Raw genomic sequence first — 115,343 nt, 5'->3', positions numbered from 1 at the left:
TAATGTATCCAATTCGTTTATGATTTTCAAATTATTTTCATTTTCAAATCCTGTTTCTGCTCAAACATTGCCGAGTTCTGGTACTGTGCCAATACCAGAAAGCAATTATTTAAAAGCATTTGGTTTAGATATAGATGATGGTAATCCTGCTAATAATTTGGTGTATAATTTAACTGATTTTGGTTTGGTTGGCGAGCAAATAAAAGCAACTATAAGTGGCACGTATTATGATAGTTCTAATATGCAACATGCCTTGCGTATAACTATTGATGTAACAAGAGATCAATAAATGGTTTGTAGTTAAAAAAGCCCTCTAAAAAATATTTTTAGAGGGCTTTTATTTATTGTTTTTCTTGCCATTTCCATGCAGAAAGTAAGGCTTCTTCAAGTGTTTTTTCTGTTTTCCAATGAAGTTCTTTGTTGGCTAAAGTAGTGTCGGCATATGCAGCGGTAATATCTCCTGCACGGCGATCTACAATTTTGTAGTTTAGTTTTTTGCCAGTAACCGTTTCAAAAGCTTTAATTACTTCTAAAACAGAGCTTCCTTTTCCTGTTCCAACATTAAAAAATTCGAAATGTTGTTTGTTGTTTTTATTAATAAGTCTTTGTAAAGCGGCAATATGAGCTTTAGCTAAATCAACAACATGAATATAATCACGAACAGCAGTGCCATCAGGTGTAGGATAATCGTCTCCAAAAACCGAAAGTTGTTCTCTAATTCCAGCAGCAGTTTGTGTTACAAATGGAATTAAATTTTGAGGAACACCAATTGGTAATTCGCCAATTTTTACACTATCGTGTGCGCCAATTGGATTAAAATAACGTAAGGCAATAGCGTTTAATTCGTAAGCATTACAGCTATCTTTTATAATTTCTTCACCAATTTGTTTGGTGTTTCCATAAGGTGATTCGGCGGGTTTAGTGGGGGCGTTTTCGGTGATAGGTAATTCATCTGCTTGCCCATAAACAGTACATGAAGAACTGAAAATAAAATTATCCAATTTTCGTTCTTTCATTTCTTGTAATAAATATACTAGTGTAGTTATGTTATTTTCATAATACAATAGGGGCTTTTCTACGCTTTCACCAACCGCTTTAGAAGCAGCGAAATGGATAATACCATCAACAGTGTTATTGTTAAAGAAATTTTTAACATCATTTTTAATTCGTAAATCTAATTGGTAAAAATCAGGTTGTATGCCCGTAATTGAGGTAATTTGATTTAAAACTTCAATTTTTGAGTTTGATAAATTATCAATAATTACTACTTCAAAACCTGCGTTTTGTAATTCTACAACGGTATGAGACCCGATGAAACCTAAACCTCCAGTAACTAATATTTTTTTCATTTCAAGTTAGTTTATAAAATCTAAAATTGTTTTGGTAATAAATTGTAATTGTTCTTCGTCTAATTCTGTATGCATAGGTAACGAAATTACTTGGTCAATTAATTCATTGGTAATGCTAAAATCAGCTTCATTATACCTGCTATCTTGATATGCTTTTTGTGCATGTAATGGAATAGGGTAATAGATGGCGTTTGGAATATTGTTGTTTAACAAATGCTGATGTAATGCATTACGTTTTCCATTAGTAATTTTTAATGTATATTGATGAAAAACATGCGTGGTAAAACTACTAATAGTAGGGGTAATAATATTTGGATTATTTGCAAATGCCGCCGAATAATATTCAGCCGCTTTTCTACGAGCATCACAATAGCTATCTAATAAAGGTAATTTAGCTTTTAATATAGCCGCCTGAATAGAATCTAAACGAGAGTTTACCCCAACTACATCGTGGTGGTAACGTTTGTACATGCCGTGGTTTACCATTCCGCGAAGTGTGTGGGCTAATGCATCGTCATTAGTAAAAATAGCGCCGCCATCACCATAGCACCCCAAATTTTTAGAAGGGAAAAACGAAGTTGTACCTACATTTCCAATAGTACCTGCTTTCTTTTTTGTTCCATCAGAAAAAGTATAATTAGCGCCAATAGCTTGGGCATTATCTTCAATTACAAATAAATTGTGTTCTTTAGCAATTTTTAAAATGGCTTCCATATTGGCACATTGTCCAAATAAATGTACAGGAACAATTGCTTTTGTTTTAGGTGTAATAGCTTTTTTTAAGGCTTCGATGTCAATGTTAAATGTGTCCGGTTCAACATCAACTAATATAGGGGTTAATTTTAGTAGAGCAATTACTTCTACAGTAGCGGCAAAGGTAAAATCAGCAGTAATTACTTCGTCACCTTGTTCTAAGCCTAATCCCATTATGGCAATTTGCAGGGCGTCAGTACCATTAGCACACGGAATTACGTGTTTAACATTTAAATACGTTTCTAAATCTGTCTGAAATTCACGAACATAAGGTCCGTTAATGTATGCAGAAGAGTTTAACACTTCTTGAATAGAAGAATCCACCGTATTTTTAATTTTTTGGTATTGACTTTGCAGGTCAACCATTTGAATTTTTTTCATTAGGCGTAATAAATTTTTTGAGCATCAAAAATACAAACAATCTTTGGATTGATAGAGCAGAATTTTTTAAAATAAGTTTTACGGTTGTGGTATTTGTAGTTTGTTAATGGTGAATTCGTATAATTATTACCCGTTTAATAAGGTTTTAGAGCTTGAAATTAGTTTAAGTTGACTTTTTGGTAATTTATTAACAAGCTAAAAAAAACTAAAATAGGATGTAATAATTTTATAATCAGGCAGTAGAAGCAATACTAAAACTTAGTATATTTGGGTAAAATCAAATTATATGAGGTGGTTAAAAAAAGGGGTGAAAATTGTTTTGGTGCTTTTACTTTTGTTAAGTATAGCAGCATGGTTGTTTGTAAAAACATTATATCCTATTTATAACGGAGAGTTAAAATTAGCCGATATTTCTAGCAAGGTAACGGTGTATTATGATGAGGTGGGGGTGCCTCATATTTATGCACAGAACCAAAAAGATGCTTATACGGCTTTAGGGTATGTGCATGCGCAAGATAGGTTGTGGCAAATGGAATTAATTAGAAGAATTGCAGCGGGACGTTTGTCGGAAATTTTCGGGAAAGACCTTGTAAGGGTAGATGCGTTTTTTTCAGGATTAGGAATTGAAGAAGCTGCCGAAAAAACAATTAACACCTTAGATAAAAACTCACCAGCATATCAATTAACAGTCGCGTATTTAGATGGTGTAAATCAATTTATAAAAAAAGGAGCAACTCCGCTTGAGTTTTATTTAGTGGGAGTAAAAAAAGAAAAATATACCATAAAAGATATTTATAATGTTTTTGGCTATATGGCTTTTAGCTTTGCTGTTGCGCATAAAACAGATCCGTTATTAACCGAAATAAAAGAAAAATTAGGAACGCCTTATGTTAATGAGTTATTAAGTACTTTCAGTAAAAATTTGACCATTAATAAAACAAACTCAAATTCTGAAATTGAAGCTAATTTTTCTAAAGCAGTGAGTGCTATAATGGATAAATTACCTGTTTCTTCTTTTATAGGGAGTAATTCATGGGTTTTGGCTCCTCAAAAAACAAAAAATGGAAAAGTAATTTTTGCTAATGACCCTCATATAGGTTTTTCACAGCCTTCGGTTTGGTATCAAAATCATATTAAGACCCCTGATTTTGAAATTTACGGATTTAATTTGGCTTTAATGCCTTTTCCTCTTTTAGGTCATAATGCAAATTACGCTTATGGTTTAACCATGTTACAGAACGATGATTTAAATTTTTATGTAGAGCAAAACAATCCGAAAAATTCGATGGAGTACAAAACTCCTGAGGGTTATCAAATCTATACTTTAATAAATAAACAGATTAAAGTAAAAGGGGCAAAAGACACTATATACCAAGTAAAAGTAAGTAAGCATGGTCCAATAATAAATGGATTAATTGAGCAGGTAAAAGATAAACGACCAATTGCTATGAATTGGATTTACACGCAATTACCTAATCATTTATTAGATGTGTCTTACGAAATGTCGCATGCACATTCGCTGTTAGCATTTGAAATTGCAACTTCAAAAATACATGCACCAGGATTAAATGTGATGTACGGCGATGTTAAAAATAATATTGCTTGGTTTGGTTCGGCTAAATTATATCGACTTAGAGATAGTTTGTCTTCTAAAATGTATTTAGATGGGGCATCGGGTAAAGATGAAATACTCGAGTTTTTAGATTATAAATATAACCCTAAGGCGATTAATCCAGATTGGCATTATGTGTATTCTGCTAACAATCAACCAGATTCGGTAAAAGGCAAGTTGTATACAGGGTATTATCAACCTGAAGATAGAGCTAAAAGAATAGTACAACTGCTGCAGTCTAAAAACAATTTTACGGCAAAAGACGTGGCTAAAATGACTTATGATGTTACTTCGGCTACAGCCCCAGACATTGTAAAGGCTTTATTGAGTAGTGTTAAAAAAGAAACTCTTTCTGCTTCAGCGAAAAAAGCTTTTTCTATTTTGCAGAACTGGCAAGGAGTGTATGAAAAAACTAGTGTTGCGCCTACTATTTATAATCGATTTATATATGAATTTTTGAAAGCAACGTATAAAGATGAATTAAAAAGTTCATTTAATTTATTTATTAACACGCAGTTGCAAGATAAAGTTTTAGAAGAGCAGGTAAAAAGAGAACAATCGGTTTGGTGGGATGATATTTCTACTAAAGATAAAATAGAAACAAAAGAAGAAATATGTACAGCTGCCTATAAAAAAGCAATTGAGTTTTTGCAAAATCAATTAGGGGAGAATGTTGATGATTGGACGTGGAATCGCGTACTCTCTGTAGAATACGAGCATGCTATTGGTAAAGCAGGCGGATTGTTACGTAAAATTTTCAATGTAGGACCTTTAGAAACGGTTGGAGGTAATGAGGTAATAAATAATCAAATTTTTAAATTAGATAGCACAGGTTATTATAAAGTAAATGCAGGGCCGTCAACCCGTAGGGTTATTGACTTTTCTGATGTAGAAAATAGTTATGCTATTTTGCCAACAGGTCAGTCGGGCAATGTATTTAGTCCGTTTTATAAAGATCAAGTGCAAAAGTATTTAAAGGGCGATTTTGTAAAGATGAAACTTAACAGGCAAGAAATAGAACAATCTAAAAATAAGTTAATTTTTCTGCCAGCTAAATAATACAACGTTTATAGGCAAGCATTCCAAATAGGGTCATCTGGTGTAGGAGCAATTATTTTTAGAGGTAGTTTGCTTACGGGGTGTGTAAATTCTATTTTTCGTGCATGTAAATGAATACTACCGTCTTTATTGCTTCTTTTGGCGCCATATTTTAAATCGCCTTTAATAATGCTATTAATATTAGAAAGTTGCGCTCGAATTTGATGATGGCGTCCAGTTTTTAAATCAATTTCTAGTAGCCAATAATGGTTTAATTGTTTAAGTGTTTTATATTCAAGAATAGCTTTTTTACTACCTTCGATTTCTTTATTAAATACGCTAGATTTATTGTTTTTAGGATTCTTTTTTAAGTAGTTGATTAAAGTGTCTGTTGGTTTTTCTGGTTGGTTTTGTACAATTGCCCAATAGGTCTTTTTAATAGATTTATCGCGTAGCATTTTATTTAAACGTTCCAAGGCTTTTGAGGTGCGAGCATAAATAACAATGCCAGTAGTAGGACGGTCTAACCGATGTACGGTGCCTAAAAAAACATTGCTAGGTTTGTTGTATTTTTCTTTAATGTATTCTTTAACTGCATCAGATAGTGTTTTGTCGCCAGTTTTGTCGCCTTGTGTAAGGTCGCCAGCACGTTTGTTAACAACTATAATATGGTTGTCTTCGTGTAAAACCTGTAGATTTTTTTTGGTGGAATGCATTTAATTAATAAAGTTAATGTTTTAATGCAGGAGGCTGAAATTAGGGTTTTTATTTAAAATTATTGGCAATGTCTTGATTTACTTGCTCAATAAACTTTAGAAACTCATCTCTGCCCATTCCTGTAGATGAAGAGGTTATAAAACTTAAGGGTAGCGCTTCCCAATATTTAAGCAATTCTTTTTTGTATGCGGTAATTTGTTTGTTTAGGCTTGCTCCTCCTAATTTATCAGCTTTGGTAAAAACAATACAAAACGGAATGTTGTTTTCGCCCAAAAATTGCATGAATTCTAAATCTATTTTTTGGGGGTCGTGGCGAGAATCAATTAAAACAAAAGTACAGGCAAGTTGTTCACGTTCTTTAAAATAATTTTTTATAAAGTGTTGAAATATAGTTCGCTTTTTTTTTGAAACCTGAGCATAGCCATATCCAGGTAAATCAACTAAAAACCATTCGTTATTAATTTTAAAATGATTAATAAGTTGTGTTTTGCCAGGTTTTCCAGAGGTTTTGGCTAGGTCTTTTCGGTTCATTAACATATTAATTAACGAAGATTTACCTACGTTAGAACGACCGATAAAAGCATACTCGGGTATAGCTTCTTTAGGAGCCTTATTAACATTGCTATTACTCATTATAAACTCTGCCGATTTTATTTTCATTCGGGTAAATTTAAGCTAATCGTTTTAGTTTTTATACTTGTGGCTTTTGAAGCGTATAAGTTTTTTTGTTTTTAAAAGTACTGTAGTTTCGAAAACACGATACGTTTATTTAGGGGTTATAAATTTTTACTGTTAAGCCAGTTTTCGAGTATTTGGTTAAATTGGTCAGGAGTTTCCATCATGGCGGCATGACCACATTTGTCAATCCAAAATAAATCAGCGTTAGGTAAAAATTTATTAAACTCTTCAGCAACCTCAGGAGGAGTAACCGTGTCTTGTTTGCCCCAAATTAAACAGGTAGGCTGTTTCATTTTTGGTAAATCTTTTGCCATATTGTGTCGCACAGCACTTTTAGCTATTGCTAATGTTTTAATAAGAGTGTTTCTGTTGTTAACAACTTCATATACTTGTTCTATAAGTTCGTCGGTTGCTATTGCAGGGTCGTAAAAAACCTCACGAGCTTTTTTTCTAACAAATTCTTTGTCGCCACGTCGAGGGTAATTATTACCCATAGAGTTTTCGTATAGTCCAGAGCTTCCAGTTAATACGAGTCCAGATACGTATTGAGGGTAGTGTTTTAAATAATATAGAGCAATGTGTCCGCCTAAAGAATTTCCTAATAAAATAACATCCTTTAAATTTTTAAACTCAATAAAATCGTGCAAAAATTTTGCTAAATTCTTCACATTGGTTTTAAGTAATGGTAACGTGTATAAAGGTAATTCTGGTATAAGAACGTGATATCCTTTTTTTGAAAAGTAATTAAATGTTTCATCAAAATTACTTAAAGCCCCCATTAAGCCGTGTAGTATTATAATAGCTTTTCCTTCACCAGCTTCTGCATAGGTGAATTTCCCTTCTTTCTTTAAAAATTCAGTCATGTACTGTTTGATTTACATCATCACAAAGATAGCCTTTTTTGCTAATAAGGGTAGTGTTTTTTTATTTGGTTTTTTTAGCTAAAAAAAACACCAGAATGGGTAAAATATTAAAACTTATCAACAAAGTGGTAAAAAGTGGTAAAAAGTGGTAAAAATTTTATAAATTTGAATAAATTAAAGTAAGTGCAGGCTTGGTAAACTTAATAGGAACATACGAATGTAAGGCAGATGCAAAAGGAAGGTTGATGGTGTCATCGGCTTTTAAAAAGCAATTATTGCCTTTACTACAAGAGGGTTTTGTTCTTAAGCGAGCTGTTTTTCAACCTTGTTTAGAGTTGTATCCAATGCAAGAGTGGAATTTAGTAATGCAAAAAATAAACAAGCTAAATAGGTTTGTAAAAAAGAATAATGATTTTATTCGTCGGTTTACTGCAGGAGTGAAAATTGTAGAAATGGATGCTTCGGGTAGAATTTTGATACCAAAAGATTTGTGTCAGTTTGCAAATATTAAAAAACAAGTAGTATTGTCTTCGGCGATTAATATTATTGAAATATGGGATAAAGATCAGTATGAAAAAGTGATTGATGAAGCGACGGTAGATTTTGCTGATTTAGCCGAAGAAGTAATGGGAAATTCTGATATAGATGAGTTATCATAAGTCTGTTTTGTTGGAGCAAAGTGTGGCGGCGCTTAATATAAAGCGTGATGGTGTTTATATAGATGTAACTTTTGGTGGTGGTGGGCATTCGCAAGAAATATTAAAACACTTAGGGGAGAAAGGAAGGTTGTTTGCGTTTGATCAAGACCCAGATGCGTTACAAAATAAAATTAATGATGAGCGATTTGTGTTGATTGATCAAAATTTTAGGTTTATTACTCGGTTTTTACGCTTTTATGGTGTTCAAAAAGTAGATGGAATTTTGGCAGATTTGGGTGTTTCGTCTCATCAATTTGATGTGGTTGAACGAGGTTTTTCGACTAGGTTTGATGTTGATTTAGATATGCGAATGAATCCGAAGTCTGAGTTATCTGCAAAAAAAGTGATTAATCGATATAGTGAAGAGAAATTAGCGGATATATTGTTTTTGTATGGGGAGTTGAGAAATGCTAGGGTGCTGGCAAGAACAATAGTGTTGGCAAGAGAAAAACAGGAAATAAAAACTAGTTTTCAATTAAAAGAAGTGTTACAGCAATTTCTTATAAAGTCAAAAGAGCATAAAATATTAGCTCAAATATTTCAGGCTATACGTATTGAGGTAAATCAAGAATTGGAGGCTTTAAAAGAATTGTTAATGCAAATGCCTGGGTTGTTGAATCCAGCAGGGAGAATAAGTGTTATTTCGTATCATTCGTTAGAAGATCGTTTGGTTAAAAGGTTTATACAAACAGGGGTGTTTGGTAAAAGCGAGCCAGAGAAAGATTTTTATGGTAATACAAATGAGCCATTAAAGAAAGTAGGTAAGTTAATTGTTCCATCATCAATAGAAATTAAACAAAACAATCGAGCTCGTAGTGCTAAGCTTAGGGTTGCTGAATTAAAAGAGGGGTATGTCGAAAGTTAAAAAAAATATATACGGCATTTTGCGGGGTAATTTTCTTACGAATGAGTCGTCTTTTAAAAACTGGCGCATTTTTATTTTCGTGGTGACTTTGTTTTTATTTATGATTTCTAGTGCGCATAGTGCTGATGAAAAAGTGGTTAAGATAGCTAAGCTTAATAAAATTAAACGAAAATTACATGCTCAGTATATAGATATAGGAACCATTTTAACGCGTATGAAGATGGAGAGTAGTATTAGAAAAAAAGTGCAATCAGTTGGTTTGGTACCTGCAACAACACCTCCTGAAAGAATAAAAGTAGAGATAAATAAACAGTAAGGTTAATTGGTAACACATAAAAAAAATATAGTAAGTAAACTTTATGCGGTAGCAATATTGATAACGCTTTTTTTGTTTGTTATTATTGGTAAAATAGTTGATTTACAGTATGTTCAAGGTGATAAGTATAAAAAACTATCAAAACAAACAACTATAAAAAACGATACTATTTATGCGAATAGAGGTAATGTGTATGCTTCTGATGGAAATTTATTAGCAACCTCTATGTTTAGGTACACTATTAGAATGGATGTGATGGCTGTAGAAGATGAGGTTTTTGAAAAAAATATAGAGGCTTTGTCGCAATCGCTTTCAAATATGTTAGGTGAGCCAGCGCGGTATTATCAACATAAATTACGTGAAGCAAAAAAACGTAAAAATCGGTATTTGTTGCTGGCGCGTAATGTTGGGTATAATGATTATGTAAAAATGCAAAGTTTTCCAATTTTTAAATTGGGAGTTTATAGAGGGGGTTTTATTGCTGAACAAAAAACGGTACGTGTTCACCCTATTGGTAAAATTGCTGAACGTACCATTGGTTATGACGACCGTCGTGGAGGTGCGGGTATAGAAGGGGCTTTTGCTGATTATATGGAAGGAAAAAACGGGTGGCGTCTTAAACAGAAAATAGCAAAAGGACAATGGAAACCTATTAACGATGTAAATGAGCAAGAACCTGTAGATGGTAAAGATGTTATAACTACGATTGATGTAAATATTCAAGATATTACACACCATTCATTACTAAAACAGCTAGAAAAATTTAATGCAGATCATGGGTGTGCGGTAGTCATGGAAACGAAAACAGGAGAAATTAAAGCGATTTCTAACTTAGGAAGAACTTCAAAAGGAACCTATTACGAGAAAAGAAATTATGCTGTTTGGGAAAGTCAAGAACCAGGGTCTACCTTTAAGTTGGCGAGTTTAATGACGGTGTTAGAAGATAAAGTGGTTGATACCTCTACTGTTGTCGATACTGAAAAAGGAAGAATTTTTGTTAATGGTAAAAAAGTTCAAGATTCTCATCATGGGGGGTATGGTAAAATATCACTTGCTCGTGTTTTTGAAGTATCGTCAAATGTGGGTTTTGTAAAAACGGTTAAAAAATATTACGACCATCAACCAGAAAAGTTTGTTAATAGAATAAAATCTTTTGGTTTAGATAAACAAACGGGGGTTAAAATTAAGGGCGAAGGTCAACCTTATATTCCTTCTCCAGAAAATAAAGATAGATGGAGCAAAATATCTCTTGAATGGATGGCTTGGGGCTATGGCGTAATGTTGACCCCATTGCAAATATTAACTTTTTATAATGCTGTAGCTAATAACGGGGAAGAGGTAAAGCCGCGTTTTATAAAAGAAATACGCGTGGGGCATAAAGTAAAAAAACGATTTGAAAAAGTGGTGTTAAATAAAAAAATTGCTTCACAAGTTACAATTGATAAGGTGAAAAAAGTAATGGAAAATGTGGTTAAAAAAGGAACTGCAGCAAATATTTATTCTCCTAATTTTTCAATGGCTGGTAAAACAGGTACTGCAAAAAAAGTGGTAAACGGGGCTTATTCGAACGATCATTATGTAGCGTCGTTTGTAGGATTTTTTCCTGTTGAAAACCCTAAATATTCTTGTATTGTTGTTGTTCATGATCCTGAAAAAGACAAGGGATACTATGGTGCTACAGTGGCAGCGCCAGTATTTAAAGAAATAGCTCAAAAAATTTATACAACAACTCCAATAAAAGATCAAGTAGTTTCTGATACAGTTGCTATTCCGGGTGTAGATAAAAGCTATAATAGTTATTATGCTAAATTAAGAAGTCTTAAAAAAACAATACCTGATGTAGAAGGAATGAGTGGAATGGATGCGGTGTCACTATTAGAAAATTTAGGATTAAAAGTTCAGTTTTTTGGTGTTGGAAAAGTAAAGCATCAATCTATTAAAAAAGGACAAATAATAAAAAAAGGAACAACTATCGTTTTAGAATTATCGTAATTGAAAAATTTACAACACATATTGTATAAAGTTGCTGTTGAGGCTGTTTTTGGAAATACCAATATAGATATTTCTGAAATCGTTTTTGATAGTAGAAAAGTGCAAAAAAACGATGTGTTTGTTGCTCAAAAAGGAACCGCTTTTGATGGACATAAATTTATAAATAAAGCTATTGATTTAGGGGCTGTTGCTATAATTTGCGAAAATATTCCAGCTCAAAAAAATCAAGAAGTAACCTATATTCAAGTTCAAGATTCGAATGCGGCATTAGCAATTTTAGCGGCTAATTTTTTTGATAACCCATCGTCAAAACTAAAGTTGGTGGGGGTTACAGGCACTAATGGTAAAACTACGGTGGCTACGTTATTGTATAATTTATTCACTAAAGCAGGGTATGCAACAGGGTTGCTTTCTACAGTAAATATTAAAGTAAATAAAACCGAATATAAGGCAACGCATACAACGCCTGATTCAATAACAATTAATCGGTTTTTAAATAAGATGGTAAATGAGCAAGTTACGTATTGTTTTATGGAGGTTAGTTCTCATGGAATTCATCAAAAACGTACGGCAGGCTTGTTTTTCACAGGTGGAATTTTTACCAATTTATCGCACGATCATTTAGATTATCATAAAACTTTTGCCGAGTATCGTGATGTTAAAAAATCATTTTTTGATGCCTTGCCTAAATCGGCATTTGCATTGGTAAATAGTGATGATAAAAATGCATCTGTTATGCTGCAAAATACGCGTGCCCAAAAATATACTTATGCGTTAAAGACGGGAGCAGATTTTAAAGCTAAAATTTTAGAAAAACGATTTTCAGGCACCCTTGTTTTAATTGATGGGGTAGAGGTGTGGACAAAATTGATAGGCGAATTTAACATATATAATTTACTGGCAATTTTTGGGGCAGCAAATCTATTGGAAATAGAAAAATTAGAAATTTTACGAATTATTAGTGAGTTAGATAGTGTTAGTGGTCGTTTTCAATATGTTGTTTCAAATAATCAAATTACGGCTATTGTAGATTATGCACATACGCCAGATGCATTAAAAAATATTTTAGAAACAATTAATGATATACGGTCGGGTAATGAAAAAGTGATTACTGTTGTAGGATGTGGTGGCGATAGAGATAAAACGAAGCGTCCTTTAATGGCGCGTATTGCTTCTCAATTAAGCAATCAGGCTATTTTTACGTCTGATAATCCCAGAACAGAAGACCCTCAAGTAATATTAGATCAAATGGAAGAAGGGGTTTCTTCTGAAAATTATAAAAAAACCCTTACTATTATTGACAGAAGACAGGCAATACGAACGGCTTATAAGCTGTCAAATCCTGGCGATATAATTCTTATTGCAGGCAAAGGACATGAAACATATCAAGAAATTAATGGAGAAAGAAAACACTTTGATGATATGGAAGAGGTAACAAAATGTTTTAATCAATTAAAAAGCACATAGTAAATGTTATATTATCTATTTCAATATCTGCAAGAAAACTTCCATTTAATGGGGGCAGGAGTGTTTAAGTTTATCACATTTCGTGCTTCTGCGGCATTTATATTATCCTTATTAATTTCAACAATATACGGTAGAAAAATAATTGATTTTTTACGTAAAAAACAAGTTGGTGAAACGGTTAGAGAATTAGGTTTAGAAGGGCAAGTTCAAAAAGCAGGTACCCCTACAATGGGAGGGCTTATTATTATTATAGCAACGCTAATACCTGTGCTATTGTTTGCTAAACTTGAAAACATCTACATTATTATACTGATAATTACCACTATTTGGATGGGTTTTATAGGGTTTTCAGATGATTACATTAAAGTTTTTAAAAAAGATAAAGAAGGGTTAAAAGGAAAATTTAAAGTTTTAGGTCAAGTAGGTTTAGGGGTAATTGTGGGTTCTATATTATATTTTAACCCTCAAGTAACTATAAAAGAACAAATACCTATTTCTCAGCAAGTGGTAAGTCAAGATGGTACTGTTAAAGTTTTTGATGAAGCACATAAATCGACAAAAACTACCATTCCTTTTTTAAAAAATAATGAGTTAGATTATTCTAAAGCACTTCGTTTTTTAGGAGATGGGTATGAAAAATATAGTTGGATAGTATTTATTTTTATTACGGTTTTTATTATCACCGCAGTTTCTAATGGAGCTAATTTAACTGATGGAATTGACGGATTGGCAGCAGGTTCTTCAGCAATAATCGTAATAGCTTTGGCTATTTTTTCATGGGTCTCAGGTAATATTATTTTTGCTAATTATTTAGATGTTATGTATATACCTAATTCAGGTGAAATGGTGGTATTTACACTTGCGTTTGCAGGGGCTTTAATAGGGTTTCTTTGGTATAATACCTATCCTGCTCAAATATTTATGGGTGATACAGGGAGTTTAACCATTGGGGGTATAATAGCGGTAATAGCTATTGCCGTTCGTAAAGAATTGATGTTGCCAATATTGGCAGGTATTTTTCTAGTTGAAAACCTGTCGGTAATATTACAAGTGTCTTGGTTTAAGTATACTAAAAAGAAATATGGGGTAGGACAAAGAATATTTAAAATGTCACCCATTCATCATCACTATCAAAAATTAGGTTTTCATGAAAGTAAAATTGTTGTTCGGTTTTGGATTGTAGGTATTCTTTTAGCAGTTCTTACCATTGTAACCTTGAAACTGAGATAACATGAAACGATTGGTAATTCTTGGCGGAGGAGAAAGTGGTGTAGGTACGGCTATTTTAGCAAAACAAAAAAAGTATGATGTTTTTGTGACGGATAATGGAGCAATTGCAGAAAAATATAAAAAAGTTCTTATACATAAAAATATTGATTTTGAAGAAAATACACATACGTATGCTAAAATTTTAAATGCCGATGTGGTTATGAAAAGCCCAGGAATTCCTGATAAAGTAGCGTTGGTTCAAAAATTACATTTAAAAGGTATTCCTGTTATTTCTGAAATAGAATTTGCAGCGCAGTATACCAATGCAATAATTATTGGTATTACGGGTTCTAACGGAAAAACAACAACAACTATGTTGGTGCATCACATATTAAAATACAACCAATACAATGTGGGTGTTGCGGGCAATATCGGTGATAGTTTTGCACAGCAAGTAGCCGAAAAAAATTATGATTATTACGTGTTAGAGTTAAGTAGTTTTCAATTAGATGGTATTAGAAATTTTAATTCGCATATCGCTATTTTAACAAACATAACACCTGACCATCTCGACAGATATAACTATGATTTTAACCAATATGTAGCTTCAAAATTTAAAATTATAAAAAACCAAACCGACACCGATTTTTTAATATATGATGCAGATGATGTAGCAATACATAATTGGTTAAAAAACAATAAAACAACATCGCAGTTAGTACCATTTTCGATAACAAAAGAATTGAAATATGGTGCGTTTTTAAAAGATAATAAAATAATAATGAAACTAAACACAGAAGAATTTACCATGGATGTTTCTAAACTACCATTAAAAGGAAAACATAATGTAAAAAATGTAATGGCTGCGTCTATGGCTGCGCAATTACTAGAAGTCAGAAAACAAAATATTGCTGAAAGTTTATCAACTTTTGAAGGCGCAGAACATCGATTAGAAAAAGTTCAAAAAGTAAACGGAGTTGAGTTTATAAACGATAGTAAAGCAACCAATGTAAATGCAACATTTTATGCTTTAGAATGTATGGATAAGCCTACAGTTTGGATTGTGGGAGGGGTTGATAAAGGTAATGATTATAACGATTTAATGGCTCTAGTTCGAGAAAAAGTAAAAGCTATTGTTTGTTTAGGCTTAGATAATCAAAAAATTATACAAACCTTTAAAGATGTTGTAGAGGTTATTGTCGAAACTGCTGGGGCTGAAGAGGCGGTAAAAGTAGCTAATAAACTTGCCGATAGAGGTGATGTGGTATTGTTGTCTCCAGCTTGTGCTAGTTTTGATTTATTTGAAAATTATCAAGATAGAGGTAAAAAATTTAAACAAGCAGTACGAAATTTATAAACTGCTTTTTAATTGTAACTAATAAAATAAGGTGAAAACTATTTTCCAACATATAAAAGGAGATAAAACTATATGGGCAATTGTAGCTTTATTGGCAATTTTTTCATTTATGCCAGTATATAGTGCTAGTACAAATTTAGTTTATGTTGTGGGTAGCGGTTCTGCTTTTGGGTATTTAATAAAGCATGCGGTATTATTAACCTTAGGTTTTGCTATTATTTATCTCGTACATAAAATTCCTTATAGGTATTTTAGTGGAGGGTCTGTATTAATGTTACCTGTAGTTATTATACTGTTAGTGTTTACTATTATACAAGGTAAAACTATTGGGGGGGCTAATGCAAGTCGTTGGATACGTATTCCGTTTGTTGGTATTGGTTTTCAAACATCAACTTTAGCAGGATTGGTTTTGTTGGCTTATACGGCTCGATATTTAGCTAAAAACAAAGAAAAAAAGATTGTTTTTAAAGAGAGTTTATGGCAGTTGTGGTTTCCTGTAGCAATAACATTGCTGTTAATTTTACCTGCAAACTTTTCAACAACTGCTATCTTTTTTGCTATGGTTGTTTTACTGATGTTTATTGGGGGGTATCCATTAAAATACCTAATTTATATATTCGGTATGGCTGTTTTGGTTTTTGGTATATTTATTTTGACGGCCAAGGCGTTTCCTAATATAATGCATAACCGTATTCATACTTGGGAAAACAGAATTGAAAATTTTTATTCAGGCAACACAAAAGAAGAATATCAAATAGAAAAAGCAAAAATAGCAATTGCTACGGGTGGTTTAACTGGTAAAGGACCAGGAAAAAGTGTACAAAAAAACTTTTTACCGCAATCTTCATCTGATTTTATCTATGCAATTATAGTTGAAGAATATGGTCTCATAGGAGGCTTAACCGTAATTTTTGTCTATTTTTTATTGCTTTTTAGAATTGTAATAGTAACTCGAAAAGCAACTACTGTTTTTGCAAGTCTTTTAGTAATTGGTGTAGGTTTGCCTATTATTTTTCAAGCCATTATTAATATGGCGGTTGCTATTAATTTATTTCCAGTAACAGGGCAAACCCTACCGTTAATTAGTAGTGGTGGAACTTCTATTTGGATGACTTGTTTTGCCTTAGGTATGATTTTAAGCGTAAGTGCTTCTAAAAATGAAACCGAAGAAACCATATTAGACGATAACCCTTTAGATATTTTACATGAAACAATCGATTAATATATTAATTTCAGGCGGAGGTACTGGAGGGCATATTTACCCTGCAATAGCTATTGCAAATGAGTTAAAATTACGTTATCCAGAAGCGAAGTTTTTATTTGTTGGAGCAAAAGATAAGATGGAGATGCAAAAGGTACCTCAGGCAGGGTATCAAATAAAAGGTTTATGGATTTCTGGTATACAGCGAAAACTCACTTTAAAAAATGCATTATTCCCTTTTAAATTAATAAGTAGTTTATACAAGTCGAATGCTATCATTAATAAATTTAAACCAACGGTTGTAATCGGTACAGGAGGGTTTGCGAGTGGGCCAACTTTACTTATGGCAAGTTTACGACGAATACCTACATTAATACAAGAACAAAATTCGTACCCAGGTATTACCAATAAATTACTCGGTAAAAAAGTTGAAAAAATTTGTGTAGCCTATGATAATTTAGAGCGATTTTTTCCTGAAGATAAAATTGTAAAAACCGGTAATCCTGTAAGACAAGATTTGTTAGTTATTCATACTAAAGTTGCTGAAGCTAAAACTTTTTTTAAGTTAAAGAAAAACAAAACAACGGTTTTGGTTCTCGGGGGTAGTTTAGGGGCAAGAAGAGTAAACCAATTAATTGAAGAGCAGTTGCCTTTTTTTAAAAATCAAGAGGTACAGCTTATATGGCAGTGTGGTAAGTTGTATGTCGATGAGTATAAAAAATATAATGCGGCAGATGATGTTCAGGTGCATTCGTTTTTAAATCGTATGGATTTAGCGTATGCAGCGGCAGATATTATAATTTCAAGAGCAGGAGCGGGTTCTGTTTCAGAACTTTGTATTGTGGGTAAACCCACTATTTTTATTCCTTCTCCCAATGTAGCAGAAGACCATCAAACAAAAAATGCAAAAGCAATAGCTGATAAACATGGGGCAATTGTAGTTAAAGAAAGTGAATTAGATACTTTTTCTATTGTTTTTGAAGCGCTATTAAAAGATAAAGGGAGGCAGCAAAGTTTAAGTCAAAACATAAAAGCCTTAGCCTTACCTAATGCAACAAGTTATATTGTAAATGAAGTAGAAAAGTTACTTGAAAAGTAATTATATGAATTTAAAAACCATACATAATATTTATTTTATAGGCATTGGAGGTATTGGTATGAGTGCTATTGCTCGTTATTTTGCTATTAATGGAAAAAGAGTGGCAGGATACGATAAAACACCTACTCCAATTACCACAGGTTTACAAGAAATTGGTATTGAAATTCATTTTAACGAATCGGTAAAAAATATTCCTGTTTTGTTTTTAGAAAAACAAAATACAATAGTTGTGTATACGCCTGCTATTTCAAAAAATCATGAAGAATTAAGTTATTTTATTGCAAATAAATTTCGTGTTTTAAAGCGTGCAGAAATTTTAGGAAAAATCACTCAAAATACTTTTTGTTTAGCGGTTGCGGGTACTCATGGAAAAACTACCACAACGGCTATTTTGGGGCATATTATGCAGCCGTTGAAGGCTACTTCTTTTTTAGGTGGAATTTCAGAAAATTACCATTCAAACCTAATACTTGGAGAAGATAAAATATCGGTGGTTGAAGCAGATGAGTTTGACCGTTCGTTTTTGCAGTTGTCACCAAATATTGCCTGTATAACATCTATAGATGCAGATCATCTTGATATTTATAACAAAGCAGATGCTTTACAAGAAGCCTTTATAGAATTTGCTTCAAAGGTTTTACAAACACTAATTGTAGCGAAAGGAATACCTGTAGAAGGGTTAACATATGCGGTAGATGAACCAGCAGATTATTATGCTACGAATATAAAAGTTGTAAACGGAACTTATTTTTTTGATGTTGTTACTCCGTCGAAAAAAATAGAAGATGTAGTATTTCACTTGCCTGGGCGGCATAATTTAATGAATGCGTTGGCAGCAACAGCTATGGCAGATGTTTATGGGGTTGATGTGGTTGCGATTAAAAAACAATTAAGTTCGTTTAAAGGGGTGCAACGTCGATTTTCCTATAAAATAAAGACAGATAATTTAGTGTTGATTGATGATTATGCTCATCATCCAACAGAAATAAGTGCGGTAGAAAATTCGATACGAGAAATGTATCCAAATCAAAAGGCATTGGCTGTTTTTCAGCCCCATTTATTTAGTAGAACTCAAGATTTTGTAGATGATTTTGCAAAGGTGTTGTCAAGGTTTGATCAAGTAATTTTATTAGAGATTTACCCTGCAAGAGAAATGCCTATTAAAGGGGTGGATTCAACTTGGCTACTAGATAAAATAACATTAAAAAATAAGCAATTATCGTCTAAAGAAGAATTAATTAAAAATATTCAAAAATCTGATGCAAAAATTGTAACAGTTTTAGGTGCTGGCGACATAGGTTTATTGGTAAACGATATACAAACACAATTAAAAAAACAACATAATTTGCCGATATGAAAAAAAAGTTAAAATATTTAGCGTTTGTGGTGCTGCTAGGTTTTATAAGCTTTTTGTATGGTTTTTCAATTCATAGAAATAGAGCTGAAAAAATTAAAAATGTTGTGGTAGAGTTTGATTCGGGTGACAATATTTTTTTAACTCATAGTATGGTTAATAAATTGTTAATACAAAATAACGATAGTATTAAAAACCAGCCAAAAAGTGTGTTAGATTTACACAGGCTAGAACAAAAAGTCTTATCAAATCCCTATGTAGAAAAAGCAGCTGTTTTTGTTACGATAGACGGGGAGTTAAAAACAATAATAAAACAACGAGAACCTATTGCTCGAATCGAAAACAAATCGACATCGTATTATATTGATATGTACGGAGTAAAGGTGCCTTTGTCAAAAAACTTTTCTGCTAGAGTTGTTTTGGTAACAGGAGTAAATACTCCAGCAGAAATTAAAGAAGTAACGAAATTAGTTAACATAATTTTAGCTGATGATTTTTTAAAAAAAGAAATTATTGGTATTCAAAAATTGAAGACAAACGAGTATGTGTTTAATGTTCGTAGCGGAAATTATAAAATAGATTTTGGTAAATTTATAAATACAGGTGTAAAGTTTAAAAAATTAAAAGCATTTTATAACAAGGCACTTGCAGATAAAACAATACAAAACTATCAAACGATTAATTTAAAATATCACAATCAGGTTGTGTGTGCAAAATAAATAACCACCATGAAAAACAATAAAATAGCTGTTGGTTTGGATATAGGAACAACTAAAATTGTTGCTATGATTGGTCAAAAAAACGAGTACGGCAAGTTAGAAATTCTTGGTATTGGAAGAGCGAAAAGTTTAGGCGTAAAACGTGGAGTAGTAAGCAATATTACCCAAACTATACAATCTATTCAACAAGCAGTAGATGAGGCTGAAAGTGTTTCAGGTCAAAAAATTGAAGATGTTGTGGTGGGTATTGCTGGGCAGCATATTCGTAGCCTACACCATAGCGATTACATTACTCGGTCAAACCCTGAAGAGGTAATTGATGAAAATGATATTGAAAAATTAATAAATCAGGTACATAAATTGGTAATGTTACCTGGTGAAGAAATTATACATGTACTTCCTCAAGAATATAAAGTTGACTCACAACCCGACATAAAAGAACCTATTGGTATGTATGGCGGAAGGTTAGAAGCTAATTTTCATGTAGTGGTTGGGCAAGTTTCGTCTATTAGGAATATTGGCCGTTGTGTAAAGAGTGCTGGATTAAATTTGTCTGATATTACTTTAGAACCCTTAGCTTCAGCAAATGCGGTGTTGAGTCAAGAAGAAAAAGAAGCTGGTGTTGCTTTAATTGATATAGGAGGAGGTACTACTGATTTGGCGATTTTTAAAGACGGAATTATACGTCATACTGCCGTTATTCCGTTTGGTGGAAATGTAATTACAGAAGATATTAAAGAGGGTTGTTCAATTATTGAAAAACAAGCCGAATTGTTGAAGATTAAATTTGGTTCGGCATGGCCTGGAGAAAATAAAGAAACCGAAATAGTTTCTATACCAGGGCTTCGAGGTAGAGAACCAAAAGAAATTACCTTAAAAAACCTGTCAAAAATTATTCATGCACGAGTGCAAGAAATTATTGAGCATGTGTATTTAGAAATTAAAAACTATGGGCACGAAACTCAAAAAGGAAAATTAATTGCAGGAATAGTGCTAACAGGCGGGGGAGCTCAATTAAAACATTTACGTCAATTAGTAGAGTATATTACAGGTATGGATGCTCGTATTGGATATCCAAACGAACATCTTGCAGGCGATTCTGATGAAGGAATTTCTAGCCCTGTTTATGCAACAGCAGTTGGTTTGTTAATGGAAGGCTTAAAAAAGCAAGTTAAAGATGTTGAAGATACTGCAAAGCCAGTAGAAGCACCATCGCCATCTACAGACACTCTAAAAGGAGACACTCAAGTAACCAAAGAAGTTACATCGAAAGAGAAAAAAGTAAAAGAAAAACGAAAATCTTTTTTAGAAAGATTTAAAGAAGGGTTTAAAGAATTTTTAGATAACGCAGAATAAAAAATAAATTAATATTAAATAGAAAAGTTATTATGAGCGCAGAATTTGATGACATTTCGTTCGATATGCCTAAAACACAGTCAAATACAATTAAAGTGATTGGTGTTGGCGGCGGCGGCAGTAATGCTGTAAATCACATGTTTAAACAAAACATTATTGGGGTTGATTTTGTTATTTGTAACACAGATGCACAAGCCCTAGAAAACAGTCCTATTTCTAATAAAATTCAATTAGGAGCCAATTTAACATTAGGTTTAGGAGCTGGAGCAAACCCTGAGGTAGGAGCACAAGCAGCTAATGAAAGTATGCAAGAAATACAGCAAATGTTAAATACCCAAACCAAAATGGTGTTTATTACTGCTGGTATGGGTGGTGGAACAGGTACAGGAGCTGCTCCAATTATTGCTAAAATAGCTAAAGGAATGGATATTCTTACAGTAGGTATTATAACCATGCCTTTTCAGTTTGAAGGAAAAATGCGCTCAAAACAAGCTCAAAAAGGAATTGATGAACTACGTAAACATGTAGACTCGTTAATTGTAATAAATAATAATAAACTGCGCGAAGTGTATGGTAATCTCGGGTTTAAAGCTGGTTTTTCTAAGGCAGATGAAGTGTTATCTACTGCAGCAAAAGGTATTGCAGAGGTAATTACCCACCATTACAAACAAAATATAGATTTACACGATGCTAAAACTGTTTTGTCTAACAGTGGTACAGCTATTATGGGGTCTGCTAAAGAGTCTGGAACTAACCGAGCTAAAAATGCCATTGTAAAAGCATTAGACTCTCCTTTATTAAACGATAATAAAATTACAGGAGCTAAAAATGTTTTATTATTAATTGTTTCAGGAACTACAGAGGTTACTTTAGATGAAATAGGCGAAATAAACGACTATATACAAACCGAAGCAGGTTTTGATGCTAATATTATTATGGGTATTGGTGAAGATGAAACTCTAGAAGATGGTATATCGTTAACTGTTGTAGCTACTGGTTTTGCTGCTGATCAGCAAAATACAATTATCAATACTGAAGAAAAGAAAATTGTACATAGCTTAGAAGATGAACAAAAAGTAACTTACGATTTTTCAGAAAAAAATATTACCAAAACGTCTTCGTTAGATCAGCCTCTATTTGAAGCAACTACTGAAAAAACTAAGATAGTACATGTTTTAGACGATAGCAGTGAAGCAAATTCTGTTCCAGAAATAGAACTGATTCCTACTTCAGAATTTATAAAAAACATCAATGTTGTTTATGATGAAGTTATTACTAAAAAAACACTTGAAGATGATTTTATAATTACAAATGTTACTTCTAAGTTAGATGAAAATGAGGCGCAACCACAGCAAAACTTATTATTTGATTTGCCCGTAAATGATTATCAAGAAATAAAGCCTGAAGTACAAAGTAGTGCGAAAAATGTTAATGATATTGAGGTAAATGATGCGGTAGAAATTATTTCGACAAATGATAACGTAATTGAAAAACGCTATGTTCTTGAAGATTTTGATGTGCAACCAACTATAGGGAAAGCCTCAAACATTACACCTAAAAAAGAAATAGTAGAAGAAGAAACGTTACAATTTGAATTAAAAACAACCAAATCACAATCAGAAATTAATGAAATTGAAACTGAGTGTGAAGAAATATCACCACTAAGTTTAACAATATCAGAATTGCAAAAACGATCAGAATCTAGAAGACAACAGATGAAAAAATTTAATTATAAATTTACTGATCAACTAAATAAAAATATAGAAGAAATAGAAAGCCAACCAGCATATAAACGTATGGGGGTAGATATTGAAAAAACAGATGCAGAAATTAGTAAGTCTAAAACAATTTTAACGAATGATGAAAACGATGATATTCAGCTTCGTTCTAATAATTCGTTTTTGCACGACAATGTAGATTAATCTTTAATAAATTTAGCATTTACAGTAAAGATAATGACAATGTAGTTTGTAATTAGGGTGGATTTGATTAGATTCAAATCCACCCTAATTGTTCGTTTTTTAGGAACTTTTTTATTGTATATTTGCATTCTTTAAGAAGATATATAATGAGTTTGGAAAAACAGGTAATAGATCAAATAAAAACGGCCATGAAAGCTAAAGACACCATTTCTTTAACAGCTTTACGGGCGTTAAAATCAGCTTTTATGTTGGCAAAAACAGAAGCTGGGGCTACCAATACGTTATCTTTAGAACAAGAGTTAAAAATTGTTCAAAAGCAAGTAAAGCAACGTAAAGATAGTGCTGATATATTTATAAAGCAGGGCAGACAAGATTTAGCAGAACCTGAATTAAAAGAAGCGGCTGTTTTAGAACAATTTTTACCAGAGGCATTATCGGAAGAAAAAATAGAAGAGGTTGTAAAATCAGCCATAGCTAAAATTGGAGCAAGCAGAGTAAGCGATATGGGAAAAGTAATGGGGGTTGTTTCTAAAGAATTAGCAGGTAAAGCAGACGGAAAAACTATTGCAACTATAGTAAGAAAAAACTTACTTTAGTATTTTATAATGGCTCCTTAGCTCAACTGAATAGAGCACTGGATTTCGGCTCCAGCGGTTCGGGGTTTGAATCCCTGAGGAGTCACAAAAAAAACCTTTCAAAATCAATAGATTAAGAAAGGTTTTTTTATTTTGATTAACTATTTTATTTCTATTTATTAGAAAGGTAAATCATCAGGTTCGTCTGCATTTAAATCTGGTGCAGGTTCAAAAGCTTCTACTGGCGGAATGTTTTCAGGGCTAGCATTGTTTTGTGATAAATTTTCTATTCTCCATCCAACAATCGAATTAAAATATTTGGCTACTCCTTCAGGGTTTATCCATTCACGGCCTCGTAAATTAATCGATACTTTTACATCTTGTCCTACTTGGTAGGCATCTAATAAATCTACTTTGTCTTGTAAAAACTCTACACAAATCATTTGTGGGTATTGCTCATCGGTGGTAACTACCATTTCACGTTTTCTAAATCCACTAGCGCCAAAGGTTTGTGTTTCGTTTATTAACTTAATTTTTCCTATTATTTCCATTTTTATCAGTCTTAATTATGCCTTGTTGGCTATAAATTACATATTGCGTTGTCAGCTAACAAAGTTAGTAAAAAAGCATAAAGTACAATACAAAACAAATTTTTGTTACCAACAGATTAAATGTTGATAACTCTTAGCTTAAAAGTACTTTCCAAGCGGTTTCTATATGGTTATTATGTAAATAATCTTGTGCTAAAAAATGTTTTTCGTCGGCTGAAAGCCTTGTAATTTCAGGATGTTTTTTTGTAAAATCAATTAAAGCTTGTTGAGTGGGTAGTTGAGCTACGTTTGCTAACCTTCCTAAATTATTGCCAGTTAAAATAGTGCTGTTACGAATGGGTAACGGAATTTGGTCGACTCCAATGCCCAAGGCGGTTAATGGTTTCGATATTTCAAAAAAGCCATCACGGGCACGTGAATAATAATTGCCTCCAGCTCTTGCAACTAAATCTATTTTATGCTGATCAATATGTCCGTTTTCATCTAAAACGGTTTCACCAATATGTAGTTTTACCACTTCGCAAATAATTAAATTTCCAGCGCCGCCGTCATTTCCAGTAAAAACAACGTCATTTACTTTACATTCAAATTGAACGGGCGATTCTGCCACTCGAAAAGGTTTTACAATATCAGAAGCAAGCATGGTAAATCCAGCTTTTATAAACTCATTCACTCCTTTTGGGTATTCGGTGCTACTTAGCGACATTTGTTGTACAATGTTGTAGTTTACTACATTTATTACAACTTCTTTAGTATCTAAAACATTTGTTAAAGTATGCTTGGTGGTATTGTCTTTTACACGACGAGCTGGGGAAAATATTAGAATGGGCGGATTGGCACCAAATACATTAAAAAAGCTAAATGGTGATAAATTTGGGTTTCCATCCGAATCAATAGTACTGGCAAAAGCAATAGGTCTTGGAGCTATGGCACTTAATAAGTAACCATGAAGTTTCTGAGTAGGTATTTCTTTCGGATTAATTGAAAGCATTGATAATAAATTTTTATAATGGTAAATATACTATCAATTTATAAAACAAGTTATCTCTTTATAATAACTTATATTTGGCTAATGAGTTTATTTAAAAATACTTGGTGGATTAAACGAATAGCTATTTTTATTTCGTTTTTAATAGTCTCTTTAATTTTATGGAATACCTATGTGTTTTTTCAAAAGTTTAAGGTAGAAGAACATGCAAAAATGGAGGTGTATGCGGCTGCATTAAAAGAATTAAACGACAATGTAAATTTAGATGCTAGTGTAGAATTACCGTATAAAATTTTAAAAAACAACACCACTATTCCGTCTATATTGGTTAATGAAGATGGAAGTATTTATTCGTATTATAATTTAGATTCTACTAAAGCTAAAAACCCCAAATATGTAGCACTTCAATTAGCAAAAATGAAAAAGGAAAACAGTCCTATTGAAGTTAGCTATAGGGGTAAAAATAAGGTGTATGTATATTATAAAAATTCTGATTTACTGCATAAGCTCACTTATTATCCGTTAGCGTTAATTTTAATTTTAGTGTTGTTTTTAACGGTTGTTTACACGATGTTTCACTCTACTAAAATTGCCGAACAAAATAAACTTTGGGTGGGTATGGCAAAAGAAACGGCTCATCAAATAGGTACACCGTTGTCGTCATTATTAGGTTGGATAGCTATTTTACGTACCAAAAGAGTTGACGATAAGTATATCGATGAAATAGAAAAAGATGTATATCGGTTGAATACCATTGCTAACCGATTTTCTAAAATAGGATCATTGCCTCAACTTAAAAAAGAAAATGTAGTTGAGGTTGCTAAACAAACCTTTGATTATTTGCAATTGCGAAGTTCTGAACAAGTTACTTTTTTATTTACGAGCTCGCCAGAGGTTATTTATGGTAATATTAATATTGAATTATTTAGCTGGGTAATAGAAAATTTAATTAAAAATGCTATTGATGCTATGCAAGGAAAAGGTAAAGTAACTTTACAAATTGGTGAAATTGGTAATAAAATAAAAATTACAATTTCTGATACAGGTAAAGGAATTACCAAGTCGCAGGTGCGTCAAATTTTTAAACCAGGCTTCACTACCAAAAAAAGAGGTTGGGGCTTAGGTTTATCGCTCTCTAAACGAATTATCAATGACTATCATAAAGGTAAAATTTATGTAAAAAAAACAGAGTTGGGTAAAGGAACTACTTTTGAAATTTTATTAAATAAATTGTAACATAGTATTTAAACAGTTTAATAACTATTTAAAATTACGTGCAATTTTTTCGGCTAGAGCGATAAACTCATCATGAGTTAGTTTTTCTTTTTTTATAAACTGCATATCTTTCATGTTTGTTATCGGAATTAAATGTACATGTACATGAGGTACTTCTAAACCAATAACGCTCATGCCAATTCGATTACAAGTAATGGTGTTTTTTAGAGCTTCGGCAACACGATACGAAAAATCCATTAACCCTAGGTAAGCTTGTTTTTCCATATCAAAAATTTTATCTTCTTCTTTTTTAGGAACCACTAAAGTATGCCCTTTTGCATTAGGGTCAATATCTAAAAAAGCAAAATAATTATCATCTTCTGCAATTTTATATGACGGAATTTCGCCGTTTATTATTTTAGTAAAAATACTAGCCATAGATTGTTTTAAATTTTGAGTTATTTTTTTACCTTGTTTACTGTTTCAAAAGTATATTCTTTTTTTATACTTTAATAATTTTTCTTTTACAATAACACAAAAAAAACGTTACACACCGTTGAAAAAAATAATAGTTTCTGTTACTAACGATTTAACTACTGATCAACGAGTAGACAAAGTTTGTACTACCTTACAAAAAAACGGATTTGACGTGTTGTTAGTTGGCAGGCATTTAAAAAATTCGATTTTTATTAATAGAACGTATAAAACCAAACGATTGCATTTGTGGTTTGCTAAAGGTTTTTTGTTTTATGCCGAATATAATATTCGATTATTTTTTTTTCTGCTTTTTTCTAAAAAAGATAGTTTGCTTTCTAACGATTTAGATACGCTTCTTGCTAATTTTTTGGTTAGTAAAATTCAGCAAAAAAAATTGATATATGACAGTCACGAATTATTTTCTGAAATACCAGAATTAATACATAAACCCTTTGTAAAATCGGTATGGCAAAAACTGGAAAACTATCTATTACCTAAACTAAAAAACACGTACACTGTAAGTCAAGGTATTGCCAATTATTATAACAAAAAATACGTTACAAATTTTAAAGTTGTTAGAAACCTACCTTTAAAAAAAGAGGTAGAACCGCATGATTTTTCTCTTTTTAATCAAGAAAAAAAAATAATACTTTATCAAGGAGCTGTTAATATTGGTCGAGGCTTAGAGTTAATGATTGATACAATGCCTTTTTTAGATAATTGTATTTTTGTAATTATTGGTGAAGGAGATGTTTTACTTTATTTAAAACAAAAAATAATAAAACAATACCTTGAAAAACAAGTGCTTTTTTTGGGAAAAATGACTCCTGAAAAATTGCAAAAAATAACACCCTTAGCAGATATAGGAATTAGTTTTGAAGAAGATTTAGGGTTAAATTATCATTTTGCTTTACCTAATAAAATATTTGATTACATTCAAGCTGAAATACCTGTTTTAGTTTCTGATTTGCCCGAAATGAAACAAATAGTTCTTACTTATCAGGTTGGTGAAATAATTGAAAATAGAACGCCAGAAGAATTGGCTGCTCAAATAAAAAAAATGCTTAAAAAAGACTTTTCAAAGACCTTAAAAACAGCGAAAAAAGAGTTGGTTTGGGAAAACGAAGAACAGTTGTTAATGAGTATTTTTTAAAATACGGTTTAAATAACCAAGCTTAAAAAGCTGATAATAAAAAAAAGAGGATTTTGTTATCGTTAATTTTTCTAATGAAGAGTTTATTTTTGCTAAAAAAAAAGGTAATCCTAAACGGTTTAGCACGCAATAGGTTTTAAAAATACCAGTATCTTTTTTTGAAATTTGATTTGATTTTACCAAGAATACAAGGTTTTTTAAAGCTTGTTTAGTTTTGTTTAAAAAAACAGTATTGTTGTCAATACCAATGTGGTATACAGTATTGTTGATGTGTTGTATTGTTGTTTTTTGTTGTTCTAGCTTTTTTGCAAATAACAAATCTTCATAACCGTATTGTGTTAGTGTTTCATTAAATTTTATTGGGTTAAACACTGTTTTTTTTATGGCAAAATTACTAGTAAATAGATATTTATAGGGTTTTTTGTTTCTGACTTTTATAGGTTGTTCTTCATTTTTTTTACCAAGTTTCCAGCGGATTAAATTTTTATCGTCAAGTTCACGGTACATAACACCGCCTACATAGACACTAGATTTGTTTTTTTGAAAATAGGTTAAATAATTTTTAATAAAATGAGGGGTTGTAGGTAATACATCTGCATCTAAAAACAACAACCATTCGTGTTTAGCTTTTGAGGCTAATAAATTTCGCAAAGCACTTCGCCCTACATTTTTAGGAAGGGTTTTGAAATAACAATTTGTAAGTTTATTTATTTCTTGGTTTGAGGTGTTTAAGTTTGAATTGGAGGCATCGTCAATACAAATAATTTCAAACGGTATAGCTGCCGTATTTAATTGCTGATGTAAATTTTCTACTAAATGAATAACATCCCAATTATATGTGGCAATCAGTACAGAAAGCATTACGCAGAAACTTGTTGTACAACTTCAAACAATTCGCCGCCTTCACATTTTACTGTTTTTTGTTTAAACTTAACAATTAATTGGTAATCGTGTGTTGCCATTAATATTGTTTTTCCACTTTTGTGAATTTCGTTAAGTATTTCCATTACCTCTAATGAAGTTTTTGGGTCTAAATTTCCAGTTGGTTCATCAGCCAAAATTAGTTCTGGGTTGTTTAGCAAGGCTCTTGCAATTGCAACACGTTGTTGCTCTCCGCCAGAAAGTTCAAACGGTTTTTTATAATACTTTTCTTTTATGCCAACTTTATCGAGTACTTCGTGAATTTTTTCTTTTATTTTTGTCTTGTCTTTCCAGCCTGTAGCTCTTAGCACAAACTCAAGATTAGAAAAAACATCCCTGTCGTTTAATAATTTAAAGTCTTGAAAAACAATTCCTATTTTTCGTCGTAAAAACGGAATATCTTTTTCTTTTAACTGTTTTAAATCAAAGCCTACAATGTTGCCTAAACCTCGTTGTAGCGATAAATCGCCATACAAAGTTTTGAGTAAACTACTTTTTCCGCTACCTGTTTTACCTATTAAATAATAAAAATCACCTGAATGTAAAGTAAAGTTTACTTTCGATAACACTAAGTTGTCTCTTTGATAAATATCGGCATTTTCTAAATGTAAAACGGGTTTTTTCACGCGGATAAGTTTAAAGTTAAATAGTTGTTTTTTTGAAACCTATTTTTTGAGAATTTAAAATTATAGTTTTAATTTTTAAAACTAGCTTCGGCTTATTTAAATTTCGATTGTCTAGGTAAAAGCAACGCTTACAAAACTATGTTTTTATTATTAATTTTTACGCTCCTTTTTTTATTTTTGAAAAATAATATCCAACAAAAATAAAAAAAGTACGTTATACATCTAGATAACGAAAAAAACATGAAGTCTATTTTCTCTAAAAAAAATCATTCCTTTTTTTTCTCTTTCTTTTTCTTATTTATTTTAGCTATAAATGCTCAAGAAACCGAAATACAAACAAACTTAGTTGCGCAATATCATCATGCCGTTCAATTATACAATAATAAAGCTTATGCTGCTGCTCAAACTGTATTTTCTGATGTATCTAAAAATATAATTGAAAAGGAAAATTTACAAACAAATGCCGACTATTACGATGCGATGTGTGCGGTAAAATTGAATCAGCCCGATGCTGATGCAAAAGTAATAGCTTTTGTAAAAAAACACCCCAATAGTACAAAGAAAGAATTGGCTTATTTACAGGTAGGTAATTACTATTTTGCTAATAAAAAAGTGGCGCAAGCCCTAAAATGGTATGCTAAAGTTGATGAAAATTTATTAAATATCGAAGACCGAAATACGTTAAACTTTAAAATGGGATATGCTTTATTGGTTTCTGGGCACGAAAATGATGCTCAAAATAAATTTAAGCAATTGTTAAACGATGCTCGTTATGGAAACGATGCTCGTTACTACTATGGATATATTGCCTATAAAAAAGAAGATTATAATCTAGCTCAAAAAACATTAACCGAAATAGCAGATGTAGCAGCATATAAAACAAAAGCTACCTATTATTTGTTAGATATTAGCTTTAAAGCGGGGCATTTCGATAAATGTATAGAATTAGGAAAAAAACTATTACCGAAAGCAAACCTAAAAGAAAGGTCTGAAATATCTAAAATTATTGGAGAAAGCTATTTTAACTTACAAAAATATGCTGAGGCAATACCGTATTTAAAAGCTTATAAGGGTAAAAATAGACGATGGAATAATACTGATTATTATCAATTAGGGTATGCGCTTTTTAAACAAAATGATTTTGCAAATGCCGTAGCCTATTTTAATAAAATTATTGATCAAAAAGATGTTGTTTCGCAAAATGCATATTATCAATTAGGCGATTGTTATTTGAAGTTAAATAAAAAACCAGAGGCATTAAACGCTTTTAAAAGTGCTAGCGAAATGGGCTTTGATGAAAAGGTAAAACAAGATGCGGCACTAAATTATGCTAAATTAAGTTATGAAGAAGGTAACCCTTACAAAAGCATTCCAGAAGTGTTGCAGACTTATTTAAAAAACTATCCTAATTCGTCGCATACAACCGAAATTAAAGAACTACTAATTACTTCTTATTTATACCAACAAGATTATCAGGGAGCATTAGATTATTTAAATAAAGTAGCAAAAAATAAAGAAAATATTAGTTTAAAAAATGAGGTGGCTTTATATCGAGGTATTCAATTATTTAATAAAAAACAGTTATCTAAAGCACTTCTGTTTTTTGAAACAGCAACACAATCTAGCGATTCAGCAATAAAAAATAAAGCTGTTTTTTGGTTGGCAGAAACGCAGTATAGATTAAACAATTATAATAAGGCATTAACTGAATTTTTGTTGGTAAATAGTAATGAATTTGATCAAAGTGATTTATTAAATTATCACATTGCATATTGTTATTTTAAATTAAAAAATTATTCAAAAGCGATTCAATATTTTAAGCAATATACCCAACAAAAAAATATAGAAGCAAATAGGTTTAATGATGCTTTTTTACGTTTGGGAGATTCGTATTATGCTTCTAAAAATTATGCGAGTGCTATTGATGCTTATACTAAAGTAATTGCAACTAATGCGGCAGGAGCTGATTATGCATTGTATCAAAAAGCAATGAGCAATGGGCTTACGAGTGATTATGAAAAGAAAATAAGCAATTTGCTAACGGTGGTAAATGAGTATCCAAATTCATCTTTAAAAGATGACGCCTTATTTCAAATAGGATTAGCCTATACTACTTTAAAAAACCATGCAAAGGCAGACCAAGCCTACAATAGGTTAATATTAAATCATCCTAAAAGTGGGTATATCCCCAATGTGTTATTGCGTCAAGGGTTATTGTTTTATACAGATAATGATAACAACAATGCATTGAAAAAATTTAAAGAAATTGTAGCAAAATATCCAAATTCTAGTGAGGCAAAACAAGCTGTTACAAATGCACGTAATGTGTATATTGATATGGGAAAAGTAGATCAATATGCACTTTGGGTAAAATCAATTCCGTTTATTAATGTTTCTGATGCCGATTTAGATAATGCTACTTATGAGTCAGCTGAAAATAAATTTTTAGAAGACAATACTGAAAAAGCAATTGAAGGGTTTCGTAATTATTTGCAAAAATTTTCTAATGGATTACACGCCTTACAAGCCCATTTTTATTTAGCTCAATCGTACAATAAAAGTGCTCAAGCAGAAAATTCTATACCTCATTACACCTATGTTGTTGAACAGAATCAGAATGAATTTACAGAAGAAGCATTAACTAAATTGTCAGAAATTTATCTAAAAAAAGAAGATTGGAATAAGGCTAAACCATTATTGCAACGTTTAGAACAAGAAGCTAATTACGAGCAAAATAAGGTGTATGCACAAAGTAATTTAATGACTGTTTTTTACACCCAAAAAAACTATAAAAAAGCGGTTACGTATGCTCAAAAAGTAATTGCTTCGTCAGCGGTAGAAAAAAGGGTAAAAGCCGATGCAAAAATTGTTATTGCTCGGTCGGCTTTTAAAACGAAAGATTTTTCTACTGCACAAACTTTTTTTAGTAAAGTAGAACAAACAGCTATAGGAGAGTTAAAAGCTGAAACGTTGTATTATAATGCATTTTTTAAACACGTAAATAAAGAGTATGAGGCGTCTAACAAAGTAGTTCAGCAATTAATTTCTGATTATTCAGCTTATAAATATTGGGGTGTAAAAAGCTATATTATTATGGCTAAAAATTACTATGAGTTGAAAGATGTGTATCAGGCTACCTATATATTAGAAAATATTATAAAAAACTTTGCTCAATATCAAGATGTGGTAGAAGAAGCGCAAACTGAATTACAAAAAATAAAGGTTAACGAGGCAAAAACTAACGAATCGGTAAATCCCGAGAAATAATATTAATAAAATCAATCTCATAAAATAGTTAAGTGTTGTGCTGTTAGCACTTTTTATAAAATTTATGAGGAAGTAAAAAACTAAAGTAAATGTTTAATTTAAATTTATTCGTGTGAAAAACCATATACCATTCTTGCTATTACTATGTGTCACCAAGTTTGTGTTTGGTCAAGTAACCCCTTCAGTAAAAAAACAAAACGACACCATAAAAACAGAAGTTATAAACGTGATAACTTCGTATACACCTAAAGTTACCGATGCGTTTAAAATAAAAAGTAATCCTGTTATAAAACTTTCTGATAAAGTAAAAAAACGAAAGTTAAACTATACTATTATTTCTGCACCAGTAGCTTCTACATTTATTCCGCAAAAGGGTACTTTTAAAAGTTTTAACTCAGGTGATAAAGAACGTATTTATAGAAATTATATCGCAGCTGGTTTTGGTAATAATACAACACCTTATATAGAGGCTTTTTTGGGGCAAAAAGTACCGTTTGAAAATGAATATGGACTTTATACAAAATATACTTCGGCGAAAGACCCTGTAAAAAACACACCACTTAATAGTAGTTTTTTAGACCTGTCTGCTAATCTGTTTTATAAACAAGAAACGCGATATTATGATTGGAAAATAGGAGCCGATTTTCAACATAAAAAGCGAAATTGGTATGGAATACCCAATACAATTAATTTTGCTGAAAATGTGCTAGATTCAATAAATGAAAAACAGCATTATAACTATATTAAAACATTTGGTAAGATACATTTTGTCGATTCAAATATCGATTTAGCTAAACTTTCTATTTCGTATTTTAATGATCGATGGAATAGCAACGAAATTGAAGCTGCTTTTGACTCTAGGTTTGTTTTTCCATTTCAAAAAAACGATACAGATTTTAATGATATTACAATTAATTTTTCTTTAGAATATTTAGATGGGCAATTCTCTAAATCGTATGAACAGGCTACTAAGCTAGAACATCGTTTTTTTACAGCTAATATAAACCCTAAGTATCGATTTAATTTTGAAGATTTTGATGTTAAATTAGGTGCTAAAATATATTTTAGTGCTGATATAAAACATAATGTCAATCAATTTTTTGGGTATCCAGATGTTGAAATTTCATACCCCGTTGTTAAAAATTACACAACATTATATGTTGGTTCTGGAGGCGATTTGCATACAAATTCGTATAAAAAATTTACAGAAGAAAATCCTTTTGTTTCTCCAACCTTATACCTAACTCAAACTAATGAAATGTATAATTTTTTCGGCGGATTAAAAGGTAAATTATCTTCCGATATAAGTTATGATGCACATATAAAATATAAAAAAGAAGAAGATAAACCTTTGTTTTTTATTAATAATTCAAAGTCTAATGGTACGACTACAGAAGCAAATGGAACTAGTTTTTTAGGTTATGAATATGGTAATTCGTTTAATGTGCTGTACGATGATGTAAAAACCTTTTCGTTTTTTGGTGAAGTAGAGTATTATGATAATAAAAACATGACACTTGGTATTAACGCTTCGGTTAATTCATATACTTTAACTCAGCAATTATATGCATGGAATTTACCGCAATTTAAAAGCGAATTATATGCTAAATATAAAAACAATAAATGGTATGCTGGCGCAACTATTTTTTATGTAGGTAGTAGAAAAGATGTTACTTATACAGGCGTTTACCCATCTACTAGTAGTGCTGTTGATTTAAAAGGTTATTTAGATGCAAACTTAAGTGTCGAATATTTATTTAATAATTATTTTTCGGTATTTGTTAACGCAAATAATATACTTGACAATAATTATCAACGCTTTTTAAATTATAATGTACAAGGATTTCAAATTTTAGGAGGTTTAACCTATAAATTTGATTTTTAATACAGTATAAATATTCTTTTTAAGGATTAAATAATTTCTTGGATAGACTCTGGGGGTCTTCCAATAACAGCTTTATTACCATTAATAACAATAGGCCGTTCTATTAATTTTGGGTTTTCAGCCATGGCTTTTATTATATCAGTGTCTGATAAGTTTTTCCCTTTAAAATTATCTTTCCAAATTTGTTCGTTTTTACGAACCAATTCAATCGGTTTAATATGTAACAACGCAATAATTTCTGTCAGCTCTTTTTCAGAAAGGGTATTGTCTAAATATTTTACTACTTCAAATTCTTTTCCAGACTGTTCAAGTATAGCTAAGCCTTGACGTGATTTAGAACAGCGAGGGTTGTGGTATATTTTTATCATTATATTTAGTTTATAGGTTCAAAAATTAGAGATTGTAAAATTATAAATTTCTTTGTTTTATATAAGCAATAAACCTTTTTAGCTTGCTCTAAATTTAAAAATACATTAATTGTTTTATTTTGTTAAGAATGTTAAATTAAACTTAATTTAATGATAAAAACGTTGTAAAATTATTTATAAGTGTATTTTAAACGTTTATTTTTATATATTTACGGGCACAAAATTCAAAACTCAAAAATTAAAACTCAAAAATTAAATTAAGATGAAACGCTTAACAAAATTAAAATTACTATACTCACTTGTTATTATTCTTGTTGGGTTTTCTTGTTCTGGAACAAAATCAGAAGCAAAATCTACAGCAAAATCAGTTGCTGTAAATACGAGTAATAGAGCACAACAACCGCCTAATGTTATTATTATTTTAACAGACGATCAAGGTTATAATGATGTTAGCTTTAACGGGAGTCCAGACATAAAAACACCAAATATTGATAGAATAGCCAATAATGGTGTAAGATTTTCAAATGGCTATGTTAGTTATGCTGTTTGTGGACCAAGTAGAGCAGGGTTGCTTACAGGGCGTTATCAAGATCGCTTTGGTTTTAGTCGTAATCCGCTTTTTGCCCCTAAAGATTCGTTACAAGGCTTACCTACATCAGAAATAACGTTAGCAAAAACTTTACAAAGTGGCGGATACCGTACTATGGCTCTAGGTAAATGGCATTTAGGAGCCTATAAATCACAACGCCCACTTAAAAGAGGGTTTGACGAATTTTATGGTTTTTTAACAGGTGGACATCAATATTTTCCGGATAGATTAAAAATTAATGATATTTCAGGAGTAAAAAGTCAAGGAGGAGCTTATGCTACAAAAATTTTAAGAAACGATAAGCGTGTTGAAGAAAAAGAATATTTAACAGATGGACTTTCAAGAGAAGCTGTTAGTTTTGTAGAGCGAAATACAAAAAATCCATTTTTCATGTATTTGGCGTACAATGCTCCACACGCGCCATTACAAGCTACCGAAAAATATTTGTCGCGTTATAAAAATATAAAAGATAAAAAAAGAAGAACTTATGCAGCTATGATTAGCGCTGTAGATGATGGTGTAGGAAAATTATTAGACAAATTAGATGAGTTACATTTAACCGAAAATACCATTGTTTTCTTTTTATCAGATAATGGAGGTCCTAAGCATACTACAGCTAATAACACACCATTTAGAGGTTACAAAGGTTCTATGTTTGAAGGTGGTATTCATGTACCTTTTGCTGTTCAATGGCCAGGAACGTTACCTAAAGGTGTTGTTTATGATAAGCCAATAATTTCTTTAGATATTTTTGCTACAGCAGTAGCACAGGCAAATATAACCCCTAAACATAGTATAGATGGTGTTAACCTAATTCCTTATTTAACAGGTAAAAATGATGGGTATCCACACGAATATCTTTATTGGAGAATGTATGATAAAAAATCATTTGCTATACGAAATAGAGATATGAAATTAATGGATGAAAAAGATTCGGGTATGATGCTTTTTAATTTAGATAAAGATTTAAGTGAGCAACACCCTATAACAGATAAAGCAACAGAAAAACGTTTGAAAGACTTACATACTCAATGGAACAGTAAAAATAAAAAACCAGTTTTTTTAGGTCTGTTTGATAATAAAGAGTATAATGAGCTTCATCCAGATCGTTTTAAAGATGGAGAAAAGTATTAATAACGTATTAAGTGTTAATGTTTCAGAAGCAACAGAAGTCTACGGCGAGCAAAAGAAGATTTTGGTCGCTGTAGACTGTATTGTTTTTGGATTTGACGGTAAAGAATTAAAGTTATTATTATTTAAAAGAAAAGTAGAGCCTTTAAAAGGAGCATGGTCGTTAATAGGTGCTTTTATTAAAGAAGATATGAATTTAGAGGAGTCTGCTGAAAAAATATTATTTGAATCAACAGGTTTAGACCAAGTATATTTACAAGAATTAAAAACATTTAGCAATGTAAATAGAGATTCTGGCGGTAGAGTAATTTCTGTAGCTTTTTATAGTTTAATACAACTAAAAAAATCGAAAACAGATAAGCTTCCGCATTATGAAGCGAGATGGTTTAGTTTAAATAAAATACCTGATTTAATTTTAGACCATCAGCAAATGGTAGAGGAGGCTATAAAAGAGCTGAGAAAAAAAGGAAATCAACCTATTGGATTTAATTTGCTTCCTGAAAAATTTACGTTACCTCAAATACAAGTTTTATACGAAAGTATTTATCAGAAAGAATTTGATAATCGTAATTTTAGAAAGAAATTATTGTCTTTAGGTATTTTAATAAAGACAGATAAAAAAGATAAATCTTCTTCAAAAAAAGGAGCTTATCTATATGAGTTTAATAAAGAAAAGATAGAAAAAATGGCTGTTGAAAAGTATGATTTTGGTTTGTAACCTAACCAATATTTACTTTTAAAACCTACTATTAATATAAATTTTTAAAATACTAACTATTATGCAACTTTTATCATTTATTGGCTTTACTTTACTAGTAGCTGTAATTTCGTATTACAAAAGTAGAAAAACAAACGAATCTACCTCAGATGGATATTTTTTAGGCGGAAGAAGTTTAACGGGTGTTGTCGTAGCGGGTTCTTTGTTACTTACCAATTTGTCTACTGAACAAATCGTAGGACTTAATGGAGCTGCTTTTAAAGAAGGAATTTTAGTTATGGCTTGGGAAACTATTGCGGCTATAGCTATGGTTATTACAGCTTTATACCTATTACCGCGCTATTTAATGGGAGGTATTACTACGATTCCTCAATTTTTAGAAAGACGATATGATAAATTTACCAAAACACTAACCTCGGTTTTATTTTTAAGTGGTTATGTAGTTGTATTGTTACCCATAGTACTATATTCTGGGGCATTAGCTATTAATACGATGTTTGACGTTCCAACCTTGTTAGGTGTTAGCCACACCGCAGCCTTATGGATTACTGTTTTTGGTATTGGTATAATAGGGTCGATTTATGCAATTTTTGGAGGGTTAAAAGCGGTTGCAGTTTCAGATACCGTTAATGCGGTTGGATTAATTATAGGTGGATTAATGATTCCTATTTTTGGTTTATTGGCTGTAGGTCATGGAAATGTATTTGATGGATTATCTACGATTGTTTCTAGTCATCCAGAGAAGTTTCACTCTTTAGGTGGCCCAAAAGCTTCTGTACCTTTTGGTACAATTTTTACGGGAATGCTTTTGGTTAATTTATTTTATTGGGGAACCAATCAAGCTATTATTCAACGTGCTTTAGGAGCTAAAAACTTAAAAGAAGGGCAAAAAGGATTATTACTAGCAGCGTTTATAAAAATTTTAGGCCCCTTAATTGTTGTATTACCAGGTATTATTGCTTTTCATATGTTTGGTGATACACTACAAAATCCTGACCAAGCATATCCTACTTTAATAACAAAAGTATTACCTGCATCATTAGTTGGTTTTTTCGCTGCTGTGTTATTTGGGGCTATTTTAAGTTCGTTTAATTCAGCATTAAACAGTTCGGTAACCTTATTTGGAGTAGATATATATAAATCGCATTTTAAAAAGGATGCTACTGAACTTGAAACGGTAAAGGCAGGAAAAACATTTGGTATTATTTTAGCTATTTTATCAATGATGATTGCTCCTTTAATTGCTAATGCACCAGATGGTTTATTTGGTTACTTACAAAAAGTTAACGGATGTTATAGTATACCGATACTTACCATTATTGTAGTAGGGTATTTAACCAAATATGTTCCTGCTTTAGCAGCCAAAGTGGCGATGGGCTTAGGGGTGTTTTTATATTTAGCATATATATTAATAGACCAATTTGTTTTACCTGAAACATTCCCTCATTACTTACACGTTATGGCCATTCTTTTTGTATTTAATGCATTGGTAATGTTAATAATAGGTAAGTTAAAGCCTAGAGAAACCCCTTACGTACCTTATAAGTCTAATGCAGTAGACATTACTCCTTGGCGATATGTTGGTATTGTAGGAACAGTAATATGCTTAATTGTAATAGGTATATATATCTATTTTGCATAGGCTATAACAATAAAAATAGATAATTTTAGAGATGTAGTGTTTTAAACACTATTAATAAATATAGCTAGGCTTTAAAACTTAGCTATATTTTTTTTAATTTATTTAAGATGTGTTTTAAAAGGCGAGGTCTTTTTTCTTGCCATCATCATTTACCGTAAAAAATTGATTGTTCTCTATTAACAACCCTTGTGATTTACCAGTAAACTTATTACTTGGGTGTTTTATATCTACTCGAATAACTTTTCCATTAAAATCGCTTGTAACTTTTTCATCAACAATAGTATGCCCAATAACAATGTGTTTTATAGTATAAAATTTTAATATTTTGTCTAAATCAGATTCTGTAACTTTTTTATAATATTGCTTATAATCTTTAACTAAACCTCGATACCAAAAAGGTCCCGTTCGGCTATAGACTAAATTGTCAATTTTATTGTCACCAGGATTTTGAGTAAGGTTGTTTCGAATGTTTTTTCTAACAATTTCATTAATTTGATCAATAGTTAAATTTGCATTAACCATATCAATGCTAATGCCGCCATGGGTATATAGTACATCGCCTATTTTTTCAATCGTGTTTTTGGTGGCAATCCATTTAGCAATTTCGTTCGTGTTTGATAAAAGGTAAGCGTAGGCTTCTTTTTCATTTTCTTTTCCTGAAATTATTTTAGCCAATTCAATATAGCGTTTTTTAACATACTTTGTGTTATAATGCATATTCATTATATCGTGGTTGCCTAAAATATAGTGTACTTTTCCGCCAACTTTTTCAGCTTCTTGTTCTAGTTTATATAATAACCATAAGCAAGGCCATGCGTTATTGCCTCTATCAACCATATCGCCTGCAATAACTAAGTGTCCATTGCCAAAAATCCAATTGTAATTTTTATCTATTATATTATTGCCTATTAGCATACTGTAAAAGGCATTAAAATTACCTTCAATGTCTGAAGTGACAAATATTTTTTCTGCTGCTGGATAAATAGCTTTAGAAATTTTATATTCTTTTTGAATTTGAAAAGTAAAAGTATCGTTGTCAGAATTATTTACCTTACAGGTAAAGGTATTGGTGTTTTCTTTTTTTACGAGTATGTTATGAATATAAAAAGAAGCGTTTTTATCTTTTTCTACGGTAACAACTCCCCAGTTATCTTTTTTATCATAAATATAAGGTCCATCTATTTCGTTTAACTTGGTTGTAAAATACATTTCATTTTCTGAATTGTATTTTTTTATTTCTGTTTTCTTACAACCATATATTATGATAGTTAAAAATAAGAGTGAAATTATTTTTATACTATAATATTTCATTGTAAAGAATTTAAGTTGTTTTTATACGGATAATAATTAGTAATAAAATAAGGAGGTGAGGGAGTGAATTTGAATAAGGCTGCTTAATGAGGGCTATTTTGAGTAATCTATCTCAGAATTAACTCTGAGATAGATTTATATAAAAAAACTTTAATTCATTAATCAGCCCACATAATTCAAATAACTTTCTTTTTCAATAATAGGATAATTAATAGCTTATTTTTTATATGAATAAGAGCTATTATCTATAGTTTATTTTAAGAGAAACTTGTGTTTGTTATTATTTTTAAGTTTCTCTATGATAGTTACAGTATTTAGGATGTAACTAGCTTTGTGTTTAAGGTTAATTTGTATACTCTAAAATAAGTTCAGCACTATCACTTCCTACTCCAGCCTCAGCTTCTCTTCCACCTCTAGAACTTGTTACATTAAGAGTGTCTCCTGTAGGTTTAATTATAATACTAATGCTATTACCAGGTACCCAATCGTCGCGGTTAACAATTTCTTGTATTATGCTAGATAAATCAACTGTTTTTTGAGCTTCACCTCTATCACCTTTATTAACCCATTCAGGTACAGACCAAGCAACATTGGCGCTAGTAAGACTTCTTTTAGAAAGGTTATTTAAAACTTTTTCGAAAGGTTCAGAATTACCTGTATTTTCACCATAAATAATTAATTCTACTGGGTTAGAGCCTATGTCGTCTGTTTGAAATTGAATTTTAGCAGAGGTAATATTAGCTCCTTTAGGTAAACCAATAAAGTTAAATCGTAACCCGATATTCATAAGCCCTTGACCGCTACTTTTTTCTCCTAATTCTAAATCGCTACTGGTTAAATCCATTGTGCCTACAGGGTCGCCCATGTCAACAGCAACTTCTTCAACATCATCTTCTTCATATTGTATAAAAAATGATTTTTCTTCATTAGGTTTTATAAGTTGAAACATAACCATGTTAAACTTCATGGCTTGCCTTTTAATATTAGCAATACCATCGTAATAGGTATCTCCACCTAGGTTTGTATTTGAATCGGTATCAAAATTAGGGGGTAAACCAGATACGATGATACCTTTGTCTGTAGTTACAGTTCCTACAAAGGTTACGTTTTTAGGTAGTTCTTCTGCTGAACTTAACCCTAGCGCATTAATTACGTCTTGTCTTTTTATAATTAAATTACCAGGAAAAGAAGTTACAGTACCCACAACGTCTGTTAAAGTATTGTCGTCTTTTTCGATAGCAACTTCATATTTTACGGCGTTATTATCAGGGTCAACAATATTGATGTTAACAACGGTTTCGTCTTCTCCTGTGATATCGTGTAGTGGGTCTAAATCGGTTTCAAATAAGGCAAAGCCTCCCCGATTTGTTAAATCGTCAAATATATTATTAGATTCTTGCTTACAAGAAAGCCCAATAATTAAAAACAGAAATAATATTACTTTTTTCATGATGTTGTTTTTTATTTTATAAATCCTGCAGGGTTTTTATCCCAGAAGACTTGTGTGGTTTTAGGTCTTTGATCAATTGATGAATTATTCGTAACTACATCTCTTGGAATAGCAAAGGTTCTTGGAAAAGGAATGTTTTCATCTTTAATAGGCGCTTGTATATTTGATGGATATCCTGTTCTTCTATATCCGTTATATGATTCGATAGAATTACCAAAACTCGCTATATAGTATTCTCGTAAAACAATATCTAATTTTCCATCGTCATCTGCTGAATTATATTCGTCTAAAACAGCGGTTACATAATCATCTATGTTATCACTAGTAGCCGCAAAGCTAGAGCTGGTTGTAGCGGGGTTAAAATTTACGACTTTGTCTATCGAAGCGCGTATTCCTTTTTCTAATAAAGTAGCAGCATCTCCGTTAGCCCCTAAAGATAATACTGCTTCTGCCTTTAAAAAATCGACAAACGATGAGGTTATTATTGGTAAAATTCCTGCTCCACCAAGGTTGGTTGTTTTATTGGCAGGCTCAAAGTTGTCTTCATCAAAAGCACCTCCAATTGGGTAAACGCCATACGTGGTTTTTTTATACCCGTCAGCAGGTCGGCTATCATCGTCTCCGTGGTCTCTTCCCCAATAAAAATCACCTACATAACAATAATCGTAATTAGGTTTTCCTTCACATCTTAAATAATCACCCGTACTGTCGTCTTGAGGGTTAACACCAATTTGTCGATATAGGTAATATCGAAGTCTAGGGTCTGTTGTAGTTTTAGAATCTTTTAATAACCATATAAAATAATTCCCGATATACGATGAAAAATCATTATTAGTGTATGAAACAGAGTTAAAAAGGGGATGTCTACTATCAAGACCAGTATTAGCACTGGTAGAATATTTAAAAACAAAGTCTTCACTTGCATCAGAAATTAAGTTGTCTTCTGAAATAAGAGTATTAATAGCATCAACATCTCCCATATTTAAATACATTTTTAATTTTATGGTGTTTGCCAACTTAATCCAAAGTTTATTATCTCCACCAAAATATAAATCGGTTGAAGGAACAGTAACTGTATTATTTAAATCAGTAATAGCTAAATCGAGTTCTGCTAAAAGGTTGTTGTAAATTTCTTCGTCATCGTCAGCCTTAGGGTGAAAATTGTTGGGGTCGTTAGCTTCTGAATAGGGTACATCACCTAAGTAATCAACAAGGGTTGCCATAGCATACGCTTTTAATATTTTTGCTGCCCCCCTGTGAAACTTAAACTTTGGATTTTCAGCCACATATTGTTCGAGTATTTTTACATTTTCATTTAGTTCATAAACATCGCTCCACGCAGAGTTTAATGCTGCTGGGTCTGCTATTTGGTTATAATTACCATTCATTGAAATATATCGCATGATTTTATTAGTTTCATCAATAAATTCAAAGGTGGCTTCACTAAGTAACACCTGTACTTCATTTAAAACGAAATCAGGGTCTGCCGAACTAGGGGTTAATTTGTTCGGATTGTCTTGAAGGTCGAAATCAAAAACTTCACAAGAAGTAAACAGTGAGGTTAATGCTAGACAGAATATTATTATTTTTTTCATAATGATATGACTTTATTTTTTTTGTTAAAATGTAAATGCTAATGATAAAGAATATCTAGAGGTTGTTGGGGTTCTTGTTTCGTCATCACTAGTGTCTAATTCAGGATCGATATTGGTGTATTTAGGAAATCCTGGTGCTTTATAGAAAATATTTCTACCACTAAGGGTGAGTGCTAAGGTTTCAAAAGGTAATTTTTTGAAACGTTTTTTGGTTAAATTGTAACCAAAAGCTATTTCTCTTATTCTAAATAAAGAAGTGTCAAAAGTTGCCAAATCGTCTGCATTGTAAAAGTGATTAAAAGCAATATCGCCACCATTTAATTGTATCGTGTTTTGAATGGTGTTTCCGTTAGCATCAAGATAAGGCTCTCCTGTTGAAGGGTCGCCATATACCCCAGGTATTACAAAAGTTCCTTCTCTATTTTCAGTGTCTTTAGTAACCCCTCTTCGTATTAAATCATCGGCTAAATCAGAATATGATTCGCCACCATGTGTATATTCAATTTGGGCAGAAAGTGTAAAATCTTTGTAGGTAAATGTGTTGATGTTTGTTAATTGCCAATCTGGGTTAGGGTCGCCTATAACTTTGTCATTTAAGCCTACTTCATCACTTGTTATTATATGACCGTTATTAGGGTTAATTAAGTAGTTTCCTTGCTCGTCTCTCATAACATAATCGCCTAGTATAACGCCAAAAGGTTGCCCTTCAATAGCCCTTTTTCTACCGCCAAGACTTACATCTCCTGTAGGTAAGCTTATAACCTCAGATTCATAGGCGTTAAATAAATTTCTAAAATTCCAGTTAAAACCTTCTTTTTTAATAATGTCAATACCTAAATCTACTTCAACACCTCTAGTGTCAATTCTACCTGCATTTATAAGAGTTTCTTTAAAACCAACATCTCTTGATAAATCAGTTAGTAGTATTTGATTGTTAGAAATTCTTTTATAAACAGAGGCATCTAAAGAAACTCTGTTGTTAAATAATTTGCTTTCAATACCAATTTCTACCTCTTTATGTAATTCAGGTTTTAAATTAGGGTTAGCTAAAAATCGGTCGCTACTGTTTGTTATAATGCTTCCATAATCAGGGCTTACAAAACGTATAGGGTTAGTTGTAAGTATGGTTCTTGTACTATAAGCATCAGGGTAGCCTGAAGAAGTTGCATATGCTCCTCTTAATTTTAAATATCGAATAGCTTTTGTGTCGAAATTAAATGCTGATGTAGGGATAAAAGATACAGAAACACCAGGGTAAAATAATTGTCTGTTTTCTGGTTCTACTGTTGAGCCCCAATCGTTTCTTCCTGAAAGGTTTAAGTATAAAAAATTATCGTAAGAAAAACCTAATTGGGCAAATGCACCTGCTAGATTTTCTTCTATTTCTTTATATTTATTTTGTTGAAAAGAGAAGTTACTAGGTCTTAAAAATCCATATACAATTTGGTTACTATTAAGCGAATTACTTTCGCTAATGTTTGTTAATTTTCCATTAACCCCTGCTTGAGCGTCTAAACCAATTTTTTCTGAAAGCTTATAGTTGGCATTAATCATAGCTGTTTGGTCAACTACTACCTTTTTGGTATTGCCAATATTTAAGAAACCAAATTCAAAATCATCTATGCCCCCTTTATTAGAATAGTCGAACTCAGCGTTGTTTTCATTAACATAACCAATACGATAGGTTGCATTTATATTATCGTTAAAGGTGTAAGTACCATTAAAAGTGCCGTATACTCTGGTAACATTATCGTTTTTATTAGTATTGTTGATTAACCAATTTGGGTTTAAACTACTACGGTAGTATACATTGCGACCTTGCGAATCTTGGTAAGGTAAGTTAAATACATCAATATTTCTAGGGATATAAAATAGCAAATCAAACAACTCTTTTTCGTCATAAGAGTTTCTTTTTCTAGTAGAATAGTTTAATGTAGTGCTTATTTTTAATTTTTCTGATATTTGACTAGCCCCACCTACACCGATATTTAATCGTTTAAAATCATTGTTACCAATAATTCCTTCTTCATCAGTATATCCTACAGAGAAATTTAGTCTTGTAGACTTTTGTGAAGTTGTTATGTTTAAAGAAGTTGTAGAACCAACACCATCTCTAAAAAAATTTCTCACATTATTTTTTGCAGCTTTATAAGGTATCATTAATCCGTTATATTCAGGAAATTCTGTTTTTCCAGAATAAGGGTGTAAAACAAAGTCGAGTGAGTCAAATCTTGGACCCCAAGTACCAAGGTTACCTCCTACAAAGTTAAAATCTGAACCTTGCCCGTATTTGTTTTGATAATCGGGTAAGCCAGAAACTGTATTTACATAAGTTGTTTGAGAAGCGCTTATGCTAAGTTTTTGTTCCTCAAGTTTACTCGATCCATTTTTTGTTTGAATTAAAATAACCCCATTTCTTCCTTCACTACCATAAAGTACAGAAGCATTTAACCCTTTTAAAACATTAATGCTTTCAATGTTGTTTGGGTCGATATCTAATAAGTTGCCAGAAAAAGGAACATTGTTTACCACAATTAACGGGCTGTTTTCTCCATTAATAGATAAACTACCCCTGATGGTTATATTGGTAGGTTCTCCTGAGCTTCCACTAGCTGCATTAATTTGAACCCCTGCAACTTTACCTTGTAAAGCTCTAGAAACATCTGCTTCAGGTTTGTTTTCTATTTCTTTACTTTTTAATGTAGAAATAGCATATCCTAAGGCTTTTTTCTCTTTTTTAATACCTTGAGCTGTTACAACTACTTCATCTAAAACAGCAGAGTCTTCTTTTAATGTAACGTTAATTGTTGATTTTTCAGAAACGGTAATTTCTTGAGTGCTCATTCCAACAAAACTAAAAACAAGAATGTCTCCACTTTTAGCTTCTATGCTGTACTGACCATCAAAATCTGTTTCAGTACCTGTTGTAGTGTTTTTAATAATAATGGCTACGCCAGGTAAAGGACCAGCACTGTCTGATACCACACCTTTTATTGTTTTAGTTTGGGCAAGTGTAATATGCACCAAAATAAAACAAACGAGAGTTGTAAATAATTTTTGTGTTTTCATTGTAGATGTAAAATTTTAAATGATTTGATTTTGAGCTAATTCTTTCGGTTGCAAGATTGTTTTTTTTAACGCAGCAATAAAAAAACAACATCCTATTAACCTACTACAAATGAATTTTTAAGCTATATTAACCTACTATAACACTTAAATTGATTTATTTTTTTATTTTTAATTTTTTAAAATCATAGAATGAAGTACTTTTTTTACACCTACCTATTTATAACTATTTTTTTTACAGCTAATATTTCTGGACAAGAAAAAATTATAAAACAAGGAGATGTTTGGAAGTATTATGACACTGGAATTCCTGCTTCAAATTGGACAAGTTTAGTTTTTTCTGATAAAGAATGGAAAGAAGGGATATCTCCTTTGGGTTATGGAGATAAATTAATTAAAACGGAATTAAACTATGGTTTAGATCCAGATCATAAAGATTTGGTTAAGTTTTTTAGAAAAAAGATTGTACTAAAAAGTCCTTTTGATTATTTAATGTATGAATTAAAAGTGCAAAGAGATGATGGTATTGTTATTTATGTTAATGGAAGGGAGATTGAAAGAGATAATATGCCTGAAGGTAAAATAGATTATCAAAAAACTACGGCTATTAGTTTAATACATAATACTAAAAACGAGTCTTTTTTTCATAGCTTTTTTTTAACTCCTGATGTTTTTGCTGAAGGAACCAATGTTATTGCTGTTTCTGTACATCAAGCTACTAGGGCATCTTCTGACTGTATTTTTAATTTAGAACTGATAGGTCATAATGAAGCTAGTGTGCTGCCTTTAGTGTTAAGAGAAAAATCTATTAAAAACTTAAAAATAGAATCGAATTTAAAAGAGTTAAACGCAAAGTTACTTGTTGAAAAGAAAGACTTAGAAATAAATTTTTTAAAAAACTTGTTATATACTCTTTTGTTGATTGCATTGGTTGGCTTAGGTATTTTAATTTATAGAATTTATGTTTTGAAAAAGCAAAAGCAAAAGTCGAAACATAAAATAAAAAAATTAAAAAAAGTAAATGAGATAAAAGACAAAGAATTGATGAATAATTCGTTAAAACTGGTGCATAATCAAAATTTATTTGAGGATATAAAAAATAATTTAGAAGAAAGCTTAACACTTGATGAAGGTTTGTTAAAAAAGAGTGTCAAGAAAAGAATTCAAAACATCGATCACAATATTGATCAAAATGAAGAATGGATACGATTGTTGGGATATTTTAACTCTGTACATAAAGGTTTTGTAGAGTTTTTAAAAAGAGAATATAATACCTTAACTGATCTTGAATTACGGCATTGTGTATTTATTAAATTACAAATGCAAACAAAAGAAATTGCAAATATTTTACATGTAAATCCTCGGTCTGTACAAGCAACTCGTTATAGAATAAAAAAGAAAATGGATTTACCTGAAGAAGTTGATTTACGAGATTATTTATTAAGCATTAATACAAACGCATAGGTTAATATACATTTGTTTAACGTGAAAAAAATAAATTTTTAGCTGTAAAAATAAACCCCGATGTTGTTTATCGGGGTTTGTTTTTGTTAAGACGTTTGTAGAATGTATTATTCTGTTATATAATCTTCAATAGGATTACAAGAACAAATTAAGTTTCTATCACCAAAAGCATCATCAACCCTGCGAACCGAAGGCCAAAATTTGTTGTCAGCAATATAGGCTAACGGAAAAGCGGCTTGTTTACGAGTATAAGGTAAGTTCCACTCGTCAGCGGTTAACATTTCTTGGGTGTGGGGTGCATTTTTTAGCGGGTTGTTAATGTTGTCTTTCGTGGTGTTTTCAATTTCTTCTTTAATACTAATTAAAGCATCACAAAAACGATTTAATTCTTCAATACTTTCAGACTCGGTAGGTTCTACCATAAGAGTTCCTGCTACAGGGAATGATACCGTAGGTGCATGAAATCCATAGTCCATTAAACGTTTAGCAATGTCGACTACTTCTATTCCATTTTGTTTAAATTCACGACAGTCTAAAATCATTTCGTGTGCAGCACGTCCTTTTTCACCAGTATATAAGGTTTGGTAATAACCCTGTAAGCGTTCTTTAATATAATTTGCATTTAATATGGCTGTTTTAGTAGAATTGGTTAAACCATTTTCGCCTAACATGGTAATGTATCCATACGATATTAAACAAACTAAAGCAGAACCCCAAGGGGCAGCAGAAATAGCAGAAATAGCTTTTTCACCTCCAGTAGCAACCACTGGATTTGAGGGTAAAAAGGGTGCTAATTTTTCATTTACACAGATTGGACCAACTCCTGGGCCACCGCCACCGTGAGGAATAGCAAATGTTTTGTGTAAATTTAAGTGACAAACATCGGCTCCAATAGAGGCTGGATTAGTTAAGCCTACTTGGGCATTCATGTTTGCGCCGTCCATATACACCAATCCGCCATTATCATGAATAATTTGAGTAATTTCTTTAATGGCTCTTTCAAATACTCCATGAGTAGAAGGGTAGGTAACCATTAAAGCGGCTAAGTTATCTTTATGTAAAGTCGCTTTTGCGCGTAAGTCTTCTACATCTATATTACCTCGTTCATCAGTTTTGGTAACTACTACTTTCATACCTGCCATAACTGCTGAAGCAGGGTTTGTACCATGTGCTGAAGCAGGAATTAAACAGATGTTTCTATGTAAATCGCCTTTAGCTTCGTGATAAGCTCTAATAGTCATTAATCCAGCAAATTCACCTTGGGCACCAGAGTTGGGTTGTAATGAAGTGCTCGCAAAACCAGTAATTACATTTAATTGTTTTTCTAAATTTTTTAGTACAATTTGATAACCTTCTGCTTGGTTTATAGGTGCAAAAGGATGAATATTGCCCCATTGTGGATTACTTAAAGGTAACATCTCTGAGGCTGCATTTAATTTCATAGTACAAGAACCTAACGAAATCATAGAATGATTTAAGGCTAAATCTTTTCGTTCAAGTTTTTTAATATAACGCATCATTTCGGTCTCTGATTGATATGTATTAAAAATTACATTATCTAAAAATGATGTGTTTCTTTTTACACTGTCAGCAATGGCATCAGAAAGTGCTAATTCGCTAACGGTTATGTCTTTTATATTAAAAGCTTGTTCAAAACAATCGACTATTGCGTTAATTTCGTTAATTCCAACCGTTTCATTTAACGAAATAGAAATATGATTGTCGTCTATATAATTAAAATTAATAGCATTTTTTTCGGCTATTGGGCGTAAAATTTTTGATTCTACTTCTAAGTATATAGTGTCGAAATATGAGGTGTTTAATTGTTTAAATCCTAAATTGGTTAAAGCCTTTTCTAAGGTAGTGGTTGCTTTATGAACCGTGTTGGCAATGTATTCGATACCACTTTTTCCATGATATACAGCATACATGCCTGCCATAACCGCTAATAATACTTGTGCGGTACAAATATTAGAGGTTGCTTTTTCTCGTTTAATATGTTGTTCTCGGGTTTGTAGTGCCATTCGTAAGGCGTTGCCTCCATCAGCATCTTTTGTAACACCAATAATACGACCTGGAATATTTCGTTTATAAGTTTCTTTGGTGGCAAAATACCCTGCATGAGGGCCTCCATACCCTAGTGGTATGCCAAAACGTTGTGTTGACCCCACAACCACATCAGCACCAAATTCTCCAGGGGCTTTTAATTTTGCTAATGATAAAATATCGGCAGCTACCGCTACTTTAATATTTTTTGCATTACAGTTTGCTGCAAAATCGGTATAGTCATAAACCTGACCATATTTACCAGGGTATTGTACGATAGCTCCGAAGAATTCTTCAGAAAAATCAAAATTTTGATGATTTCCAACGACTAATTCAATACCGATAGGGGTTGATCGAGTTTTTAATACAGATAAAGTTTGTGGTAAAATTTCTTCTGAAACGAAAAATTTATGCACACCTGCTTTTTTTTGAGCTCGGTCACGTACATCAAATAATAAAGCCATAGCTTCTGCTGCAGCTGTTGCTTCATCTAATAAAGAAGCATTGGCTAGCTCCATACCTGTTAAATCACAAACCATGGTTTGGTAATTTAATAGTGCTTCGAGTCTACCTTGTGCAATTTCTGCTTGATAAGGAGTATATGCGGTATACCATCCTGGATTTTCAAAAATGTTTCGTTGTATTACACTTGGAGTAATACTTTCATTGTAACCTAAACCAATATAACTTTTAAAAACTTTATTTTTTAATCCTAATTTGTTAATATGATTTAAATATTCATATTCACTCATTGCTGGTGCTAAGCTTAAAGGATTTTTTAAACGGATATCATCAGGTATTGTTTCGTAAATTAATTGTTCTAAATTGTCTACACCGATAGTTTTTAACATTAATTCTTGGTCTTTTTTACGAGGACCTATATGTCTTGCTTGAAACAAATTTGTATTCATTTATAGGGAATTATGTGGTTTAGTTTTTGTCAAAAAAATAATGCCCCCAAAAGTAATTAAAATTAACCAAATTTTAAGCTGTTGTAAATGGTGAAATAAATATTTTTTTCACTAAAAAATAAAGGTTAACCTTAGAAAGGTTACTTTTGTGTTATTATGTTTTTTAAAAAAGGGTTCAATTTTTATATCAATGCAAGTGTTCATGTGGCATTTTCGAGCTATGTGTTTATGAGAATTACCGAATTGTACTTTGGTTTACCTTATAATAAAGCATTAGATTATTTTGTTTTTTTTGGTACTATTACGGGATATAATTTTGTTAAATATGCAGGTGTGGCTAAACTACACCATCGTAGTTTAACAAAAAACTTAAAAATAATACAGATTTTTTCTTTCATCTGTTTTGGGTTAATGTGTTATTATGCAATTAAGTTAAGTTTAAGAACGATAGTGTTTATAGGCTTTTTTTGTTTATTAACGTTTCTTTATGCAATTCCTTTTTTAAGTGGGTTTCAAAAAAATTTACGGTCTGTAGGGTATTTAAAAATTATAATTGTAGCACTGGTATGGGCGGGGGTTACCGTATTAGTTCCTGTTTATGACGCTCATAAAGCACTTAATTTAACAGTCTATTTAACCGCATTACAACGCTTTTTATTAATTCTAGTTTTAATTTTGCCTTTTGAAATTAGAGATATGCAATACGATGCTATTTCGTTAGACACGATTCCGAGAAGAATAGGTATAGCAAATACTAAAAAATTAGGATATGTTTTATTAATTTTTTGTTTGGTTCTCGAATTTATTATTACTTCAAATACTCATTTTAAAACTATTTTTTTAATCGTTTTTTTTAGTATTTTGTCCTTATTGATGCGGGCAACTACAAAGCAATCAAAATATTATAGTTCGTTTTGGGTAGAGGCAATTCCTATTTTTTGGTATATTTCACTAGTTGTTTTTTAAGTAGGAATATATTTATTGTTTTTTTGCAAAAAAAAGAATAATCTGTTATTATTTAAGATTAAATTTTCTGATTTTCTTAAAAATCAGAATCAAACGGTTTTAAAACTATATTTTTTAATAAAACATTTGTAAATTCGTCCTCTTAAAAAAATGCTACGAGGGTAAAATTTAAAGGGTATGAAAGTAGTAAAACGGAATTTTGTTTTCGATTTCGATAGCACACTTACAAGTGTTGAGGCGTTAGATGTTTTGGCTGATATTAGCTTGGCAGAAAACCCTAAGAAAGAACAAATTACTCAAGAGATAGTCGAAATTACTAACCGTGGTATTGATGGTCTAATTTCATTTACCGAGTCGTTAGAAACACGAATAAAATTATTAAAAGCAAAAAAAACAGACTTACCCTTATTAATAGAAAAGCTAAAGCAAAAAGTATCTCCCTCAATTGAAAGAAATAAAGAGTTTTTTGAAAATTTTTCACAAGATATTTATGTCATATCTTGTGGTTTTAAAGAATTTATAGACCCTATTGTAGCCGAATACAATATACCGTCAGAAAGAGTGTTTGCTAATACCTTTGAATTTGATAAAGAAGGGGTAATTACGGGTTTTGACAGGTGTAATGTTTTATCGGTTCATAACGGAAAAATTCAATGTTTAAGAGACTTGAATTTAAACGGAGAAGTTCAGGTAATTGGTGATGGTTATAGTGATTATGTAACTAGAGAAGCAGGTGTTGCTGATACATTTTTTGCATATACCGAAAATATATCGAGAGAAAAAACCATTGCAAATGCCGATTATATTACCCCAAATTTAGATGAATTTTTATACATAAATAAGTTGCCTAGAAACATATCATATCCCAAAAACAGAATTAAAATCTTATTGTTAGAAAATGTGCATTCTGATGCCTTTACAAAATTAACAAACGACGGATTTTCAGTAGAAATAATAACTCGAAGTTTATCTGAGGAAGAACTGATAGAAAAACTTAAAGACGTACACGTTATAGGTATTCGTTCTAAAACCAAGATTACACGAAAAGTAATTGAATCTGCGCCTAAATTAATGGTAGTTGCCGCTTTTTGTATTGGAACTAAACAAATAGATTTAGAGGTAGCAAAAGAAAACGGAATCGTGGTTTTTAATGCGCCTTATAGCAATACACGTTCTGTAGTAGAATTGGCTATTGGTGAAATTATTATGTTAATGCGTAGCGTTTTTCAACGTAGCACGGAAATACATAATGGGCAATGGAATAAAACCGCTCAAGGATCGAGAGAAGTACGCGGAAAAAAATTAGGTATTGTTGGTTATGGTAATATCGGTAAACAACTTTCGGTACTAGCAGAATCGTTAGGTATGGATGTTTATTATTATGATATAGAAGATAAACTAGCGCTCGGAAATGCTACAAAAGTAGATGTTTTATCAGATTTGTTAGCCCTTTCTGATGTGGTTACACTTCATGTTGATGATAATCCAGCCAATAAAAATTTCTTTGGAGAGCAAGAAATAAGTCAAATGAAAGATGGTGCTTACTTAATAAATCTTTCTCGTGGCTTTGTAGTAGATATAGACGCTTTGGTGGTGGCATTAAAGTCAGGAAAGATAGCAGGAGCAGCTATAGACGTATATCCAGAAGAACCTCGAAAAAATGGTGAATTTCAAACGAAATTAAAAGGATTAAATAATGTAATACTAACTCCTCATGTAGGGGGAAGTACTGAAGAGGCTCAAAAAGATATTGCTGATTTTGTTCCTAATAAAATTATGGGATATATTAATTCGGGAAATACGGTTGATGCTGTAAACTTTCCAAATATAAGATTACCAAGACAAACCAAGGCACACCGATTTTTACATATACACAAAAATATTCCGGGTGTTATGGCAAAGATTAATAAAGTATTGGCAAAATATGAGCTTAATATTACAGGGCAATACTTATCTACCGATGAAAAAGTAGGCTATGTAATTACTGATTTAGACAAAAAATATAATCAAGAAGTTGTTTCAAAACTTCGAAAAGTTGAAGGAACAATTAAATTTAGAGTTTTATATTAAAAAAAACCTTTTAAAACAGGTTGGTTTTTAAGGTTTTATAGAGTTTGTTGTTTTTAAATTAGTGATTAAGGCATCTTTTTCGCCTAAATAACGCCGGCTACCTAGATATCGGTTTTTGTTAAACTTATCGTAGTTAGGTTCATTTTTGTCCATAGAACTTAAATGAACGTTTCCTGAAGAATGGATAAATTCTTTTTTGCCGTTTCCTAGCCAAATACCCACATGGGTTACACGTTGTTTTTTGTCTTTTGTAGCTTTTGTGCCAAAAAATAATAAATCGCCTTTTTGTAAACCTTTAAATTCTAAATTTGGATCTACAATTTTACCAGCTGTAATTTGTTGTGAAGCGTCTCTAGGAATGATAAAACCATTTTTTAAGTATACTGTTTTTGTAAAACCACTACAATCTAAACCTTTGGTAGAGGTGCCTCCCCATAAATAAGGAAATCCTATAAAAGTACGAGCAGCTTTTTCTATATGTTCTTCAGAAGCCGATATATTCTTTAACCAAATGTTGTAGTAATTTGCCTCGGTTTTTTTGATAAACCCTATTCTTTTATCAGGATATTCCACTTCAAAAAAATCACCAGATTCTTCTTTTAAGGCTAAAATGCTACCAAAAACAATATCAGAAACAATGCCTTTGGCGGTATTTTTTTCTTGATAAACATATCCAGAATTATTGGTGTAAATAATTTTTATTTTTTCTTTCCAATTTATTAGTTCATCAGAGGTAAGTAAGGTTATTCCACCATGATCAACCCATGAAATGTATTTGTCAGGGGTTTGTACTCTGTAAAAATCACCTTTTTTATCTAACACTTTTAATTCCATTCCTAAAAGGCCTTGTGTACCTAGTTCAGCCGAGTGTTTTGGGTTCGAACGAATGTTAATTACAGAATTATTACCTAAGGCGTATACTGTTTTTCCAACTGCCGAATCAGGTAAAACACGTACTTTATTTTTAAAATCAATAGCTTCTTTTTTTAAGCTGTCAATTAAAATAGTAAGTGTTTTTTTTGTAGTTGTTTCACCTGTTAAAACAAGTTGATTGTTTTTAAAATCAAACTTAATATCGAATAACTCAACACGCTTATCTGGAGCATTTTCTTTCTTTAAAAAGCTATAAAGATGCGCTATTTTTTTTGTGGTTTCAGTATTGTTTTTACAAGAACTAAAAAAAAATAAAAGCAGTAATAAAAAAGAGCTAAAGTATTTCATTAATAAATCATTTTTGGCTAAGGTACAAAAAACTAAAAAAGAATTGATTGATGTATAATTTCATATCTTTGAAAAGTAAGTTAACAACAAATGGATTACCAAAATACCCTACAATTTGCACAACAATTAGATAAAGAAGATACACTAGCGTACTTAAGGCATCAATTTTATATTCCAAAAGATCAAAAAGGCAATAACTGGCTCTATTTTACAGGAAATTCTCTTGGGTTACAACCCAAACAAACCCAGCAGTACATTCAGCAAGAATTAGAAGATTGGGCAAAATATGGGGTAGAAGGGCATTTTGAAGCTCGAAATCCGTGGATGCCTTACCATGAGTTTTTAACCAATTCAATGGCAAAAATAGTAGGTGCAAAACCATTAGAGGTTGTGATAATGAATACCCTAACGACTAATTTACATTTGTTAATGGTTTCTTTTTATCGACCTACAAAAACAAAATATAAAATTGTAATAGAAAGCGATGCATTTCCTTCAGATAGGTATGCGGTACAATCACAATTAAAATTTCATGGGTTTAATGCAGAAGATGGCTTGATAGAATGGAAATCTCGTGAAGGAGAAGAGTTGTTGCGTATTGAAGACTTAGAAAAAATAGTTGATACGCACGGAGATGAAATTGCATTATTGTTAATAGGGGGAGTAAATTATTATACAGGTCAATATTTAGATATTAAACGGATTGCTGAAATAGGGCATGCCAAAAATGCTATGGTTGGCATTGATTTAGCCCATGGAGCAGGAAACGTTTCTTTAAAATTACATGATAGTGGAGTAGATTTTGCTGCTTGGTGTACATATAAATATTTAAACTCAGGACCAGGTAGTTTAGCAGCTATATTTGTACATGAAAAACATGCATATAATAAAGGTTTGCCACGTTTTGCAGGTTGGTGGAACCATAATAAAGAAACACGGTTTAATATGCGCCAACCATTTGATGTAATGGCTGGGGCAGAAGGTTGGCAGTTGTCAAATCCGCCAATTTTATCAATGGCAGCAATTAGAGCCTCTTTAGATATGTTTGAGCAGGTGGGTATGGAAGCATTAAGGGCTAAATCAGAAAAACTAACTGGTTATTTCGAATACTTAATCAATCAGATTAATACAGATAGAATTAAAATAATTACACCGTCGAATCCAAAAGAAAGAGGGTGTCAATTATCGATTCAAGTAAAAAATGCAGACAAACAATTACATAAAAAGTTAATGGCACATCATGTAATTACAGATTGGAGAGAGCCAGATGTAATTCGTTGTGCACCAGTACCTATGTATAATAGTTTTGAAGATGTTTACAAAATGGTAGAATGTTTATCTTCTATTCTTTCTAAAAGTAAAGAAGTATAACTTTAAAAAAAGAAAAATTTTGAACACAAGTAATAAAAATTTAAAAGAGAAAAAAACCGAAGAAATACAAAAAGCTTCTGTTGTGATTATAGGGGCGGGATTATGTGGAAGCTTATTAGCATTGCGTTTAGCACAAAAAGGGTATAAGGTAAACTTGTACGAAAGTCGCCCAGATTTGCGGGTTACCGATATTTCGGCAGGGCGGTCAATTAACTTAGCACTATCTGATCGTGGGTTTAAAGCTCTTCGTTTATGTGGTGTAGAAGAAAAAGCACGTAAAATTTGTATTCCGATGTATGGGCGTTTAATACACGATAAACAAGGGAATACCTTTGCATCGAATTATTCAGGCAGAAAAGATGAGTATATCAATTCTATTTCAAGAGGAGATTTAAACGGAATTTTATTAACCGAAGCAGAAGCACATGAAAATGTAACTATAAATTTTAATACAGAATGTGTATCGGTAGATATTGAAAATACAGTTGCCCATTTTGTAAATCATCAAACAAACGAAGAGTTTTCGGTAGATGGAGAGGTGATTTTTGGAACAGATGGTGCAGGATCTGCATTGAGAAAAAGTTATTACTTAGAACGAAAATTTTTATTTAGTTACGCTCAAAATTTTCTTAAACATGGGTATAAAGAGCTAGAAATACCAGCAGATAAGTTAGGAAATCATCAAATAAGTAAAGATTATTTACATATTTGGCCTCGTGGACAATATATGCTAATTGCCTTACCTAATTTAGACGGAAGTTTTACCGTAACCTTATTTTTAAGTTATGATGAGGACGAGTATAATTTTAAAAATTTGACATCCGAAGAAAAAGTAACCGAGTTTTTTGAAAAAGAATTTTCAGACGCTTTAACGCTAATACCGAGTATAAAAGATGAGTTTTTTAACAATCCAACAGGGGCTTTAGGAACTGTAAAATGTTCGCCTTGGCATTACCAAAATAAAACGTTATTAATGGGCGATGCAGCTCACGCTATTGTTCCGTTTTACGGTCAAGGAATGAATGCTTCATTTGAAGATGTAACGGTTTTTGATACAATTTTAGACACGCATCAAGGAGATTGGGAAGCCACTTTTAAAGCATATGAAAAAGCTCGTAAAGAAGACACTGATGCTATTGCTGATTTAGCTATTGATAATTTTTACGAAATGCGCGATCATGTGGCAAACCCATTATTTAAACAAAAACGAAAGTTAGAGATGGATTTAGAAAAAACATTTCCAAATCAATATTTCTCAAAGTACTCTATGGTGACTTTTAACGAAGAAATTTCGTATTCAGAAGCGATGAAAAAAGGAAGGGCTCAAGACAAAGCTTTGTTAAATATGGTTGCACACCACGATTTAGATGTGATTACGGATTTAAATAAGGTATTAAAAAAGGTGCAACAAGAAACCAATGAAATTTTAGAAGAAGATAAAATTGCAGGGCTATAACCAAAATAAAACAAGAAATAATAGTGGTAGCTTGAACCTTTGACCTAACAAATAAAAAAAATGAAAAGATATATCGTTATACTAAGAGGAGTTAATGTTTCTGGAAAAAACAAACTCTCTATGGCTGAGTTACGAGATGTTTTAAATAAGTTAGGGTTTCAAAATGTGCAAACCTATATTCAAAGTGGTAATATTATTTTAGATTCTAAAGAAACAAAAGAAGTTGTTTGCCAAAAAATTAAAGAAGCGATAGCTTATAAATTTGGACATGAAATAGCGGTATTAGCTAGAACTCCACAAGAATGGCAAAAGACATTAGAAAACTATCCGTTTTCACAAGAAAATGAAAAAATAGTAGCTTTTGTGTTTTTAGATAAAATAACCAAAGAAACAGTTATTGAGGTCAAAGGAGTTAAAGAAGATAAATATAAGATTGTTGATGATGTAGTGTATTTATATTGTCCGTCTAGTTTTGCTAATACAAAACTAACAAACAATACAATTGAAAAGAAATTAAACGTTATAGCAACCACACGCAATTTAAAAACAACTAAAAAACTACTAGAGTTGGCTTGTTTAAACCTTTCAAAAGAGAGGTAGGGTAAGCAATGAAAATACAAAATAAACTCAAATTTATTATTGAGCTTTCTGCTAAGCTATGGTATTGAATGTGGGTTAAACAAAACGGTTGTAAAAGCATGTGTCCTTTTTACAAAAAATAAAGTTATGAAAAATAAGTATCTTTATAAAATCAATAAATAATAACTCCAATTTGCCCAGTTATGAGTTTCTCCCATATAAGGGAGGTTTAGGAGGGGCTTTAAAAAATGAGTAACTTAGTACAGCCTTTAAATTTTAAAAAATGGATTAATGACCATCGTCATTTACTAAAACCACCCGTAGGTAACAAATGTGTTTGGGATAATGGTGAATACATAGTAATGGTTGTTGGAGGGCCTAATAATAGAAAAGATTATCATTATAACGAAACCCCTGAGTTTTTCTATCAGGTAGAAGGTGATATGATTTTAAAAATAATTGATGATAAAGGTCAAATGATAGATGTTGAAATTAACGAAGGTGATATTTATTTATTGCCCGGTAAAGTACCACATTCACCACAACGAAAAGCGAATACAGTTGGGTTAGTTATAGAATACCCCCGTTCAAAAGGAATGATGGACGCTTTAGAATGGTATTGTGAAAACTGCGGAAACCCACTATATAGAGAAGAATTTGAATTGAAAAATATAGAAACAGATATGCCTGTAATTTTTGATAGGTATTATTCTGATAAAGAAAAATGCACTTGTAGTAAATGTAAAACGGTGATGGAAGCGCCGAATAAAATCAAATAATATTGTCTCTGTCCGAATAAAGCTATAAATGAAACAAAGAAAGTTAAGAATAAACGGACACTCTCATCTATTACCATATCCAGAAGAAATTCCGAAGTTTATGAAAGACAAAGGAATTTTTTGGGTAGATAAAGAAAGGAAATTCATGCTACAAAAAGATTGGAGCAGACCAGTAACTGACTCAAGCTTTTTTTTGAATGAAAAATTAGCATGGATGAATCATTTTAAAATAGATCATGCAGTAGTTTTAAACCTATCTCAATTATACGGAAACGGATTGCGTTTAGAAGAAATGAAACAAGCCCTGCGCTTTCAAAATGATTTTAATGCTAAAGTGCAGCTCGAAAATCCGTCGAAATTTACTTGTGGTTTTGTGGTGCATCCTGGTTTTGTTAGAGGTGCCTGTTGGGAAATAGAACGTTGTGTTGAGGTTTTAGGTATGCGTTTATTGTGTTTGCCAACCCATTATATGGATACCATTGGTACATGGCGTTGTATTTTTGATGAAGAAAACGAACCTATTTTTGAATTAGCGAACAAATACAATTTAGCAGTAGAAATTCATCCATATGATGGGGAAAAATTTATTAGACTACAAAATACGTCTTGGCGTTTTCATTTAATTTGGATGTTAGCACAATGTGCCGATGCTTACCATTTTTTTACCCTAAATGGGTATTACGAAAAATACCCAAATATGCGAGTTTGTTTTGCACATGGTGGGCAATTAGCTCAAATGAATTTAGGGCGCCGTATTCAAGGTTTTGATGGCAGACCCGATTTGTTTGAAGGAAAACAGCATCCTAGAAAAGCGGTTGGGCATAAAAACATTTTTTTTGACACCTTGGTTCATGATACAGGCTCATTAGAATTGTTAATTAAAAATCAAGGATTTAAACAGGTTTTAATTGGGTTAGATGACCCATATCCGCTGGGTGAAATGGAAAGTGATAAGCAGTCGTCGTATCCGGGTAAAATTTTAGATTTAGCAATCAAAAGAGAAATTATAACCGAAGATCAAAAAGATAAGATGTGGCAAGATAATGTACTACAATGGTTATTTGGCGATGACGAAAAATCAAAACAAGAATTAGTTGCCAAAATTTTACAATAACTTTAAAAAGAAACTAAATACGATTAATTAGGTTAGGCTTAGTATAAACAAGTTTTTTTTGATTTAGGTTTGTATTGTATAAAATAAATAAGACATAGTATATTAATTTATAAGTATTTTTCTATATTTGGTTATACAAACAAACTAACTTAACATGAATAAAAAATACGCATTTATTATAATTTTCATATTTGTTTCTTCAATGATTTTTTCTCAAAGCGATGATAATAAATTTTTAGACAATGTTCGCTTTGGTGGTGGGCTAGGTTTTGGTTTTGGCTCAAACAACACTACAATATCTCTCACACCAGTTGCCGTGTACGATTTTAATGAAGAGTTTTCACTGGGGGCTTCTTTAGGGTATATGTATAACAAATCGGGTGATTTTAAATCAAACATATATAGTTTTGGGTTACTATCATTATATAAACCAATATATCAAATTGAATTTTCGTTCGATTTAAAACAACTATTTATAAATAGAAGTTTTAGTACTACTAAAGATAATTATAGCTACCCGTCGTTAAATGTTGGTGCCGCTTATATTAGTCAAAAAGTGGCTTTAGGAATTCGGTATGATGTTTTATACAAAAAAGATAAAAGTGTTTATCCAAACGCTTTTTCACCTTTTATAAGGGTGCTCTTTTAATCGTTTAGTTTAACTTTTAGTTTATTTTTTGGTTAAAACTTAGCTTATTTTTGTAAAATAAGTTAGTAGTTTTCTGTCCAAAAAACATCTATTAAATAGGTAGTGATTACCTTTTTCACAGGTGTTTTATACCATTTGGTAAGCAATAGTGCATTAAATTAAATTCGATTTTCAACTATAATTTTTAAATGTATTTTTGTTGTATGATTACACACGACCAATTAAAAAATATTACGGACCGAATTAAAAAACTAAAAGGCTATCTAGAAATTGATAAAAAGTTAGTTGAAATTAGTAATGAAGAAGAAAAAACGGCTAATCCAGATTTTTGGAATAATCCAAAAGAAGCCGAAGTGGTAATGAAATCGATTCGATTTAAAAAAAAGTGGGTAGAAGATTACAACAAGGCACTTATGATGAGCGATGATTTAGCCGTTTTATATGATTTTTATAAAAATGGCGATGTTGATGAAAACGAAGTAGAAGAACAGTATAATAAAACAGTCGATTTTTTAGAAGATATTGAGTTTAAAAATATGCTTTCAGATGAAGGCGATAGCTTAAGTGCAACCGTTCAAATTACTGCAGGAGCAGGGGGTACAGAAAGTTGTGATTGGACGGCCATGCTTTATCGAATGTACTCTATGTGGGCAGAAAAACAAGGGTATAAAACAAAAACACTTAACTATCAAGAAGGTGATGTGGCGGGTATAAAAACAATTACTTTTGAGGTAGATGGCGATTATGCTTTTGGTTGGCTTAAGGGTGAAAACGGGGTGCATCGTTTGGTGCGGATATCTCCATTTGACAGTAATGCAAAACGACATACTTCTTTTGCCTCAGTATATGTATACCCTGTTGCTGATGATTCTATTGAAATTGAGGTAAACCCCGCAGATATAGAAATAACTACAGCTCGCTCTAGTGGTGCTGGTGGGCAAAATGTAAATAAGGTTGAAACAAAAGTGCAGTTAGTGCATAAACCTACAGGAATTCAAATACAATGTTCTAATTCTCGGTCACAACATGATAATAGAGCTACGGCTATGCAAATGTTAAAATCGCAATTGTACGAAATAGAATTACAAAAACGATTAGCCGCTCGTGACGAAATTGAAGCTAATAAATTAAAAAATGAGTGGGGTAGCCAAATTAGAAACTATGTAATGCATCCGTATAAATTAGTAAAAGATGTGCGTACGGGTTATGAATCGGGTAATGTAGATGCTGTAATGGATGGAAATATAGATCCCTTTTTAAAAGCGTATTTAATGATGATGGGGCAAAAAGATAGTTAAACCTACATATGCTTTTGAGCTTTAATCATTCTTTCGTTACCTAATAAATCTTTTCGTAATTTAATATTTGCAAACCCTTTTTTTGTTAGTAAATCAAGTGTTTCTTTACCTAAATATTGGTTTATTTCAAAAAAAAGCAATCCGTTTTTGGTTAGTTGTTTTTTAGCTAAATCAGCTATTTTGTCATAAAAAATTAAAGCATTATCATCGCTAACAAATAAAGCAGAATGAGGCTCATTTTGTAGCACATTATTTTTTATTTCAATTTTTTCTAATTCACGTACGTATGGTGGGTTAGAAACAATAATATCAAATTGATCAGCTAGTTGTTTTGTTTGTAGAATATCTTGTTGTACAAAAGCAATTTCAACACCATTTAATATTGCATTTTGCTCAGCAACTTTTAGGGCTTCTTTAGAAATATCGATGGCAGTTATATTGGCGTTAGTTAATTGCTTTTTTAAACTAATAGCAATGCAGCCTGTACCTGTACCGATGTCTAAAATAGATATTTGTTGTTTTTCTTTTTTCTTTTCTTTAATCGTATTAACATTGTTTAAAACCCATTCAACCAATTCTTCAGTTTCGGGTCTTGGAATCAAGGTGTGTGGGGTAACAATAAAGGGTAGCCCATAAAATTCAGTTTTACCTAAAATATATTGTAAAGGTTCTTCTTTTTTTAAACGCTCTAAAATTGTATTAAATTGCAGTAATTGATTTGATGAAATTATAAAGTCTGGATTTGAAAAAAAAGTAACAATTTCTAGATTTAATATTTCTTCGATTAGTTGAAAGAAAAAAGAATCGATTTCTGTTTTTGGATATATTTTTTCTAATTCTTTGGTAAAATAAATTCGATATTCTTTTATTTTCATACGTGTTTTGGCTTTGTGTGCGAAATCTTATTAGATACTTACCTTATTTATTTCTTTTTTATATTATTTTGTACCTGTATTTATCGAAGAATAAAACCAGAAGGTATCGTAGTAATATAGTACTTTTGCAGAAGCAAAGTACCTAAAAAAATAGTAATATTTATGAAGAAAATAATTTATTTTTTGTCTTTTATATTTGTTTTTCTAAGCTGTTCTGTAAATAAAAAGCCAACATTTATAAAAATAGACGACTTAAAATTAGAGTCGTATAAAGCCGATACTATTCGTTTTCAAGCAAAGGCATATTTTAAAAACGAAAATGATATTGGAGGAAAAATTTCTACCGATGAAATAAAAGTATTTGTTGATCAGGTAGAGGTAGCTCAAGTATCGTCAGAAGAATTTAAAGTGCCTGCAAACCAAGAGTTTTCAGTACCTTTAAAAGTAGTGCTTCCTGCAAAAAAGGTATATGAGAATAATAAAAATGGTATTTTAGGAGGCTTGTTAAATTCGGTACTTAATAAAGGTGTGAAAGTTCGGTTTAAAGGGAATATAAAATATAAAGTTTTAGGTTTTTCGAGTGTTTATGCTGTTGATAAAGTAGAAGAAATTAAACTGTAATTTTTTGAATCACGAATTTTACATACAACGTTGTCTTCAAATTGCTAAAAATGGTATTGGCACCACACGTCCCAATCCATCTGTTGGGGCTGTAGTTGTGTGTGATGATATAATTATTGGAGAAGGATTTACGTCTCCTTACGGAGGTAATCACGCTGAGGTAAATGCTATTAATTCGGTTAAAAATCAAAAATTATTAAAAAGGGCTACTATTTATGTTACTCTCGAACCTTGTGCACATCATGGAAAAACACCGCCTTGTGCTGATTTAATTATTGAAAAAGAAATTCCAAATATTGTTGTTGGTTGCTTAGATACTAATAGTTTGGTGTTTGGTAAAGGTATTGAACGATTAAAAAAAGCAAACAGAAATGTAGTTGTAGGTGTTTGTGAGGCGGCTTGTAAAGAGCACCATAAACGTTTTTTTACGTTTCAAAATAAAAAGCGACCCTATATTATTTTAAAATGGGCAGAAACTAAAGATAAGTTGATAGCGCCAGTAACAAAAAATAAACAAAAACCAGTGTGGATTTCTAATGAATATTCACAACAGTTAGTACATAAATGGCGTAGCCAAGAGCATGGTATTTTAGTAGGTACAAACACCGTTATTGCTGATAATCCTTTATTAACTGTTCGTAGTTGGAGTGGAGAAAACCCTATTCGAATAGTACTAGATAAAAGCTTACGAATATCAAAAAACGCAACTGTTTTTGATAGAACGGTAGAAACAATTGTATTTTTTGATAAAAAAGAGACAATAAGAAAAAACTCATCTTTTCAAGATATTGACTCACGTATTGATAAAGCAAAAAATGATAATTTTTTGAAAGAACATTCTAAACTTATTTTTGAACAAATTGATTTTTCTTCATCTTTGGCAGAGCAAATTTGTAAGGTTTTGTATACACATCGAATTCAGTCAGTACTTGTTGAAGGGGGTGCGCAAACTTTGCAAACGTTTATAAAGTCAAATATATGGGATGAAGCTCGGGTGTTTGTTGGTAATATTAGCTTTGGAGAGGGGGTAAAAGCTCCTGAAATATTAAACCGAACTTTAATTTCTGAAGAAAAAATAGCTGATGATATTTTAAGGGTATATAAAAATGATTAAAAATATTATTTTTGATTTTGGCGATGTATTTATCAATTTAGATAAAGAAGCAACCAATAAGCAACTTTTAAAATTACAGATTACAGAAAATTACGAAGAACTTGTAAAATTGTGTTGTCAGTACGAAATAGGATTAATTTCTACCAATAAATTTATATCCTTTTTTCATAATAAATATAATATTTCTAAAAAAGATATCATAGATGCGTGGAATGCAATTTTACTTGATTTCCCGCAACATCGGTTACTGTTTTTAAAACAATTGGCAGCAAGTAAAAAATACCAATTATTTTTATTAAGTAACACCAATGAGTTACATATTACATGGATAAAAAATACTTGGGGAGAAACAACATATCGTCAGTTTAAAAACTGTTTTAAACAATTTTATTTATCGCATGAAATTAATTTAAGAAAACCAGATAAAAATTGTTACGAATTTGTGTTGCACAAAAATAATTTAAATCCCAGCGAAACTTTTTTTATAGATGATTCGAAAGAAAATACAGATGCGGCGCAAGCGTTAGGGATAAAAGTTTGGAATATAAATCCGAAAACAGAAGATGTGGTAAATTTATTAAGCAGAAAAGAGTTTATATAATATGTTGTTTTTAATTTTAAGTATTCTTTTTTCTACATTACTTTTTGTGATTTTTAAATATTTTGAATTGTATAAGGTTAATGTATTACAAGCTATTATAGTTAATTATATCGTTGCGTTTGTTATGGGTATGTTTTCAGTAAAGGCATACGGTAAATTATTTAGTATTGCTAGTCAACCATGGTTTTACTATGCGTTATTTTTAGGTTTGTTATTTGTAACTATATTTTTTGCGATGGCAAAAACAGCACAAAAAAATGGGGTTTCGGTAGCTTCTATTGCAAGTAAAATGTCAGTTGTAATACCAGTAACGTTTGGTGTTATTTTATATAATGAAAGTGTTTCTTTTTTAAAAGTAGTCGGAATTATAATTGCGTTAATTGCAGTGTATTTGTCATCTGTAAAAGACGATAAAATAAATACCAAAGCTAGTTTATTTTTTCCGTTAGTATTATTTTTAGGTTCTGGAGCTATTGACACAGCCTTAAAGTATGTTGAGGCTAATTTTGTAGCTAAAAATGAGGTTGCTTTTTTTTCGGGTAGTTTATTTGGTTTTGCTGCCTGTTTTGGTATTGTTATTTTGTTAAGTAGACAATTTGTACATAAAGAAAAATTTCAATTTAAAAGTATAATTGCAGGGGTGGTTTTAGGTATACCTAATTACTACTCGATAGTATTTTTAATAAAAGCGTTGCAAAATAAAAATGTAGAAAGCTCTACGCTATTTACTATAAATAATGTAGGTATTGTTGTTATGTCAACTATAGTTGGTTTGCTATTGTTTAAAGAAAGTTTTAGTGCTAAAAATAAAATTGGAATAGCTCTAGCAATTCTTGGAATCATATTGGTTTATGTTGCTTAATTTTCTTGATAATCAATAATTTACGATATGTTATGATAAAAAATAGAAAAATAAATATTTAGTTCATTTTAAGTGAAACAAATTAAAGATACATATAAAACTATAACAAAACCTACTAAAGAAACATTGTTTAAAGATCGAAACAGTAAGTTTTTCGGTTATGCGTTCCCTGTTTTTTCTGAACAAGAAATTAAAGAACAATTAGATGAATTACGTAAACAACATCATACAGCACGACATCATTGTTATGCATGGCAATTAGGAACAGAACACGTTTCTTTTCGTGTTAATGACGATGGAGAACCTAGCAATTCGGCGGGGATGCCTATTTATGGGCAAATACAAGCCTTTGGGCTAACCAATATTTTAATTGTTTCGGTACGCTATTTTGGCGGAACAAAATTAGGGGTAGGTGGGTTAATTAATGCGTATCGAACTTCGGCAAAACTTACTCTAGAAGCCTCAGAAATTATAGAAAAAACTATTGATGTGTTTTATAAACTAAGCTTTGGTTATGATATGATGAATAAAGTGCAGCGTATTATTAAAGAATATAATTTAACAATTATTAATCAAAATTTAGCGTTAGATTGTCAATACACCATTGCAGTACGTAAAAAAGAAGCACAAACTATTTTTAAGGTTTTTGAAAACGTATTTAAAGTAGAAATTACAAAGCTATCGTAATTGTTATGTATATATTTTGTTACTTTTGCCGCTAGATTACTCATATAAACAAATTAACAATTGAAAGTTTTTAAGAAAGAAATTACAAATTTTATCTGGCTGTATCGATTGGTTTTTATAGCTACGGTTATAGGAATGATTTTATTTATCTCTGATTTTGGTTTTGATAAATCAAAAGTTATTCAAAAAGAATTTAATCTATACTATTTCGTTGTAATTGGATTGGGTGTTTTGTCAACCATTATGCGCTATGTAGAGCGTTCGAAAGAAATAAAAAAAACAGTGGTTGTTTTTGATGTAATTACCATTTTAATTACGCTAACCATATTGTACACTCACTTTTTAGGCGTAAAAGCACATAGGTATATTTCTTTTTTATCAAATGATAATTGGGTAAAATTTGCCATTATTATAACTTTTATTAGAGAATTTTCAGAGTTAAAAATAAGCTATAAAAAAACACTTTTAAACCCAGCACAATTATTTATTATTAGCTTTTTCAGTATTATTATTTTAGGATCGCTATTGCTAATGTTGCCTAAAGCTACCCACGATGGTATTTCATTTTTAAATGCTTTGTTTACCTCTACTAGCGCAGTATGTGTTACGGGGTTGATAGTAGTTGATACGGGTAGCTATTTTACTACATTTGGGCAGTTTATAATTTTATTTTTAATACAGGCAGGTGGTATAGGAATATTAACTGTAGCAAGTTACTTTAGTTACTTTTTTAAAGGTGTAGCCAGTTATGAAAATCAGTTAACCTTAAGCGATATGACAGGGTCAAAAGAAATCGGTAAAGTGTTTTCTACCCTAAAGTATATTTTATTAATTACTTTTTTAATAGAATTTCTTGCTGCTGTACTTATCTTTTTTAGCCTTGATGAAAATATGTTTCATTCGTTTTCTGAACGTGCTTTTTTCTCTATTTTTCACTCTATATCAGCCTTTTGTAATGCAGGTTTTTCTACTTTGCCTAACAATTTATATGAAACAGGGTTTCGGTATAACTACTTTTTTCAAAGCATAATTATTGGTTCGTTAGTTTTAGGGGGTTTAGGTTTTCCTATTGTGGCAAATTTGGTCAAATATTTTAAATATTTTTTCACTCAAAAATTATTTTACTTAAGAGGTAAAAAACAAACGCATAAGCCTTGGGTGTTAAATATTAACAGCCGTATAACTTTAGCAACCACATTATCGCTTATATTTTTTGGTACGCTATTTATTTTTATAAACGAATATCACAATACGCTAGCAGAGCATAAAGGAATAGGAAAATTTATAACAGCTCTTTTTGAAGCAACTACACCTAGAACAGCAGGGTTTAATACTGTAGATATGGCATCGCTTCATTTTTCGACAATAATGATGATATTTTTGTTAATGTGGATTGGGGCTTCTCCTGCATCTACAGGTGGTGGTATAAAAACGAATACCTTTGCAATAGCAGTATTAAATTTTATTAGTTTAGCAAAAGGGAAAACCAAAATAGAAGTTTTTAGAAGAGAAATATCTGAAGTATCTGTTAGAAGAGCTTTTGCCGTAATATCATTATCTTTAATTGTTATAGGTTTAGGAATTATTTTTGTTTCGGCATTTGACAGTGATAAAAAGTTATTAGATATAGCATTCGAATGCTTTTCAGCATACAGTACCGTTGGGCTAAGTTTAGGTATTACAGCAAAGTTAAGTGCTTATAGTAAAATAGTTATCATTGCAATTATGTTTATTGGTAGGGTAAGTATGTTAACCTTGTTAATAGCTTTATTTAAAAAGGTAAAACAAAATAATTACAAATATCCAGTAGAAGAAATTACAATAAATTAAAAAATAGAAATAAACAAACGGTTAATTTAAATTTATTTTAAATGAAATATATTATTGTTGGGCTAGGTAGTTTTGGCGCATCGTTAGCAGAAAAGTTAACAGAACAAGGTAACGAAGTTATAGGTATCGATACCAGTATGCATAAAGTAGAAAACTATAAAGAACGTATTACACATACTATTTGTATGGATGCAACCGATGAGGTTACTGTAGTAGGGCTGCCTTTAAAAGAGACCGATGTAGTTATTATTACTATTGGTGAAAATAAAGGAGTTAATGTAATGGCAACGGCTTTGTTTAAAAATTTACAAGTAAAAAAACTAATTAGTCGTTCTATAGATCCATTGCATGAAAATGTGTTAGATGCTATTGGTGTAGATGAAATTGTTAGGCCAGAAGAAGAATCAGCAGCACGTTGGGCAAAAAAATTAAGTTTAAAAGAGGTTGTAGATTCATTTGAATTGAATTCAGATTATTGTATTGTAGAAGTAAAAGTACCTGAAAAATTTCATGGAAAAACCATCAAAGAAATTGATGTTAGAAAAAATTACAATTTGTTGGTATTAACTACAATAGGCAGTGTTGTTGAAAAAAGTTTGGTAGGCAAAACAAAAAATGTAACCAAAGTAAGAGGTGTAGCTAACCCAGATGATGTGTTAACCAAAGAAGATATTTTAGTAATATACGGTTCTAATAAAAATATCAAACGGTTTTTAAAAGACGATTAATAAGCCTTTTATAACACATTTTTAGAATTTTAATAGATATACGTTAAATTTTGAGTTTAAAATTATTGTGTGTAATTAAGCTATTCTTCTAATTTAGAATGTTCAGAATAGGTGCGCCATTTTTCTATACAAGCACTTATATCGTCAGGTATTTTAGAATCAAAACGCATAAATTCGCCCGTTTTTGGATGAATAAAGCCTAATGTTTTTGCGTGTAAAGCTTGTCTAGGCAACACTTTAAAGCAGTTTTGAACAAACTGTTTGTATTTGGTAAAAGTGGTTCCTTTTAAAACCTCATCACCTCCGTATCGAGCATCATTAAATAACGTGTGTCCAATATATTTAAAATGCGCTCTTATTTGATGAGTTCTTCCTGTTTCTAATTTGCATTGTACTAAGGTTACATAAGTAAAACGTTCTATTACTTTATAGTGTGTAATAGCAGGTTTACCATGTTCGCCGTCAGGAAAAACATCCATTTGTAAACGGTTTTTTAAACTACGACCTATATTACCTTCAATAGTACCCGAATCTTCTTCAATATTACCCCAAACAAGAGCATAATAAAGGCGCTCAGTAGTTTTGTCAAAAAACTGTTTAGATAAGTGCGCCATGGCATATTCGGTTTTAGCAACTACTAATAATCCGCTAGTGTCTTTATCAATTCGGTGTACTAAACCAGGGCGTTCATTACTGTTGGTTGGTAAGTTTTCGATATGATGTAATAACCCATTTACTAAGGTTCCTGAATAATTGCCATGTCCAGGATGAACAACCATGCCTGCGGGTTTATTAACTACAATTACAGTATCGTCTTCAAATACAATATTTATTGGAATATCTTCGGCAACTAGCAAATTTTCGTGGGGTGGGTGTGCTAAAACAACTCGAACAACATCGTGTGGTTTTACCTTATAATTTTGTTTTACCGCTTTGTCGTTTACTAAAATATTACCAGCTTTGGCTGCTTGCTGAATTTTATTTCGGGTAGCGTTTTCAATAAAATTCATTAAAAATTTATCTACCCGCAAAGGTATTTGACCTTGATTTGCTGTAAACCGATAATGTTCGTATAGCTCATCATTTTCAATATCGTTCACATCTATTTCTTGCATCAAAAAAAATCGTATTAAATAACTTAGTTAGTAGCCTTTACCGTCTCCTAAAATTAAATCGATAGTAGATTGTTTTGGTAGTTTATCTCCAGGGTTAATAGTTTTTCCTTTATATTTTAACCCACGAACCACATTTTTACCGATATCGGGCACCCAAGTATAATCGGTGCCAACTTTAAACCCAATAGATAGTAAATGGCTAGAGGCTTGGCGTTTAGTTCGCCCATTCAAATCAGGAATTACTACATCGCTGTATTTCGATGGATTTAACGTTAAATAAATTTTTCTTTTTTCTTTTACAAAATCACCTGGTTCAGGGTTTTGTTCAATAACCGATTTTTTTGGATAACTAGGGTTAAAACTTGCCGAATCAATAACAATAAAACTTAAATTCAACTCTTTTAACTTTTGATCAACATCGGCTAACGACATTCTAGTAAGATCAGGCACTTGTATTTTTTGATTATGATTTGTGCTAATACCTAACCAAAATTTTAATAAAAAAACAAATATGAATAGGCCAATAACAAACAAGGCTAATTGTTTAAAAAAAACCTTACTTTTTAAAAATTGAAATAAATTTAACCCTGCGTTTTTAAGAGCTGTAATACTTATTTTTTTTGATTTCACAATGAATGCCTTTTTTTATAACTCACAAATATATAAAAACTAAACGTTCGAATTTCTATTTATATTTTGATAAATTTGCTTAAATATAAAAATAAAAAGCCGTAATAGTATAAATTAACTGTTTAACCTTAAAGAATTAATAGTGAAAAAAAATATTGCCGTGGTTATGGGAGGATATTCATCGGAGGTGGATATATCTTTAAAAAGTGGAAATGTAGTGTACAACTATCTTGATAAAGAAAAATACAAAGTATACAGAGTACATATATTGTTAAACAAATGGGTGGTTGTTGATGAAAACAATAATGAATACCCCATAAATAAACATGATTTTTCGGTTCAAATAAACAATAATTCTATTACGTTTGATTGTGTTTTTAATGCTATACATGGCGCTCCTGGTGAAAACGGAATGTTACTCGCCTATTTCGAATTGCTAGGCATTAACCATACTTCGGCTCCGTTTTACCAAATGGCATTAACGTTTAATAAGCGAGATACGTTAAGTGTGGTTCGTCAATACAAAATACCTACGGCAATCGCTGTTTATCTAAATAAAGGTGATAATATTGATGTTAAAGCAATTATTAGCAAAGTTGGTTTGCCTTGTTTTGTAAAGCCTAATAATGCAGGCTCTAGTTTTGGTATATCAAAGGTTGCTAGTGAAGATAATATGATGGCTGCCATTGAAAAAGCCTATCAAGAAGATAATGAAATTTTAATAGAAAGTTTTTTAGATGGAACTGAAGTTTCGGTTGGTGTTATTCAATACAAAGGAGAAACGAAAGTATTACCTATTACCGAAATAGTTTCTGAAAATGATTTTTTTGATTATGAAGCCAAATACGAAGGTAAATCGCAAGAGATTACACCTGCAAGAATTTCTGATGAAGCAACAAAGCGGGTGCAAAAAATGGCTAAAAAAGTATATGAAATACTAGGAATGAGTGGTTTTTCGAGATCAGAATATATTTTGGTAAACGGCGAGCCTCATTTTTTAGAAATGAATACGGTGCCGGGGCTAACCCAAGAAAGTATTTTGCCTCAACAAGCAGCTGAAGCAGGCATTTCTTTAACAGCATTATTTGGTAATGCTATAGAAGTAGCCCTTAAAAAAGATACAATTGTTTAAATTGCAGCAAATATGAGAAAAGCTATATTTCCAGGGTCATTTGATCCGATTACTTTAGGACATTACGATATTATAGAACGAGGCGTAAAATTATTTGATGAACTAATTATTGCTATTGGTATAAATTCAGAGAAAAAATATATGTTTTCTTTAGAACAACGAAAGCGTTTTATAGAAGAATCATTTAAAAATGAGCCTAAAATAAAAGTGGTTACCTATAAAGGATTGACAGTTGATTTTTGCGTAAAAAATAATGTTGATTATATTTTACGAGGTCTTAGAAATCCTGCTGATTTTGAATTTGAAAAAGCTATAGCGCATACCAATAGAGATCTTGCTCCGATTGAAACAGTATTTTTACTTACTGCAGCTAGCACCTCATATATTTCGTCGTCTATTGTTCGAGATGTAATTCGAAATAATGGAGACTATACTAAGCTAGTGCCCGAGGCTGTAAAAATAGGTTAGTGATAAACCGTATTCGCTAAAAGTTGTATTCGTTTAAGGGTTTGGTAAAATCTTCTGGGTTCGCTGCTAAGTAATAACGTGGATCATCAATATCTTCTACAATAACATTGTGAAACGTATTGCTTGCCTTATAAAGTAATGTTTTACAATCTTTACTTAAATGTTTTAATTTTATAGTTTTACCTGCGGTTTGGTATTTTTCTACCAAATTAAATAAAGCCTCAATAGCAGAGTGGTCTGCAACTCTAGATTCTACAAAATCTATTTCTACATTTTGAGGGTCATTTTTGATATCAAATTTTTCGTTAAAGGCTTTAATACTTCCAAAAAATAAAGGCCCCCAAATTTCATACACTTTGGTGCCATCTTCTTTTATTCGTTTTCTAGCTCTAATGCGTTTCGCATTTTCCCACGAAAAAACTAAAGCGCTTACAATTACGCCAGCAATTACGGCTATGGCTAAATCAAAAATTACAGTTAAGGCAGATACTAAAATAAGTACAAATAGGTCGGCTCGCGGAATTTTATTTATAATTCTAAAACTAGACCAAGCAAAAGTACCAATAACCACCATAAACATTACGCCTACTAATGCTGCAATAGGTACTTGCTCAATTAATGAAGAAGTAAATAAAATAAATAAAAGTAAAAATACGGCTGCCGTAATACCAGATAATCTACCTCTACCACCACCTTTAATGTTAATTAAAGATTGACCAATCATGGCGCAACCACCCATTCCGCCAAATAAACCAGCAATTATATTAGCGCTTCCCTGTGCTAAACACTCACGATTAGAATTACCTCTAGTTTCGGTTAATTCATCAATTAAATTAAGCGTCATTAAAGACTCTATTAATCCAATAGCCGCCAAAATTAAAGCATAAGGAAGAATAAAGGTAAAGGTTTTAATGTTTAATGGAATTTTAGAAAAAGTTTCTAAAACAGGTAATGGAAACCCGCCTTTTAAGCCTTCGCCGCCTCCATCACGAATAAAAGAACCTACAGTAGCAACATCTAATTTTGAAAAAATAACAATAGCAGATACCGTTATAATGGCTATTAATGCTTCAGGTAATTTTTTGGTTATTTTTAATTTAGGTAACCCCCATATAATTAACATAGTTGCGGCTACTAAACCAATCATCAGCCAAAGTTCAGAGCCTTGTAACCATTGTTTTTCGCCATTTATAGTTTTGGTAAACATACCTAATTGTGATAAAAAAATAACAATTGCTAATCCGTTTACAAAACCCATCATTACAGGATGAGGAATTAATCTTACAAATTTGCCTAGTTTAAAAACACCGGCTAATATTTGTATAATCCCCATTAACATAACGGTTAAAAATAAATAATACAATCCAAGATTTTCACCCAGAGCGCCCATGGCATTTCCTTCAGCAACTAAGGTTACCATTACAACAGCTAGGGCTCCTGTAGCACCTGAAATCATTCCAGGTCTTCCACCAAAAACAGAAGTAATCAAAGCCATTATAAATGCAGCATATAACCCAACTAGCGGGTCTACACCAGCAACAAAAGCAAAGGCTACCGCTTCAGGTACTAAAGCTAGTGCAACGGTTATACCTGACAATAAATCGTTTTGAATATTTTTTGCTCTTTTTCGGATAAATTCGGTCATGATTTTAGTAAAATTTAAAAGTTGGCAAAGGTAGTGTTTTATTTGAGCTTTTAAATATTTGGTTTGCTTTTTATATGACGTTTAAAAATTTTATAGTAGCTTTGCTTCTCAGAATTATTACACAAAAAATCGAACCGATTTTATGGGCAGAAAAAAGTTACTTACTTCTAAAGAAATTGAAATAATTCTGCATCGATTAGCTTGTCAGCTTATCGAAAATCACAACGATTTTTCAAATACGGTTTTAATAGGCTTACAGCCTCGTGGAAGTTTTTTAGCTAAACGGTTGGCAACTGTTTTAGAAAAAGATTATCAAATTAAAAACTTACAGTTAGGGTTGTTAGATATTACGTTTTATCGTGATGACTTTAGAAGAAGAGATAAACCATTAGAGGCAACCGCTACTCAAATAGATTTTTTGATTGAAAACAAAAAAGTAGTGTTGATTGATGATGTTTTGTTTTCAGGAAGAAGTGTGCGTGCAGCATTAACAGCTTTGCAATCTTATGGAAGACCTGAAAACATAGAGCTTTTAGTGTTAATTGACCGTAGGTTTAGTCGTCATTTACCTATTCAGCCTAACTATAGAGGACGACAAGTAGATGCTATTAATTTAGAAAAAGTAAAAGTGTTTTGGAAAGAAACACATAAAGAAGACATCGTATATTTAGTAGAAGATAAATAATCATGGAACAGTTAAGTGTAAATCATTTATTAGGCATAAAATACCTTAACAAAAACGATATTGAACTAATCTTTAAAACCGCCAATCATTTTAAAGAAGTTATTAATCGTCCTATAAAAAAAGTTCCTTCGCTTAGAGATATTACAATTGCTAATTTATTTTTCGAAAATTCTACTCGTACAAAGCTGTCATTTGAACTGGCAGAAAAACGTTTATCTGCCGATGTAATTAATTTTTCGGCAAACCAATCATCGGTAAAAAAAGGAGAAACTTTAATTGATACGGTAAATAATATTTTATCAATGAAAGTAGATATTGTGGTTATGCGTCACAGCAATGTAGGCGCAGGTGTTTTTTTGTCGAAACATGTTAACGCTCGAATTATTAATGCGGGCGACGGAACCCACGAACACCCTACTCAAGCCTTATTAGATAGCTATTCGATGCGAGAAGCTTTAAATAGTAATTTAAAAGGGAAAAATATTGTTATTGTAGGCGATGTGTTGCACTCTAGAGTAGCACTGTCTAATATTTTTGCTTTACAACTACAAGGCGCCAATGTAAAAGTATGTGGGCCAACAACATTAATTCCGCGTTATATTTCTAGTTTAGGTGTTGGGGTAGAAACTAATTTAAAAAAAGCATTAGATTGGTGTGACGTAGCCAATGTTTTACGTGTCCAAAATGAAAGGATGAATATTAAATATTTTCCGTCGACAAGAGAATATGCTCAGCTTTTTGGTATAAACAAACAAATTTTAGATAATTTGGGTAAAAAAATTGTTATTATGCATCCAGGACCTATAAATAGAGGGGTAGAATTAACGAGCGATGTTGCAGATAGTGACCAGTCTATTATATTAAATCAGGTAGAAAATGGGGTTGCTGTTCGTATGGCAGCTATTTATTTAATAGCCCAACAAATAAAAAGATAACTATGACAATTAAAGAAAAAGAAAGTTATATTTTAATTGTTCCAGATCAAGATTCTTTTGTTACTTTTTTTAAGTATTTTAAAGAAAAACACTCAGAATTTGAAAAGAAATCAATTATTATTGAATTTTTAGATAAATTTAATATAACCCAAGAAGATATTTTTGTATTTTTGAAATACGCAGAATTACATCGAAAAAACGGCACATCTTTTGTTATAGTATTAAAAGATGTTAATATTGATGATTTTCCAGAAACATTTAATATTGTGCCTACCTTAGTAGAAGCCGAAGATGTAATAGAAATGGAAGGTATCGAAAGAGATTTAGGTTTCTAAAATATAAACAATTAGCCGATGACAAAAAAAATACTTTTTCTCTTTTTTTTATTTGTAACAGCTGTAGGTTTTTCTCAAAAATCGATAAAAAACCTATCAACAGCACCTAATCCTTTTGTGCAAAACACTACGATTACTTTTTTTTCAGATAAAAATCAAACGGCTATTCTTAACGTAAGAAATGTGTTAGGAAAAACGGTTTATAGTGAAAAATTAAAAATAGTAAAAGGTGAAAATAGATTTCCCTTTTATCGAAAAAATTTACAATCGGGCATGTATATTTATGCTCTTCAAAATAGCGAAGAGCTTATTTCTAAACGTTTTGTTATTAAATGAGTATAGAACTAACTATTTTGGGGTGTCATTCGGCAACTCCTCGTTCTAATGCTCATCCAACCTCACAATATTTACAAATAAATAATCATCATTTTTTGATAGATTGTGGCGAAGGTACACAGCAACAAATGCGAAAATATAAGGTTGGTTTTTCTAAAATTGACCATATCTTTATTTCACATTTACACGGTGATCATTTTTTTGGATTAATAGGCTTAATTAGTACTTTTGGGCTTACTGGTAGAAAAAAAGAATTGCATATTTATGGGCCTAAAGGTATTAAAGAAATTATTACCCTTCAATTAAGCCTTTCAAAGTCATGGACCCATTTTTTACTTATTTTTCACGAGTTAAATAATACAGATAGCACCCTTATTTTTGAAGACGATAAAGTTAGCGTGTATACCATACCGCTTAATCATAGAGTGTATACAAATGGGTTTTTATTTGTTGAAAAAGTAAAACTTAAATCGTTAAACATTGATGCAATTAAAGCGATAGATGAAATAAAAATTTGCGATTATCAAAATTTAAAAAAAGGGAAAGATTTTATATGTAGTACAGGAGAGGTTATTTCAAATAGTGATTTAACATTTAATCCGCCCAAACCAGAAAGTTATGCGTTTTGTAGTGATACTCTATATAAACCAGATATTATTTCGATTATAAAAGATATAGATTTGTTATATCACGAAGCTACCTTTTTGTCTGACAGAGAAGATTTAGCAGAAAAAACAAAACATTCTACAGCCGAACAAGCAGCTTTAATAGCTAGAGATGCAAATGTTAAAAAATTAATTATAGGGCACTATTCTAGCCGATATAAAAATTTACAAGATTTTAAAGTTGAGGCAGCCAAAATTTTTGAAAACGTAGAGTTGGCAGAGGCAGGTGTTGTGTACTCTCCAATAGTAGAGGCAAAAAATGTTTTAACTTAGTATTGATTTATAGAGAGTAATACTAGTGTACAAGCAATTTGGTAATTTATTTTATTTTTTGATAATAATTTTTCAAATTCACTATTTTCTGTTCCTGGATTAAAAATTACTCGATTAGGTTTTAAATTAATAATATACTCATAATACATTTTTTGCTGTATGGGATTAATGTATAAAGTAACGGTATCAATATTTTTAAAAGGCTTTTTTTCGGTTTCTATAATTACATTACCAATTTTTCCTTTACGTAAGCCTAAAGCTATTACATGAATATTTTTTTCGCTTAGTTTTCGAATGGCTAAATTACTATATCGATTTTCGTTTTCTGAAGCCCCAATAACGAGTGTGCTAGTATTCATTTTGGATACATTTAAATTAAAATAGACTGAAAGTATTTACAAAAATACAAATAAGCTTCTTCGATTGATAGAAAAATAATTAAGATAAAGTTTTTGCTTTTGTGAAAATTTTAACTACCCATGGTAAAACCATCGTAAATAAATGCGTAAATTTGACGCTTATTATTTTTTTTGTAACTCACAGGGCAAACATTAATCATATTGATAATAAAAATTTTAAATAGCAAGTTATCGTTTTTTAACTATAAATATCTTATCCTAGATTACTTCAATAATTTGCTAAAATTTTTTTCCTCAACAATTTTTCAAAATAATTTTTCAAAACACTAACCACAGTATTCAAATTAAAAAAATAATTATGAAGCAAACACTCTACTTTTTAATTTTTTTAATAGCTTTTACCGCTATTGCTCAAGAAAATACGCCATCTTCTATGGCAAAAACAGCAAAAATAGTTTCAGCTAAAAAAATAAATACAACTACTGTACAAATTACATTTTCGAATCAACAAAAAATGTTGTTAGATTTTTATGGTGATAATATTGTTCGATTATTTCAAGATAATTTAGGAGGAAATATGCGTGCACCTGAAGCAAAACCAGAAGCGCAAATATTAGTAGATAATCCAAGAAAACCAGTAACAAAACTTACGGTTTCAGAGAACGAAAAACAAGTTTTAATTAACACAAATGCTATTGAAGTTTCGTTTACCAAAAACACCTCGCTTTTTAATATTATTAATTTAAAAACAAAAGCGGTTGTTGTGGCGCAAACAGAACCAATTGTTTTTGATAAAAATAGCGTTCAACTTGATTTAAAAGAAAACCCAGAAGAATATTTTTATGGAGGAGGCGTGCAAAACGGTCGCTTTTCACATAAAGGTAAAACTATAGCAATAGAAAATCAAAATAGTTGGACAGATGGAGGGGTGGCTTCTCCTGCACCTTTTTACTGGTCAACAGGCGGATATGCTTTTATGTGGTATACCTTTAAAAAAGGAAAATACAGTTTTGGGTCGACTGAAAAAGAAACGGTTAAACTAACACATGATACCAATTATTTAGATGTGTTTTTTATGATTGATAATCAAGCGGTTGATTTACTTAATGATTATTATCAACTTACTGGTAACCCTGTATTATTGCCAAAATTTGGTTTTTATGAAGGGCATTTAAATGCGTACAATCGAGATTATTGGAAAGAGAGTGACAGCGAAAAAGCAGTTCTTTTTGAAGATGGTAAACGTTATAGAGAGAGCCAAAAAGATAATGGAGGTATTAAAGAATCTTTAAACGGTGAAAAAAATAATTATCAGTTTTCTGCACGTGCTGTAATAGATCGCTATAAAAATAATGATATGCCTTTGGGGTGGATTTTACCTAATGATGGTTACGGGGCAGGTTACGGACAAACAGAAACATTAGATGGTAATATTAAAAATCTTAAAGAGTTTGGAGACTATGCACGTAAAAATGGTGTAGAAATAGGGTTGTGGACACAATCAGATTTACACCCTAAAAAAGACGTAAGCGCCTTATTACAACGTGATATTATAAAAGAAGTAGGCGTGGCAGGTGTGCGTGTGCTTAAAACAGATGTAGCATGGGTAGGTAGAGGCTATTCATTTGGTTTAAATGGTATTGCTGATGTAGCAAAAATAACTTCTAAACAAGGTAATGATGCGAGACCTTTTATTATTTCGTTAGATGGTTGGGCAGGTACACAACGTTATGCAGGTATTTGGTCGGGAGATCAAACAGGTGGTGTATGGGAGTATATTCGATTTCACATTCCAACATATATCGGCTCAGGGTTGTCAGGTATACCAAACATTACTTCAGATATGGATGGTATCTTTGGCGGTAGAAAGCCAATCATTAATATACGTGATTTTCAGTGGAAAACCTTTACACCAATGCAGTTAAATATGGATGGATGGGGTGCTAATCCAAAATACCCAACAGCCTTAGGAGAGTCTGCTACTTCTATTAATAGAAATTATTTAAAATTAAAGTCTGAGTTAATACCTTATACATATAGTATTGCAAAACAGGCCGTAACAGGCTTGCCAATTATACGGGCTATGTTTTTAGAAGACCCTAACGACTATACCAAAGGTATAGCAACCCAATATCAATTTATGTATGGTCCAAACTTTTTGGTAGCTCCAATTTATCAAGCAACAAAAAGTGATGATCAAGGAAATGATATTCGTAATAATATTTATTTACCAAAAGGGCAGTGGATAGATTACTTTACCGGGAAAGAGTATGAAGGCGGTCAGATTATTAACGATTTTCCAAGCCCTATATGGAAATTACCTGTTTTTGTAAAAAAGGGAGCTATTATACCAATGGCTAATGCTAGTAATAATGTGTCGCAGATTAATAAAAGTAATCGTATTTACGATGTGTATCCTTATGGTAATTCATCATTTACAGAATATGATGATGATGGTATAACCGAAGCTTATAAAAACGGAGAAGGAATAGCTACTTTAATAGAATCTCAACTTAGTAGTAGCAATAAATTAAAACTTACAGTTCATAAAACAACGGGTAATTATAATGGCTTTGTAAAAAATAAAACTACTGAGTTTCGTATAAATGTAACAAAAAAGCCTAAAAAATTAACCGTTAAAATAAATGGTAAAAAAGTAAAATTAAAAGAAGTACATTCTCTAAGTGATTTTAATAAAAACATTAACGTTTATTTTTATAATAAAAAACCAAACTTTAATCAATTTTCAACTAAGGGAAGCGAATTTGAAAAGGTTGCGATTATAAAAAATCCACAATTTTTAGTAAAAGTTGAAAAAACAGATGTAACCACTCAAAAAGTAGAGTTACAGTTAAAGAAAGTTATATTTGATAACAAATACAACTTTAAACAAACTACAGAGGCACCTAGTAGCCCAACAAACGTAAATATAGCAGAAGAAAATAAAAAACCCTATTCAATACAACCCACTTGGGATAAAGTAAACAATGCTGATTATTACGAAATCAGTTTTGATAATATGCGTTATAGTACTATTAAAGATACTTCGTATGTTTTTGAAAATTTAACTCCAGAAACTTCGTATTCGTTTAAAATTCGTTCGGTAAACAAAAAAGGAAAATCGCCTTGGGTAATGTATAATACAACTACAAGTACCAATCCGTTTAAATATGCGATTCATAAAATTACTGGAGAAGCTAATGTAGAGAGTCAATCTGGTCACGAAATTTCTAAGTTATTTGACTTTGATGAATCTAATTTATGGCATACCATCTGGGGTAAAAAATCGATTCCTTTTAATATAGAGGTTGATTTACACTCCGTTAATCAGTTAGATAAGTTTGAATATGTTCAAAGATCTGGAGGTAGTTCAAATGGTATAATTTTAAAAGGTAAAGTGTATTATAGTACAGATAAAACCGATTGGACTCTAGCAGGTGATTTTGATACCAATGGTCGTAAAGAAAGTATCTTAACCTTTAATTTTGATAAGCATCCTGTTGCACGTTATATAAAAATAGCAGTTTCAAAGGCAGTTAATAATTTTGGTTCAGGAAAAGAATTATATGTATTTAAAGTTCCTGGCACCGAAAGTTTTTATCCTGGTGATATTAATAATGACAAAAATATTGATTCAAATGATTTAACCTCATATACCAACTATATAGGGTTACAAAAAGGAGATTCAGATTTTGAAGGTTATATTACAAAAGGAGATGTTAATAAAAATGGTTATATAGATGCTTATGATGTATCGGTCGTGGCAACTCAATTAGAAGGAGGTGTTAACACCCGTAGAGAAACTCAAAAAGTAAGTGGACAACTTACTTTGAGCACACCTAAAAAACAATATACTAAAGGTGAAATGGTTGAAATTACCGTAAAGGGGGTAAATCTTACAAATGTTAATGCTCTTGGCTTTGCATTGCCTTATGATAATAAAGATTACGAATTTGTTAGTATAAAACCATTACAAATGGAGTATATGGAAAATTTAACCAATAATAGGTTACACACCAATGGCTCACAGGTTTTATATCCTACTTTTGTAAATTTAGGTAATCAATTTTATCTTAAATCGAATGCCGATTTATTTGTAATAAAATTTAAAGCAAAACGAGACCTTACTTTCAATTTACATATCGAAAAAGGAATGCTTGTAGATAGAAAATTAGAAACAGCAACGTTTTAACTGCTGTATAACAACAATTAAAAAAGCCTAATTTGTAAGAAATTAGGCTTTTTTTTATATTCAATTTAAAAATATAGAGTTGTTTTATACAGATTTTTTTGGGGAGGGATAAGGTCTGTTAAAAAAACAAGTTGTAATTTTTAAATAGTTTTATGTATGCCAATTACATAAGAAATACTATACTACTAATAAGAATAAGTTGCTGAAATATTTTGTGTAAGGTTAATAGTATTATGATACTGTTTTTAATATAGTTTGTATACCCTACATGGTTTAATTTTTTTTCAGGTTTGATATAGCATAAAAGATACCAAAATTATCAAATAGGTCGACATTATTTCCCGTAAGGTGTTCTGCTATTGTTACTTAAAGGTAGATATAAAATAATAGTAAATCAAATTTTATAGGAGTTGATCTTTCGACTTTTAAAAAGACGAATTACCATATTTTCAAAACAAAAAAAATGGAAACAAGTAAAATATTAATTTACAGATTTCCATTTAATTTATTTTTTTGTTTATAAAAAAACTAAAGTCGGGGTGGCAGGATTCGAACCTGCGACCTCCTGCTCCCAAAGCAGGCGCGATGACCGGGCTACGCTACACCCCGAAATTCACTTTTGTTATAGTGAACAAGCGACTGCAAATTTAATACTTTTTATGAGATATAAAATATTTATTTGTTTTTAGTTAAAAATAGCATAAAGAAACAATAGCTGTTTTTTAATTTAAATCAAATCGAATACCCATTGAAATATTTCGTATATCTGTATTTTTAAATAAGGGGTTTAAATCGTATTTTGTGTAAAATCCAAAGCCTTTATAAGCAAAAAGAGCACTTAAACCATAGTTTACTGTATTGGTGTTAAAACTGTTTTTTTGCACTTCTTTTATAGCTATGTCTTGTGAGTTTTTGTATTCTAAATATTGGCGAGTTCCTAGTTTAAATCCAAAAAATCCGCCAATAGCAAAACGTATCGATTTATTAGTTCTGTCTACAATTTCACCGTCGCTATACCTTTTGTTTTTAGAAAAATCAAATTCGATATGCATAGGAAATGTCATTTGTACATTACGTAATCTACTTTCGGTAAGTGTTTCAGCATGTTTTGTTAAACTGGTTTGATTACCATTTATAGTGTGATAATAGTTGTTGTCGGGTCTTATATTATTCCATAAAAATGAAATTCCGTATTTAAAATATGTTTTAGATGGTTTTTTTAGTAAGCGTGTTTTATAGGTAAAACCAACTTCGTAAAAATGAGATTGCCAAAACTTATAATCTGAATTGTTTAATGATTCAAATTTATTATTACTCAGCACATTGTTTAGCCCCATTGCAAAAACTATTTGTGAGGTAGTTCGTTTACTTTTTTTTCTCTTTTTTGTTTTTTTATTGGTGTTTGAAACACCTAGTTTGTATTTTTTATCTCCTATGGTAAAAATATTTGTTTCAAAATTGTCGCTACTCTTTATTTTACCGTCTACTTTTTGTTGTACAAGTTCTTGTAATTTTTGTTCTTGAATAGTTACTTGCTTTTCTATTTGCGTAGCATGGTAAGTAGCGGCTTGTTTTTTTAAAGCATCTGCTTGGTTTAGGGTAATTTTGTTATTATTTAATGCAGCATTTATTTCTTTTACTTTTTCTTTTAGCGAGTCTTTTTGTTGTTGTGTAATTTTTGTTATTGTATCTGATATTTTTTTAACTTCTTTTTCAAATGTTTTTTCTTGAGACTGGGCAATAGCAGATATAAACAAGGCTATGAGTAGTATTTTTTTCATTAGGATAATTTTAAATTAATAAATTTTAAAAGTATTTATCGATAAATGGTTTATTTGTTTCGTTCAGCAATTGCCACGGCAATATTTGATATTTTGAGCTTTAGTTTTTGCATAAAATCTTTTCCAAATTCGTCATCGTCAATAGACTTTTCAACTTCTGCTAAAATTGTATTAGGGTCAATATTTAAGTTTGATTTTTTTAATTCATATTTTATTGTTTTTAGTACATCTTCTTGATTTATTTTGTGACGTGCATAATATTCTTTTACTTCTTTAGGGGTATGAGTTACAGCAAATAATAAATCTTGACTATTTACTTTTATACTTGTATTGTGGTTTTCATTTTCTTGAGGAGGCAGGTCAGCAACTAATTTTTCTTTAGTTGAAGATTGATTGCTTATTGTATCTTTAACAACCACTTCTTCTGGGTTTTCTACAACCGATTTAATAATAGGGGTTGTTGTTTTGTTCGGTTGTTTTTTTATGGTCTTTTTTTTATGTCTTTTTTCAACTTTTACAACGGCTTTTTTTTCATTATAAATTAAAGTTTTTGTTTTGGTATTATTTGTTTTTAAGGTGTCTATTTCATTTTTAACCACTACTTCAACAGTAGGGTTATTGTGGTTTGATTTAAAAAAATAAGCTATGCCAAGGCCTAAAAACAATACAAATCCTGCAGCATACCCGATATAAAAAAACCAATTTTTCTTCTTTTTGTTTTGATGGGCATCTAGCTGTGAACTTAATCGATCCCAGGCTGATGATGAAGGCTGTATTTTTCTGTTTTGCAGCTTTTTTGCTATTTGTTTATCAATATTATTTAGTTGCATTTTTTATTTGATTCATTTTGTGATAATTTGTTTGTAACCATTTTCGGGCTTTAAACAATTGCGATTTAGAGGTGTTTTCAGAAATGTTTAATTTTTTAGCAATTTCGGCGTGTTTATATCCTTCAATCGCATATAAGTTAAACACTAATTTATATTTTTCAGGAAGCGTATCTATAAGCTTTTGAATATCTTCTACTGATGTGTTTTCTAAATTTTCTGTAGCGGCATCGTTAAAAATAAATTCTTCATCCGATAAATTAACCAAGCTTTTTTTTCGCAAATAACTTATACAGGTGTTTATCATAATTTTACGAATCCAACCTTCAAAACTTCCTTCATTTTTAAAATTTTCTATATTGATAAAAACCTTTAAAAAACCTTGGAGCATTAAATCTTCAGCATGGTGTAAATCTTTTACATATTGTCTGCAAACACTTAACATGGTTGGAGAAAATTGTTCAAATAATTGCTGTTGAGCCTCTCTATTTTGTGCCGCAGCTTTTTTTATAAGATTGGTTAAATTCGTATTCAGTGAAATAACTTTCAATTTATTTTTTTCTTTTTAAGACCTTACAAATATATAGACTACAAAAACTTAAAAAAGGTTGCCTGTAAAAAACAAAAAAATAAAATAAATCAATATTTAGTGGGGTTGTTTTATTTTTAGAAACCTATTTAAATTAACCTACAAAGTGTTATTTTTGGTGAGTTAACAAAAGAATAGTTATGACTAAACAAAGCTTGCCTTCAAAAGAATATAGTAAAAGTTATGCAGGGTATATTGATAAAATTTCTACGGTAACTGATTTAACAACAGGTTTTCAGAACGATAAAAAAATGATGATTTCTTTTTTTTCTTCTATTCCGAATAACAAGTTAAATTATCGTTATCAACCTGAAAAATGGAGTGTTAAAGAAATTTTACAACATTTAATCGATACCGAGCGTATTTTTATGTATCGTATGTTACGTATTGCCAGAAAAGATACTACCCCTTTGGCAGGTTTTGAGCAAAACGGTTATATAATTCCGTCAGAAGCCAATGATAAAACAATTGAAACGTTGTTACATGAATTTTCAGTTACAAGGTTGTATTCTATTAATTTAATTAATAGTATTTCTGATGAAAACATGAAAAATATGGGGGTTGCAAGCGGACATTCTGTTTCGGCAAGAGCTTGTGCGTTTATTATTCTTGGGCATAATTTATGGCATACAGATGTAATTAAACAATATTATTTGTAATCTATCTAAACCTTGCTATAAACTGTTAATCAATTCTAACTATTATTTTTGAATTCTACTATTTTACATAAAGAGGTACAAGATTTTATTAATCAAAATTTAAAATCAGATGTTAATAAACTAATACTAAAAGGAAGTCCTTTTAAAAACATAACTATTCAGGAATTAGCAAACCAAATTATTGCAAAACAAAAATCAGAAAAAAAATTACCCACTTGGTTTGCAACTAAAAATATTTATTATCCACCAAAAATAAGTATTGAACAAACTTCTTCTGAAATAACAGCTAATTATAAAGCAACACTTGTAAAGAGTGAATCAATTGTTGATATTACTGGCGGTTTCGGTGTTGATTGTTTTGCTTTTTCAAAAAAAAATAAAAAAGTAGTTTATTGCGAAATTAATGAAGACCTTTCAAAAATAGTTTCTTACAATTACCAACAATTAAGGGTTTCGAATATTAAAATAATTACAGATAATGGGTTGCTGTTTTTGAAAAATACTTTAGAAAAATTTGATTGTATTTATGTAGACCCATCAAGAAGAAATCAAACGAAAGGCAAGGTGTTTTTGTTAAACGATTGTGAGCCAAATATTCCAAAAAATTTAGATTTTTTATTTACAAAAACCGATACCATTTTAATTAAAAGCTCACCTATTTTAGATATAACTTCGGCTATTAATGAGTTGCAATTTGTAAAAACTATCTACATTGTTGCGGTACATAATGAGGTAAAAGAATTGTTGTTTTTATTAGAAAAAAATAATCAAAAAAACAGTGAAATAAAAACAATCAATATTCTAAAAAAAGGGAGTCAGGTATTTGATTTTAACCTAAATAGTGAGGGTGTGGCTACTTATTCAGCCCCGTTAACGTATGTTTACGAGCCTAATGCAGCGATTTTAAAATCTGGAGGATTTAATCAGGTTAGCCAACAACTAAATGTGTATAAGCTACATATCCATTCACACTTATATACTTCTGAAAATTTGATTACAGATTTTCCGGGTAGAATATTTCAAATTAATAAAGTAATTAAATACAATAAAAAGCAGTTGCTAAAAGAAATACCTAATAAAAAAGCAAATATTACCACACGAAATTTTCCAAAAACGGTGGCGCAAATTAGAAAAGAAACCAAATTAAAAGAGGGCGGCGATATTTATGTTTTTTTTACCACCCTTATAGATGATGCGTTAGTTGCTATTATTTGCCAACAAATTTATTCTTGATATTTTAAAAATAACTCAGGTTTCGGTAAATACAATAAACATAAAACATATTTGTTTTTTTAACTGCTTTACTAGCTACCATATTTTTTAGTAAGTTTGTTAGATATGCATACGACTTATCAAGCCATAAAAAATACTGCTAAAACATCACTACAAATTGATGATTTACTTGTTGTTGAAGCTCCTTTGCAAATTAATATTAATAACGAGCCTTATACTGTGGTAATGCGTACTCCAGGTAATGATAAAAAACTTATCAGGGGCTTATTATATGCTGAAGATATATACAAGCAACAAGAGCCTGTAAATATGAATATTATAAAAATAGAAAATAAATTTTCTTTAATTATAAATGTAACTATTCCAAAAGAAAAGTTAGGCGGCGGTTACCTTAATAAACGCACATTATTGTCAGTTTCTTCGTGCGGAATTTGTGGTAAAAAAGAGTTGTCAAATGTTAAGGTTAAAGGAAACCCGCTACAAGCAAAACAAACTCAATCGATTAATATAATTTCTTCAATGTTTATTAAAATGACTGAGAAGCAATTTTTATTTAAAAATACAGGAGGTAGCCATGCTTGCGCTATTTTTAATGAAAAGCAAGAGTTGTTAACTCTTAAAGAAGATATTGGTAGGCACAATGCTGTAGATAAATGTATTGGTGATTTGCTACATGCCCATAACCTGAAAAAAGCGAATTATATGTTGGTAAGTGGTAGAGTTTCGTACGAAATTGTTACAAAAGCTTTTTTAGCCAAAATACCTATTATTATTGCGGTTTCTGCTTGCTCTAGTTTAGCTGTAGATTTTGCAAAAGAATTTGGTTTATGCCTTATCGGTTTTAGCCGAAATAATAAAATGACTATTTATTCAAACCCTCAATATGTTAATTTATGAGTAATCAAAAAACAAACGAACAACCTCCTGAAAAGCTAACAGGTATTAAGTTTACTCAAGTTCCTAAAAAAGCGGTAGGCACCAAAGCGATAAAATCGGCACTAAAGCATGTGTTTACTGAGGCTGGTATTGTAAAAGGGATTAAATTACTTAAAAATGTAAACCAGTTTAAAGGGTTTGACTGTCCTGGGTGTGCGTGGCCCGATCCAGATGAAAAACGCGCTTTTTTAGCTGAATATTGTGAAAATGGAGCTAAAGCTGTTGCAGAAGAAGGTAGCAAAAACAAGGTTTCTCCATTGTTTTTTGCAACTCATTCAGTAGAACAACTATCGCAGTGGTCTGATTACGAAATTGGTAAAAGTGGACGAATTACTCACCCCATGTTTTTAAGAGAAGGAAGTTCGCATTATGAAGAAATTTCGTGGGAAGATGCTTTTAAATTGATAGGAACAAGCTTAAATAAGCTGCCCTCACCTGATGATGCTATTTTTTACACTTCAGGAAGAACGAGTAATGAGGCAGCCTTTTTATACCAACTTTTTGTGCGTCAGTTTGGTACAAACAATTTGCCAGACTGTTCTAATATGTGTCACGAAAGTAGCGGTAGTGCTCTTTCAGAAACTTTAGGTATTGGTAAAGGGTCGGTTACTTTAGATGATTTTAGCCATGCCGATTTGGTAATTGTTATGGGGCAAAACCCAGGCACAAATCATCCTAGAATGCTTACTGCTTTAAAAGAAACCAAAAAAAATGGAGGGAAAATCATGACTATTAATCCCTTGCCAGAAGTTGGTTTGATGAATTATATCGATCCTCAAAATCCGTTAAAATGGTTTGGTGCAGGTCAAGATTTAACCGATTTGTTTTTACAAGTAAAGATAAACGGAGATGTAGCTCTGCTAAAAATAATTTTAAAATTGATGAAAGAACGTGAAAAAGAGCAACCTAATACGGTTTTCAATCATCAATTTATCAAAGAAAAAACACATGGGTTTGATGATTTTATAGCAAATTTAGAAACCTATACTATAGCAGAATTACTTCCACAAACAGGTTTGTCTTTAGAAGAAATTAAAAAAGCGACCGAATTAATTATTGCGAATAATAAAATTATTGTTTGTTGGGCAATGGGCTTAACACAACATAAAAATGCGGTAGATAATATTCGTGAAGTAGTTAATTTACTTTTGTTAAAGGGAAGTATTGGAAAAAAAGGAGCTGGTACTTGCCCCGTTCGTGGGCATTCGAATGTGCAAGGCGATCGTACAATGGGTATTTGGGAAAGACCTAAAGCAGCTTTTTTAGATGCTTTAGAAATGGCGTTTTCATTTAAAGCACCTCGTAAACATGGGTACGACGTAGTAACGGCTATTGAAGCAATGCACAAAGAAGCAGGTAAAGTTTTTGTGGCGTTAGGAGGTAATTTTATTTCAGCAACTCCAGATACTGAATTTACAGCACAAGCACTACGCAACTGTAGTTTAACCGTGCAAATTTCAACAAAACTAAACAGAAGTCATTTAATACATGGCAAACAAGCTTTAATTTTACCTTGTCTAGGGCGTTCTGAAAAAGATGTGCAAACTTCAGGAGAGCAATTTGTATCTATAGAAAATTCAATGGGGGTGGTACAGCAATCAAGAGGGTATTTATCACCTAGTTCTTCTCATTTATTAAGCGAGCCTGTAATTATAGCTAAAATGGCAGCTGCTACATTAAAACAAACCAAAGTAAAATGGTTAGAATTGGTATCTAACTACAACTTTATTCGTGATAAAATTGAAGCTACAATTTCGGGTTTTGATAATTATAACGAAAAAATACGCCAAAAAGGAGGTTTTTATTTACCTAATACAGCCAGAGCTAATAATTTTACGCCTACCCATACAGGAAAAGCAAATTTTACAAATAATAAACCTTCAGATATTGAGCTTGAAGATAATCAGTTAATGTTAATGACTATTCGAACACACGACCAGTATAATACTACCATTTACGGTTTAAACGATCGGTATCGAGGTGTTTTAAATGAGCGCAGAGTTTTGTTCATGAATCTTCAGGATATGAAAAAACAACAACTTAAAAAATTAGATAAGGTAAATTTAATAAGTCATTTTAATAAAGAAAAAAGAGTTGCTAAAGGTTTTTTGGTGGTACCATATGATATTCCACAACAATGTACGGCTACGTATTTTCCTGAAGCAAATGTATTGGTTCCTATAAAAAGTAAAGCTAGAATTAGCAATACACCAGCTTCTAAAACTGTAGTTATAACTGTAGAAAAAGTGTAAAATGAAAAAGTTTTTTTTAGTTTTTTTTAGTATAGTAAATATTTCATTTTTATACTCGCAACAAACCCAATTAATTCCTGAAAAATTACATCAAAACGGATTTGCTCAATTAGATTATTTATCGATTAAAATGAAAAATAATTCTAATAGATTAGAACCAAACATGGGGCTAGCTGGTATGCATTACAATTTACAGTTTAATAACTTTTATTCAGGGGTTGGTATTTACGGTAGTGTTAGAGGAGAGCGTGGAGGTTTTTTTACTTTAGGTATAAATGCAGGATATCAATTTCATTTTTCTGATAATTTTTATACTGATGTAGGATTTCATTTTGGTGGTGGCGGAGGTGCAAGCGCACCTGATGGTGGCGGAGCTTTTATTTTACCTCATGCTAATTTAGCATATCGTTTTAAACACGTTTCTTTATTAGCAGGGTGGAGTTATATAAACTTTTTTGACGGTGGAGACATTAAAAATCATCAAATAAATGTAGCACTTCGTATTCCGTTATCGTTCGATTTTACTCTTTTTAATAAACGAGAAAGTAAATTTAGTATAGCTGCATTAAAAACATCAAAATGGAACCAAATTGTCAGCCAGTTATCTTTTTTAGTGCATTTAAATAATTTAGATGTAAAAGGTAACTCGCAATTTACTAATGGCGAGCAAATTAATGGAAAAATAATTGGATTGTCAGGTTTTGAAATAGGTTCGTATTTAAATAAAAATGTTTTTGCTTATGTAAGGGTAGACGGTGCTTATAAAGGAATTCAGGCAGGGTATATGGATGCTTTTATTGGTGGAGGATATCAATTTTGGATGAATAGAAACCGCACAAACATACTTGCAAAATTTGCTCTTGGAGCAAGTGGTGGTGGGGGTGTAGATACCAAAGGAGGGTTTTTAGTGTATCCAGATATTTCTTTAGAACAAAAAATAGCAACTAACCTCTTTATTGCTGCTAATGTAGGGTATATTGCACAACCTAGTGGTGATTTTAGAGCGCTAAATTATGGTGGTGGATTAAAATATTACATTGATAAAGACGGCATTTTTTCAAAACAAAATACATTTTCTAAAGCTAAATTTAAAGGACTTGAAACAATTGTAAAAGAAGATTTTTATTTAAATGCTAAGCGGGTTACAGGTATTAAAAAAGATATGTACCAAATTTCATTACAATTAAACTTTTTCTTTAATAAATATATTTATGGTGCCGCGCAAACATCGTTTGCTAATTTTGGTGATGCAGGAGCTTATGCTGAGGGTATTGTAGGTATTGGGGTAGAAACTAATACATTTTTTAACAAAACCACTTCTATTTTTACACAAGTTCTTGGTGGGGCTGCAGGTGGTGGTGGAATGCGAACAGGCGAAGGTTTAATTGTAAAACCAAGCTTAGGTGTTAATTATAAAATTAGTCCGAATTTAAAACTAAGAGGTGCGCTAGGCTATGTAAAAGCTAGAGGTGATGGGTTAAGTAATACGTTTGTAAATTTTGGATTGAATTACAACCTTTCCTTTTTAAGTGTTAAATAATTTAATTACCCGTAGTTGTAGTAGATTCTGTTTTTTCTTCTAACTTTTGTCTTCCAAAATGAGGCGAAGCTTCTTCGGTTACTTGTGTAATAAAATATTTGGTGTCACCTAGCCAAAAAAAAGTGCCAAAACGTTCGGTGTAATTTACCTTAACATAATGACCTTGTAAATTTTGTAATTCTTCAATTACTTCTTTTTTATTTTTTTGTACCGAAAAAGAAAAAATTTGAGCACCTGAAATTCCTTGGCTAATTTCACCTTCCCAAGTTTTAAATAAAACGCCTTTATGGCTAATTTTTATTAATTCACCCGAACGAACTCCTTGACTGTATGGTACGTAATAAATAAAAGCATAATATAAAGCAGCAGCAAGTATTATTACGCCAATGATAAGACTCAGTACTTTTTTCATTCAAATAAGTTTAAGTTAAACATTTACGGTTTTAAGATATCGTTTTTTAACCACAATAAAAACTAAAATCTAATTTTTTACTAATAAGGTTTTACTTTTCAAAAATACTACAAAAAAAAATAGTGTTTAGTCTTTTGCAGAAAATAGAAATGTATTTTACTTCAATATTTTTGAAAACTTCGAATTAAAAAATATTCGAAGAGTACTTAACCTTAATTTTGTTAGTATCTTTGTTAATCAACAAAAGCTTATATGTCTGCTGTTTTTTTGTAGAGATAGAGTGCTGTAATTTATTTTTATATCGATTTTTTTTGGAATCTGAACTAATAATCCATTCAAAACAATATCAGTTAAAACGTTATCCTATTACTACCCAAACTTCTTTACGAGCTTGGAGTAGCGCAGAGCTGTTGGCCTTAACCTATATTACGAATAAAAAATATAACACAGTTTGTTTATATAATGATCGCTTTGGTGTTTGGAACTGTACATTGCATGATAAAAACCCTACAACTATCTGGACCTATGCGAGCCAACAAAAAGCTATTTCTAAAAATTTGTTGCGTAATGGTTTAAATGCTAATGTTATTTTTAAAACACCGTTAGATGAGCTTAATACGATTGACATAGCGCTAATAAAAATTCCGAAATCGGTAGCGTTATTTGAGCTTTTTTTACAGCAAATTTATAAAGCAGCTACTTCTGATACTGAGGTGGTTTGTTGTTTTATGACCAAATATTTTTCGGCAGCTACTTTAAAAGTAGCAAGTTATTATTTTGAAGAGGTGCAACAAACAAAAGCATGGAAAAAAGCACGATTAATTATTTTAAAAAAGGCTAAAAAAGAAGCTTTACCTAAACTAGCTGAAAATACAGATACAATAATCTGGAAAGAAAAACAATTTAAACAATACTATGGGGTGTTTTCTTCGAGTGGTATTGATGTTGGCACCCAATTTTTGTTAGCAAATTTACAAGTAAAACCTACTGAAAAAAATATAATAGATTTAGCATCGGGTAATGGAGTAATTGCGTACCAAATAACACAGCAAAATTCAAAAGCAACAGTAACTTTAATTGATGATTTTAATTTAGCTATAGCCTCATCTAAAATTAATTTAAAAGGCTTACAAACCCATTTTATATGCGATAATAATTTAAATACGCTACCATCTCATTCATTCGATTTGGTTGTTTCTAATCCGCCATTTCATTTTGAACACGAAAATAATATTGAAGTAGCTTTGTCGCTTTTTAAGCAGGTAAAAAATTGTTTAAAACCCAATGGGCGATTTTTGTTAGTAGCTAATTGCCATTTAAACTACAAAACACATTTAAGTGTTCTTTTTAAAACGATTAATGTGATAAATAAAAACAATCAATTTATTATATACGAATGCATGTGCTAGGTTTTTAAGTTACACGAGCTTATATCGTTTAATTTAACAGATAAACGTGTAAACCATTTAACGATACTTTTTATATTATTTATCTACGCAAAAGGCAATATTAGTCTAATATTTATGATATAAAGCCATTATAAAACTACTTTTGAAGTGTAAGTTTTTTGTAGTTTTAAGTTTGTTTTTTTAGAAAAAGGTAGTGTATAGAACAAAATATACACTACCTTTTTTAGGTTAAAACATAAAGGCATGACATTATTTGCAAAACCAAAAATAAAATTGCAAATTTGAAGTTGTTCTACATAAAAAACTATGGAAGTTATACCTAATTTAAATCCTGAAAAAAAACAATTTAATTATTTTGGGAAAGGAAGTGAATTTGCAATTATATATTTTAAAAATATTTTATTAACCATTTTTACATTGGGGATATATTATCCTTGGGCGAAAGTAGAAATATTAAAATATTATTATCAATCGACAGAACTAGACAATTCTAGATTTTCTTTTACAGGTACAGGAAAAGAAGTTTTTAAAGGGTTTGTAAAGGTATACGCCATACTTATATTTTTATTTATTTTTTTAACATATACCATTCAATCGAAAAGCCAAACCTTAGTTGTTGTTGGTTTTAGCTTGTTTTATTTGTTTGTTTTGCTCGTTATTCCGTTCGCTATACATGGGGCTGCTCGGTATAGAGCTTCAAGAAGTGCTTGGAAAGGAATTCATTTCAAATATTTAGGTAACCGAATGGAGTTGTTTTGGAAATGTTTAGGTGGTTTTTTACTAACAATATTTACTCTAGGAATTTATACTTCATGGTTTACTGTTGATATACGCAAATACATTATAAGCCATTTGCGATTTGGAAATTTATCGTTTGATTTTAAAGGAAAAGGAGAAACCTTATTTTGGATTAATTTAAAGTTTATTTTATTGCTATATCCTACTTTAGGAATTTATACGCTTTGGTATCAAAAAAATCTTTGGAATTTTTACGCCAAAAACACTGAAATTACTCAAAATGGTAGAAAAATAGACTTTAATTTTACCATGAAAGCGGGTGATGTTTTTGAACTTTATGCGGTAAATTTTTTATTAATTGTTTTTACTCTAGGTATTGCCACCCCATGGGTTATTATGCGTACTTTTAAATTTATATTTCGTTTTTTATATATTGAAGAGGGGCTTGACACCGAAAGTATTCAGCAAGTTTCGTATGATGATTATGATGACGCTTCAGGCGATGATTTTTTAGACTTCTTAGATTTTGATTTTATATAAATGAATTTCGATGTTGATTATTTTGATGGTAAATCATCTAAAACACATAAAGCTACTCTTGTACCGTATTTAGAAAATTGGAAAATTTCTTTTGTAGATGGTTTAGAGGGGGCAAAAGAAGTTGTTTGGAAAGTAGAAACGGTTCAAAAATCGGAAGTCTACACAGAAGGGTTTGTGTCTTTTACCTACGGCAAGACTTTTCCGTTTCAAAAAATAGAAAGTAACGACCAAGAGTTTATTAATTACCTTAGCCAGAGTAAACATAAAAATATTACCAACAAATTAGATAATTGGTTACACAAATCAAGGTTAAAATCTACACTATTATTGTTAACTTCTATTGTTGCTGTTGTAGTAGCAATGTATTTTTATATACTACCTACAGTAGCTGTAATTTTTGTTAAAAACCTAGATAAAGAAAAAGTTGAAAATTTCGGCAATTATGTTTTTGAAAAAATGGCTTCTAATATGGTTTTTGTAGATTCGCAAACCTATGATTTGCAGCATTTTGTAGATGCAATGCAAATAGATTGTGAGTTTCCCATACAAATTTATGCGGTTAAAAGTAACGAGTTAAATGCTTTTGCATTGTCGGGCGGAAAAATAGTTGTGTATACCTCACTTTTAGAAAAAATTGAAAATGAAAATCAATTAGCCGCTTTAATTGGGCATGAAGTTTCACATATAAAAAACAGGCATATGTTAAAAAATATTGCTCGTCGTTTTTCAGGAACTATTTTTGCATCAATATTTTTAGGCAATATAAATGGAGTAATGAAGACTATTGGTGAAAATGCGCATTTGTTTTCGCAACTTTCGTATTCTAGACGTTTAGAGAAGCAGGCAGATATAGATGGGTTAGAAATACTAGAAAAAAACCATCTTGATTTAAAAGGTATGCCAACCTTATTTGAGGCATTGAAAGATCAACCCTCAATTGATGTTCCTTCTCTTTTTAATGACCATCCAATGTTAGCAGATCGTATAGCGTACACTAAAAAAATAGCTGAAGCACAAAAGCAGGTTCAACAAAACAATATTTTAAAACAAAAGTGGCAAAATATTGCAACTTCTTTTTCTGTAAATAAAAATCAATCACTAAAAAAATGAGTAAAAATGTAGTAATTACGGGTACCAGTAGCGGTATAGGTTTTGAGTTGGTAAAATTATTTGCTCAAAACGGACATACTGTTTTGGCTTTATCTAGAAACACGAAACCTTTAGAAGCCTTAAATCTTGCCAATTGCACGGTAATTTCTACTGATTTGTCAAACGAAAATCAAGTTAGCAAGGCTGTTGAATTTATAAAAAATAACTGGATACAAGTAGATGTGTTAATTCATAATGCAGGTAAGCTAATACATAAACCATTTACAGATTTAACATCAAAAGACTTTTTAGAGGTGTATGCTGTTAATGTTTTTGCCGTTGCAAATCTTACAAAAAAATTAATTCCGTTTTTAAAAAAAGGAAGTCATGTGGTTACAATTAGCAGTATGGGAGGGGTGCAAGGCAGTATGAAATTTCCAGGATTAGCAGCTTACAGTTCGGCAAAAGGAGCTGTGATAACCTTGTCAGAGTTACTTGCAGAAGAATATAAAGAACAACAAATAGCATTTAATGTATTGGCTTTAGGAGCGGTGCAAACTGAAATGTTAGCAAAAGCTTTTCCAGATTATAAAGCACCTGTTTCAGCACAAGAAATGGCTAATTATATTTTTGATTTTGCGTTAAAAGGAAATAAATTTTATAACGGAAAGCTATTACAAGTATCGAGTTCTACACCTTAAAAAAATAGACACGTAAATTGACTGTTAGTTTAGTAAAATATATTCCCGAAAAAGCTGTTCCGTTAGTTGAGTATTTAATTGCCGAACATAAAATTAATTTAAAAATAGTAAATCAACGACAAACCAAGCATGGCGACTTTAGAACATTTGCTAATGGTAGAACTCAGATAACGGTTAATAATAATCTTAATCCATACCAGTTTTTATTAACCTTAATTCATGAAATTGCTCATCATGTTACGTATAAAAAATTTGGGGCAGTAAAACCACATGGTAGCGAATGGAAAACGGTTTTTCAGCATTTAATGTTGCCTTTTTTACATCCTTCTATTTATCCAAAAACAATTTTGCCATTGTTGGCTAAGTATATAAAAAATCCAAAAGCAAGTACAGATACTGATGTTAAGTTATCATTAGCTTTAAAAAGTAATGTTGCCGAAAGCGGAAAGAATTTTATCTTTGAACTGTCGTATGGAAGTGTTTTTGTTTTTAAAAATAAGCACTACAAAAAAGGAAATAAGAGAAGAACACGGTATGAATGTTTAAATTTGTCGAATAAGCGGGTGTATCTTTTTAATCAAAATGTAGAAGTTTTACGAGTTAAATAAAAGCGACCTTTAATTAAACAGAAGAAGACTTAACAAAATCATATCGGTAGTTAAACAATAATAAAATTAAAATTTATTTGTATGAATACAAATTATTATGCAGTAATTATGGCTGGTGGCGTAGGATCTCGTTTTTGGCCTGTGAGTACGCAAGAGTTTCCAAAGCAATTTCATGATATGTTAGGCACGGGGCAATCGTTAATTCAACGAACTTTTGACCGAATTAATCAGTTAGTTTCTTCAAAAAACATACTTATTGCTACTAATGAGCGGTATAGAAATTTGGTGCTAGAGCAATTGCCGAAAACAACTGAAAAACAGTTGCTTTTAGAGCCTGCTATGCGAAATACAGCTCCTTGTATTTTATATGCTGCATTAAAAATTTACAATCAAAACCCAGAAGCGGTTATGCTTGTAGCTCCGTCAGATCATTGGATTGATGATGAAAAAGAATTTATAAATAATATACAAACTTCGTATGAAGCATGTCAAAGCAATGATATTTTAATGACTTTGGGTATTCAGCCCAATTCACCTAATACGGGTTATGGGTATATTGAGTTTGCAAAAGAAGAAAGCCAGATAAAAAAAGTAAAAAACTTTACTGAAAAACCCAATTTAGAAACGGCAAAGCAGTTTTTGGCAAGTGGTAATTATTTATGGAATGCAGGTATTTTTGTTTGGTCTGCTAAAAGTATTATTGCTGCGTTTAAACAATACTTGCCAGATATGGTGGCTATATTAGATGATGGCAATGCTGTTTATAATACCGATTTTGAAGATGATTTTATTAAAAGTAATTATGCTTCTTGTGAAAATATTTCTATTGATTTTGGTATTATGGAACCTGCTAAAAATGTACATGTTTTACCCGTAGATTTTGGATGGAACGATTTAGGCACATGGGGTTCTTTGTATAATAAACTCGAAAAAGACAAAGATAATAATGCGGTTGTTGCGGCTGAAACTATTTTTAGAGATGCACAAGGAAATATGGTTAAAACCCAATCAGGAAAACACGTTGTTATTCAAGGGTTGAATAATTTTATTGTGGTTGAAAAAGAAGATGTTATTTTAATATGTCCGCAAAAAGATGAGCAAGATATTAAACAAATAACAGCACAGGTAAAAGATACCTTTGGTGATAGTTTTGTGTAAATAAAAGGCTTGTCTTTTTAATTCATTTGCTTAATAAATATAGTATCTAGTTTTAATTCGGTTTGTAGCCAAGATTTTAATTCTTTTTGTTTAGTTTCAATGTCTTTGGGGCTTAATTTTTTATTCCATTTAACTGTGGCTATCGGTAGGGTGTCTATTTTTATAAAGTCTTTAGAGGTGAGTAAATTGGCAAATCCAATTTCTTCTATATTTTGATATCTAATTTTGGCATCTTTGGCTATGCTACTAAAAGCCACTATTTTTTTGTGTTTGTTAAGCGCATCTTGTTCTATGCGCTGATTTAAATTAGAAACGGTGCTTTGTAGGTCTTTTATTTGTTTTTGTAACCCTTCAATAATGTTTTTGCTTTCCTGTAATTCTTCTCTTTTTTCTTGATAAGCAGTAGTTATCAATTCAAAACTTTTTGTGTTACTACCTTTAATTTTAATTTTTAAATCTTTTAAATAAGCGTATTGAGGGTCGTTTGTTAGTTGATTTTCTAGCATGTTTTTTTCGCCATCGCTTACCTCATTAAAAAAGCTTAAATTCAACACTTTAGTGTCAGGGTTAAAATCTTTGTCTATTAATTGAAATTTAGGGTTAGATTTTATTTCATTTTTTATAAACTTATTTAATTGATCGTTTACTCTACTTTTATTTAGCGCATTTACAAAAGTGTAAAATGCAGGAATCATTGCTATAATACCTACTAGTGCCGCAACTGTTGCATAACGTTTTCTTCTAGCGGCATTAGCATATTTATGCATTGGAAACCGAAGTAGTTTTAAAACAATAAAAGTGGCTAAGGCAATAAAAATGGTATTAATTGTAAATAAATACATAGCACCTAAAAAATACTTAAACCCATCAAAGCTACCCATTAACCATTTCGATAATCCAAAACCAGCAGTACAAAGGGGCGGCATTAAAGCGGTAGCAATTGCAACACCAAAAATTACCGATGCTATAGTGCCTTTTTTTGTTCGAGCAACCATAAGAGCTAATCCACCAAAAAAGGCAATTAAAACATCTCTTATGTCAGGTGAGGTTCTTCCTAATAATTCAGAAGTATCTTCGTTTAGCGGGAAAAAATAGAAGAAAATAAATGATGTTAAAAGACTTAGTATAATCATCGTGGCAAGATTTATTGCCGATTTTTTAAATACATCTACATCATTTATGGCGAATGCCATACCTAGCCCTAAAATAGGCCCCATTAGCGGTGAAATTAACATGGCGCCAATTACAACAGCTGTTGAATTAGCATTTAACCCAATGGAAGCAACAAATATGGCAAAAATTAATATCCATGCAGTAGCTCCTTTAAACGGAATGTCATTAGTAATCGCCTCAATTGTGGCAGAATAATCAGTGTCTTCGCGAAAATCGAGTAATTCTTTTAAATATTTTTTTATACTTATCCACAATCCTTTAGCTTCGTCTTTTATTTCTTGCTTAGATTGTTCTACTACTTCGTCTTTAGATAAATTTTCTTCCATTGTAGGGTTTCATATTTTTTCGAAATATACAAAAAAAGAATTCTTACAGAAAGAATGAAATAGTAGAATTAAGGTTTATTAGTAACTATTTTCTTATTAAAAATCAACGATGAGTCCAATGCTAGGCAAAACGGTTCCTGAAGTGTTATCTAATTGCTCTAAAATATATTTATTGTTGTCATTAGGGTCTACCATATTATTGCCATTCGCATCCTTTTTAGGAATTAAGAAAGGTTGTTCTGTAGATTTACTATTTAATGCATTTTGAATGTCAAAATATAAATTAAGCGCTAAAGTTTTCCAATACCAAGTTTTATCAATTCTAGCATCTAGTTGGGTAAATGTTTTAAATCGCAGGGTATTTAATTGGCTGTAATCGAGTATTCCTTTGTTTGTAATGTCGTAGTTTTTAATTAAAGACGAAGCCTCCATGTCATAAGGGGTGTAAGGTCTTCCACCAACTAATCTATAACGCAAACCAATTTCCCAGTTTTTTTTAAGTTTAGCGCCTCCAGTAAAAGTTAATAGATGTCTATTGTCCCAAGCAGAAGGAATAAAATCGTTATACTGGTTTTTAAATTGGCTAAAAACATAGGTGTAGGCTAAAATTCCGTATAGCCCTTTATACGATTTTTTTTGAGCTAATAATTCAATACCATAAGACTTGCCGATAGAAGTTGATGTAACTTGTTCGTTACCTATAACGCCAAAATCAGAACCTAGATTTGCTAAGCTAATTTGTTTGCTAGTAGAGAAGGGGTAGTTTTTGTATTTTTTATAAAATCCTTCTAAGGTAAATTTCAAGGTGTTTTTTGGTTTAAATTCTAACCCACCAACCAAGTGGCTTGCTTGTATGTAACTTGTGGTGTTTTTGTTTACTAGGGTATTGTTATTATCTCTAAAACCTAAAATTGTGTATGCGGGCAATTGGTAGTATATGCCAGCAGTAGAATTAATTCGCCATTGATTGGTTAATGCATACGATAACGAAATTCTTGGCGAAAATTGGTTAATCGGATTTTTCATTTCAGTATTATATGTGTTCGCATCAAATCTTACACCTACAGAAACTCCTAATTTGGCGTTAAAATAATCTTTGGTCAACTGCCCAAATAAATTATACTTAAAAAGGGGTAGTGTTGAGCTGAAATTAACAAGATTTGTGGTGCTGTTTGCTATTTTTTGAAAAGTCGTATTATGGTATAACGCTTGTTCTAACCCAAACCCTACGTTAATTTTATATTCGTTTTTGGTTGTACTCAGATTTTCGAATCTAAATTTTGTTTCGGTTTCTTTAGAGTTGTAATTATACAGTAAATCTGAAGGGTTGTTTGTATTATTATAATACTTTACCGCAGTGTTTTTCCATTCATTTCTACTGATAATATATTGTTGGGTCGAATTTTCTTTAAACGTTTTATAACGTACCCCAAGAGTATAATTCCATTGTTTTTGTATGGGTATGTTGCTTAGTATATAGTTGTTTCGTTTTAATTTTTCTTCGTCGGTTACTTTATTGTTTACCTCTTGGTTGAGTTTAAAATTATCTATTGCCCCTAAACCAATAACAGAAAGTTCGCTATTGTTTTTAAAGGTGGTATTTGTTTTAAATTGAAAATCGTTGTAAGTAGGCAAAAAAGGAAGTTTAATCGCTTTAAATAAAAATTGTAAATACGATTGTCGTGCCGATGCAATAAAAGTGGTGTTTTTAGTAATAGGGCCATCGACAGTAAAACCAGCGTCTGAAGAACCTACAGAAGCTCTGTAGTTAAGAGCGGTTGGATTTCCGTTTTTTTGTGTAAATTCAATTATAGAACTTAGCGTGTTGCCTCTTGATGCAGGAAAGGCGCTAGCATAAAAATCTACTTTTCTAATTAAATCTACATTGATAATGCCCACAGGGCCACCAGTGGCTCCTTGAGTTTGAAAATGATTAATAACAGGAACTTCTATACCGTCTATATAAAACTTGTTTTCAGATGGTGAGCCACCACGAATAATAATATCGTTTCTAAAACTCGGGTTTGATGCTACACCAGGCAACGATTGTATTACTCTTATAACATCTCGATTACCGCCTGGGTTTTTTTCAATTTCTTCTAAACCTAAGCTTTGTAGTGATAAAGGACTTTCTAATGATTTTTTAAATAGCTTTCTTTTTATTACTACTTCGTTTAAGGTTGCGTTACTTTCGCTTATTTCTAAAACTACGTAAGGGGTTTTTTCTTGAGTAACTAAATAATCGTTAGAAATAACTGTTGTGTAACCAACATAAGAAATTTCAATTTTTACATAGCCAAGAGGTGAATTAGGTATGGTAAATTCTCCATTTTCATTAGTAATGGTTCCAATAGAGGTGCCTACAATTATAACATTTACATAGGGTAATCCTTCTCTTGTTTTATTGTCTATTACTTTTCCTTTTATGGTGCCTTGTGAAAAACTACTTAGTGCAAAAATAAAGAGTATAACTGATAGCGCTGTTTTCATTTGAATGTGTTTAAATAAAACAATTTTGTTGTTTTGGTTGTTCTTAAAGAATACGAATGGTTGTAATTATAACGAAATGAAAAGTACAAAAATAGTCACAATAAAAAAAGCTTCTCTTATTATAGAGAAGCTTTTTTTGTGACCGGGCTGGGGCTCGAACCCAGGACCCTCTCCTTAAAAGGGAGATGCTCTACCAACTGAGCTACCCGGTCTTAGCTTTTGTTTAGCGGATGCAAATATATGGGGTTATGTTTAAAAAACAAATATTTTTATAAAAATAAATTAAGGTTATTTTTTTGGGTGTTTTATAACTAAAGTAAACTACTTTTCGTTTAAATATGCTTCACGAACTTTTTTAAATAAGTTAGAAGAGTATACAAAGTTTACAACGGCTTCGTTATCTGTTTTAAAGATTTCATTATTAGTGCCTTCCCATGCTTTTTTACCGTTTTTTAAGAATACAATTTTGTCGCCTATTTCCATAACTGAATTCATGTCGTGCGTGTTAATTACGGTGGTAATTTTATATTCTTTAGTAATTTCTTGTATTAAGTTATCAATAACAATAGCTGTTTGTGGGTCTAATCCTGAATTAGGTTCATCACAAAATAAGTATTTTGGATTCATAACAATAGCCCTTGCAATAGCAACTCGTTTTTGCATACCTCCAGAAAGTTCTGTAGGAAATTTTTTGTTAGCATCTTTTAAGTTTACTCGTTTTAAAACAAAATTTACCCGTTCTATCATTTCAGAATAGGGTTGTTTGGTAAACATTTTTAAAGGAAACATTACATTTTCTTCTACAGTTAACGAGTCAAATAAAGCACTTCCTTGAAAAACCATACCAATTTCTTGTCGCCACTGGCGTTTTTCTTCTTCGTTAAATTGTGTGTTTATTTTTCCATCAAACGAAATAGTGCCGCTTTCAGGAATATGTAACCCGATTAACGATTTTAAAAATACGGTTTTACCTGACCCACTTTGCCCAATAATTAAACTTGTTTTACCTGGGTAAAAAGTGGTGCTAATTCCTTTTAAAACTTCAACTCCGTTAAATCCTTTATGTAAGTTTTTTATTTCTATCATTTAAGTTAATAACATTTGAGTTAAAAAATAGTTTGCTATTACTATTACTACAACAGTCCAAACCACCGATTGCGTACTGGCTTTACCAACTTCTAACGAACCACCTTTTACAAAATAACCGTGGTACGATGGTACAGTAGCTATTAAAAAAGCAAATACTAAAGTTTTAATTAAAGCGTAAGTAATTAAAAACGGATCAAATTCTAATTGTACACCAGTAACGTAATCTACACCAGCAAATAAGCCCGATACAACTCCTGCAACCCAACCCCCAAGAATACCTAAAAACATAGATAAAACAATTAGAAAAGGATAGAAAAAAAGCGTAGCTATAATTTTAGGTAAAACTAAATAATTTAAAGAGTTAATACCCATTACTTCTAAGGCGTCTATTTGTTCAGTAACACGCATAGTACCAATACTAGAGGTAATATACGAACCTACTTTACCCGCTAAAATAATTGAACAAAAGGTAGGGGCAAATTCTAAAATTATAGAACGTTTAGTGGCAAAACCAATCAATGATTTGGGTATAAACGGATTGCTTAAATTTAAGGCGGTTTGTAACGAAATTACGCCGCCAATAAAAAAAGATATAAAAGCAACAATACCTAAAGATTTTAAACCTAATTCATCAATTTCTCTAAATAAAGCTTCTTTAAATACTCTAGCTCGCTGTGGTTTTGTAAAAACCTGTTTTAACATGATAAAATATTTACCAATATGCTCAAAGTAATTCATTAACTATTTTTTTGCTAAAGTATTAAAATTAGATTAACTCTTGCCTATTTTAAAGTAGGTTACCTTATATATTTATGTATATTTGAAGCCTCAAAATTATTATTTTTAAAAATATGAAAAAAACTATCCTTTTAATTTTTGTCTTATCTATATTTATGGCATGCCATAACCCTTCAAAAAAACAATCAAAACCTAAACTAGTAGTAGGTATTGTAGTAGATCAAATGCGATATGACTATTTGGTTCGTTTTGCTGATAAATATGGCGAAGGCGGTTTTAAAAGATTGTTACGTGAAGGCTTTTCAGTTCAAAACACACATTACAACTATATACCAACTTATACAGCGGTAGGGCATACCTCTATTTTTACAGGAACCACTCCAATAAATCACGGTATTATTTCGAATAATTGGTACGATAAATATTTAAAAAAAATAGTTTATTGTGTTGATGACAATAACTATAGAACCATTGGTAATGATGGTGAAGGTGGAAGAAAATCACCCAATAGACAATTAACAACGACTATTACAGACCAACTTCGATTGGCTCAAAATATGCAAAATAAAACCATAGGGGTTTCTATTAAAGATAGAGCTGCTATTTTACCTGCGGGTCATACAGCAAATGCTGCTTATTGGTTTGATGGTGGTGCTCAAGGAACTTGGGTTTCTTCTTCGTATTATATAAAAGAATTGCCAAATTGGGTACAAGAATTTAATAAATCAGGCAAAGTAGACGCTTACCTTAGTAAACCATGGGAAACGTTATATGATATTAATACTTATACTGAAAGTATTGCTGATGATAATAATTTTGAAGGCACGTTTAATGGAGAGGAAAAACCTGTTTTTCCACATGATATCCCAGCATTGCGTAGTAAAAATAATAACTATACAATACTAAAATATACCCCATCAGGAAACTCGTTAACAAAAGACTTTGCAGAAGCGGCTATTATAGGTGAAAATTTAGGTAAGTCGAAATTTACCGATTTTTTAACGCTTAGTTTTTCATGTACTGATTATGTAGGTCATCAGTATGGAGTGGCTTCTAAAGAAATTGAAGACACTTATTTACGTTTAGATAAAGATTTAGAAAGCTTTTTACAGTTTTTAGATCAAAAAATAGGAAAAGGAAATTACACTTTATTTTTAACGGCTGATCATGCAGCGGTTCAGGTTCCTGCATATTTACAGTCAATAAAAATACCAGCAAAGTATTTTAGTTATGTGAAGTACGAACAGTTTATAAAAGAAGTTTGTAAAAAATATTTTAAGTCAGAAGATTTGGTTGAAAATATTTCTAACTTTCAAATATTTTTAAACAAAGAAAAAATAGAGTCTTTAAAATTAGATGTAAATACGGTAGCACAAAGGTTAGCAGATGAATCAATTAGCTACAAAGGAATATATAAAGCCGTTACTGCTCGTACATTACAGACAACTAGTTTTGATAAGGGTATTTTAAATTCGTTACAAAATGGGTATAATCAAAAACTTTCAGGCGATGTATTATTAGTGCCTACTCCTGCAACAGTTAGTTACCCGAAAAAAGGAACTACGCATGGCTCAGGATATTCGTATGATACTCATGTGCCTTTAATTTTTTACGGAAATGGAATTAAACAAGGGGTTTCTAAAAAAGAACATGAAATTACAGATATTGCCCCAACGATAGCTACATTACTTCAAATAGAAGCGCCTAATGGAAACACGGGTAAAGTAATTACAGAAGTGTTAAAATAATTTAACGGGTTAACCTATTTATTAGCAGTAAAATATACTCTTAATTAATAGAGGTGTTTTTTTAGAAACAAGGTTAACGGTTTACTTAATAGAAGAATATTAAAAAAGGTGAGAAAAAAAATCTCACCTTTTTTAATTAACTTAATTTATTAAAAATAACAATTAGTAGTTTCGATATTTTTTTGATATTTCAAAAACATGCTCTAAAATAGTCTGTTCTTGTTCGTCAAAAACTTCATTTTTTCTAGCCATTACTACTTTTACTACTTCAAGAGCTTTGCTGGTTTTGTACTCGGTAAACCCAGATGCACCGCCCCAACTATAAGAGGGGATAAAGTTTCTTGGAAATCCACTACCAAATATATTAGCTGATACCCCAACCACCGTTCCGGTATTAAACATAGTATTGATACCACATTTAGAATGGTCTCCCATCATTAACCCGCAAAATTGTAGTCCTGTTTTTTCAAAACGTTGTGTTTCATAGCTCCAAATTTTTACTTCGGCATAGTTGTTTTTTAAGTTAGAATTATTGGTGTCGGCACCTAGATTACACCATTCTCCAATAACAGAATTACCTAAATAACCTTCGTGACCTTTACTAGAATAGCCAAATAACACCGAATTATTTATTTCTCCTCCTATTTTACAATAAGGGCCTATAGTAGTTGGTCCATATACTTTTGTTCCTAATTTTAGAATGGCTTTTTCACACAAAGCAAATGGGCCTCGAATAAGAGAACCTTCCATAATTTCGCTGTCTTTACCAATGTAAACAGGGCCGTTTGAAGCATTGATACAAGCAAAGGTTAAGGTTGCGCCTTCTTCGATAAAAATATTTTCTTTATTAATACAGTTAACTGTTTCGGGTATGGGTTGTGATTTTTTACCTTGAGTAAGTAATTCAAAATCAGCTTCGATAGCTTTTCCGTTTAAAGAAAAAATATCCCATGTGTTTTTAATTTGTATTAACTCTTTTTCAAATTCAATTTGTTTGTAATTATCAAAAGATACTTCGTCTTGTGTATCAGAAGTGTAAAAAGCAACGACATCTTCACCCTTAAAAATAGCTTCATTTTCTGATAGTTTTTTTACCATAGCTACCAATTCTTTTGTGGGTAAAAAAGAGGCGTTTACGAGTATATTCTTTTCCATTTCTACCATCGGATATTTATGTTCTAAATACTCTTCGGTAATGGTAGTGGTGGTTAGTCCTAAAAAAGTTTCCCACTTTTCTCTAATGGTTAATATGCCTACTCTAATATCGGCAACAGGTCGTGTAAAAGTAAATGGCAATAATGCATTACGCACATCGCCATCAAATAAAATATAGTTCATTGTTTGAGCTTAACTTCAAGAACAAACTTACAATAAAAATACTAGTTGTTAAAATTATACCTTTTTTGAATGTATATAAAAAATTTAAAAACTAATAGCTATATTTTTTAGCTTTAATAAAGTCAGAAATTAAATAACTAATAAATTTACCAACTAAATTTGTGGCTATTGAATGGTTACTTATTGCGGGTGCACCCTCGCAAATATGAAGGTAGCTGGCGAGGTTAAGTTTGCCAAAAGTGTATACAAATTCTCGGGTTTGCTCAGGGGTAAATCCACTTGGTGTTATGGCACTGGAAGGGAAATTTTGAATGCAATCTAAATCAATTTCAATACCAAAAGGTGCATTTTTAATGAAATTTTTGGCGCGGGTTAATTCGCTTTCAAATCGAGTGGTTTTATAAATGGCTAGCTCTTCAAAAGTATTGTATTCTATATTAATATTGTTATGAATTAAATCGAAAATATATTGAGGGGTGTAATTTTCGTGTAAACCAAATATAAAATAGTTTTGTAAAAAACCTTCTTTTAAAGCATATGAAAAGCCATTTCCACTATGGCGTTTTTCTAATAAGCGTAAGTCGGTATGTGCATCAAGATTAATAGCGTTTATAGGTTGTTTTTTGGCTAATGATAATCCTTTTAAATTACCAAAAGCATTATTATGACCCCCTCCAATAATTATGGGTATTTTGTTTGATTCAATTATAATTTGAATAATTTCAGATAATTTATCATCAATTTTATTAACAATAGTGTCGCCTTTTTTTCGATTAGTAGGGTCAAAATTTACCACTTCGTTTAAACAATCTAAATAACCCAAAACAAGAATGTCGTTGCCTGTTATAAACTGGTTTTCTTGAATGTTTAGCAGAGCTTTTAAAGCGGGTATAAAAGCTGTGTGTGCACCACCTAAACCATAATTCATACGTACACCAATGTCTTCTGGAACTCCTAAAATAACAAATAAAGCATCTGAATTTTCAAGCTCAACAAATAGCTGTTTTTTAGGATTAAGAGTTGTTACATTTTCGCCTAACTTTATTTCTCCTTTACGTGTGTTAGTTAGGTTTTCAATATCGTTATGAGAAAAAAAGGTAAGCATTTTATATTTTTTTTCCATTAATATATACTGTGTCAATTACTGTAGAACCAAAGTTATAAGGTATAAAACCATAGCTTGGAATAGGTTTGGTAACTATAAAATTAGCTTTTTTACCTATAGTGATGCTACCTACCTTATCAGCAAGATTCATAGCGTAAGCTCCGTTTATAGTTGCTGCATTTATTGCCTCTTCAGGAGTCATTTTCATTTTAATGCATGCGGTAGCAACTACAAAATTCATGTTTCCAGAAGGTGTTGACCCTGGGTTAAAATCAGATGCTAAAGCTAAAGGTAATTTAGCATTAATAATAGCTCTAGCAGGGGTGTATGGAATGCTTAAAAAATAAGAACACGAAGGTAGGGCCACAGGCATGGTATTTGAGTTTTTTAGTGCATCAATATCATCTTGGGTCATAACCTCTAAATGATCAACAGAAAGGGCTTGGTGTTTTATGGCTATTTGCACACCGCCAATTGAATTAAATTGATTTACATGAATTTTAGGGTGTAACCCATATTTTTTTCCAGCTGATAAAATGTGATTAGTATCGTTAACTGAAAAGTAGCCTTTTTCACAAAAAACATCAATAAATTCGGCCAGTTTTTCGTCAGCAATTTTAGGAAGCATTTCGTTAATAATTAAATCAACATAACCAGAAGGATTTTTTTTGTATTCTTTAGGAAGGGCGTGTGCGCCTAAAAAAGTAGCTTTTATGGGTAGTGGATAATTTTGTTTTAATTGCTTAATAACACGCAACATTTTTAGTTCAGCAGCAACGGTTAGCCCATAACCCGATTTTATTTCTAAAGCACCTGTGCCTAACATCATTATTTCTTCTAATCGTTTGGCAGATTGCTCATACAATTCTTCTTCTGAAGTTTCTTGTAGTTTTTTTGCTGAATTTAAAATACCGCCACCTTTATTAGCAATTTCTTCGTAGCTTAAACCATTAATTCGGTCAATAAATTCTTGCTCACGATTTCCTGCATATACTATGTGGGTGTGCGAATCGCACCAAGCAGGTAATATCATTTTGCCAGAGCAGTCTATTTTTTTGTCAAAATTAAATATGTGAGAGTCACTCATTTTTCCGTAAGAAATAATGGTGTCGTCTTTAATTAGTAAAAAGGCATTTTTAATAGTGGGTAAAATACCCATTGCAGGACCTGATACTTTTTTAATGTTTGCCTCTCTAACTTGAATGAGCTCTTTGATATTTGTATATAAAGTTGTCATTTATTATTACAATAGATATCACAAACTTACGGTAAAAACTACAATTAAATTAATTTTTAAAATAGATTAGAGGTAGTTTTATAATCTAGTGTTTTCGTTTTTTATTGAGATAAAAAAAGCTACAATGTTAATTGTAGCTTTTTGTTTTTAGTTTAAAAAAATATTATTTTAAACTTCCAATCATATCTTCTGGTTTAACCCACTCGTCGTATTGTTTAGGTGTTACATAGCCTAATCGAATAGCTTCTTCTTTTAAAGTTGTTCCGTTTTTATGGGCGGTATTAGCAATTTCGGCTGCTTTATAATAACCTATTTTTGTGTTTAAAGCCGTAACTAACATTAGCGAGTTATTTAGTAATTCGTTAATTCGGGTTTTATTAGGTTCAATTCCTACAGCACAGTTAATATTGAAAGATGCGCAGGCATCACCCAGTAATTGGGCAGACTGTAATACATTTGCCGCCATTAGAGGTTTGAATACATTTAATTCGTAATGTCCTTGTGTGCCTCCGATAGTAATTGCTACATCGTTACCCATTACTTGAGCACATACCATAGTGAGTGCTTCTGCTTGGGTTGGGTTAACTTTTCCAGGCATTATAGAAGAGCCAGGTTCGTTGGCGGGTATAATAATTTCGCCTATGCCCGAACGAGGGCCAGAAGCTAGTAAGCGAATATCGTTAGCTATTTTGTTTAGTGAAACAGCTAATTGTTTTAAGGCTCCGTGGGTTTCTACTAATGCATCATGTGCCGCTAAGGCTTCAAATTTATTTTTAGCGGTTATAAAAGGTAGTCCTGTAAATTCAGCAATATACTTAGCAACAAGTACGTCGTAGCCAGCGGGGGTATTTAACCCTGTTCCAACAGCTGTACCACCTAAGGCTAATTGCGATAAATGCGCTAGTGAATTTTGTAGTGCTTGTAATCCAAAGGTTAATTGAGCTACGTACCCAGAAAATTCTTGCCCTAGGGTTAGCGGTGTAGCATCCATTAAGTGTGTGCGTCCAATTTTTACAACTTGGTTAAAGGCTTCAGATTTTGCTTGTAAGGTATCTCGTAGTTGTTGAATACCTGGTATGGTGGTTTCTACAATTTTTTTATAAATAGCAATATGCATACCTGTAGGAAAAGTGTCGTTTGATGATTGTGATTTGTTTACATCATCGTTAGACTGAATAGTTTTTTCACCTTCACCAATTACTTTTCCAGCAATTTCATGTGCTCGGTTAGCAATTACTTCGTTTACATTCATATTGCTTTGTGTACCCGAACCTGTTTGCCAAATAACTAACGGAAACTGGTTGTTTAGCTTACCAGCTAAAATTTCGTCGCAAACTTGAGCAATTAAATCGCGTTTTTCGATTGTTAAAACACCTAATTCGGTATTGGCATAAGCTGCGGCTTTTTTTAAATACGCAAATCCGTATACAATTTCTAGAGGCATAGAGGCTGGTGCGCCAATTTTAAAATTGTTTCGAGAACGTTCGGTTTGTGCTCCCCAATATTTATCGGCAGGCACTTTTACTTCGCCTAAAGTATCTTTTTCGATTCTATATTTTGTCATTTGAAATAATTTAAAGGGCTTAAAATTAAAGAGACTCAAAATTACAAATTCTATAAGAATAAACTAATGACTAGATATTTTTTATTGTTGATAATTTTATTAAACCTTACCTTTGCGCTTGCTTGTAAAAAAATAAAATGAAAAATATAGATATACATCCTCCTATAGCAGAAAAAATACCTGTAAAATTAGAAAAACACGGAGATATTCGGGTAGACAATTATTTTTGGATGCGGTTAACCGATGAACAAAAAAACGCTCAAAATAAGGATGAACAAACCCGAAAAGTATATGCTTATTTAACACAAGAAAATGAGTATTACAATAAACTAACGCAAAACACCAAGACCTTTCAAGAAGAATTATTTGAAGAAATGAAAGGGCGCATTAAAGAAGATGACGAAACGGTGCCTTACAAAAGTAACGGTTATTTTTATATTACACGTTTTCAAAAAGGAGATCAGTACCCTATTTATGCTCGAAAAAAAGAAAGCTTAACGGCTGATGAAGAAATTTTATTTAATGTAAATGATGAGGCTAAAGGGTATAGTTACTTTCAGTTGGGAGGTTTAAGTGTGTCGCCTAATAATAAATTGGTGGCTTTTGCTGTAGATACAGTTAGTAGAAGACAGTACATAATACAAGTTAAAAATTTAGAAACAGGTCAAGTTTATGTAGATAAAATAGAAAATACCACAGGAGGTTCTATTTGGGCAAATGACAACAAAACGTTGTTTTATGTAAAAAAAGACCCTGTAACTTTACGTAGTGCTAAAATTTATAAACATATTTTAGGTACAGATTCAAGTTTAGATCAACTTGTTTTTGAAGAAAAAGACGAAACGTTTAATGCTTTTGTTTCAAAAACCAAGTCTAAAAAATATATACTTATAGGTTCGTATAATACGGTTTCTACAGAGTATAGTGTTTTAGAGGCTGATAACCCCAATGGGATATTTAGAATAATTCAACCTCGTGAACGTAATTTAGAGTATGATGTTGACCACTATGGCGATTATTTTTATATCAAAACGAATAAAGATAATGCTATCAATTTTAAATTGATGAAAACTTTAGAAAATAAAACAGCTAAAGAAAATTGGACAGATGTTATTTCGCATAGAAAAGACACTTTATTTGAAGACATGTCAATTTTTAAAGACTATTTGGTTATAGAAGAAAGACATGATGGACTTAGCAAAATACGTGTTAAAAGTTGGGATGATTCGGTAGATTATTACTTGCCTTTTGACGAAGAAACCTATTCGGCAAGTGTACATTATAATCCAGATTTTGATACTGATATAATTCGATATTCATACAATTCGATGACTACGCCAAGTTCTGTCATTGATTTTAATATGAAAACGAAAATAAAAGAAGTAAAAAAAGAACAAGAAGTTTTAGGAGGTACATTTGATAAAAATAATTATACCAGCAAACGAGTTTGGGCAACAGCTAGAGATGGAAAAAAAATACCCATTTCATTGGTGTATAGAAAAGATATAGAAATTAATAAAAACACCCCTGTTTTTCAATATGCTTATGGTTCGTATGGTTATACTGTTTCTGATGGATTCTCAACGACCCGTTTAAGTTTATTAGATAGAGGGTTTATATTTGCTTTGGCGCATATCCGTGGTGGACAATATTTAGGGAGAGAGTGGTACGAAGAAGGTAAAATGCTTCATAAAAAAAATACATTTACCGACTTTATTGATTGTTCTAAATATTTAATAAATCAAGGGTATACCTCTCCAAAACATTTATATGCAATGGGCGGTTCGGCAGGTGGATTGTTAATGGGGGTGGTAGTAAATATGGCTCCAGAATTATATAATGGAGTTATTGCGGCAGTTCCTTTTGTAGATGTTGTTTCAACAATGTTAGATGATAGTATTCCATTAACTACGGGAGAGTATGATGAATGGGGAAATCCGAATGATAAAATCTATTACGATTATATTTTATCATATTCGCCCTACGATCAGGTAAAGGAGCAAGATTATCCTAATATGCTGGTTACTACAGGGTTACATGATAGTCAGGTGCAGTATTGGGAACCTGCAAAATGGGTGGCTAAATTAAGAGCGTTAAAAACAGGTAATACTAAATTATTTTTACATACCGACATGGAAACAGGTCATGGAGGAGCCTCAGGTAGATTTGATACGTTAAAAGAAACAGCTAGAGATTATACCTTTATTTTAGATACCGAAGGTAAATTATAATAAAATTTAAAAAACAGTACGAAATAGATTTTAAAATTTAATGGTTAAACCGTACTTTTGCAGACAGCTACAAATAAACCCACAATTTTTTTAAAAAAAAAGTGAGGCTTTATATTAAGAAATGACACGAAATCAAGAAGCTATTAATACGATATTAGAACTAATTGGGCAAACCCCATTAGTAAAACTTCAAAAAATAACAAGTCAATTAAAAGGACGTTATTATGCGAAATTAGAAGCTTTTAATCCAGGGCATTCTTCAAAAGATCGAATAGCTTTACACATAGTTCAAAATGCCGAAAAAAAAGGTATTCTAAAACCAGGAGATACAATTGTAGAAACCACCTCAGGTAACACAGGTTTTTCGCTAGCAATGATTGCTATTGTAAAAGGTTATAAGTGTATTTTAGCTGTAAGCGACAAATCATCTCAAGATAAAATAGATATGCTTAAGGCTATGGGGGCAGAGGTGCATGTTTGCCCAGCCTATGTGCCTGCCGATGATGCTAGGTCATATTACGAAGTCGCTAAAAAATTACACAAACAACACGAAGGCTCAATTTACATTAATCAATATTTTAATGAGTTAAATATAGAAGCACATTATTTAACTACGGGTCGTGAAATATGGGAGCAAACCAAAGGAAAAGTTACTCATGTAGTAATAGCAAGTGGTACAGGAGGTACTATTTCTGGTGTAGGTAAATATTTAAAAGAACAAAATCCTAATATTAAAGTTTTAGGAGTAGATGCGGTAGGTTCGGTATTAAAAAAATTTCATGAGACAGGCGAGTTTGACGAAAGTGAAATTAGTTCGTATAAAATTGAAGGCTTAGGAAAGAATTTAATTCCTACAGCTACTGATTTTGATATTATCGATATCTATGAAAAAGTTACCGATAAAGAGGCGGCTTTTAAAGCTCGCGAAATAGTAAAAACAGAAGGTATTTTTCCTGGGTATACCTCTGGGGCGGCTATGCAAGCAACTCAGCAATATGCCGAAAAAGGGTATTTTGATGACAATAGTGTGGTTGTTATTATTTTTCCTGATCATGGCTCTCGCTATATGAACAAAATATATTCTGAAGATTGGATGAAAAAACAAGGTTTTCTATAAAACTTTTAGCCTAAAAACGGGTTAAATAATTTTCAAAAAATAAGCTACAATTAAACACTTCATAAATTATTTAGAGCTCTAGATATATTTTTTAAACTTTTGATAAGGCTAATTTTAAGTCTTTTTTTTATTTTATTTATTAGTGATAACAAATACGTTTTATATTATACTTATTTTGTTAATCTGTTAAATTACTGATTTTTTGTAATTAAAAGTGGGGTTTCGGCTA

At 31.4% G+C, this 115,343-nt stretch carries 96 protein-coding genes and 3 tRNA genes (1 of these 99 only partly in view); 63 read left to right on the top strand and 36 right to left on the bottom strand.

The features are described 5' to 3' along the window. Positions 1–289, top strand: the 3' portion of a protein-coding gene (locus AB2B44_RS01785; RefSeq protein ID WP_369047838.1) for a hypothetical protein. 194 nt of this gene lie to the left of the window's left edge; only the last 289 of its 483 coding nucleotides appear in the window; its start codon lies beyond the left edge, outside the window; it ends in the stop codon at positions 287–289. A gap of 52 nt (positions 290–341) precedes the next feature. Here AB2B44_RS01785 and galE read toward each other — a convergent pair whose 3' ends face one another. Beyond that, the gene (galE, locus tag AB2B44_RS01780; RefSeq protein ID WP_369047837.1) at positions 342–1,349 is read right to left on the bottom strand and encodes a UDP-glucose 4-epimerase GalE; all 1,008 of its coding nucleotides are present in this window, start codon (positions 1,347–1,349) and stop codon (positions 342–344) included. Between the two features lie 6 nt (positions 1,350–1,355). After that, entirely contained in the window at positions 1,356–2,483 is a 1,128-nt protein-coding gene (locus AB2B44_RS01775) for a DegT/DnrJ/EryC1/StrS family aminotransferase (protein ID WP_369047836.1), read from the bottom strand. A gap of 286 nt (positions 2,484–2,769) precedes the next feature. On the opposite strand from AB2B44_RS01775, the gene AB2B44_RS01770 reads away from it, so the two are divergent. Next, the gene (locus AB2B44_RS01770; protein WP_369047835.1) at positions 2,770–5,154 is read left to right on the top strand and encodes a penicillin acylase family protein; all 2,385 of its coding nucleotides are present in this window, start codon (positions 2,770–2,772) and stop codon (positions 5,152–5,154) included. An 8-nt stretch (positions 5,155–5,162) separates the two neighbouring features. On the opposite strand, the gene AB2B44_RS01765 is transcribed toward AB2B44_RS01770, so the two are convergent. The 3 genes from AB2B44_RS01765 to AB2B44_RS01755 form a co-directional block, all read right to left on the bottom strand. After that, positions 5,163–5,849, bottom strand: coding sequence for an RluA family pseudouridine synthase (locus AB2B44_RS01765; protein WP_369047834.1), 687 nt, complete (start codon positions 5,847–5,849; stop codon positions 5,163–5,165). A gap of 49 nt (positions 5,850–5,898) precedes the next feature. Continuing rightward, on the bottom strand, positions 5,899–6,510 hold the full coding sequence (yihA, locus tag AB2B44_RS01760) for a ribosome biogenesis GTP-binding protein YihA/YsxC (RefSeq protein ID WP_369047833.1): 612 nt from the start codon (positions 6,508–6,510) through the stop codon (positions 5,899–5,901). A 116-nt stretch (positions 6,511–6,626) separates the two neighbouring features. After that, positions 6,627–7,391 carry an alpha/beta fold hydrolase gene (locus tag AB2B44_RS01755; protein ID WP_369047832.1) on the bottom strand — a complete coding sequence of 255 codons (765 nt, stop codon included), beginning with the start codon at positions 7,389–7,391 and terminating at the stop codon, positions 6,627–6,629. A 191-nt stretch (positions 7,392–7,582) separates the two neighbouring features. Between AB2B44_RS01755 and mraZ the strand changes: the two genes are divergently transcribed. The 15 genes from mraZ to AB2B44_RS01680 all read left to right on the top strand — a co-directional run bounded on the left by mraZ (position 7,583) and on the right by AB2B44_RS01680 (position 23,627). Then, positions 7,583–8,050 carry a division/cell wall cluster transcriptional repressor MraZ gene (gene mraZ / locus AB2B44_RS01750; protein ID WP_369047831.1) on the top strand — a complete coding sequence of 156 codons (468 nt, stop codon included), beginning with the start codon at positions 7,583–7,585 and terminating at the stop codon, positions 8,048–8,050. Further along, the gene (gene rsmH / locus AB2B44_RS01745; protein WP_369047830.1) at positions 8,037–8,954 is read left to right on the top strand and encodes a 16S rRNA (cytosine(1402)-N(4))-methyltransferase RsmH; all 918 of its coding nucleotides are present in this window, start codon (positions 8,037–8,039) and stop codon (positions 8,952–8,954) included. Before mraZ ends, rsmH begins: the two co-directional genes overlap by 14 nt. Then, entirely contained in the window at positions 8,941–9,270 is a 330-nt protein-coding gene (locus AB2B44_RS01740) for an FtsL-like putative cell division protein (protein ID WP_369047829.1), read from the top strand. Before rsmH ends, AB2B44_RS01740 begins: the two co-directional genes overlap by 14 nt. Positions 9,271–9,276: 6 nt before the next feature. Then, complete coding sequence (locus tag AB2B44_RS01735) at positions 9,277–11,262, top strand: penicillin-binding protein (RefSeq protein ID WP_369047828.1); 1,986 nt, start codon at positions 9,277–9,279, stop codon at positions 11,260–11,262. Next, on the top strand, positions 11,263–12,729 hold the full coding sequence (locus AB2B44_RS01730; protein ID WP_369047827.1) for a UDP-N-acetylmuramoyl-L-alanyl-D-glutamate--2,6-diaminopimelate ligase: 1,467 nt from the start codon (positions 11,263–11,265) through the stop codon (positions 12,727–12,729). It begins immediately after the preceding gene. 3 nt (positions 12,730–12,732) lie between these two features. Then, positions 12,733–13,959, top strand: a complete 1,227-nt coding sequence (mraY, locus tag AB2B44_RS01725) for a phospho-N-acetylmuramoyl-pentapeptide-transferase (protein ID WP_369047826.1) — start codon at positions 12,733–12,735, stop codon at positions 13,957–13,959. A 1-nt stretch (position 13,960) separates the two neighbouring features. Beyond that, positions 13,961–15,295 (top strand): UDP-N-acetylmuramoyl-L-alanine--D-glutamate ligase, encoded by a 1,335-nt coding sequence (murD, locus tag AB2B44_RS01720; protein WP_369047825.1) that lies wholly within the window; start codon positions 13,961–13,963, stop codon positions 15,293–15,295. Between the two features lie 31 nt (positions 15,296–15,326). Then, complete coding sequence (locus AB2B44_RS01715) at positions 15,327–16,517, top strand: FtsW/RodA/SpoVE family cell cycle protein (protein ID WP_369047824.1); 1,191 nt, start codon at positions 15,327–15,329, stop codon at positions 16,515–16,517. Beyond that, complete coding sequence (murG, locus tag AB2B44_RS01710; RefSeq protein WP_369047823.1) at positions 16,501–17,595, top strand: undecaprenyldiphospho-muramoylpentapeptide beta-N-acetylglucosaminyltransferase; 1,095 nt, start codon at positions 16,501–16,503, stop codon at positions 17,593–17,595. The genes AB2B44_RS01715 and murG overlap by 17 nt, the downstream gene beginning before the upstream one ends. Positions 17,596–17,599: 4 nt before the next feature. Further along, positions 17,600–18,952 carry a UDP-N-acetylmuramate--L-alanine ligase gene (gene murC, locus AB2B44_RS01705; RefSeq protein ID WP_369047822.1) on the top strand — a complete coding sequence of 451 codons (1,353 nt, stop codon included), beginning with the start codon at positions 17,600–17,602 and terminating at the stop codon, positions 18,950–18,952. Then, on the top strand, positions 18,949–19,668 hold the full coding sequence (locus AB2B44_RS01700; protein WP_369047821.1) for a cell division protein FtsQ/DivIB: 720 nt from the start codon (positions 18,949–18,951) through the stop codon (positions 19,666–19,668). The genes murC and AB2B44_RS01700 overlap by 4 nt, the downstream gene beginning before the upstream one ends. Before the next feature lie 9 nt (positions 19,669–19,677). Next, positions 19,678–21,024 (top strand): cell division protein FtsA, encoded by a 1,347-nt coding sequence (gene ftsA / locus AB2B44_RS01695; protein ID WP_369047820.1) that lies wholly within the window; start codon positions 19,678–19,680, stop codon positions 21,022–21,024. 32 nt (positions 21,025–21,056) lie between these two features. Further along, on the top strand, positions 21,057–22,946 hold the full coding sequence (gene ftsZ, locus AB2B44_RS01690) for a cell division protein FtsZ (RefSeq protein ID WP_369047819.1): 1,890 nt from the start codon (positions 21,057–21,059) through the stop codon (positions 22,944–22,946). Between the two features lie 146 nt (positions 22,947–23,092). After that, entirely contained in the window at positions 23,093–23,542 is a 450-nt protein-coding gene (locus tag AB2B44_RS01685; protein WP_369047818.1) for a GatB/YqeY domain-containing protein, read from the top strand. A gap of 11 nt (positions 23,543–23,553) precedes the next feature. Continuing rightward, a tRNA-Arg gene (locus AB2B44_RS01680) sits at positions 23,554–23,627 on the top strand. A 73-nt stretch (positions 23,628–23,700) separates the two neighbouring features. Here AB2B44_RS01680 and AB2B44_RS01675 read toward each other — a convergent pair. Continuing rightward, positions 23,701–24,072 carry a DUF3127 domain-containing protein gene (locus tag AB2B44_RS01675; protein ID WP_369047817.1) on the bottom strand — a complete coding sequence of 124 codons (372 nt, stop codon included), beginning with the start codon at positions 24,070–24,072 and terminating at the stop codon, positions 23,701–23,703. Positions 24,073–24,205: 133 nt separating this feature from the next. Beyond that, positions 24,206–25,063: a flavin reductase family protein gene (locus AB2B44_RS01670; protein ID WP_369047816.1), complete on the bottom strand. Its 858-nt coding sequence runs from the start codon at positions 25,061–25,063 to the stop codon at positions 24,206–24,208. An 81-nt stretch (positions 25,064–25,144) separates the two neighbouring features. Between AB2B44_RS01670 and AB2B44_RS01665 the strand changes: the two genes are divergently transcribed. Continuing rightward, complete coding sequence (locus AB2B44_RS01665; protein ID WP_369047815.1) at positions 25,145–26,296, top strand: sensor histidine kinase; 1,152 nt, start codon at positions 25,145–25,147, stop codon at positions 26,294–26,296. A gap of 24 nt (positions 26,297–26,320) precedes the next feature. On the opposite strand, the gene AB2B44_RS01660 is transcribed toward AB2B44_RS01665, so the two are convergent. Beyond that, positions 26,321–26,713 (bottom strand): HIT family protein, encoded by a 393-nt coding sequence (locus tag AB2B44_RS01660; RefSeq protein ID WP_369047814.1) that lies wholly within the window; start codon positions 26,711–26,713, stop codon positions 26,321–26,323. Positions 26,714–26,831: 118 nt separating this feature from the next. On the opposite strand from AB2B44_RS01660, the gene AB2B44_RS01655 reads away from it, so the two are divergent. Next, positions 26,832–27,905: a glycosyltransferase gene (locus tag AB2B44_RS01655; protein ID WP_369047813.1), complete on the top strand. Its 1,074-nt coding sequence runs from the start codon at positions 26,832–26,834 to the stop codon at positions 27,903–27,905. On the opposite strand, the gene AB2B44_RS01650 is transcribed toward AB2B44_RS01655, so the two are convergent. Further along, a complete protein-coding gene (locus AB2B44_RS01650) occupies positions 27,888–28,766 on the bottom strand; it encodes a glycosyltransferase family 2 protein (protein ID WP_369047812.1) in 879 nt (292 codons plus the stop codon). The genes AB2B44_RS01655 and AB2B44_RS01650 overlap by 18 nt on opposite strands. Next, a complete protein-coding gene (locus AB2B44_RS01645) occupies positions 28,766–29,452 on the bottom strand; it encodes a cell division ATP-binding protein FtsE (protein ID WP_369047811.1) in 687 nt (228 codons plus the stop codon). Before AB2B44_RS01645 ends, AB2B44_RS01650 begins: the two co-directional genes overlap by 1 nt. Before the next feature lie 240 nt (positions 29,453–29,692). On the opposite strand from AB2B44_RS01645, the gene AB2B44_RS01640 reads away from it, so the two are divergent. Continuing rightward, on the top strand, positions 29,693–32,719 hold the full coding sequence (locus AB2B44_RS01640; RefSeq protein ID WP_369047810.1) for a tetratricopeptide repeat protein: 3,027 nt from the start codon (positions 29,693–29,695) through the stop codon (positions 32,717–32,719). A 112-nt stretch (positions 32,720–32,831) separates the two neighbouring features. Beyond that, complete coding sequence (locus tag AB2B44_RS01635) at positions 32,832–34,604, top strand: hypothetical protein (RefSeq protein ID WP_369047809.1); 1,773 nt, start codon at positions 32,832–32,834, stop codon at positions 34,602–34,604. Between the two features lie 26 nt (positions 34,605–34,630). On the opposite strand, the gene arsC is transcribed toward AB2B44_RS01635, so the two are convergent. Further along, on the bottom strand, positions 34,631–34,972 hold the full coding sequence (gene arsC / locus AB2B44_RS01630; protein ID WP_369047808.1) for an arsenate reductase (glutaredoxin): 342 nt from the start codon (positions 34,970–34,972) through the stop codon (positions 34,631–34,633). Between the two features lie 262 nt (positions 34,973–35,234). Between arsC and AB2B44_RS01625 the strand changes: the two genes are divergently transcribed. From AB2B44_RS01625 to AB2B44_RS01615, 3 genes are all read left to right on the top strand, one after another. Then, positions 35,235–36,695, top strand: a complete 1,461-nt coding sequence (locus AB2B44_RS01625; protein ID WP_369047807.1) for a sulfatase-like hydrolase/transferase — start codon at positions 35,235–35,237, stop codon at positions 36,693–36,695. Beyond that, positions 36,679–37,410: an NUDIX domain-containing protein gene (locus AB2B44_RS01620; protein ID WP_369047806.1), complete on the top strand. Its 732-nt coding sequence runs from the start codon at positions 36,679–36,681 to the stop codon at positions 37,408–37,410. Before AB2B44_RS01625 ends, AB2B44_RS01620 begins: the two co-directional genes overlap by 17 nt. A 61-nt stretch (positions 37,411–37,471) precedes the next feature. After that, complete coding sequence (locus AB2B44_RS01615; protein WP_369047805.1) at positions 37,472–39,052, top strand: solute:sodium symporter family transporter; 1,581 nt, start codon at positions 37,472–37,474, stop codon at positions 39,050–39,052. 114 nt (positions 39,053–39,166) lie between these two features. Here the strand turns inward: AB2B44_RS01615 and AB2B44_RS01610 are convergent, their stop codons facing one another. The 4 genes from AB2B44_RS01610 to AB2B44_RS01595 form a co-directional block, all read right to left on the bottom strand. Further along, positions 39,167–40,363 (bottom strand): metallophosphoesterase, encoded by a 1,197-nt coding sequence (locus tag AB2B44_RS01610; protein WP_369047804.1) that lies wholly within the window; start codon positions 40,361–40,363, stop codon positions 39,167–39,169. A 343-nt stretch (positions 40,364–40,706) separates the two neighbouring features. Further along, a complete protein-coding gene (locus AB2B44_RS01605) occupies positions 40,707–41,813 on the bottom strand; it encodes a hypothetical protein (protein WP_369047803.1) in 1,107 nt (368 codons plus the stop codon). An 11-nt stretch (positions 41,814–41,824) separates the two neighbouring features. Beyond that, entirely contained in the window at positions 41,825–43,408 is a 1,584-nt protein-coding gene (locus AB2B44_RS01600; protein WP_369047802.1) for a SusD/RagB family nutrient-binding outer membrane lipoprotein, read from the bottom strand. 24 nt (positions 43,409–43,432) lie between these two features. Beyond that, positions 43,433–46,477, bottom strand: coding sequence for a SusC/RagA family TonB-linked outer membrane protein (locus tag AB2B44_RS01595; RefSeq protein ID WP_369047801.1), 3,045 nt, complete (start codon positions 46,475–46,477; stop codon positions 43,433–43,435). Positions 46,478–46,666: 189 nt separating this feature from the next. On the opposite strand from AB2B44_RS01595, the gene AB2B44_RS01590 reads away from it, so the two are divergent. Further along, on the top strand, positions 46,667–47,938 hold the full coding sequence (locus AB2B44_RS01590) for a helix-turn-helix transcriptional regulator (RefSeq protein WP_369047800.1): 1,272 nt from the start codon (positions 46,667–46,669) through the stop codon (positions 47,936–47,938). A gap of 107 nt (positions 47,939–48,045) precedes the next feature. On the opposite strand, the gene gcvP is transcribed toward AB2B44_RS01590, so the two are convergent. Further along, positions 48,046–50,895 (bottom strand): aminomethyl-transferring glycine dehydrogenase, encoded by a 2,850-nt coding sequence (gene gcvP / locus AB2B44_RS01585; protein WP_369047799.1) that lies wholly within the window; start codon positions 50,893–50,895, stop codon positions 48,046–48,048. Positions 50,896–51,051: 156 nt separating this feature from the next. On the opposite strand from gcvP, the gene AB2B44_RS01580 reads away from it, so the two are divergent. Both AB2B44_RS01580 and serA read left to right on the top strand, forming a co-directional pair. Further along, positions 51,052–51,861 carry a hypothetical protein gene (locus AB2B44_RS01580; protein WP_369047798.1) on the top strand — a complete coding sequence of 270 codons (810 nt, stop codon included), beginning with the start codon at positions 51,052–51,054 and terminating at the stop codon, positions 51,859–51,861. Between the two features lie 177 nt (positions 51,862–52,038). Beyond that, positions 52,039–53,931, top strand: coding sequence for a phosphoglycerate dehydrogenase (gene serA / locus AB2B44_RS01575; protein ID WP_369047797.1), 1,893 nt, complete (start codon positions 52,039–52,041; stop codon positions 53,929–53,931). A 27-nt stretch (positions 53,932–53,958) separates the two neighbouring features. Here serA and AB2B44_RS01570 read toward each other — a convergent pair whose 3' ends face one another. Beyond that, the gene (locus AB2B44_RS01570) at positions 53,959–55,152 is read right to left on the bottom strand and encodes an NlpC/P60 family protein (RefSeq protein WP_369047796.1); all 1,194 of its coding nucleotides are present in this window, start codon (positions 55,150–55,152) and stop codon (positions 53,959–53,961) included. A gap of 90 nt (positions 55,153–55,242) precedes the next feature. Here AB2B44_RS01570 and kynU point away from each other — a divergent pair, with 90 nt between their 5' ends. From kynU to prfB, 7 genes are all read left to right on the top strand, one after another. After that, positions 55,243–56,523 carry a kynureninase gene (gene kynU / locus AB2B44_RS01565; protein WP_369047795.1) on the top strand — a complete coding sequence of 427 codons (1,281 nt, stop codon included), beginning with the start codon at positions 55,243–55,245 and terminating at the stop codon, positions 56,521–56,523. Positions 56,524–56,542: 19 nt separating this feature from the next. After that, on the top strand, positions 56,543–57,979 hold the full coding sequence (locus AB2B44_RS01560; protein ID WP_369047794.1) for an FAD-dependent monooxygenase: 1,437 nt from the start codon (positions 56,543–56,545) through the stop codon (positions 57,977–57,979). A gap of 60 nt (positions 57,980–58,039) precedes the next feature. After that, positions 58,040–58,579, top strand: coding sequence for a DUF1697 domain-containing protein (locus AB2B44_RS01555; RefSeq protein WP_369047793.1), 540 nt, complete (start codon positions 58,040–58,042; stop codon positions 58,577–58,579). A gap of 227 nt (positions 58,580–58,806) precedes the next feature. Further along, the gene (locus AB2B44_RS01550; protein WP_369047792.1) at positions 58,807–59,337 is read left to right on the top strand and encodes a 3-hydroxyanthranilate 3,4-dioxygenase; all 531 of its coding nucleotides are present in this window, start codon (positions 58,807–58,809) and stop codon (positions 59,335–59,337) included. Between the two features lie 28 nt (positions 59,338–59,365). Next, on the top strand, positions 59,366–60,451 hold the full coding sequence (locus AB2B44_RS01545) for an amidohydrolase family protein (protein ID WP_369047791.1): 1,086 nt from the start codon (positions 59,366–59,368) through the stop codon (positions 60,449–60,451). Between the two features lie 154 nt (positions 60,452–60,605). Then, entirely contained in the window at positions 60,606–61,100 is a 495-nt protein-coding gene (locus AB2B44_RS01540; RefSeq protein WP_369047790.1) for a hypothetical protein, read from the top strand. Between the two features lie 203 nt (positions 61,101–61,303). Next, positions 61,304–62,398, top strand: coding sequence for a peptide chain release factor 2 (gene prfB / locus AB2B44_RS01535; RefSeq protein ID WP_369047789.1), 1,095 nt, complete (start codon positions 61,304–61,306; stop codon positions 62,396–62,398). A 2-nt stretch (positions 62,399–62,400) separates the two neighbouring features. On the opposite strand, the gene prmC is transcribed toward prfB, so the two are convergent. After that, positions 62,401–63,273 carry a peptide chain release factor N(5)-glutamine methyltransferase gene (gene prmC / locus AB2B44_RS01530; RefSeq protein ID WP_369047788.1) on the bottom strand — a complete coding sequence of 291 codons (873 nt, stop codon included), beginning with the start codon at positions 63,271–63,273 and terminating at the stop codon, positions 62,401–62,403. 162 nt (positions 63,274–63,435) lie between these two features. On the opposite strand from prmC, the gene AB2B44_RS01525 reads away from it, so the two are divergent. From AB2B44_RS01525 to AB2B44_RS01495, 7 genes are all read left to right on the top strand, one after another. Continuing rightward, on the top strand, positions 63,436–63,894 hold the full coding sequence (locus tag AB2B44_RS01525) for an LEA type 2 family protein (protein WP_369047787.1): 459 nt from the start codon (positions 63,436–63,438) through the stop codon (positions 63,892–63,894). 4 nt (positions 63,895–63,898) lie between these two features. After that, positions 63,899–65,008: a bifunctional diaminohydroxyphosphoribosylaminopyrimidine deaminase/5-amino-6-(5-phosphoribosylamino)uracil reductase RibD gene (gene ribD, locus AB2B44_RS01520; protein ID WP_369047786.1), complete on the top strand. Its 1,110-nt coding sequence runs from the start codon at positions 63,899–63,901 to the stop codon at positions 65,006–65,008. Continuing rightward, positions 65,001–65,609, top strand: coding sequence for an HAD-IA family hydrolase (locus tag AB2B44_RS01515; protein ID WP_369047785.1), 609 nt, complete (start codon positions 65,001–65,003; stop codon positions 65,607–65,609). The genes ribD and AB2B44_RS01515 overlap by 8 nt, the downstream gene beginning before the upstream one ends. Before the next feature lies 1 nt (position 65,610). After that, entirely contained in the window at positions 65,611–66,471 is an 861-nt protein-coding gene (locus AB2B44_RS01510) for an EamA family transporter (protein ID WP_369047784.1), read from the top strand. An 81-nt stretch (positions 66,472–66,552) separates the two neighbouring features. Further along, positions 66,553–67,158 (top strand): YigZ family protein, encoded by a 606-nt coding sequence (locus AB2B44_RS01505; RefSeq protein ID WP_369048512.1) that lies wholly within the window; start codon positions 66,553–66,555, stop codon positions 67,156–67,158. Positions 67,159–67,293: 135 nt separating this feature from the next. Next, positions 67,294–68,988: a TrkH family potassium uptake protein gene (locus AB2B44_RS01500; protein WP_369048511.1), complete on the top strand. Its 1,695-nt coding sequence runs from the start codon at positions 67,294–67,296 to the stop codon at positions 68,986–68,988. A gap of 41 nt (positions 68,989–69,029) precedes the next feature. Next, on the top strand, positions 69,030–69,716 hold the full coding sequence (locus AB2B44_RS01495) for a TrkA family potassium uptake protein (RefSeq protein WP_369047783.1): 687 nt from the start codon (positions 69,030–69,032) through the stop codon (positions 69,714–69,716). A gap of 80 nt (positions 69,717–69,796) precedes the next feature. Here the strand turns inward: AB2B44_RS01495 and AB2B44_RS01490 are convergent, their stop codons facing one another. Both AB2B44_RS01490 and AB2B44_RS01485 read right to left on the bottom strand, forming a co-directional pair. Then, a complete protein-coding gene (locus tag AB2B44_RS01490; RefSeq protein WP_369048510.1) occupies positions 69,797–70,831 on the bottom strand; it encodes an RluA family pseudouridine synthase in 1,035 nt (344 codons plus the stop codon). A gap of 27 nt (positions 70,832–70,858) precedes the next feature. After that, complete coding sequence (locus AB2B44_RS01485) at positions 70,859–71,461, bottom strand: PASTA domain-containing protein (RefSeq protein WP_369047782.1); 603 nt, start codon at positions 71,459–71,461, stop codon at positions 70,859–70,861. A gap of 142 nt (positions 71,462–71,603) precedes the next feature. Here AB2B44_RS01485 and AB2B44_RS01480 point away from each other — a divergent pair, with 142 nt between their 5' ends. Next, positions 71,604–72,593, top strand: a complete 990-nt coding sequence (locus tag AB2B44_RS01480) for a D-alanine--D-alanine ligase (protein ID WP_369047781.1) — start codon at positions 71,604–71,606, stop codon at positions 72,591–72,593. Between the two features lie 12 nt (positions 72,594–72,605). Next, the gene (gene coaD, locus AB2B44_RS01475; RefSeq protein ID WP_369047780.1) at positions 72,606–73,061 is read left to right on the top strand and encodes a pantetheine-phosphate adenylyltransferase; all 456 of its coding nucleotides are present in this window, start codon (positions 72,606–72,608) and stop codon (positions 73,059–73,061) included. Positions 73,062–73,077: 16 nt separating this feature from the next. Here coaD and AB2B44_RS01470 read toward each other — a convergent pair whose 3' ends face one another. Further along, positions 73,078–74,706, bottom strand: coding sequence for a SulP family inorganic anion transporter (locus AB2B44_RS01470; RefSeq protein ID WP_369047779.1), 1,629 nt, complete (start codon positions 74,704–74,706; stop codon positions 73,078–73,080). Between the two features lie 142 nt (positions 74,707–74,848). Between AB2B44_RS01470 and pyrR the strand changes: the two genes are divergently transcribed. Genes pyrR through AB2B44_RS01445 form a run of 5 tightly spaced genes read left to right on the top strand, consistent with a single transcriptional unit; the run spans position 74,849 to position 77,935 of the window. Then, positions 74,849–75,391, top strand: coding sequence for a bifunctional pyr operon transcriptional regulator/uracil phosphoribosyltransferase PyrR (gene pyrR / locus AB2B44_RS01465; RefSeq protein WP_369047778.1), 543 nt, complete (start codon positions 74,849–74,851; stop codon positions 75,389–75,391). 2 nt (positions 75,392–75,393) lie between these two features. Continuing rightward, on the top strand, positions 75,394–76,326 hold the full coding sequence (locus tag AB2B44_RS01460; RefSeq protein ID WP_369047777.1) for an aspartate carbamoyltransferase catalytic subunit: 933 nt from the start codon (positions 75,394–75,396) through the stop codon (positions 76,324–76,326). Positions 76,327–76,328: 2 nt separating this feature from the next. After that, a complete protein-coding gene (locus AB2B44_RS01455; RefSeq protein ID WP_369047776.1) occupies positions 76,329–76,661 on the top strand; it encodes a ribonuclease Z in 333 nt (110 codons plus the stop codon). 18 nt (positions 76,662–76,679) lie between these two features. Next, positions 76,680–76,997, top strand: a complete 318-nt coding sequence (locus tag AB2B44_RS01450; protein ID WP_369047775.1) for a T9SS type A sorting domain-containing protein — start codon at positions 76,680–76,682, stop codon at positions 76,995–76,997. Next, positions 76,994–77,935: a ribonuclease Z gene (locus tag AB2B44_RS01445; protein WP_369047774.1), complete on the top strand. Its 942-nt coding sequence runs from the start codon at positions 76,994–76,996 to the stop codon at positions 77,933–77,935. The genes AB2B44_RS01450 and AB2B44_RS01445 overlap by 4 nt, the downstream gene beginning before the upstream one ends. Here AB2B44_RS01445 and AB2B44_RS01440 read toward each other — a convergent pair. Further along, the gene (locus AB2B44_RS01440) at positions 77,932–78,294 is read right to left on the bottom strand and encodes a CoA-binding protein (protein ID WP_369047773.1); all 363 of its coding nucleotides are present in this window, start codon (positions 78,292–78,294) and stop codon (positions 77,932–77,934) included. The genes AB2B44_RS01445 and AB2B44_RS01440 overlap by 4 nt on opposite strands. A 358-nt stretch (positions 78,295–78,652) precedes the next feature. On the opposite strand from AB2B44_RS01440, the gene AB2B44_RS01435 reads away from it, so the two are divergent. Beyond that, entirely contained in the window at positions 78,653–82,486 is a 3,834-nt protein-coding gene (locus AB2B44_RS01435; protein ID WP_369047772.1) for a TIM-barrel domain-containing protein, read from the top strand. Between the two features lie 534 nt (positions 82,487–83,020). Here the strand turns inward: AB2B44_RS01435 and AB2B44_RS01430 are convergent. The 4 genes from AB2B44_RS01430 to AB2B44_RS01415 form a co-directional block, all read right to left on the bottom strand. Beyond that, positions 83,021–83,095 (bottom strand) — tRNA-Pro (locus AB2B44_RS01430). Between the two features lie 113 nt (positions 83,096–83,208). Beyond that, positions 83,209–84,267 (bottom strand): hypothetical protein, encoded by a 1,059-nt coding sequence (locus tag AB2B44_RS01425; protein WP_369047771.1) that lies wholly within the window; start codon positions 84,265–84,267, stop codon positions 83,209–83,211. A gap of 50 nt (positions 84,268–84,317) precedes the next feature. After that, positions 84,318–85,097 carry a hypothetical protein gene (locus tag AB2B44_RS01420; RefSeq protein WP_369047770.1) on the bottom strand — a complete coding sequence of 260 codons (780 nt, stop codon included), beginning with the start codon at positions 85,095–85,097 and terminating at the stop codon, positions 84,318–84,320. Then, positions 85,084–85,644: an RNA polymerase sigma factor gene (locus AB2B44_RS01415; RefSeq protein WP_369047769.1), complete on the bottom strand. Its 561-nt coding sequence runs from the start codon at positions 85,642–85,644 to the stop codon at positions 85,084–85,086. The genes AB2B44_RS01420 and AB2B44_RS01415 overlap by 14 nt, the downstream gene beginning before the upstream one ends. A 179-nt stretch (positions 85,645–85,823) precedes the next feature. Between AB2B44_RS01415 and AB2B44_RS01410 the strand changes: the two genes are divergently transcribed. The 5 genes from AB2B44_RS01410 to AB2B44_RS01390 all read left to right on the top strand — a co-directional run bounded on the left by AB2B44_RS01410 (position 85,824) and on the right by AB2B44_RS01390 (position 92,303). Next, complete coding sequence (locus tag AB2B44_RS01410) at positions 85,824–86,342, top strand: DinB family protein (protein ID WP_369047768.1); 519 nt, start codon at positions 85,824–85,826, stop codon at positions 86,340–86,342. A gap of 48 nt (positions 86,343–86,390) precedes the next feature. Next, complete coding sequence (locus AB2B44_RS01405) at positions 86,391–87,575, top strand: class I SAM-dependent methyltransferase (protein ID WP_369047767.1); 1,185 nt, start codon at positions 86,391–86,393, stop codon at positions 87,573–87,575. Positions 87,576–87,680: 105 nt separating this feature from the next. Further along, on the top strand, positions 87,681–88,472 hold the full coding sequence (gene fdhD / locus AB2B44_RS01400; RefSeq protein ID WP_369047766.1) for a formate dehydrogenase accessory sulfurtransferase FdhD: 792 nt from the start codon (positions 87,681–87,683) through the stop codon (positions 88,470–88,472). Further along, positions 88,469–90,763, top strand: a complete 2,295-nt coding sequence (locus tag AB2B44_RS01395; RefSeq protein ID WP_369047765.1) for an FdhF/YdeP family oxidoreductase — start codon at positions 88,469–88,471, stop codon at positions 90,761–90,763. The genes fdhD and AB2B44_RS01395 overlap by 4 nt, the downstream gene beginning before the upstream one ends. Position 90,764: 1 nt before the next feature. After that, positions 90,765–92,303, top strand: coding sequence for a hypothetical protein (locus AB2B44_RS01390; RefSeq protein ID WP_369047764.1), 1,539 nt, complete (start codon positions 90,765–90,767; stop codon positions 92,301–92,303). 1 nt (position 92,304) lies between these two features. Here the strand turns inward: AB2B44_RS01390 and AB2B44_RS01385 are convergent, their stop codons facing one another. Continuing rightward, positions 92,305–92,715: a 6-phosphogluconate dehydrogenase gene (locus AB2B44_RS01385; protein ID WP_369047763.1), complete on the bottom strand. Its 411-nt coding sequence runs from the start codon at positions 92,713–92,715 to the stop codon at positions 92,305–92,307. 311 nt (positions 92,716–93,026) lie between these two features. Here AB2B44_RS01385 and AB2B44_RS01380 point away from each other — a divergent pair, with 311 nt between their 5' ends. The 6 genes from AB2B44_RS01380 to AB2B44_RS01355 all read left to right on the top strand — a co-directional run bounded on the left by AB2B44_RS01380 (position 93,027) and on the right by AB2B44_RS01355 (position 98,958). After that, positions 93,027–94,124, top strand: a complete 1,098-nt coding sequence (locus AB2B44_RS01380; RefSeq protein ID WP_369047762.1) for a methyltransferase — start codon at positions 93,027–93,029, stop codon at positions 94,122–94,124. Positions 94,125–94,430: 306 nt separating this feature from the next. Beyond that, positions 94,431–95,402: a YjgN family protein gene (locus AB2B44_RS01375; protein WP_369047761.1), complete on the top strand. Its 972-nt coding sequence runs from the start codon at positions 94,431–94,433 to the stop codon at positions 95,400–95,402. Next, a complete protein-coding gene (locus AB2B44_RS01370) occupies positions 95,403–96,512 on the top strand; it encodes a M48 family metallopeptidase (protein WP_369047760.1) in 1,110 nt (369 codons plus the stop codon). Further along, on the top strand, positions 96,509–97,192 hold the full coding sequence (locus tag AB2B44_RS01365) for an SDR family NAD(P)-dependent oxidoreductase (protein ID WP_369047759.1): 684 nt from the start codon (positions 96,509–96,511) through the stop codon (positions 97,190–97,192). The genes AB2B44_RS01370 and AB2B44_RS01365 overlap by 4 nt, the downstream gene beginning before the upstream one ends. A gap of 17 nt (positions 97,193–97,209) precedes the next feature. Beyond that, on the top strand, positions 97,210–97,800 hold the full coding sequence (locus tag AB2B44_RS01360) for a SprT-like domain-containing protein (protein ID WP_369047758.1): 591 nt from the start codon (positions 97,210–97,212) through the stop codon (positions 97,798–97,800). A gap of 81 nt (positions 97,801–97,881) precedes the next feature. Beyond that, positions 97,882–98,958 (top strand): mannose-1-phosphate guanylyltransferase, encoded by a 1,077-nt coding sequence (locus AB2B44_RS01355; RefSeq protein ID WP_369047757.1) that lies wholly within the window; start codon positions 97,882–97,884, stop codon positions 98,956–98,958. A gap of 17 nt (positions 98,959–98,975) precedes the next feature. On the opposite strand, the gene AB2B44_RS01350 is transcribed toward AB2B44_RS01355, so the two are convergent. The 5 genes from AB2B44_RS01350 to AB2B44_RS01330 form a co-directional block, all read right to left on the bottom strand. Next, entirely contained in the window at positions 98,976–100,457 is a 1,482-nt protein-coding gene (locus AB2B44_RS01350) for a DUF389 domain-containing protein (RefSeq protein WP_369047756.1), read from the bottom strand. Between the two features lie 96 nt (positions 100,458–100,553). Next, positions 100,554–102,947: a TonB-dependent receptor gene (locus AB2B44_RS01345; protein WP_369047755.1), complete on the bottom strand. Its 2,394-nt coding sequence runs from the start codon at positions 102,945–102,947 to the stop codon at positions 100,554–100,556. 139 nt (positions 102,948–103,086) lie between these two features. Continuing rightward, positions 103,087–103,159: transfer RNA gene (locus tag AB2B44_RS01340), tRNA-Lys, on the bottom strand. 109 nt (positions 103,160–103,268) lie between these two features. Beyond that, complete coding sequence (locus AB2B44_RS01335; RefSeq protein ID WP_369047754.1) at positions 103,269–104,033, bottom strand: ABC transporter ATP-binding protein; 765 nt, start codon at positions 104,031–104,033, stop codon at positions 103,269–103,271. Beyond that, the gene (locus tag AB2B44_RS01330) at positions 104,034–104,774 is read right to left on the bottom strand and encodes an MlaE family ABC transporter permease (protein ID WP_369047753.1); all 741 of its coding nucleotides are present in this window, start codon (positions 104,772–104,774) and stop codon (positions 104,034–104,036) included. A gap of 113 nt (positions 104,775–104,887) precedes the next feature. Between AB2B44_RS01330 and pafA the strand changes: the two genes are divergently transcribed. Next, positions 104,888–106,522 carry an alkaline phosphatase PafA gene (gene pafA, locus AB2B44_RS01325; RefSeq protein WP_369047752.1) on the top strand — a complete coding sequence of 545 codons (1,635 nt, stop codon included), beginning with the start codon at positions 104,888–104,890 and terminating at the stop codon, positions 106,520–106,522. Positions 106,523–106,684: 162 nt separating this feature from the next. On the opposite strand, the gene AB2B44_RS01320 is transcribed toward pafA, so the two are convergent. The 4 genes from AB2B44_RS01320 to fumC all read right to left on the bottom strand — a co-directional run bounded on the left by AB2B44_RS01320 (position 106,685) and on the right by fumC (position 111,766). After that, complete coding sequence (locus AB2B44_RS01320; RefSeq protein WP_369047751.1) at positions 106,685–107,860, bottom strand: GlmU family protein; 1,176 nt, start codon at positions 107,858–107,860, stop codon at positions 106,685–106,687. A gap of 91 nt (positions 107,861–107,951) precedes the next feature. Then, a complete protein-coding gene (locus AB2B44_RS01315; protein ID WP_369047750.1) occupies positions 107,952–108,965 on the bottom strand; it encodes a formimidoylglutamase in 1,014 nt (337 codons plus the stop codon). A 1-nt stretch (position 108,966) separates the two neighbouring features. Next, positions 108,967–110,202: an imidazolonepropionase gene (gene hutI, locus AB2B44_RS01310; RefSeq protein WP_369047749.1), complete on the bottom strand. Its 1,236-nt coding sequence runs from the start codon at positions 110,200–110,202 to the stop codon at positions 108,967–108,969. A 163-nt stretch (positions 110,203–110,365) separates the two neighbouring features. Next, on the bottom strand, positions 110,366–111,766 hold the full coding sequence (gene fumC / locus AB2B44_RS01305; RefSeq protein ID WP_369047748.1) for a class II fumarate hydratase: 1,401 nt from the start codon (positions 111,764–111,766) through the stop codon (positions 110,366–110,368). A gap of 137 nt (positions 111,767–111,903) precedes the next feature. On the opposite strand from fumC, the gene AB2B44_RS01300 reads away from it, so the two are divergent. Next, positions 111,904–113,997 carry a S9 family peptidase gene (locus AB2B44_RS01300; RefSeq protein WP_369047747.1) on the top strand — a complete coding sequence of 698 codons (2,094 nt, stop codon included), beginning with the start codon at positions 111,904–111,906 and terminating at the stop codon, positions 113,995–113,997. Positions 113,998–114,118: 121 nt separating this feature from the next. Further along, a complete protein-coding gene (locus tag AB2B44_RS01295) occupies positions 114,119–115,114 on the top strand; it encodes a PLP-dependent cysteine synthase family protein (RefSeq protein WP_369047746.1) in 996 nt (331 codons plus the stop codon). The last annotated feature ends 229 nt before the right edge of the window (positions 115,115–115,343 follow it).

It is taken from the genome of Tenacibaculum sp. UWU-22 (assembly GCF_041021355.1).
GTDB lineage: Bacteria > Bacteroidota > Bacteroidia > Flavobacteriales > Flavobacteriaceae > Polaribacter.
This window is presented reverse-complemented; position numbering and strand designations above follow the sequence as displayed.

What these genes read in the sequence shown, in the direction of transcription:
- AB2B44_RS01525 (WP_369047787.1), top strand. Translation starts at nt 63,436, where the DNA reads ATGAAGAAAATAATTTATTTTTTGTCTTTTATATTTGTTTTTCTAAGC.
- AB2B44_RS01455 (WP_369047776.1), top strand. Translation starts at nt 76,329, where the DNA reads ATGACAATTAAAGAAAAAGAAAGTTATATTTTAATTGTTCCAGATCAA.
- serA (WP_369047797.1), top strand. Translation starts at nt 52,039, where the DNA reads ATGAAAGTAGTAAAACGGAATTTTGTTTTCGATTTCGATAGCACACTT.
- AB2B44_RS01330 (WP_369047753.1), bottom strand. Translation starts at nt 104,774, where the DNA reads ATGAATTACTTTGAGCATATTGGTAAATATTTTATCATGTTAAAACAG.
- AB2B44_RS01355 (WP_369047757.1), top strand. Translation starts at nt 97,882, where the DNA reads ATGAATACAAATTATTATGCAGTAATTATGGCTGGTGGCGTAGGATCT.
- pyrR (WP_369047778.1), top strand. Translation starts at nt 74,849, where the DNA reads ATGGGCAGAAAAAAGTTACTTACTTCTAAAGAAATTGAAATAATTCTG.
- AB2B44_RS01300 (WP_369047747.1), top strand. Translation starts at nt 111,904, where the DNA reads ATGAAAAATATAGATATACATCCTCCTATAGCAGAAAAAATACCTGTA.
- ftsA (WP_369047820.1), top strand. Translation starts at nt 19,678, where the DNA reads ATGAAAAACAATAAAATAGCTGTTGGTTTGGATATAGGAACAACTAAA.
- AB2B44_RS01335 (WP_369047754.1), bottom strand. Translation starts at nt 104,033, where the DNA reads ATGATAGAAATAAAAAACTTACATAAAGGATTTAACGGAGTTGAAGTT.
- AB2B44_RS01395 (WP_369047765.1), top strand. Translation starts at nt 88,469, where the DNA reads ATGAGTAATCAAAAAACAAACGAACAACCTCCTGAAAAGCTAACAGGT.
- AB2B44_RS01540 (WP_369047790.1), top strand. Translation starts at nt 60,606, where the DNA reads ATGAATAAAAAATACGCATTTATTATAATTTTCATATTTGTTTCTTCA.
- AB2B44_RS01555 (WP_369047793.1), top strand. Translation starts at nt 58,040, where the DNA reads ATGAAAAGATATATCGTTATACTAAGAGGAGTTAATGTTTCTGGAAAA.
- AB2B44_RS01295 (WP_369047746.1), top strand. Translation starts at nt 114,119, where the DNA reads ATGACACGAAATCAAGAAGCTATTAATACGATATTAGAACTAATTGGG.
- AB2B44_RS01545 (WP_369047791.1), top strand. Translation starts at nt 59,366, where the DNA reads ATGAAACAAAGAAAGTTAAGAATAAACGGACACTCTCATCTATTACCA.
- galE (WP_369047837.1), bottom strand. Translation starts at nt 1,349, where the DNA reads ATGAAAAAAATATTAGTTACTGGAGGTTTAGGTTTCATCGGGTCTCAT.
- AB2B44_RS01740 (WP_369047829.1), top strand. Translation starts at nt 8,941, where the DNA reads ATGTCGAAAGTTAAAAAAAATATATACGGCATTTTGCGGGGTAATTTT.
- prfB (WP_369047789.1), top strand. Translation starts at nt 61,304, where the DNA reads ATGATTACACACGACCAATTAAAAAATATTACGGACCGAATTAAAAAA.
- kynU (WP_369047795.1), top strand. Translation starts at nt 55,243, where the DNA reads ATGGATTACCAAAATACCCTACAATTTGCACAACAATTAGATAAAGAA.
- AB2B44_RS01510 (WP_369047784.1), top strand. Translation starts at nt 65,611, where the DNA reads ATGTTGTTTTTAATTTTAAGTATTCTTTTTTCTACATTACTTTTTGTG.
- AB2B44_RS01570 (WP_369047796.1), bottom strand. Translation starts at nt 55,152, where the DNA reads ATGAAATACTTTAGCTCTTTTTTATTACTGCTTTTATTTTTTTTTAGT.
- fumC (WP_369047748.1), bottom strand. Translation starts at nt 111,766, where the DNA reads ATGACAAAATATAGAATCGAAAAAGATACTTTAGGCGAAGTAAAAGTG.
- murD (WP_369047825.1), top strand. Translation starts at nt 13,961, where the DNA reads ATGAAACGATTGGTAATTCTTGGCGGAGGAGAAAGTGGTGTAGGTACG.
- AB2B44_RS01350 (WP_369047756.1), bottom strand. Translation starts at nt 100,457, where the DNA reads ATGGAAGAAAATTTATCTAAAGACGAAGTAGTAGAACAATCTAAGCAA.
- AB2B44_RS01435 (WP_369047772.1), top strand. Translation starts at nt 78,653, where the DNA reads ATGAAGCAAACACTCTACTTTTTAATTTTTTTAATAGCTTTTACCGCT.
- AB2B44_RS01600 (WP_369047802.1), bottom strand. Translation starts at nt 43,408, where the DNA reads ATGAAAAAAATAATAATATTCTGTCTAGCATTAACCTCACTGTTTACT.
- AB2B44_RS01625 (WP_369047807.1), top strand. Translation starts at nt 35,235, where the DNA reads ATGAAACGCTTAACAAAATTAAAATTACTATACTCACTTGTTATTATT.
- AB2B44_RS01490 (WP_369048510.1), bottom strand. Translation starts at nt 70,831, where the DNA reads ATGCAAGAAATAGATGTGAACGATATTGAAAATGATGAGCTATACGAA.
- arsC (WP_369047808.1), bottom strand. Translation starts at nt 34,972, where the DNA reads ATGATAAAAATATACCACAACCCTCGCTGTTCTAAATCACGTCAAGGC.
- AB2B44_RS01445 (WP_369047774.1), top strand. Translation starts at nt 76,994, where the DNA reads ATGAGTATAGAACTAACTATTTTGGGGTGTCATTCGGCAACTCCTCGT.
- AB2B44_RS01615 (WP_369047805.1), top strand. Translation starts at nt 37,472, where the DNA reads ATGCAACTTTTATCATTTATTGGCTTTACTTTACTAGTAGCTGTAATT.
- AB2B44_RS01425 (WP_369047771.1), bottom strand. Translation starts at nt 84,267, where the DNA reads ATGAAAAAAATACTACTCATAGCCTTGTTTATATCTGCTATTGCCCAG.
- AB2B44_RS01450 (WP_369047775.1), top strand. Translation starts at nt 76,680, where the DNA reads ATGACAAAAAAAATACTTTTTCTCTTTTTTTTATTTGTAACAGCTGTA.
- AB2B44_RS01385 (WP_369047763.1), bottom strand. Translation starts at nt 92,715, where the DNA reads ATGAAAAAAGTACTGAGTCTTATCATTGGCGTAATAATACTTGCTGCT.
- AB2B44_RS01610 (WP_369047804.1), bottom strand. Translation starts at nt 40,363, where the DNA reads ATGAAATATTATAGTATAAAAATAATTTCACTCTTATTTTTAACTATC.
- coaD (WP_369047780.1), top strand. Translation starts at nt 72,606, where the DNA reads ATGAGAAAAGCTATATTTCCAGGGTCATTTGATCCGATTACTTTAGGA.
- rsmH (WP_369047830.1), top strand. Translation starts at nt 8,037, where the DNA reads ATGAGTTATCATAAGTCTGTTTTGTTGGAGCAAAGTGTGGCGGCGCTT.
- AB2B44_RS01765 (WP_369047834.1), bottom strand. Translation starts at nt 5,849, where the DNA reads ATGCATTCCACCAAAAAAAATCTACAGGTTTTACACGAAGACAACCAT.
- murG (WP_369047823.1), top strand. Translation starts at nt 16,501, where the DNA reads ATGAAACAATCGATTAATATATTAATTTCAGGCGGAGGTACTGGAGGG.
- AB2B44_RS01605 (WP_369047803.1), bottom strand. Translation starts at nt 41,813, where the DNA reads ATGAAAAAAGTAATATTATTTCTGTTTTTAATTATTGGGCTTTCTTGT.
- AB2B44_RS01440 (WP_369047773.1), bottom strand. Translation starts at nt 78,294, where the DNA reads ATGAATACTAGCACACTCGTTATTGGGGCTTCAGAAAACGAAAATCGA.
- AB2B44_RS01470 (WP_369047779.1), bottom strand. Translation starts at nt 74,706, where the DNA reads ATGACCGAATTTATCCGAAAAAGAGCAAAAAATATTCAAAACGATTTA.
- AB2B44_RS01665 (WP_369047815.1), top strand. Translation starts at nt 25,145, where the DNA reads ATGAGTTTATTTAAAAATACTTGGTGGATTAAACGAATAGCTATTTTT.
- AB2B44_RS01755 (WP_369047832.1), bottom strand. Translation starts at nt 7,391, where the DNA reads ATGACTGAATTTTTAAAGAAAGAAGGGAAATTCACCTATGCAGAAGCT.
- AB2B44_RS01590 (WP_369047800.1), top strand. Translation starts at nt 46,667, where the DNA reads ATGAAGTACTTTTTTTACACCTACCTATTTATAACTATTTTTTTTACA.
- AB2B44_RS01410 (WP_369047768.1), top strand. Translation starts at nt 85,824, where the DNA reads ATGACTAAACAAAGCTTGCCTTCAAAAGAATATAGTAAAAGTTATGCA.
- AB2B44_RS01320 (WP_369047751.1), bottom strand. Translation starts at nt 107,860, where the DNA reads ATGAACTATATTTTATTTGATGGCGATGTGCGTAATGCATTATTGCCA.
- AB2B44_RS01770 (WP_369047835.1), top strand. Translation starts at nt 2,770, where the DNA reads ATGAGGTGGTTAAAAAAAGGGGTGAAAATTGTTTTGGTGCTTTTACTT.
- AB2B44_RS01640 (WP_369047810.1), top strand. Translation starts at nt 29,693, where the DNA reads ATGAAGTCTATTTTCTCTAAAAAAAATCATTCCTTTTTTTTCTCTTTC.
- AB2B44_RS01580 (WP_369047798.1), top strand. Translation starts at nt 51,052, where the DNA reads ATGTTTTTTAAAAAAGGGTTCAATTTTTATATCAATGCAAGTGTTCAT.
- yihA (WP_369047833.1), bottom strand. Translation starts at nt 6,510, where the DNA reads ATGAAAATAAAATCGGCAGAGTTTATAATGAGTAATAGCAATGTTAAT.
- gcvP (WP_369047799.1), bottom strand. Translation starts at nt 50,895, where the DNA reads ATGAATACAAATTTGTTTCAAGCAAGACATATAGGTCCTCGTAAAAAA.
- AB2B44_RS01500 (WP_369048511.1), top strand. Translation starts at nt 67,294, where the DNA reads ATGATTTTATTTATCTCTGATTTTGGTTTTGATAAATCAAAAGTTATT.
- AB2B44_RS01700 (WP_369047821.1), top strand. Translation starts at nt 18,949, where the DNA reads ATGAAAAAAAAGTTAAAATATTTAGCGTTTGTGGTGCTGCTAGGTTTT.
- AB2B44_RS01315 (WP_369047750.1), bottom strand. Translation starts at nt 108,965, where the DNA reads ATGCTTACCTTTTTTTCTCATAACGATATTGAAAACCTAACTAACACA.
- murC (WP_369047822.1), top strand. Translation starts at nt 17,600, where the DNA reads ATGAATTTAAAAACCATACATAATATTTATTTTATAGGCATTGGAGGT.
- AB2B44_RS01390 (WP_369047764.1), top strand. Translation starts at nt 90,765, where the DNA reads ATGAAAAAGTTTTTTTTAGTTTTTTTTAGTATAGTAAATATTTCATTT.
- AB2B44_RS01620 (WP_369047806.1), top strand. Translation starts at nt 36,679, where the DNA reads ATGGAGAAAAGTATTAATAACGTATTAAGTGTTAATGTTTCAGAAGCA.
- AB2B44_RS01650 (WP_369047812.1), bottom strand. Translation starts at nt 28,766, where the DNA reads ATGCTTTCTGTACTGATTGCCACATATAATTGGGATGTTATTCATTTA.
- AB2B44_RS01345 (WP_369047755.1), bottom strand. Translation starts at nt 102,947, where the DNA reads ATGAAAACAGCGCTATCAGTTATACTCTTTATTTTTGCACTAAGTAGT.
- AB2B44_RS01420 (WP_369047770.1), bottom strand. Translation starts at nt 85,097, where the DNA reads ATGCAACTAAATAATATTGATAAACAAATAGCAAAAAAGCTGCAAAAC.
- AB2B44_RS01550 (WP_369047792.1), top strand. Translation starts at nt 58,807, where the DNA reads ATGAGTAACTTAGTACAGCCTTTAAATTTTAAAAAATGGATTAATGAC.
- AB2B44_RS01370 (WP_369047760.1), top strand. Translation starts at nt 95,403, where the DNA reads ATGAATTTCGATGTTGATTATTTTGATGGTAAATCATCTAAAACACAT.
- AB2B44_RS01685 (WP_369047818.1), top strand. Translation starts at nt 23,093, where the DNA reads ATGAGTTTGGAAAAACAGGTAATAGATCAAATAAAAACGGCCATGAAA.
- AB2B44_RS01675 (WP_369047817.1), bottom strand. Translation starts at nt 24,072, where the DNA reads ATGGAAATAATAGGAAAAATTAAGTTAATAAACGAAACACAAACCTTT.
- AB2B44_RS01365 (WP_369047759.1), top strand. Translation starts at nt 96,509, where the DNA reads ATGAGTAAAAATGTAGTAATTACGGGTACCAGTAGCGGTATAGGTTTT.
- AB2B44_RS01670 (WP_369047816.1), bottom strand. Translation starts at nt 25,063, where the DNA reads ATGCTTTCAATTAATCCGAAAGAAATACCTACTCAGAAACTTCATGGT.
- AB2B44_RS01375 (WP_369047761.1), top strand. Translation starts at nt 94,431, where the DNA reads ATGGAAGTTATACCTAATTTAAATCCTGAAAAAAAACAATTTAATTAT.
- fdhD (WP_369047766.1), top strand. Translation starts at nt 87,681, where the DNA reads ATGCATACGACTTATCAAGCCATAAAAAATACTGCTAAAACATCACTA.
- prmC (WP_369047788.1), bottom strand. Translation starts at nt 63,273, where the DNA reads ATGAAAATAAAAGAATATCGAATTTATTTTACCAAAGAATTAGAAAAA.
- AB2B44_RS01595 (WP_369047801.1), bottom strand. Translation starts at nt 46,477, where the DNA reads ATGAAAACACAAAAATTATTTACAACTCTCGTTTGTTTTATTTTGGTG.
- AB2B44_RS01515 (WP_369047785.1), top strand. Translation starts at nt 65,001, where the DNA reads ATGATTAAAAATATTATTTTTGATTTTGGCGATGTATTTATCAATTTA.
- AB2B44_RS01660 (WP_369047814.1), bottom strand. Translation starts at nt 26,713, where the DNA reads ATGGCTAGTATTTTTACTAAAATAATAAACGGCGAAATTCCGTCATAT.
- ftsZ (WP_369047819.1), top strand. Translation starts at nt 21,057, where the DNA reads ATGAGCGCAGAATTTGATGACATTTCGTTCGATATGCCTAAAACACAG.
- AB2B44_RS01495 (WP_369047783.1), top strand. Translation starts at nt 69,030, where the DNA reads ATGAAATATATTATTGTTGGGCTAGGTAGTTTTGGCGCATCGTTAGCA.
- pafA (WP_369047752.1), top strand. Translation starts at nt 104,888, where the DNA reads ATGAAAAAAACTATCCTTTTAATTTTTGTCTTATCTATATTTATGGCA.
- hutI (WP_369047749.1), bottom strand. Translation starts at nt 110,202, where the DNA reads ATGACAACTTTATATACAAATATCAAAGAGCTCATTCAAGTTAGAGAG.
- AB2B44_RS01775 (WP_369047836.1), bottom strand. Translation starts at nt 2,483, where the DNA reads ATGAAAAAAATTCAAATGGTTGACCTGCAAAGTCAATACCAAAAAATT.
- mraY (WP_369047826.1), top strand. Translation starts at nt 12,733, where the DNA reads ATGTTATATTATCTATTTCAATATCTGCAAGAAAACTTCCATTTAATG.
- AB2B44_RS01460 (WP_369047777.1), top strand. Translation starts at nt 75,394, where the DNA reads ATGGAACAGTTAAGTGTAAATCATTTATTAGGCATAAAATACCTTAAC.